The sequence below is a fragment of the Micromonospora sp. DSM 43699 genome (assembly GCF_055517075.1).
Genome location: NZ_JBTMMT010000001.1, coordinates 168377 through 280511, shown reverse-complemented (window position 1 = coordinate 280511; position 112135 = coordinate 168377). Strand labels below are relative to the sequence as shown.

The following is a 112135-nucleotide window of genomic DNA, read 5'->3' as shown; positions in this document are numbered from 1 at the left end:
GCGCGCACGGCGTGCGGCTGCTCGCCGGCACCCTGCACCTGCACCGCGAGCTGGAGCTGGGCATCGCCCGGTTCCTCGGGGCCGAGGACGCCATCGTCTACACCAGCGGCTACATGGCCAACGTGGCGACGATCGGCGCGCTGGTCGGGCCGGGCGACGTGGTGATCGGCGACGTGTACAACCACGCGAGCATCCTGGACGGCTACCGGTTGTCCGGCGCGACCGTGATCACCTACGCGCACAACGACCTGACCGACCTGGAACGCGCCCTGCGCCGGGCAGGCGACGCCGGGAAGCTGGTGGTCACCGACGCGGTGTTCAGCATGGACGGCGACATCGCCGACCTGCCCGGCATCCTGGCACTGTGCGAGCGCTACGACGCGCCGCTGATGGTCGACGAGGCGCACAGCCTCGGCGTGCTGGGCGCCACCGGCCGGGGCATCACCGAACACTTCGGCATCGATCCGGCCCGGGTCGCGGTCAAGATGGGCACGCTGTCCAAGACGGTGCCCAGCACCGGCGGCTACGTGGCCGGCTCCAGCGACCTGGTCTTCGCCCTGAAGAACAACGCCCGGGGCTGGATGTTCTCCGCCGCCGGCACCCCCATGCAGGTGGCCGCCGCGCGGGCCGCGGTGGAGGTGATGGAGGCGGCCCCGCAGCTCACCGGGGAACTGCGGGCGCTCACCGACAGGTACCGGGCGACGCTGCGCGGACTCGGGTTCGACACCATGGCCAGCGAGACCCCGGTGGTGCCGATCATCTGTGCCAGCGCCGGGCAGGCCCAGGAGATGGCCCGGCTCTGCCAGGTCGACGGCATCTTCGTCCAGCCCATCGTCTATCCCACGGTGCCCAAGGCGCTGCCCCGGCTGCGCACCATCGTCAACCTCAGCCACTGCGCCGACGACCTCGACCATGCCGTCGCCGTCTTCACCCGGGCCGGCCGGCAGGTCGGGCTCATTCCCTGAGAGCTGCCGGCGCGCTCCGACCCGAGACCCACCCGTGTTGCCGGCCGCCCGACCGGGCGGTCGGCGGAGGAACCCCGTCGAGAGGAGAACGCAGTGAGTGACATCGACAGCAGGGCCTTCTTCGGTGCCGTCCTGAAGGCCGTCGCCTGCACCCGCAACCACAACACCGACGAGACCGGTTACGCCGAGGGGGTGCTGACACCGACCGCCCGGATCCGGGAGTTCGAGAAGGAAATCGGCGACCGGGCGCTCACCCGGGCCGAGGCCGAGCAGGTGCTGGGCTGGCTGGACGCCACGTTCCGGGCCAAGCTCACCCCCGCCGAGGAGCGGGAGCACTACCACCGGTACATCGCCGAGGTGTCCGGGGTGACCCGGGCACCGGCCACCGTCGCCGCCTGACCGGCGGCGTCCGGTCCGGGGTGCGCCGCCGACCCGGTCCCGTCGGTGGCGCGCCCCGGCCACCCGCCCCCTGCCCGATCGTCGAGCGCCGAGGACGTCGCCATGTCGAAGCTCGCCTGGTACAGCCACGAGATCTGCTTCTGGCACGACCCCGGACCGGGGTCGGGCTACCTGCCGGTCGGTCCGGGCATCGAACCCCTGCGCCAGCACGCCGTCGACCCGGACCTGCGCCGGGCCGAGGGGCTGGTCCGGCTGGCCGGGGTGCTGGAACACTACACCCGGGTCACCCCCGAGCCAGCCACCGACGACGAACTGCTGCTGGTGCACGTGCCGGAACACCTCGACCGGGTCGAGGCGGCCTCCGCACTGGGCGCGGGCGACGCCGGGGTGTACGCGTACGTCAACCACCACAGCGCCCAGGCCGCCCGGGTGGCGGTGGGGGCCTGCGTGCAGGCGGCCACCGCTGTGCTCGACGGGCGCTTCGACCGGGCGTACTGCCTGGTCCGGCCGCCCGGACACCACGCCGAGCCGGACCGGGCGATGGCGCTGTGCCTCTACAACAACGTGGCGGTCGCCGCCCGGGCGGCGCAGCGGCACGGGGTACGCCGGGTGCTGGTGCTCGACTGGGACGTGCACCACGGCAACGGCATCCAGCGGACCTTCTACGACGACCCGGACGTGCTCTACGTCTCGATCCACCAGGAGGGGCTGTTCCCGCCCGCGTCGGGGCTGGTGACCGAGACGGGTGCGGGCGCCGGCGTGGGTCGTACCCTCAACGTGCCGTTGCCGGCCGGGTCGGGGCACGAGGCGTACCTGGCGGCGCTGTCCCGGCTGGTCACCCCGGCGGCGCGGGCCTTTCGCCCGGAGCTGATCCTGGTCGCGGCCGGTGTCGACGCGAGCGGTCACGACCCGATGGGTCGGATGATGTGCACCAGCCGGACCTTCCACGCGTTGACCGTGGGGATGTGCGCCCTGGCCGACGAACTCACCGGCGGGCGGATCGTCTTCGTCCACGAGGGCGGCTATTCGGCCTGGTACCAGCCGACGCTGGTGCTGGCCATCGCGTCGGCGATCGCCGGCCTGCCGGAGCCGCCCGATCCCTTCCTGCACTCGCTGGAGCACCTTCCCGGGCAACGGCTGCGACCGCAGCAGAGCCGCGTGGTCGAGCACCTGGAAGCCCACCACCCGATGCTGGCACGAGGAGGGCGGAGCCGATGAACGGCTGGTTGATGCGGGTGGGTGCGGGCCTGCGGCACCCGGTCGACGGCGGGTCCCGGCCCGCCGGCCCGGGCCGCGGCGGGCCGTGGGCGCGACTGATCGCGCTGCCGCACGCCGGCGGCTGGCCGTCGGCGTTCCGCACCTGGCGGCCGGTGCTGCCGGCGGGGGTCGAGCTGCTGGTCGCCCAGTTGCCCGGCCGGGGGCTGCGGGCCGGCGAGCGGCCGCTGCGCCGGGTGGCCCCGCTCGTCGACGGCCTCAGCCGCGCCGTCGCGGAGCTGCCACCGCTGCCGTACGCGGTCGTCGGGCACAGCTTCGGCAGTGTGCTGGGCTACGAGCTGACCCGGGCGATGGAGCGGCTCGGCCGGCCGCCCCGGCTGCTCACGGTGTCGGCCCGCCAACCGCCGTGCTTTCCCAGCGAGCCGCCGTTCGCGCACCGCCGGACCGACGCCGAGCTGCTGGAACACCTGGTGGAGATCGGCGGGATCGGCCCGGAACTGCTGCACCGGGGGGACCTGGTGCGGCCCGCGCTGGCCGCGATCCGGGCCGATCTCGAAGCCATGGAGACCTACCGTCGACCGCCGACCGGGGTGGCGGTGCCGATCCTGTCGCTGGGCGCGGTGGACGACCCGGTGGTCGTCGCCGACCGGCTGCACCTGTGGTCGCTGGAGACGACGGGGGCCTTCACCCGCCGGATGTTCACCGGCGGCCACTTCTACCTGTACGCGCCGGACACCGCAGCCACCATCGCGGAACATCTTTTACCGCTTTGTTTCCCCCATCTGGCGGAACATCAAGAAATGTCCCACCCCAGTGCGACCCTGTCGCGCTGACCACTCCGCACGATCCAGAGAGGAACCACCTTGGGCACCACGAGCGAACCGCAGCACCGGGCGAGCCCCCGGGAATGGCTGGGCCTGGCAGTGCTGGCACTGCCGACGCTGCTGCTCTCCATCGACATGAGCGTCCTGCACCTCGCGGTGCCGCACATCAGCGAGAGCCTGCTGCCCAGCGCGCCGCAGATGTTGTGGATCATCGACATCTACGGCTTCATGATCGCCGGCCTGCTGGTGACCATGGGCACGCTCGGCGACCGCATCGGCCGGCGTCGGCTGTTGCTGATCGGTGCCGCCGCGTTCGGGGTCGCCTCGGTGATCGCCGCGTACGCCGACAGCCCCGCCATGCTGATCGCCGCGCGCGCCGTGCTCGGCATCGCCGGCGCCACCCTGATGCCGTCCACCCTCGCGCTGATCAGCAACATGTTCCAGGACGCGAAGCAGCGGGGGATCGCGATCGCCGTCTGGGTCACCATGTTCTCCGTCGGCATCGCGCTCGGCCCGGTGGTCGGCGGCGCGTTGCTGGAGTACTTCTGGTGGGGCTCGGTCTTCCTGCTGAACGTGCCGATCATGGCGGTGCTGCTGCTGGCCGGCCCGCGCCTGCTGCCCGAGTACCGGGACGCCGACGCCGGCCGGCTCGACCTGACCAGCGTGGCGCTGTCCCTGGCTACCATCCTGCCCGTCATCTACGGCCTCAAGGAGCTGGCCAAGGACGACCCGGGCCTGCTGCCGGTGCTCGCCATCGTCGTCGGCCTGACCGTCGGCGTGTTCTTCGTCCGCCGGCAGCGGGGTCTCACCAGCCCGCTGATCGACCTGCGCCTGTTCCGCAACCGCGCGCTGACCACCGCCCTGGTGGCGATGCTGTTCAGCATGCTGATCGCCGGGGGGACGTATCTCTTCGTCACCCAGTACCTCCAGTTGGTGGTGGGGCTCTCCCCGCTGCGCGCCGGGCTCTGGCTGCTACCGGCGGCGCTCGCCCTGATCGTCACCTCGATGCTCTCGCCGGTGCTGGCCGCGCGCTTCGCCCCGGCGCACGTGGTGGCCGTCGGCCTGGCCGTCTCGGCGGTCGGGCACCTCACCCTGGCCCTGGTCGGCAGCGAGGGCGGGCTCACCCAACTGGTGGTCGGCTTCCTCCTGGTCTATGCCGGGGGTGGGCCGCTGATCGCCCTCGGCACCGACATCGTCGTCGGCTCGGCACCGCCCGCGCAGGCCGGATCCGCCTCGGCCGTCTCGGAGACCAGCACCGAACTGGGCATGGCGCTCGGCGTCGCCATCCTGGGCAGCATCGGCACCATCGTCTACCGCAGCCAGCTGACAGTTCCCGAGGGAGCCGCCGCGGGCGACACGCTGGCCACCGCCGTCGCCGCCGCCGAACGGCTGCCCGGGGAGGTCGGCGCGACGCTGCTGGCCTCCGCCCGGGAGGCGTTCACCGACGGGCTGAACGTGATCGGCGCGATCAGCACCGTGATCACCGTCCTGCTGACCGTCGCGGTGCTGACCATGGTCCGCGGACGACCGGCGGGGTCGGACGACGCACCGGTGGCCGACGCCGACGCCGTGCCGGCGCGGACGGCGTCCTGACCGGCGTCCGCCCGTCGGGCCGGGGCGGGCCGGTGGACCACGCGGCCACCGGCCCGGCCCGGGGCCGCCCCGGGATCAGTAGGCGTAGCTGACCGAGATGGTGACGTTCGGGCAACCACCGGCCAGGCTGGTCAGGGCGTTCTTCTCGGTACTGTCGACGGTGAGCCGCCAGCGGGTCTTGGTGGCGACCCACTCGGTGACGTACCGGCACCGGGCGGTGGCGTACGGCGGCAGCCAGGTTGCCGGGTCCTGGTCGCCCTTGGCCTGGTTGACGTTGTCGGTGACGGCCGCCAACGGCCGGCTGTCACCGAGGTCGTTGGCGTACGCCTGGCGGCGGCTGGTGGTCCAGCTGCGTGCCCCGGAGTCCCACGCCTCGGCGAGCGGCACCATGTGGTCGATGTCGAGGTCACCGGCGGCGGTCCAGTAGGCGTTGTCGTAGTAGGAGTACCAGCGGCCCCCGCTGAGGGCGCAGCCGCTGCCGACGGCGGGCGCGCTGACCGCCTCGGCGAGCAGCACCTCGTTGCGGGTGGTGCAGCCGTCGCCGTCGGCGTCGATCCAGTGCGGGAAGAGGTCCCGGCTGTAGCCGGTGCGGTTCTCGGCGGCGACGGTGAGGTCGGCGACGGCGGTGGTCAGCGGGGCGGAGTAGCCGGCGGCCCCGGCGGGGTGGGCGAGGCCGGTGGTGGCGAGGACCGCGGTGAGGATGGTCGCGGCGGCACGCGGGCGTCGGTTCATGGTGCTCCGTCCAGGTGAGATGTGGGCTCCCTGGGAAATGTATAGACGAAGATCGAAGCATTGGTCCAGCACGCGTTCCGTGAACGATGGACGAAATCGCCTGTCAGCGGCGGGCTGGCAGCCGGGCCAGCTTGTCCGGGTTGACCACCAGCAGCAGCCGTTCGATGCCGCGTACCGAGGTGTCAAGCGTGATCAGGGTGACCGGGCGGTCGCTCGCGACCAGCAGCCCGGGGCCGCCGTTGACCTCGACCAGGTCGATAGTCGTCGTCCGCCAGTACTTGCGCCGCACGTTGTCCAGGAAGGTGGTCACCCGGGCCACCCCGCACACGTCGCGGCGGGCCGCGTGCACCCGGCCGCCACCGTCGGAGCGGGCCACCACGTCGGCGGTGAGCAGCTGCTCCAGCGTGGCCAGGTCGCCGTCGCGGGCCGCACCGAGGAACGCCCGCACCAGTTGCCGCCGCCGCTGCGGCGGGGCCGGCGTGGACCCCTCGACGGCGAGGTGCCGCCGCGCCCGGCTGGCCAGTTGCCGGGCGTTCGGCTCGGAGGTGCCGAGCACCTCGGCGATCTCCCGGTACGGGTAGTCGAACGCCTCGCGCAGCACGTACGCGGCCCGCTCGGCGGGGGCCAGCCGCTCCAGCAACAGCAGGACCGCGACGTCCAGCGCCGCCGCCCGTTCCGCGCCCAGGGTCGGGTCGGCGCTGGTGTCGACCGGTTCGGGCAGCCACGGCCCGACGTACGTCTCCCGGGTGGCCCGCGCCGACGTCGCCGCGTTCACCGCCAGCCGGGTGGTCGTGGTGGTCAGGAAGGCCGCCGGGTTGCGTACCCCGCTCCGGTCGACGCCCTGCCAGCGCAGCCACGCCTCCTGCACCACGTCCTCGGCCTCGACGACGCTGCCCAGCATCCGGTAGGCCAGCCCGAACAACCTCGGCCGCACGTCGAGGAACGCGGCCAGGTCCGCCGCCGCCACGGTCGGTTGCCCGTCGGCGGTGGCCCCGGAGCCGGTCGTCATGCACCTACCGTAGGCGGCACGACGCGCGGACCCGACGTCACCCGACGTCGGGTCCGCGCGCAGGGTCAGCGTGCGCGCCACTCGGCCAGCCGGATGCCACCGGTACGGGCGTCGCCGAGCGGGACCAGCGACTGCTCCGTGAGCAGCGCCCCGAAGTAGCGCCCCTGCGGGTCGGTGACCACCGACCGGGGGTCACCGGCGGCGGCCAGCGCCTCCCGACCCAGCTCGTCCATGCCGAACCGCTGTGGCCCGGCCAGCTCCACGATCCCGTCGACAGGTGCGCCGACCGCGATCTCGGCCACCACCGCCACCACGTCGTCGGCGGCGATCGGCTGGATCAGCGCCGGGGGCAGGCGCACCTCGTCGCCCACGACGGCGGACTCGACGATGGCCGGCACGAACTCGAAGAACTGGGTGGCGCGTACCACCGTCCACGGAATCCCGGCCGCCGCGATCAACGCTTCCTGCGCCACCTTGGCCCGCATGTAACCGCTGTCCGGGATGCGGTCGGCGCCGACGATGGACAGCGCCACGTGATGCCGTACACCGGCCTCAGCCTCCGCGTCGAGCAGGGTACGGGTGGACGTCTCGAAGAACGTCAGGACGGCCACCTCCTCGAACGACGGTGAGTTCGACACGTCCACCACGACGTCGGCGCCGTCGAGCGCCTCCGCCACCCCCACGCCGGTGAGCGTGTCCACTCCGGTGCGCGGCGAGGCCGCTACCGCGTCGTGGCCCTGCTGCCCGAGCAGCGCCACCACTCTGCTGCCGATGAGTCCGCTGCCCCCGATGACGACGATCTTCACAGTTGATCCACTCCCTGTCCGTCCGTGGCGGTCGTACCACCCTGCATCCATACGACCGGCCGGGTCGTCGATCCGTGACAGCTCCGGCCCGATTCGCTCGTCGCCCGCCGGCTCCCGGCAGCCGCGGCACTGCGCCCACCGGCCGATCCGCCAGCTCACCAGCGCCGTGCCGGCAGGCCGGTCCGTCGCCGGGTAGCGTTCCGGCGGTGGGTGCGCCGGCACCCGGGTGAGGGAGAGATCATGGTGGCCACGACGACGGTGGAGGTGCCGACCAGCGACGGCGCGGCGGACGCCTACCTGGTCCGGCCGGACGACGACGGGCCGTTTCCGGCGGTGCTGTTCTTCATGGACGCCTTCGGACTGCGCCCCCGGCTCGCCGAGATGGCCGAGCGGATCGCCGCGCGCGGCCACCTGGTGCTGGTGCCGAACCTGTTCCATCGGGCCGGCCGGGCACCGCTGTTCGACCTCGGTGACTTGGCCGACCCGCAGCGGCGCGGCGAGCTGTTCGGGCGGATCGTGCCGCTGATCACCGCGCTCACCCCGGAGCTGATGGCCCGGGACAGCGGGTCCTACCTGGACTTCCTGGCGGCCCGTGACGACGTCGCGCCCGGACCGGTGGCGATCGTCGGGTACTGCATGGGTGGCACCAACGCGCTGCGCGCGATCGCGGCGCATCCGGACCGGATCGCGGCGCTGGCCAGCTTCCACGCCGGCCGGGTCGTCACCGACGAGCCGGACAGCCCGCACCTGGGCGTCGGCGCAGTCACCGGTGAGCTGTACTTCGCCCACGCCGACCAGGACGCGTCGATGACCGCCGCACAGATCACCACGCTGGAGCGGGCGCTCGACGCCGCCGGGGTCAGCTACCGCTCCGAGCTTTACCCCGGCGCCGCCCACGGCTTCACGATGGCCGACACCCCGCTCTACGACGAGCAGGCCACCGAGCGTCACTGGTCCGCCCTGTTCGACCTGCTCGACCGGACCTTCGGGGGGAGCGGCGCGGCGGCCGGATGACGGTCGGCGCGCGGCCTCATGACAGTCGCGTGACATTCGGCCCGGGGCGGCCCTGAGCCGGTTTCACCACCCGGTCGCCGGGGGCAGAAGCCAGGCGACAGCGACTCGTGGAGGGACGGAACACGTGGAAGTACAGGGCTTCTTCACCGCCATCATCATCGGCCTGGTCATCGGAGCGCTGGGCCGGTTGGTGGTGCCGGGCAAGCAGAAGATCTCCATCCTGCTCACCCTGGCCATCGGCGTGGTGGCCGCGATTCTCGGCACTCTGGTGGCCGCGGCGCTGGGCGTCGACGAGACGGCCGGCATCGACTGGATCGAGCTGTTCATCCAGGTGGCCTTCGCGGCCATCGGTGTCGCCCTCCTCGCCGGTACGTACGGCCGACGTCGGCACTGACCTGCGCCCCCGTGCCGGCCCACCCCCTCCCCGGGGCGGGCCGGCACGGCTGTCGGCCCCCGTCCCCGCCGGTCAGCGGTCGGCGGGTTCGTCCTGCCCGGCGGGAGGCGGGAACGCCAGCGCCACGGTCAGGTCGAGCACCGTGCCGGGCTCGTGCAGCCGGTCGCCGTACAGCTCGCGCAGCCGACCCATCCGGTAGCGGACCGTCTGCGGGTGCACGAAGAGGTCGGCGGCGACGTCGTCGCGGCGGCCCTGGTGCAACAGCCAGGAGCGCATCGTCTCGGCCAACCGCGCGGCGGTCGCCGGTGAGAGCGTGGCCAACGGCGCGAGCACCTGGGCCCGCAGGTCGGCGAGCGCCTCCGGATCGGTGTGCAGCACCAGCCGGGCCAGGTGTTCCTCGGTGTCCAGCGCGGCGCCGTCCGCCGGTGGAGCCACGCCGAGGGCGAGCGCCTTCAACACCCGCTGGTACGACCGGGCCACCGCGACCCAGGGGCGGGCCGGCCCGAGCACCGCGCGGTGTCCGTGCAGCACCGTGGCGAGCTGCCGTCTTCGCCCCCCGTGCATGTCCGGTACGAGCAGCAGCGCCGCCTCCTCGGCCCACTGCGTCCCGGCCAGCTCCTCGCCGCTCTCCAGGGTCTGCGGGCCGAGCACGGCGAGCACCGCACGCAGGCTGCTACGCGGCAGCGCCGCCACGGTCAGGGTCTGCGGCGGGGGCCACTCGGCCCGCTCGGCGCTGCGCCGCAGCACCTCCTCCGGTTCACCGGCGAGCAGTTGCTGGGTGAGCCGGTCCAGGTCCCGCCGCCGGGCCCGACCGACGTTGGCCAGCTCGTCGGAGTGCCCGGCGACGCTGGCGGCGGAGAGCTCGTCGATGTAGGCGAACATCAGCTCGGCGAACTCGGCGACCGTCTCGGCGGAGAGCCCGCTGCGTACGGTGGTGGTGGAGACCTCCCGCCAGGCCACCCGCGCCCCCACCCGGTACGCGGCCAGCAGCGAGTCCATGCTCCGCCCCGCCCGCGCCTCCCCGGCGCCCAACGCGTACGCGGCCTCCAGCGCCCGGCTCAGCGGGGTGCTCGGGTCGGCCGCCCCGGCCCGCTCGATGAGCTGGAGGAAGGTGCCCAAGGCGATCCGTACCGCGTTCTCGATCTTCTCGCGCATCTGACCGGTGAGGGTGCCGGAGTAGGCGGGCACCTCGCCGGTGATGGTGGTGACGGTGTGCGCGGCGACCAGCGGCAGCCGGCTGCGTAACCGCTCGGCCACCTGAGCGTCGAGCTCCAGTCGACCGCCAAGGTGGCCGGCTGCCCCCGATTCCGACATGTTGTTCCCCTCGAACAAGAAATCGCGCCCGATTCACCTTCCTGGGTCAAGATGTTATGCGAAAGAGCGAGCACTCTGGGGTCATGACCACCACCGTCCCTCGTCCCCCGGCGAAGGCATCCGTCCGGGACCGGCTGCTCCGGCTGGCCGAGACGGTCACCACCCCGCTGCTGCCGGAGGACTACCTCGACCTGGTCGCGCCACTGCGCGCCGGGGCCGCCCTGCGCGGGCGGATCGTCGCCGTCGACCGGGAGACCCGGGACGCGGCCACCCTCACCATCCAGCCGGGCCGCGCCTGGCGTGGCCACACCCCCGGCCAGTACGTCCGCCTCGGCGTCGACGTCGACGGGGTACGGCAGTGGCGGGCCTACTCGGTGACCTCCGCCCCCGACCGCCCCGACGGTCGGATCACCGTGACCGTCAAGGCCATCCCGGACGGCCGGGTCAGCAACCACCTGGTGCACCGGACCAGGGTGGGCACCGTCGTCCAGCTCGACCAGGCGCTCGGTGACTTCGTCCTGCCCGACCCGGCCCCGGGCCGGGTCCTGTTCCTCACCGCCGGCAGCGGCGTCACCCCGGTGATGGGCATGCTGCGCGCCGGTGTGCACACCCGGGCCGACGTGGTGCTCGTGCACTCCGCACCGACCCCGGACGACGTGGTGTTCGGCGCGGAGCTGCGCGCGCTGGCCGCGCAGGGTGGCATCCGGCTGGTCGAGCGGCACACCGACCGGCACGGGCTGCTCGGGGTCGGCGAGCTAGCCACCCTGGTGCCCGACCACCTCGACCGGCAGACCTGGGCCTGTGGGCCGGTCGGCATGCTCGACGCGGTGCAGGAGCACTGGGCGGCGGCCGGCGTCGCCGACCGGCTGCACACCGAGCGGTTCCGGCCGACGGTCATCGCCCCCGGTGAGGGGGGCACCGTCACCTTCACCCGGGCCGGCCTCACCCTCGACGCCGACGGCGGCACCCCGATCCTCGACGCCGGCGAGGCCGCCGGGGCGCTGATGCCCTCCGGCTGTCGGATGGGTATCTGCTACGGCTGCGTCCTGCCGCTGCGTCAGGGGGCGGTGCGGGACCTGCGTGACGGGACGCTCACCACCGCCGTCCCGGGCGACGGCGTGCTCATCCAGACCTGCGTGTCGGCGGCGGCCGGTACCTGCGACATCGATCTCTGACCAGGAGGCCGGACGTGACAGTCATCCAGAAGAAGACCGACAACCCGATCGCCCACCTGAGCGCCGAGGACATCGAGATCCTCGGCAAGGAGCTCGACGCGATCCGGGACCGGGTGCTAGCCGAGCGTGGCGAGAGCGACGCGGCCTACATCCGCAAGGTGATCAAGACCCAGCGGACGCTGGAGATGAGTAGCCGCGCGGTGCTGCTCTTCTCGCTCTTCCCGCCGGCCTGGGTGGTCGGCACCGCAGGTCTGGCGGTGGCCAAGATCCTGGAGAACATGGAGATCGGCCACAACATCCTGCACGGCCAGTACGACTTCATGCGCGACCCGAAGATCCACTCCACCACCTGGGAGTGGGACCACGTCTCCCCGGCCGACCAGTGGAAGCACTCGCACAACCAGCTGCACCACACGTACACCAACGTGCTCGGCAAGGACAACGACCTCGGGTACGGCATCATGCGGGTCGACGAGGACCAGAAGTGGTACCCGCTGCACCTCGGCCAGCCGCTGTGGAACTTCGTCAACGCCTGCTTCTTCGAGTACGGCATCGCCGCGTACGACCTGGAGCTGGGCCGCAACCTGCGCAAGGGCCGGCACAAGGCCCCCGAGTTCCGGGCCCGGCTGCGCGCGGTCGGCCGCAAGATCCGCCGCCAGGTGCTCAAGGACTACGTCATCCACCCGCTGCTGTCCGGCCCGTCCTTCCTCAGCACCCTCGCCGCCACCTTCACCGCGAACCTGATCCGCAACCTGTGGAGCCACTCGGTGATCATGTGCGGGCACTTCCCCAACGGAGTGGAGACGTTCTCCAAGACCTCGATCGAGGGGGAGACCCGGGGCGAGTGGTACCTGCGGCAGATGCTCGGCTCGGCCAACATCAGCGGTAGCCGGCTGATGCACATCATGACCGGCAACCTGTCCTTCCAGATCGAGCACCACCTCTTCCCCGATCTGCCCAGCAAGCGCTACCAGGAGATCGCCCCGCAGGTGCGGGCGCTGTTCGACAGGTACGGGCTGAAGTACACCACCGGCCCGCTGCCCAAACAGGTCGCCTCCGCCTGGTGGAAGGTCATCCGGCTCTCCCTGCCCGACCGGGAGGCGGCCCGCCCGACCACCGACGAGCGCCCGGCCCGCGCGCTGGCCACCTCCGGGGTCTGACCCGCCGCCGGCACCGTCCACCCGGGCCGGTCAGCAGCCGGTCCAGCGCGCCGGGCTGAGCCGTCCGCCGGAGGTCCAGCCGACCACCGTGCCGTCGTCCGCTATCGACTCCGCCTTGAGGTAGTGGACACTTCCCCCCCGCCCCGGCAGCGGCGTCACCCGGTCGCCGTGCCCCACTGCCGCATCGCCGACCACCACGCCGCTGGTCGTCACGCCGTATATCCGCCAGCCCACCGCCGGATGGACCGGCGTCACCTTCCCGGTACGCAGGTTCCACCGATACGGGGTCCCGTCGCCCTCGTCGGGGGTGTCGTCCGCCCCGCCGGCCGCCCAGTCGCCCCGGGCCGCGCTCGCCCAGGAGCGCGGCTTGCCGGGCACGGCGAGCCAGTGGATCCCTCCGTCCGGGCGGCGCACCCAGCCGGCGTAGTGCGTCGTGCCGCCCGGCGCGACGGAGGTGCCGACGACACTGCCGTCGTCCAGGACCGCGTCGGCGCTCCCCTCGGTCAGGGGCGTGACCGTCTCGACCGTGCCCGGTCGGTCCGCCGGCCACCGCAACGGCAGTTGGGTCTCGGTCGCCTCCACCGAGCCGTGCCCCACGATGTCGCCGCGTGCGTTGATCCCGGTGGCCCAGACGTTCGAGACGGTTCCCGGAACGGGCAGCTCCGTCAACTGGCCGTCCTGGTACCGCCAGGGACGGTACGTCGCCGAGATGGAGCCGTTGCCGATCACGACCCCTGCCGTGTTGACGCCGGTGACCTCCCCGGCCAGCGGGGTGGGCACGGCGGTGACCCGGTTGCCGCGCCAGAGCAGCAGCAGCGGTTCCCACACCCCGTCGGTGATCCGGGCGCCGGTGCCCGCGACGAACCGGTTGGCCGGATCCACCGCCTCGGCCTTGCCCTGCGTCGCCTCGGCCGGCAGCGGCAGCGGATGCAGCACGCAGAGTCGGAGGCTGTCCTGGCGTGGCCCGGCAACGGCCGCACCGGGCAGGCCCAGCGCGGCGGTGAGCAGGCCGACGGCGACCCCGGCGAGCATGCGGTGGCGGACCATGGCGACTCCGATCGACAGCTGTTGCGGAAAACCCCGTACTCAGCGTGCGGAGCACGTTACCCGAACGCTCCGATCGTGGTGTGCCGGTACGAGCGGTGGCCGGTGCGGGATCATGGGGAGACGCACCGGAGGGATCCGAGATGGCCTACGTGTTCCTGCTGATCGCGATCAGCGCCGAAGTGGCCGGCACCAGCCTGCTCAAGGCGACGCAGGGGTTCACCCGGCTCTGGCCGACGGTCGGGCTGGCCGCCGCCTACCTGCTGGCCTTCGGCATGCTCGCGCTGGCGGTGCGGGACATCCCGGTCGGAGTGGCGTACGCCGTGTGGTCCGGCCTCGGCACCGCTGCGATCGTCGCGGTCGGCGCGGCCTTTCTCGGTGAGCCGTTGAGCGTGTCGAAGGTGATCGGGGTGGGCCTGATCATCGGGGGAGTGGTGGTGCTCAACCTCGGCGGGGCGCACTGAGCCGGCCGCCCCGGGTGCGGGCCGGCCGGCTCAGGCTCCGGCGGCGGCCGACGGCGACCGGCGCAGTGCCGGTGCCGCAGGCCCGCCTGTGGGATCCGTCGACGGTCAGCAGCCGACCCAGCGCATCGGGGTGACCCGGCCGTCGTTACGGAACCCGACGACGACGCCGGTGTCGGCGATGGCCCGGGTGCCGGTCCCACCGGGCAGCACCCGCGAGGTGCCACCCCGGGCGATGCGGTCCCCGCCGACGACCACCCCGCGCGCGTTGACGTCGGTGACCGACACCAGCTCGTCGGCGAGCCGGGACCACGAGCGGTCCCGCAGATCCCAACGCACCTTCACCGCGTTGGCGCCGCCCAGGTCGACCCGGCCGACCGCCCAGTGGCCCGCCGCGGCGTCGACCAGGGCGGTGCGGGCACCGGGCACGGTCAGGTCGGCGACCCGGCCGTCGGGACGACGGACCCACGCCGTCCACTCCGCGAAGTCCCCGGCGTTGCCGACGATGGTGCCGTCCTGGGTGATCGCCGCGGGCTGGGCGTCGGGCCGCGGGATGTCCAGCACCTCGACGGTGCCCGGCCGGGCCGCGGGCCAGCGCAGCGGGTGGTAGCGACCGGTGGTCCTGTCCTCGGCGGTGCCGACGATGTCGCCGGCCTCGTTGATCGCCGTCGCGCCGACGCTCTGGGACGGTGCGACGGGAAGCAGGGTGAGCTTTCCGCCGCGGTACACCCAGGGGCGGCTGTACGCGTCGATCCAGCCGTTGCCGAGAACCGTCCCGTTGGTGTCGACGTCGGCGACGTCGCTGACCAGGGGCGACTCCAGGGTGGTGAGCCGGTCCCGGTCCCAGACCAGCAGAAGGTCACGGTTTCCGGTCTCCTCGACCCGCAGCGCGGTGCCGGCGACGAACCGGCCGGTCGGGTCGATGGCCTCGGCGTCGGCCCGGTACACATCGGGTGGGTAGGCCAGCGGGCGGACCGTGCAGCCCGACCGGCTCTGGCCGGCCACGGCCGGTGTGCCGGCGACGCCGACCGGGGCGGCCAGCAGCCCGACGGTCAGGCCGGCGACAGCGGTACGTCGTGCGAGGTGGGTCATCGTCACTCCCCGTTCGGGTCCCGGGGTTGTCCCGGGCACTTCCGATGACCGTCACACGTACGCCGGGGCGTGCCGGTTGCGCCGCTGTCCGATCCCGGACCGACCTGTTGCGCTCCACCCGGCAGGGGCGGGGTTCGTGGGGAGACGGTGGGACCCGGGTCCGCACTGTGGGACCCGGGTCCGTGACGTGGTTACCGGCGTGGGTCAGTGGCGACCCGCCGAGTGCCGGTGCACCGACTGCCGTCCCCGGACGAACGCCAGCACGATCACCGCCAACAGCGCGATGACACCGATGATGGCCAGCCAGCGGACCGCCTCCAGCAGCAGCCCGAGCAGGATGAGCGCGCCGCCGACGACACCGACGACGAAGAGCATGGCCCGCATGTCCACCTCCTCTGACAGCACTGACCTGCCTGCGTTCCCGTTCCGTGCCGTCGTATGCCTGGTCAGCGCCGGGCGACGTAGACGGTGTTGGCGGACTCGCCACCGGTCAGCGGGTTGGCGAACGCGACGACGTGGGCCCGCCAGGTCGGGAACACCTCGGCGAGGACCCGGCCGAACGCGTCGTCCGGCGGATCGTCCGACCAGAGCGCGAACACCCCGTCGGGATGCAGCAGGTCGGCCAGCCGACGCAGGCCGCCGGCGGTGTAGAAGGCGGCATGGCTGGGGTGCAGTACGTTGCGCGGGGAGTGGTCGACGTCGAGCAGCACGGCGTGGAAACGCCGGCCGGGCTGCTCCGGGTCGAAGCCGGTGCCGTCGGCGACGGCGGCGAAGAAGTCCGCCCGGACGAACCGGGTCCGCGGGTCCGGGGCGAGGCCGGCGGCGAAGGGGAGCAGTTGGCGGCGGTGCCAGTCGATGACGTCCTCGATCGTCTCCACCACCAGCACCGAACGCACCCGACCGTCCTCCAGGGCGGTACGGGCGGTGTAGCCGAGGCCGAGACCGCCGACCACCACGTCGAGGGGCTCGTCACCCAGCGGGGCCAGGCCCAGCCGGGCCAGTTCGATCTCGGCGACCGGAAAGAGGCTGGACATCAGGTACTCGTCGTCGAGCTTCACCTCGTACACGTCGACGTCGAGGGCGGGGTCCCGCCGCCGGCGCAGACTGATGGCGCCGATCGGGGTCTCCCGCCAGGCCAGTTCCTCGAATCGCACGCCCACCCGGCCGTCCTTCCACCGTCGTCGTGCCGGGATGCTACCGGGGCGACCGGTTCGGATCGGTGTCGGCTCGCGCGGCGCCGTCGTAGGGCGGCGTCATTCGTCGGACGACCGACCGGACGCGGCTCCGCGGCCGCTGCCGGCGTCGCGACGCAGGGTCCACGGGACATCGACGCAACGCATATCCTGTCCGCCGAGGACTCGCGGAAGGGACGCCATGCCGTCGCGGCAGGACCAGCTCCACTCCTACCAGTTCACCATGCAGCGGGCCGTCGCCGCCCTGGTCATGCGGGAGACCGACCCGGCGCGTTCGCCGTTTCGCCGACTGGCCGGAGCGGGTCTGGCCAGCGTGCTGGTGGCGGCGATCGGCCTGGGCGGTTTCGCGCTCTACGGACTGTTCGCCGGCGGCGGGTCGAAATGGCGGGACACCGGCGCGGTGATCGTGGAGAAGGAGTCCGGGGCCCGGTTCGTCTACCGCGACGGCCGGCTGCACCCGGTGCTCAACTATGCCTCGGCGCTGCTGATCGTGGGGGCGGACCGGTCCCGCACGGTGCTGGTGTCGCGGCGGTCCATCGAGGGGGTGCCGCGTGGGCTGCCGCTGGGCATCGCCGACGCGCCGGACTCGCTGCCGGCGTCCGGGCGGCTCTCCACCGCGCCGTGGACGGTCTGTTCCTGGGAACCGGCCGAGGCCGCTCGGGCCGCCCCCCGGTCGGCGTTGCTGATCGGCCGGGAGGTGACCGGCGGGCGGCAGCTCGCCGAGGAGGCGGTGCTGGTCCGGCACCCGGACGGCTCCCTCCACCTGATCTGGCACCAGCGCCGGCACCTGCTGCGGGACACCGCCCAGGTGCTCGCGGCCCTGGCCGCCACCCGGGAACGCGCGGTCCCCGCCGCCCCTGCGCTGCTCAACGCCCTGCCGGCGGGCGTCGACCTGGCCCCGCCCGCGCTGGTCGGCCTCGGCGAGCCCTCGTCCGAGGTCGCCGGTGCCGCGATCGGAGAGGTCTACCTGGTCCGCAACTCCGGTGGTGGCCGGCAGTACGCGGTCGCCGAGCGGGACGGCCTGGCCGGCATCACCGAACTCCAGGCGGCGCTGCTGATGGCCCGCACCGGCCAGGACGAACCGGCGCCGATCACCCTGGGCCGGTTCGCCGCGCTGCCCAAGCTGCCCGATCTGGTGCCGACCGGCCCGACCGCGCCGCCGCCCGCCCCGCCCCGCCTGGCCGGTGCCGACGGTGGCGCGCTCTGTGCCAGGGTCGGCACCGACGGCGTGGTCCAGGACGTACGGATCGGCACGGCCACGCCGGATCCCACCGCCGCCGCTCGTACCGCCGACCGCTCGGGCGGGGTGCGCGTCGACCACGTGTTGGTCGAGCCGGGCCGGGGTGCGGTGGTCGAGTCGGTGGCCGCGCCGGGGGCCGGCGGTGGCGCCGTGTCGGTGGTCACCGACCTGGGCCGCCGTTACGTGCTCGCCGACGTCGAGGTGCTCGGCATGCTCGGCTACCAGGGGGTCACCCCGGTACGGCTCCCCGCCGGCCTGGTCAGCCTGGTCCCCGCCGGCAGCACCCTCGACCCGGTCGCCGCCCGGTCGGCCGCCGGCCCGTCCTGACCGGCCCCGCCGCGGAGGCCACCCCCGGCGATGATCGACGGAGGTACCCGGTGATCGACGCCGGGGTGACGGCCGTCCGGGCGGCGCGGGCCGGCCGTCGTCGCCGGGCGGCACCCGGGCGGCCCTGATGGCGCGGGTTCAGGCGGGCGGGCGACGCAGCAGGCTGACCGCGAAGTCCGCCTCGTCCCGCCAGGGGCGCAGGTCCCAGGTGGCGAAGCGCTGTTCGAGCCGAAGGCCGGCGGCGACCGCGTCGCTGTCGAAGTGGTCGAGCCGGTACCCCCGGTCGAGGCCGAAACCGACGAGGACCACCCCGTCTGGGCGCAGGTGGCCGGCGATCCGGGCCAACACGGTGGGTTCGGTGCCGGCGGCGACGAAGGCCATCACGTTGCCGGCCACCACGGCGGCGTCGAAGGGCTCGGTCTCACCGGCCGCGGCGAGATCCAGTTCGACGAGGTCGGCGACCAGCCAGCGGGGCCCGGGGTGGTCGGCGCGGGCCGCCTCGATCAGGGCGGGGTCGGCGTCCACCCCGACCACCCGGTGCCCCCGCTCGGCGAGCGCCGCGCCGACCCGGCCGGTGCCGCAGCCGGCGTCCAGGATCCGGGAGCGGGGTGCCACCACCGCGTCGACCAGGCGGGCCTCACCGGCCAGGTCGGCACCCTCGGCGGCGAGCCGCCGGAACCGGTCGATGTACCACTGCGAGTGTTCGGGGCCGGTCTCGGTCGCCCACCGGGTCGGGTTGGTCATGTCGCCACGGTAACCGGCCGGCCGGGCGCGACGGGGCGCTCACCGCCTCTCCGGCACCGGCGGGACGACGGGCCGGGGAGCAGGCTCAGGGCAGCTGGGCCACAGTGACGAACTCGTTGTAGGTGAAGACCTTGCCCATCGACCGGGGGAACGGGAAGGAGTACTGCTTGACCACAGTCATGCCGAGGTCCCGGGCGGCCTGGGCGGCCTCGTCGAACCCGACGAACCGGACATGGGTGGCGTCGCTGGCGTACCCCCGCTCCTGCGGGGTGATGAAGACCGCGGTGCCGCCGGAACGCAGGAACGGCAGGTAGCCGGAGACGACCTCCAGGGCAGCCTCGGCGGGCAGGTGCTCCAGCAGGTGGGCGGCGAGCAGCGCGTCGAAGGCGCCGGGCCGGGCGTGCGGGGACTGGTGGAACTCCTCGATGGTGTACGCCTCCAGCCCGGCCGCCCGGGCGTGCGCCACCGAGGTCGGGTTGTGGTCCACCCCGACCGCGCCCTCACCCAGGTTGGCCAGGTTGCGGCCGAGGCCGCAGCCGACGTCGAGGGTACGGCCCAGCTCGAGGCGCTGGAGGTTCCACCGGTACGGCGCCTGCACGTCGAGCACCTGCTTCCAGCGCGCGCCACCGAGGCGTTGCAACCGCTGGGTGTAGTCCTCACCCTCGGTGCCCGCCGCGGTGTCCTGCTCTGCTCGACTCATCGCCGGCCCCTCTGCCCGTCGCGGAAACGTCGCCACCCGGCAGGCGTGCGGAGGCACGCTGCCGGCCGTCGGGTGCCCGCGCCGACGCGGGCACCCGAGAGATGCTACGGACCCGGGCGGCCGTCGTCAGCCCCCGTGAGCGGCGGTTCGGCACCGGGTCGGCGCTGGTCACCCTGGGTGATCTCCGATTCGACCCCGGGTGTCGGTCAGCCCTTCTCCGCCCCGCTGGTCAGCCCCTCGGTCAGGAGCCGCTCCCCGGCGAAGAAGAGGATCACGATGGGCAGGGTGAGCAGCACCGATCCGGCCATCAACACGGTCTTGGGCACCTCCACCCCGTCGGCCAGCAGGGACAGCCCCAGCGACACCGTCCACCTGTCGGGTCTGTCGACCATGAAGAGCAGGGCGAAGAGGAACTCGTTCCAGGCGATCATGAAGACGTAGAGGGCGACCGCCATGATCGACGCCCCGGCCGAGGAGCGAGCCGGGTCAGGCCGGCTCGGGCGGGTCGGTGAGGTCGGCCTCCGTGGGCTCCCGTGGCTCGGCCACCCAGGCCGAGAAGACCGGCACCCCGTGCCACGGCCCGACTCCGCCGTCCCGGTGGTCGGTGGCCACCGCGAGCACCGCGTACGGGTGCCCGAAGCGCAGCACGGCGGTCCGTCGGAGACCTTCCGGTGGAAGGCTGACCAGGGAGAACGCCCCGGTCACCGCGGCGGCCTCGAAGCCGTACCGGCCGTAGTGGGCCACCGCTGCCTGCCGGGCCTCGACGCCCACCTCCGCGCCGAGCAGCCCGCCCAGCGTTCGGGCCAGCGCCGGGAAACCCAGCCCGGGAGCGGTCAGGTCGTGCTCGTCCTGCGCCGACCAGCAGGGCAGCACCGCGTGGTGCCGCTCCTCCCGGCCGTCGCGGGCGGAGGTGCGGACCCGCTCCTCGCGCAGCGTCCCGAGTGGTCCCGCCCCGAGCGGCAGGTCGAACAGGGACCGGCGGGCCGGTTCGCCGTCCACCGCGGCACCGGCCAGTTCGTAGCCGGCGGCGAGCACGTCGGCCGGCCGGACCGCCGGGTCGGCCACGACCGAGAGCACCACCAGCCCGGCCTCGTCGCGTTCCACCGCCGATGCGGTGTGCACGGCGACGTCACCGGCCGCCCCGGTCGACGCGATCCACGCCCGGTGCCCGTGCTCCGGGGTACGCAACGCCCGCGTCAGCCGTCCGGCCCAGCCGCCGCCCGAGCGGTCGAGCGCCGAGCCGGGCACCAGGTCGAACGGCGCGGCCCAGGAGATCCGGGTGGCCAGGGCGCTGGCCAGCGCCAGCAGCACCCGGGGAGAGACGGTGAGCGGGAACCTGTCGACCAGCCCCAGGGTGTGCTCGCGGGACCAGGCGTCCAGGCCCGCCTGGTCGGGCAGGGGGCCGGTGGCGGTGTGGCGGGGCAGCCCGTCCTGCCAGCCGGCCAGCTTCCCGGTGTCCGCACCGGGGCGGTGCCAGACCGCGGTGGCCGACGGCACCAGCGGGTGCGGCCGGTCCAGCAGCGCGGCGGCCGCCGCCGCGGCGGTCTCCCCGTCGACGCCGAGCACGTCGGCCACCTCGTCCCGGACCGCACCGGTGGCGGCCGGCGCGGCGAGCGCCAACAGCAGCCAGGCGCCGAGCGGGGAGGCGACATGGTGCCGGTCACCGATGTCGGCGTGCAGCCGGGCGGCGTACCGGGCCAGTGGGGCGTACGGGATCGTCGTCATGCCCTCCACTGTGCCCACCGGGGGCGCCGTCGGCACCCCGGTCAGGACCAGAGTTCGAAAGGTTCGTCGATCTGCTCGCCGGCCAGGAACGCGGTGAGCAGCTCGGGCAGCCGGCCGGGGTAGAACCGGGCGGTGCTGGTGACGATCTCGTCGACCCTCCACCAGCGGAAACCGAAGTAGTCCTCCACCTCGTAGTCGAGCCGGTCGGCGCCGTCGACGTCCGGCGCGGCGGCGTCGAGGCGTACCGTCAGCACCACCTCGTCCTGGACGTGCCGTAACTGACGGTGGATGAAGCTGGCCCGCCGCCGCCAGGTCGGCGGGCCGAGCTGCCCGGCGGTGACCACGAAGCCGGTCTCCTCCCGCAGCTCCCGCAGCGCGGTCTGCGGGTACGACTCCCCGGGGTCGACGCCCCCACCGGGCAGCTCCCACCAGGTGCCGAGCCGGGGATGCTCCGGGTCGCGGGTGTGGAACAGCAGGATCAGTCCGTCCCGGTCGCGGACCACCAGCCGCACGGCGGTGCGTTCGAGCACGGGCAGGTCCCGGGGCAGTTCGGTCACGGGGCTCCCTCGACGGGGCACCGTCAGGGCGGTGACGGTGCGACGATGGCGATCATGGCTGAGGTCTTCGGTGAGGTGGCGGCGGACTACGACGAGATCCGGCCGGGATATCCGGCCGCCCTCGCCGGGACCATCCTCGCCTATCACGGCGGACCCCCCGCCCGGCTGGTCGAGGTCGGTGCCGGCACCGGCCTGGCCACCGCCCTGCTGGTCGACCTCGCCGCGGCGGACGCCGAGCCGACCCGCCGGCCGCCGGCCGCGGCGGGGCCTGAAGGTTCCGGGCGGCGGGAGCGGGGCGTGGCAGGGCCGGCAGCCGTCGCACCGGAGCCGCGCCGGCCGGGGGCCCGGGTGACCTGCGTCGAGCCGGACGCCCGGATGGCGGCGGTGCTGGCCGCCCGGTTCCCCGGCGTCGAGGTGACCGTGACCCGGTTCGAGCGGTGGTCACCGCCGCCCGGTGGGGTGTCGCTGCTGGCCTGCGCGTTGGCCTGGCACTGGCTCGACCCGGCCACCCGCAACCGGCGGGCCCACGACGCGCTGACCCCCGGTGGCACCCTGGCCGTCTTCGCCCACCGCTACGACTACGTCGACCCGGCCCATTCGGCGGCGATCCGGGCGGCCTTCGAGTCGGTCGACCCGGTGCCGCACCACGACCAGCCGGAGGACTGGTTCCACGCCGACATCACCGCCAGCGGACTCTTCACCGACGTGCGGTCGACAGCCTTCCGCCGGTCGGTGCCGCTGACCACGGCGGCGTACCAGCGGCTGGTCGGCACCTTCTCGCCACAGCTGCGCCGACCACCGGAGCTGCGGGAACGGGTCCTCGCGGCGATCGGCACCGCGGTCGACGGCTTCGGCGGCACGGTCACCCTGGACCTGCGGACGACGCTGGTGCTGGCCCGTCGGCCGGCCTGACGAAAAACCGGTGGGCGGGTCGTGTCGATCCGGCGGGGTCCCCGTTCGACCTGAGGTGAGAGGGTCGGACAGCGACCCGACGGCGAGGAGCGAAGATGGCCAAGTACATGCTGATCATGCGGGGTACGGACGAGTCCGTCGCGAAGATGATGGAGACGCCCTTCGAGGAGATGCTGGAGACGGTGGGGCGGTTCAACGAGGAGCTGATCCGGGCGGGTGTGCTGGTGGCCGCCGAGGGCCTGGAGGACCCGGCCGAGAGCGTGGTGGTCGACTACAGCGGGGAGACCCCGGTCGTCACCGACGGGCCGTACGGCGAGACGAAGGAGCTGTTCGGCGGCTTCTACCTGATCGACGTGGCATCGAAGGAGGAGGCCGTGGAGTGGGCCCGGCGGATGCCGGCGATCAGCGGCAGCAGGTGCGAGGTCCGCCGGGTACCCAGCATCGACGAGTTTCCGCAGGACAACGAGTGGGTCGTCAGGGAGCGGGCGTGGCGCGAGCGGACCGGCCAGCTCTGACCACCACCGGCCACGGCACCGCCGCCGGTGACGGCCCGCCGGGCGCCGGGTCGGCGCGGCGGGCCGTCGAGGCGCTCTGGCGGATCGAGTCCGCCCGGATCGTCGGGGCGCTGGCCCGCTTCACCGGCGACTTCGCGCTGGCCGAGGATGTCGCGCAGGAGGCGGTGGCGCAGGCGCTTGTCGGCTGGGCGCGCGACGGGGTGCCGACGAACCCGGTGGGCTGGCTGCTCACCGCCGCCCGGCGGCGCGCGGTCGACGCCTTCCGCCGCCGGGCGGCGTTGGACGAGCGGTACGCCGCGCTCGCCGGTCAGCTTGCCGGGGGTACCGGCGGATCGCCCTCCGACGACCTGCCGTGGGACCCGGACCGGGTCGACGACGACATCCTCGCGCTGATGTTCGTGGCGTGTCATCCGGTGCTCTCTCCCGAGGCCCGGCTGGCCCTGACGTTGCGGGTGGTCGGTGGTCTGTCGAGCGAGGAGATCGCGCGGGCGTTCCTGGTGCCGGTGCCCACCGTCCAGGCGCGGATCACCCGGGCCAAGAAGACGATCGCCGCCGCGCGGGTGCCGTTCGCGCTCCCCGAGCCGGCGCAGCGTCGGGAGCGGCTCGGCGCGGTCCTGAGCGTGCTCTACGTGATCTTCACCGAGGGGTCGACGGCGACGAGCGGTGACCGGCTGCTCCGCCCCGACCTGGCGTACGAGGCGATCAGGCTGGCCCGGACGCTGGCCGCGCTGCTGCCCACCGAGCCGGAGGTGCACGGCCTGCTCGCCCTCTGCGAGCTGACGGCCGCGCGGTTCCCGGCCCGGGTTGACGCGGACGGCGAGGCGGTGCTGTTGGCGGACCAGGACCGGCGGCGGTGGGACCGCTCGGCGATCCGGCGGGGCGTGGCCGCGCTCGGTCGGGCCTCGGCGCTGGGGCGGGGCCTCGGGCCGTACGGGTTGCAGGCGTCGATCGCCGCCTGCCACGCCGGTGCCGCCTCGGTGGCGCAGACCGACTGGGCCCGGGTGGTGCTGCTCTACGAGGCGCTCGGCCGGGTCGCGCCCTCGCCGGTCGTCGCGCTGAACCGGGCGGTGGCGGTGGCGATGGCCGACGGGCCGCAGCAGGCGCTGGCCGTGGTGGACGAGGTGGCCGCCGCCGGTCGACTGGCCGGGTCCCACCTGCTGCCGAGCGTGCGGGGTGAGCTGCTCGCCCGGCTCGGTCGGACCGTCGAGGCGCGGGCCGAGCTGGAGTTCGCCGCCCGGTTGTGCCGCAACGCCCGCGAGCGCTCGGTGCTGCTGCGCAAGGCCGACGCCCTCGGCGGGTGACCCGGATGGGGACGGCGGTAGGCTGCCCGCCGTGGCAGGTCTGTTGAGGAACGTGGCGACCCGGCTCGGCCGGGTGACCGGCGCGGTCGGCGCGCAGCGGGGCACCCCCGGTCCGATCCCGGCGCAGCCGGCCCGGCGGCGGCAGGTCAGCGCCCTGCAACGGCGGGAGCTGTCGTACGCGCCGGAGCCGGACGGGCAGGCCGACCCGGGGGAGATCGTCTGGACCTGGGTGCCCTACGAGGACGACCCGAAGCAGGGCAAGGACCGCCCGGTGCTGGTGGTCGGCAGGTCCAGCCGCACCCTGTTCGGGCTGATGCTCTCCAGCCAGAGCGAGCGGGACGGCCAGCGGCACTGGCTGGCGCTGGGCCCGGGGGAGTGGGACCGCGACGCCCGACCCAGTTGGGTACGCCTCGACCGGGTGCTCACCATGCGCGAGGACGGCATCCGCCGGGAGGGCGCGGTGCTGGACCGGGGTCGCTTCGACCGGATCGGGCAGGCGCTGCGGGCCGGTTACGGCTGGCGCTGAGCCGCCGACTGCCGCCCCGGCCGGTCGCCGGGGCGGGCGGACCTCAGCACTCGGCGAGCCGGGCCGCGTCGAGCAGTTGCCGGGGTGACTGCCGGCTGGCGACGCCCTTCGCCCGGTACATCGCGGCGTCGGCCCGGCACAGCGCGTCGGCCAGTTGGGTGGGGCCGGTGACCGGGGCGAGTCCGACCGAGGCGGTGACCCGGACGCTGCACGGGCCCAGCGGGATCGGGGCGGCCATCGCCTCGCAGAGCCGCCGGGTGGCGTGGTCGATCCAGCGCCTGTCGACCGACGGGCTGGCCAGCAGGCCGGCGAACTCGTCCCCACCGAGCCGGGCGACCAGGTTGTCGCCGGCGAAGGCGGCCAGCCGCTGGGCGACGCTGATCAGCACCTGGTCACCGGCGGCGTGCCCGTAGCGGTCGTTTACCTGCTTGAAGTCGTTGAGGTCGAGGACCACCGCGATGAGGGGCTGCCCGCCGGCGTCGGTGAGCAGCGTGGCGGCCAGCCGGTAGAAGGCCCGACGGTTGGGCAGCCCGGTGAGCGGATCGTGGCTGGCGGCGTGCCGTTCGGCGGCCAACTCGGCCTGGAGGTGCTCCAGTTCCGCCTCGGCCTGCAGTGCCCGGCGGCGTAGCTGCCACACCGAGACCAGGGCCCCGGCTGCGGAGACGCCGGACGCGACGGTCAACGGATCCGGCACGGGTCCTCCCTCGCGGTGCGGCGTACGGCCCGGTCGGCGGCGGCCGTCGTGCCGTGCCGGACCCTCGTTTCCCCAGGTCAATGCCCCGGGAGTGGTAACCCAAAGTGAACGGATAAGTACCGCCCACGTTGGGTTATCATGCTCGCTGTCCGATGCAGATGCAATAGCAGATGCACGTGCAGCACGGCCGGATCTGATGTCGCGCAGCCCCTCCAACCCGCACCGTCCCCTGGCGACACCGGTCCGCACCCCGACAGAAAGACATCCATGCAGCAGCCTGAGAACGGCGTCCCCACCACCCAGCTGCCCCCCCTGAGGTGGGAGAAGAGCCGGCGGAGCAACCCCAGCGGCAACTGCGTCGAGTTGGCGGCACTCCCCGGCGGAGCCGGCATCGCCATGCGCAACTCGCGCCACCCCGAGGGGCCGGCCCTGATCTACACGGTGGACGAGATAACAGCGTTCGTCCTCGGTGCGCGGGACGGCGACTTCGACCACCTGATCGACTAGTGCGCCACGGTCCCGCCCACGGGACCGTATCCGTCCGGAGGATGTTCACCTCACCGTCGGTCCATGGCATGCTTACTCGTCGGTCGGTCGGGCGGGGGCCAGGGGCCGATCGGGTGTGGGCATTGTGCGGAGGGGCGGGGCACGTGACGATGGTTGCCGCCGAGGGGGGACCGGCCACCGGCCCCACGGTGTTGCGGATGCTGCTCGGCGCGCAGTTGCGCCGGCTGCGGGAGGCCAGCGGCGTCACACGGGAGGGTGCCGGCTGGGAGATCCGTTCCTCGGAGTCGAAGATCAGCCGGATGGAGCTGGGTCGGGTCGGCTTCAAGGAACGCGACGTCGCCGACCTGCTCACCCTCTACGGGGTCACCGCCGTCGACGAGCGCAACGCGCTGCTCAAGCTGGCCCGGGACGCCAACAGCCCCGGCTGGTGGCACCGCTACGGTGACGTGCTGCCCACCTGGTTCCAGTCCTACCTGGGCCTGGAGGCGGCCGCCGCGTTGATCCGCAGCTACGAGGTGCAGTTCGTCCCCGGCCTCCTCCAGACCCCGGACTACGCCCGCGCGGTCGTCCTGCTCGGGCACCGGGGCGCCGCGGTAGAGGAGGTCGACCGTCGGGTGGAACTGCGGATGCAGCGTCAGCAGTTGCTGCACCGCACCGATCCGCCGCAGCTCTGGGCGGTGATCGACGAGGCCGTCCTGCGCCGGCCGATCGGCGGCCCGCAGGTGATGCGGGGGCAGTTGACCGCGCTGGTCGAGGCGACCCGTTCGCCGCACATCCGACTACAGATCATTCCGTTCGACGCCGGTGGCCACGCCGCGGCCGGTGGGGCCTTCACCATCCTGCGGTTCGGCGACGACGACCTGCCCGACATCGTCTACATCGAGCAGCTGACCAGCGCGCTCTACCTCGACAAGCGGGAGGACCTGGACTACTACGCGGCGGCTATGGAACGGCTCTGCGTCGAGGCCACCCCGCCGGAGCGTACGCCGGAGGTCCTCACCCGACTGCGGGACGAGCTCTACCCGCAGTGACCGCCCACCGGCCTGCCGGCACCGCCGGGACGGCCTCTACGATGGCGGGAACCGAAGACAGTGGACGGACGCCATCGACCACCGATGGCGCGGAGTCATGGAGGACCCGGTGACCACCGATGCCCCGACGGGCGCCGCCCAGCACCCCAGCGACCGGATCGACACCTCGGTCGCGCACCCGGCCCGCCGCTACAACTACTGGCTCGGTGGCAAGGACAACTTCCAGGCCGACCGTGATTCCGGCGACGCCATGGCAGCGGCCTTCCCGACCATCCGTACCGCCGCCCTGGAGAACCGTCGGTTCCTGCAACGCGCGGTGGCCCACCTGGCCCGCGAGGCGGGCATCCGGCAGTTCCTGGACATCGGCACCGGCATCCCGACGGCGGACAACACCCACGAGGTGGCCCAGGCCATCGCCCCGGACGCCCGGGTGGTCTACGTCGACAACGACCCGATCGTGCTGGCCCACGCCCGGGCGTTGCTGACCAGTTCGGCGCAGGGCGCCACCGCCTACATCGACGCCGACCTGCGCGACCCGGAGAAGATCCTGCACCACCCCGAGCTGCGGCGCACCCTCGACCTGGGGCAGCCGGTCGCGCTGATGCTGGTGGCCATCCTGCACTTCGTGCCGGACCCCGACGACCCGTACGGCGTGGTCCGCCGGCTGCTCGCGGAGTTGCCGCCGGGCAGCTACCTGGCCGCGTCGCACGCCACCTACGACCATCTTGCTCCGGCGGTGGCTGAGGAGGCCCGGGTGGCGACCCGGAGCGGCAACGCACCCGGCATGATCAATCTGCGTGGTCGGGACGACTTCGCCCGGTTCTTCGACGGCTTGGACATGGTCGAGCCCGGCCTCGTCTCGGTGGCCGAGTGGCGGGCCGAGACCGAGCCGCAGCCCCGGCCCACCGCGGACGAGGTGAGCATGTACGGCGCGGTGGCCCGCAAGCCCTGACCAGGTTTCACCGACCGAGCCCGAGCGAGGTGGCCGGGGGCAGGTCGGCGGGCGGGTCCGTGCCGTCCCCGCGTGTCGGCCCGCGTGGTCGATTCGTCGACCGGCTCGTAACTTTGTCGGATGATCACACGTTCGCTGGCGCTCAGCCCCCGCACGGTCGTGTCCACCGCCGAGCCCTCGTCCGACGGTCCGGTGGGTTACGTGACCGGCCTGGTGGAGCGGCTCGGCGGCCCCGGCGCGGGGCTGGCGGTGGCGCTGGAGAACCTGTTCCCGCCGATTCCCAGCGAGGTGATCCTGCCGCTGGCCGGCTTCGCCGCCGCCCAGGGGCGGATCAGCCTGGTCGGGGCGATCCTCTGGACGACGCTCGGTTCCGTGGTCGGCGCCTGGGTGCTCTACGGCATCGGCGCGGCACTGGGCCGTGACCGGATGCGGGCCGTCGCGGGCCGGCTGCCGCTGGTGAAGCTGAGCGACGTGGACCGCACCGAGGCGTGGTTCCTCAAGCACGGGGTCAAGGCGGTGTTCTTCGGGCGGATGATCCCGATCTTCCGCAGCCTCATCTCCATCCCGGCGGGGGTGGAGCGGATGCCGATCCCGACGTTCCTGCTCTTCACCACGCTCGGCAGTCTGATCTGGAACACCACCTTCGTGATGGCCGGCTTCCTGCTCGGCGACAACTGGCACGTCGTCGAGGAGTACGTCGGGTCGTTCCAGAAGGTCGTCATCGTGGTCTGCGTCGCCGCCGCCGGCTGGTTCGTGGTCAACCGGGTCCGCCGGGCGCGCGCCGCCCGCCCCGACGTCCCGCCCGCCGACACCCCGCCCGCCGCCGACACCGTCGACCGGTCGGATCCCGGCGACGGTACGACGTACCGGGGGACCGTCTACCGGGGTGGCGTCTGGGGACGCGACACCGACTGAGCCGGGCCGGCGGTGCTGTCGTACGCCGGGCGGAATGATCCGTTCCGGCTGCCCGTACGTACTGCCGGGTGGGGATCGGGACAGGGGAGGCACGATGACGGAGCCGCACCAGGAGTACCGTCCGACGACGGGGGAGCAGCGACCGGTCTTCGAGCCGGTGATCGAGGTGATCGGCGAGCCGGTCGGGGTGACAGGCGACCCGGCGGGCGACCCACCGCCCCGGTCACCGTGGCCCCGCGGAGCGCGCCTGCTGGCTGCCGCGGCGGTGCTGGTGGTGGCGCTCGGCGCGATCGCGGTGGTGGTGACCATGGCCAACCCGGACCGGCTGGGCGTGGTCTTCTCCGGCGGACAGGGTGGGGCGCCACCGGTGACGGTGACCGCCCGCCCGGGTGGCGCGGGCGCCGCCGAGGCCGCCGCCGGGCGGACCGCGACCGCACCGGTCGGCGGGTTGCGCCGGGCCACCTTCGAGTTGCTGGACGGGGTGACCTCGTTCCGGCTGCGCGCCGCCGACCTCGGCGCCGACCTGTACCGGATCAGCAGCCCGGCCGACGCCGGCCTGACGCCCCGGCCCGAGGTGTCCGGCGACCGGGTGCAACTGCGGGTGACCCGTCGGGACAAGCCCGGCCGGGGCGTCGTCGACGTGGTGCTCAACTCCCGGCTGACCTGGCGGCTGCGGCTGATCGGTGGAGTCAGCGACCACGTCCTCGACCTCGCCGAGGCAAGGCTGTCCGGGGTGGAGCTGATCGGCGGCGCGGCCCGGGTCGACCTGCGGTTGCCACCGACGTCCGGCACCCGCACCGTACGGATGACCGGAGGCGTCAACCAGTTCGTGATCCGGGCCCCCGACAGCCCGCCGGTCCGGGTCCGGACGGGTGCCGGCGCCGGCAGCGTCGTCTGGTACGGCGACCGGCGCGACGGCCTCGCCCGGGGGGCCACCGTCGGCTCGCCGGACTGGGACCGGTCGCCCGATCGGCTCTACCTCGACCTCGTCGCCGGGGCCAACACGGTCACCGTCGTCGAGGACTGAACCGGCGGGGACCGGACCGTGGCGGGTGGGCCGGCATAGAGTCGAGCGGTGGACCGTACCGAATCGTTGCCGGCGCAGACCCGACCACCCGGCGTCGCCCCCGAGGACCCGGGCAGCGTGCTGCTGCCCGGCCACGACGTGCCACTGGGCCGGTACACCACGGTGCGCCGGCTGCTGCCGCAGCGGGCCCGCCGGATGGTCGGGGCGTGGTGTTTCGTGGACCACTTCGGCCCGGACGACGTCGCGCAGCGGCCGGGGATGGAGGTGCCGCCGCACCCGCACACCGGCCTGCAGACGGTGACCTGGCTGCTCGACGGCGAGATCGTGCACCGGGACAGCCTCGGCAACGTGCAGCCGATCCGGCCCGGCCAGCTCAACGTGATGACCTCCGGGCACGGCATCGCGCACTCGGAGCGGTCACCCGCCACCCATCCGCCGGTGATGCACGGCGTACAACTGTGGGTGGCGCTGCCCGACCCGGCGCGGGCCGGTGCGGCCGACTTCGCCCACCACGCCGACCTGCCCCGGTGGCGCGACGGCGACTGGGACCACACCCTGCTCGTCGGTGAGCTGGGCGGGGAGGCGTCCCCGGCGGTGGTGCACACCCCGCTGCTCGGTGCGCAGCTCGAGGCGCACGGCCCGACCCCGGCGACGTTGCCGCTACGCCCCCGCTTCGAGTACGCCCTGCTGGCGATGTCCGGCCGGGCCCGGGTCGACGGCCTGTCGCTGGAGCCCGGCGCGCTGCTCTACCTGGGTTCGGGGCGGGAGCGGCTGGTGGTGGCCGCCGATCCGGGCAGTCGACTGATGCTGCTGGGCGGCGAGCCGTTCGACGAGCCCCTCGTCATGTGGTGGAACTTCGTCGGGCGCTCGCACGAGGAGGTGACCGCCGCCCGGGAGGACTGGATGGCCGGCCGTCGGTTCGGTGCGGTCGCCGACGACGCGGCCCCGCCGCTGCCCGCCCCGGAACTGCCGAGCGTCCGGTTGAAGGCCCGGGACCGGCGGGGTGACCTGCACGGTTGAGCCGGTGGCCGGCCCGTGTGCTCGCCCACAATATTGCGGAAATCAGCCGTACGGGTGATGGCCTGTCATAGGCTGGTGTCGGCAGTGATGCCCGCCCGGTTCGGGTGGCCGCCCGGTTGTTGGCCGGTGAACAGGCACGCGTGCGCCCCAGGTCGCGGTTCGCGACCCGGGGCGCCCGCCTTCCCACCCCCACCCACCCCGCCCGTATCCGGTGATCAAGAGGTTTACGCCAAGTCGATCACGGAAGTTGGCGTAAACCTCTTGATCACCGGATACGGGCGGGGTGGGTGGGGTGGCGTGGGTGGGGGGTGGGGGTTAGATGCTGCGGAGGTGTTGGGAGATCCGGGGGTGGCGCTTGTTTCTCGCCTGCCGTGCGTGTTGGGCGGGGTCCACCTCGGGGGCGGTGTCGATGCCGGCGGAGCGGGCCACCTCGGCGTCGTTGACGTAGTCCACCGGCGGCAACGCGCGCAACGCCCGCAACACGTCAGGTGGAGCGCCCTCCCGCTCGGCCTGGCATAGCACGGCGTCCTTCTCCGCCGGGAAGTCCAGGGTGGACAGGTACCGCAGGACTTCGGTCCGACTGGCCATCGGGTGAGCCTCCTCGCCTCCTCGGTTCCGGTCACGATCGGCGGCGGTTACCCGTCCGGCGGCTGATCACTCGCCGTCGAGGCGGAAAACCACCCTGTGTCGTCGAGGTGGATTTCCGCGTCGCTTCGCGTACCCGGGCGGCGACACGAGCGTCGTTTCCGGGTCGCCGTGGTGGGTAACCGAGCGGTCCCATGTCGAAGGGAGCCCCGGATGAACTACGACACCTTCGTCGACCAGGTGGCCCGGCGGATCCGGACCGGTCCTGACCGGGCCGTGGTGCTGGTCCACGCCACCCTGGCCACCCTCGCCGAACGGCTGACCGGTGGGGAGGTGCTCGACCTCGCGACGCAGTTACCGGCGCCGCTGCGACTGGCGCTGCGGCCCGGCCCGAGCACCGAGGCAGCCGACCGGTTCGACGCCGCCGAGTTCGTCGCCCGGGTGGCGCAGCGGGCCGACCTGGACGAAACGGCTGCCCGGGAGGCGGTGCGGGCGGTCTTCGTCACGGTCCGCGAGGCGGTCAGCGGTGGTGAGTTCGACGATCTGGTGATCCGGTTCCCCCGCGACTACCGGGATCTGGTGGAGCCGGCGCTCGCCCCGGGTGGGGCCGCGTTGCGCCGCGCCTGACCCGGCGGGCCACCGGGAGCGGGACCGCCAGTCGGGCACACAGCCGTTGACCAGGGCAACCACGCCGCAACGGTGGGGTGCCCTGACTTGGCGAGTCGTCCGACCTGGCCTAACCTGGACGCACGAGGGGAGTACTTCCCACGAATCATTCCGGTCAGTACGGCGTGCCCCGGGCGCGCCTCGGGTGGTTGCCCACGGCGAATCGTGGGTGAAGGAGACCTCGAACATGGCACGGTGTTCGAGGAGGCTCCATGACCGATCTGTCATATCTTGCTGCCGGTGAATTGTCGTCGGTCGGCACACCGACCCTCTGGGCGGTCACCATCGCCGGCGTGCTCGCCCTGCTGGTCCTCGACTTCCTGGTCACCCGCCGCCCGCACGAGGTGTCGATCAGGGAGGCCCTGGGCTGGTCGGCGTTCTACATCGCGCTGCCGCTGGCCTTCGGCGGCTGGGTCTGGTCCCGGTACGGCTCCCAGCAGGGCGTCGAGTACCTGACCGGTTACCTGGTCGAGAAGTCGCTCTCCGTCGACAACCTCTTCGTGTTCATGCTGCTGCTGGCCGCCTTCGCGGTGCCCGCGGTGCTCGCCCAGCGGGTGCTGCTCTACGGCATCGCCGGTGCGCTGGTGCTGCGCGCGATCTTCATCGCCCTCGGCGCGGCGGCGTTGCAGACCCTCGACTTCGCCTTCCTGCTCTTCGCCGTCATCCTGATCGCCACTGCGGTCAAGCTGCTGCGCGACGCCCTCTCCGGGCACGAGCAGGAGGTCGACATCAACAAGATGCGGTCGGTGCGGCTGCTGCGCCGGTTCATGCCGGTGGTCGACGAGTACCACGGCACCCGGATGACGATCCGCCAGCACGGTCGGCGGGCGCTCACCCCGTTCGCCCTCGTGGTGGTCGCGGTGCTCGCCACCGACATCGTCTTCGCGGTCGACTCGGTGCCCGCCGTCTACGGCATCACCGAGGACCCGTACCTGGTCTTCGCCACCAACGCGTTCGCGCTGCTCGGGCTGCGGGCGCTCTACTTCGTGCTGCACGCCGCGCTCAGCCGGCTGGTGCACCTCAGCTACGGTCTGGCGATCATCCTGGCCTTCATCGGCGTCAAGCTCGGGCTGCACTGGGCGCACGGGATCTGGTCGGGCGTGCCGGAGATCCCGACGTTGGCCTCGCTCGGCGTCATCATCGGCGTCCTGACCGTGGTCACCCTCACCAGCCTGCGGGCCACCCGCGACCGGGAGACCGGCGAGGCCGACGTGGTCACCGAGAAACACTGACGGCACGGAACCGGCGGCGGTACGTGACGTCACGCCGCCGGTTCCGTGGACGGTCCCGGCGAACTCTCCCGCCCGGGGCGGTCCAGGTGGTACGACTTACCGGTGGGAATCGTGTCACCGGGCTTCCAGGGCCGACGTCGTACGACCGACCCGGCCCTGCCGCCGGGGCAGTACCTGACCGAGGACTTCCCGGTCCTGTCCGCCGGGCCGACCCCCAGGGTGTCCCCGGACCGCTGGGAGTTCGTCCTCGCCACCGAGACCGGCGACGAGTTCCGCTGGTCCTGGGCGGAGCTGATGAGCCTGCCGCAGGAGACCCCCACGGTGGACATCCACTGCGTCACCCGGTGGTCCAAGTTCGGCACCAACTGGCAGGGTGTCTCGCTGGACGTGCTGCTCGACGGGGTGGACACCGCCGCCGACTACGCCCAGGCCCACTCGTACGGCGGCTACACCACCAACCTGCCGCTGGACGACCTGCGTGACGGTCAGGCCTGGCTGGTGCACGGATACGACGGCGAACCGCTGCCCGCCGAGCACGGTGGGCCGGCCCGGCTGCTGGTCCCGCACCTCTACTTCTGGAAGTCGGCCAAGTGGGTACGCGGGCTGCGGCTGACAGTCGAGGACGAGCCCGGTTTCTGGGAGACCGCCGGCTACCACGACTACGGCGATCCGTGGCGCGAGCAGCGCTACCAGGGCGACTGAGGTGACCGCTGCCGCCGCGGGTGGCCGGCGGGCCGTGCCGCTGGGCTGGCGGGTGGCCCGGCTGGTGCAGCGCCGGGTCGAGACGTCCACCGCGCAGACCCTGGTCCTGTCGGTGCCGGACTGGCCGGGGCACCTGCCGGGGCAGCACGTCGACGTCCGGCTCACCGCCCCCGACGGCTACCAGGCGGCCCGGTCGTACTCGCTGGCCGGGCCGGCCGACGGCGACCGGATCGCGTTGACCGTGCAGCGGGTGCCCGACGGCGAGGTGTCGCCGTACCTGACCGACGCCTGGGTCGAGGGCGACCCGGTGGAGGTGCGCGGTCCGGTCGGTGGCTGGTTCGTCTGGCGGCCCGCGCAGACCGCGCCGGTGTTGCTGGTCGCCGGGGGTTCCGGGGTGGTGCCGTTGATGGCGATGGTGCGGGCCCGCCGGGCCGCCGGCAGCCGGACGCCGTTCCGGCTGATCTACTCGGTCCGCACCCCGGCGGACGTCATCTACGCCGACGAGCTGCGGACCCGCGCCCGCGACGACCCCGGCCTGGACGTGGCCTACGTCTACACCCGGCAGGCGCCCGACGGGTGGCGGGGCGAGCCGCACCGGATCGGGCTGGCCGACGTGAACACCCACGGCTGGCCGGCGGAGCTGGAACCGCTCTGCTACGTCTGCGGCCCGACCGGTTTCGTGGAGACCGTCGCGGACCTGTTGGTGGGGCTGGGCCACCAGACCCGGCGGGTACGGACCGAACGGTTCGGACCCACCGGCTGACCGGCGAGGAGAATCGATGACCGAGATGTCCTACCTGGACGGCAACATGCTCGACGGGCCGCTGCGCGAGCTGTTCGCGGTGGACCTGAGCACGGCGACCGGACGGTGCGCGTCGTGCGGCATGGTCGGCCCGATGGCCGGCCTGCGGGTCTACGCCCACGCCCCCGGCCTGGTGGGTCGCTGTCCGGCCTGCGCCGAGGTGATGGTGCGGCTGGTCCGGGCCCCCGACCGGGCCTGGCTGGACCTGCGCGGCATCACCTACCTCCAGGTGCCGATGCCGACCGTGGAGCCGTTCCCCCGGCCACTCTGACCCGTTGCGGGCGGTGCGGGCGGCGCAGGGCGTGGTCGTCCGGGTCCGGATGTCCGCCGACTCGGGCCGCCCGGGTGATCCGACACGTTTGTCCTGCCGGGGGTCGGGAAGGGAGCGGACATGACGAAACCTCGTGTGGTGATCGTGGGGGCCGGTTTCGCCGGTTACCACGCGGCGAAGGCGTTGCGCCGATCGGCCGGTGGGCGGGCCGAGATCGTGCTGCTGAACGCGACCGACTACTTCCTCTACCTGCCGCTGCTGCCCGAGGTGGCCGCCGGGGTGGTCGAGCCGGCCCGGATCTCCGTGCCGTTGACCGGCACGCTGCCCGGGGTGCGGGTGGTCGTCGGCGAGGCCGACCGGGTCGACCTGCAGAACCGCTGGGTCGGGTTCACCAACCAGGAGGGGGATCGGGGCCAGTTGGCCTACGACCGGCTGGTGCTCTCCGTCGGCAGCGTCAACAAGCTGCTCCCCATCCCCGGGGTGACCGAGTACGCCCACGGCTTCCGGGGCCTGCCGGAGGCGGTCTACCTGCACGACCACGTGGTCCGCCAGATCGAGCTGGCGGAGCAGGCGGAGGACCCGGCCGAGCAGCAGGCCCGGGCCACCTTCGTGGTGGTGGGCGCGGGCTACACCGGCACCGAGGTCGCGGCACACGGGCAACTCTTCACCGACGCGCTACGGGCGCAGCGGCCCCGGTTGCGGGTCCGCCCCCGGTGGATGCTGCTCGACGTGGCCCCCCGGGTGCTGCCGGAACTTGACGAACGGATGTCGAGGACCGCCGACCGGGTGCTGCGCCGCCGGGGCGTCGACGTACGGATGGGCACCTCGGTCGCCGAGGCCACTGCCGACGGGGTACGGCTCACCGACGGCGAGTACGTCCCGACCTGCACGCTGGCCTGGTGCGTCGGGGTACGCCCCGACCCGTTCGTGGCCGAGCTGGGCCTGCGGACCGAGAAAGGCCGGTTGGTGGTCGACGAGTACCTCAACGTCCCCGGTTTCCCCGAGGTGTACGCCTGCGGTGACGCCGCCGCCGTGCCGGACCTGGCCCGCCCCGGGCAGATCTGCGCGATGACCGCCCAGCACGCGCAGCGGCAGGGCAAGCTCGCCGCGCAGAACATCGCCGCCTCCTACGGTCACGGCCGGCGTCGCCCGTACAAGCATCACGATCTGGGCTGGGTGGTCGACCTGGGGGGTAAGGACGCGGCGGCGAACCCGCTGAAGCTGTCGCTGTCCGGGTTGCCCGCCAAGGCGGTCACCCGTGGCTACCACCTGTTGGCGATGCCCGGCAACCGGGCCCGGGTGAGCGCGGACTGGGTGCTCGACGCCGCGCTGACCCGGCCGGCGACGCAGCTCGGCCTGGTCCCGGCCAACGCCGTCCCGTTGGAGAGCTCTTCGCCCGAGGTGCCCGTGCGCACCCGCTGACCGGAAATGATCGGTCCGGCCGCCGGTCATCCGGCGGCCGGACCGTGCTGGTCGGTCCCGTGCCCGTCGGTCCCGTGTTCGGCGGGGGCGGGGAGGGGTCGCCGGTCGGCGGGGGCGAACTCGCGCAGCAGGAGTTGGACGATCCCGGCGGCCGGAATGGCCAGCAACGCACCGACCAGCCCGGCCAGTTCGGCCGCGACGAGCACGCTGACCAGCACGGTGAGCGGGTTGAGCCGGACCGCCCGGGACATGATCAGCGGTTGCAGCAGGTGGTTCTCCACCTGTTGGTAGACGACGAAGAAGACGAGCACCACGATTCCGGCGGTCGGGGAGCGCAGGAAACCGGCCCCGGCCGCGACGATCGCCCCGAGCGTCGCGCCCACCAGCGGGATCAGGTCGGCGATCGCCACCAGCAGCGCGATCACCGCCGCGAACGGCACCCCCACCAGGACCAGCACGACGTACGTCCCGAGTCCGCAGATCACGCTGATCAGCAGGTTCCCGCTGAGATAGCCGGTGATGGTCCGCGCGGCGCCCCGCCCGATCCGGTCCAGGCGCACCGCCGTGTCGTCGCCGACCGCCCCGAGGGTCGCCCGGATGATCCGGGGCGACTCCAGCACCATCAGGTACGCCAGCACGACGACGGTGACCGTGCCGGCGAGGGTCTGCAACACGCCCCGGAGCAGCCCCACCGCCGGTTGGCGCAGCTCACCGCCGTACCGCTGGACCTGGTCGGAGTGGTGACGGGCGTACCCCAGCAGGCCGAGCCGGTCGAGCAGGCCACCCAGCGGCCCCTGGCCGGCGCGGGTCTGCCGCAGCAGGTCGGGGGCCCGGTCGGCGAACCGACCCAGCTCGTCCAGCAACGGCACCAGGATCACCGCGCCGACCGCCGTCAACAGCCCGAACACGGCGAGGAAGACCAGCAGGGTGGCGAGGGCACGGTGCCGCACCAGGCGGCGTTCCACCCGGTCCACCAGGGGTTTGACGGCCACCGCGAGGAACGCGGCGAGCAGGATCCAGCTGAGCACCCGCCGGGTGGACCAGAGCAGGCCGAGCCCGACGACGACCGCCAGCACCAGACCGATGACGATCAGTGCCCGGCGAGCGGTGCCACGATCGTCGGCGGTACTCATCCGCCGCGGCTACCCGGCGTCGGGGTCCGGAAACCCCGCCCCAGGGTGGCCCGCCCGACAACGACCCGTCGGCGTACCCCGGTGACCCGCCCGTCCGTAACCGCTCCCGGGGGTGGGCCGGTCAGCCGGCGAGGGTGGCGTCCCGGGCTGGCCGTGCCCCGCCGACGAAGGCGTCCAACGCGGTCCCGTGCAGCACCCCGCCGGGCACCTGGTCGGTGGCGGCCCGGGTGGTCAGCCGCCCCACCGGCAGCCGTCCCGGGGCGCGGGTGCCGGCCAACACGACGTTGCCGTACCGCCGGCCGCGCAGCATCCGCCGGTCGGCGACCAGGCAGACGTCGGCCAGGACCGCGCGCAGGGTGGCCACCTGGACCCGGGTGAAGACCAGCGGCGGCAGGTCGGTGACGTTGACCAGGTAGCCGCCGCCCGGCCGCAGGACCCGGGCCACCTCGGTGACGAACTCCACGCCGGCCACGTGCGCCGGCATCCGGGCCGCCCGGTAGATGTCCGCCAGCACGAGGTCGTACGCGTCGTCGGGCGTACCGCCGACCGCCTCCCGCGCGTCGGCGACCTCGACCCGTACCTGTGGTGGCACCGGGGGCAGTTCCCGGTCGACAAGAGCCACCACCGCCGGATCCCGCTCGACGACCCGCTGCGTCGAGCCGGGGCGGGTCGCCGCGACGTACCGGGGCAGGGTCAGCGCACCGCCGCCCAGGTGCAGCACGTCCAGCGGCCGACCGGCGGGAGCGGCGAGGTCGACCAGGGCGGCCATCCGGCGGACGTACTCGAAGTGCAGGTGACGCGGATCGGTCACGTCGACGTACGACTGGGCGACGCCCCCGGCGAGCAGCACGCGCCCGCTACGGCGGGCCGGGTCGACGACCAGTTCCAGCCGGTCGTCGTCGCCCGCGACCCCGGCGGCTTCGGCACGCGCGGCGGGGTCGCCCCGCTGGCTGGCGGCAGGGTCCATGCCGGCACGGTAGCCCAGGTCCGGCGGTGCGGTCGCGCCCGCACCGGCAGCACCGGGAGACACACCGACCGCGTGGCCGGAGGGTCCGCCCGCCGCTTCACTCCCCGGGGGTGAGGGGTGCTCACCCGCCCGGGGCAGATCATCGAGCCGACCGGAGGTCTTCCGAGGCACGCGGAAGGGAAGGTCGTCATGAAGAGGATCGTCGAGATCGTCCCGGCTCGTCCCGGCTGGTATTCGCGGTGGCAGGTCGGCCCCGAGGTGACGCGGTGCTACCCGGTGAGTCTCTGGGCCCTGGTGGAGGAGGCCGACGGCTCGGGACGTGAGGTGGTGGGCATGGACTGCGCCGGCCAGTGGCCCGGAGCGGAGGAGAACGAGTCGGGCGGCGGATTCGTCAGGTACCTGTTCCAGATGCCCGATTCCGGCCTTCCGGAGGACGTCGCACCGCCGTCCTCCGCCGCGCCGAACTCGACAGGTCCCCGGCGGCAACCCGCCGTCGCGGCGGATCGGCCCGCCGTGGCCGCGTGACCGACCGGTCGACGAGGTGGCTCAGCCCACCTCGCGCGCGTCGTCGACGACGCGCGCCGCCTGTTGCTCCACGGCCAGCAACTCGGCCAGGCCGGTACGGTCGAGCAGCTGTTGGAGCCGGGTGCCGACCCCGGTCAACCGGACCGACCCGGTGCCGCCCTGGCTGAGCACCACGAAGGCGCTCAGACCAGACGAGTCGCACAGGCCGACCCCGTCGACGTCGATCGTCAACTCGTGGTAGCCGTCCGCACGGGCTCGGGTCGCCGCGTCGACCAGCTCCGACGCGGTGTCGAAGTCGAGGTCACCGGTCACCCGCAGCAGGGCACGGCCGGCCTCGATCCGGGTCACCTCGATGGACAACAGCGGCGGACGCATGCCTCCATGTTCCCAGCAGACGGTGATCGGGAAACGCCCGGGGTTGCGGCGGGGACGGGGGAACCGGGCCGGCGGAACCGTGCCGGCGGAACCGTGCCGGCCCGACCGGTCGTCCGGTTCAACCGGAGGCGGCGGATCGCTGCGGGGCGGGGACGGCGGACTGCGCCGGCAACGGACGCGCCAGCAGACCCGTGACCCCCGTCATGTCGAGGATGGTCGTCAGGAACCGGGGCGTGGCCCGCAGCCGGATCAGCGTCCCGCCCCGTTGGCCCTCGCGCCAGGCGTGGACGATGACCGACAGGCCGGTGCTGTCGAGGAAGAGCAGCCCGGAGAAGTCGAAGACGATCACCGTCGGTCGTTCCGTCAACAGCCGGTCGACCTCGGCACGCACCGGACCGGAGGTGGTGAAGGTCAGCTCACCGCCGACCGAGACGACCGGCGACCGGGGATCGGCGCGGTCCACCGACATGGTCAGCGGGGCAGCCTGGGGATTCCTGCCATGGGGCACCACGTCACGCCTTTCCGCATGCCCGACGGGTCGGGCCCGACTTCGCCGGATCGTAACAATCTCCCGGGGCGGCCGCAGCAGGTGCGGAACCGCGGTGCGGTGGCGGTATCGGCGTTCCGGCGTAGGCTGAGTGGAACAGATCGGAACTTACCGGCTACCTCCGCGGCAGAGCGGACGGCGACAAGGGGAGTGGGGCTCAACTGGTGACTGCTGCCGACGTCAGGGGCTTCGACCCGGGCGACGGGCGGATCTCCATGTCGAGCGCCGGACGGGCTGCGGCCCGGGCCGTCGGCGCCGTCGGCGGGCTCCCGCCATTGGCCCCGGACCGGGGTGACCCCGAGCCTGCCTGGTCGGAGGTGGTCGAGCACTTCCGCGAGGGCCTGGTCGTCTGCGACGCCGCCGGCGTGGTACGACACGTCAGTCCGGTCGCCAAGCGGCTGCTGCCCGAGGTGGCACCCGGCCGTCACCTGGCCGCTGCCGGGCTCGCCGTGCTGACCGAGGTCGGCGCCGAGCGGGACGGATTCGGTCATCACGGTAGGCGGCTGCGGATCCGCCGGGTGCCGCTGTCCGGGTCCCGTAGCTGCCTCTATGTCGAGGACGTCACCGACAGCGTCTCGCGCGCGGACGCGTTGCTCGCCGAGCGGGCCCGGTCCACGTTCCTCGCCGTGGTCGGCGAGAAGCTCGGCAACCCGCTGCACCCCGACCGGGCCGCCGCCGCGGTGGTGCGGCTCAGCGTACCCACCCTGGCGGAGGTGGCGGTGCTGGTGCTGGCCCCCCGCTCCGGGCGGGCCCGCTGGTGGCGGGCGACCCGGGTCGACGACGAGTCCCCCACTGTGGACAGCGGCGTGCTGCCCGCCGCAGCGCTGCCCTCGGCGATCACCGAGGGTCTGTCCGGGGTGGAACCACAAGCGGTGGACTGGCTCGTCGAGCAGGCTGCCGAGGCCGGCTGGCTGCCGGGGCTGTCGGTCCGGGAGGTGACCGCCTGGGCGGTTCCGCTGCCCGGTCGGGACGCCCCGGCCGGGGTGCTGCTGGTGGCTCGCCTCCTCCGCGGGTACGACGACGCCGACGTGGCACTCGTCCGGGCCTTCGCTGCCCGGGCCGGGGCAGCGCTCACCACCGCGCTCCTCTACCGCAACCAGACCGAGGTGGCCGACACCCTCCAGGCCAGTCTGGTGCCGGTGGAGCCGACCGTGGCGGACGGCGTGCAGTGGGGGACTGCGTACCGACCGGCCCAGGCGAGCCTGCGGATCGGCGGCGACTTCTACGGCGCGCACCGGTTGGCCGACGGCGGGTCGGTGTTCTTCCTCGGCGACGTCTCCGGCAAGGGGGTGGAGGCCGCCGTCTTCACCGGGCAGTTGCGCCAGTGCCTGCAGGCGCTGTACCGCGTCGAGTCCCGTCCCGGCCGGTTGTTGAAGCTGCTCAACGATGCCCTGCTGGAGACCACCCAGGCCCATGGCCAGGGCCGTTTCGCGACAATGGTGCTCGGGGTGGTACGCCCGCAGCGCGACGGGGGCCTTTCGTTGACCATGGCCGGCGGCGGTCACCTACCGCCGCTGGTGCTGCGCAACTCCGGCGAGGTCGAAACGGTGCCGCTGAGCGGAATGCTGATCGGCGTGGTCCCCGATCCCCGGATCGGCGAGGTCACCGTCCGGCTGGCGCCGGGGGAGACCTGCCTGCTCTACAGCGACGGGGTGACCGAGGCGCGGGGCGGTCGCCGTGGTGACGAGCAGTTCGGGCAGGGCCGGCTGGTGCACGCGGTGACCGGCTGTCACCGGATGCCCGCCCCGGCGCTCGCCGAGCGGATCGAACAGGTCACCGGCGACTGGCTGGCGCACGGCGACCACGACGACATCGCCGTGCTCGCGTTGCGGGCGACCGGCCCGGCCGGCCGCCCCCAGCGACACCTGCACTCGGTGCCTGTCATGACGGACCCGGCCGGGACGGACCCGGCCGGGGAGGGGACGTCCCCCTCGTGACCGCCCCGGCCGACCCGTCGCACGCCGTGACCACCACGTCCCGCGCCCTGGACGACTTTCTCGTCACCCTCGCGGAGGCCGACGAGTACGGCGCGATCGAGGTGGCGACCGGGTTGCTCGACGCCGGTGTCCCGGCGGAGCGGGTGCTGCTCGAGCTGGTGGCCCCGGCGCAGAGCGAGGTGGGGGAGCGGTGGGCCCGCAACGAGTGGAGCGTGGCGCAGGAGCACGCCGCGACCCACATCAGCGAACGGGTGGTGGCGGCGGTCGCCGCGTACGCCGATCCGCGTCCCACCCGGGGGCGGATCGTGGTGGCCTGCATGGACGGTGAGTGGCACGCCCTGCCACCCCGGTTGGTCGCCGAGGTGCTGCGGTTGCGCGGCTGGCAGGTGACCTTCCTGGGCGCCAGTGTCCCGGCCGCCCATCTGGTGTCGTACCTGCACCGGCACGACGCGTACGCGGTGGCGTTGGCCTGTGCCCTGCCGATGCGGCTGCCGTACGCGCACCGGATGGTCGAGGCGTGCCGGCGTTCTGACGTGCCGGTGGTGGTCGGCGGGCGCGGGTTCGGTGTGGACGGCCGGTGGGCCCGGCGGCTCGGTGTCGCCTGGGCACCGGACGCGCCGAGCGCGGCGGACCTGGTCGCCGACGAGCGGGCGTTGCGCCGGGTCGTCCCGGCGGACCTGGCCCACCTGGCCGACGACGAGTACGCCAGCCTGGTGAAGCGGCGCGGCGAGCTGATCGACTCGGCGGTGGCGGACCTGCGTGCCCGGGTGCCGGCGGTCGCGGGGTACACCTCGGCGCAGTGGGATGCCACGATCAGCGACCTCGGGCACGCGGTGGACTTCCTGGCTGCCGCCGTCTATGTCGACGACCCGGTGTTGTTCACCGATTTCGTGGCCTGGTGGGTGGCGATCCTGAGCAGTCGGGGCGTGCCGGCAGGGGCGGTCGCGTCCACCCTCGGCCACTACCGCCGTGCCCTGCGTGACTTCCCCCGGGCGGGACGGTTCGTGGCGCTGGGCGTGACGGCGAGCGTCGCCTCCGGTGGCGTCCGGCGCTGACGCGGCGTTGCGGCCCTGCCGGGGACCGCTGCGTATACTTGCTGCACTGCAAGGGTCTGCCTGCGGTGGGAGCGAGAGGGACGACGTTGACCTTCACCGTCACGCACACCGAGCGCGACGGTGGTGGCGCGTGCCTGCGGCTCGTCGGCGAGCTGGATCTCGGTGCGGCCGGAGCGCTCAACGCCGAGATCGACCGGCTCGCCGCCGCAGGTGAGCGACACCTGCTGCTCGACCTCACCGAGTTGACCTTCTGCGACTCCACAGGCATCGCGGCCTTCGTCCGTGGTGACAACCTGGCCGCCGCCGGGGGCGGGTGGCTGCGACTGTTCGGGGCGACCGGCCGGGTGGACCGCGTCCTGCAGATCACCGGTCTGGCCGAGGTGCTGCGCTACCAGCCGGACACCGTCGACCCGCGGTCGCAGGCCGCCCGGTGATGGGCTAAATTTCCCCGCCAGCGGGTGACCGACCCGGTTCCCCGTCCTGCGGATGACGCGTTCAGTTCCCCCGCCGACGGGGTACCGACACCGTCGCCCCCCGATCGACGACACAGACAGGTTGAACCCATGGACCGAGGCGCTACGAACCCCGTCCGCATCCTGGTGGTCGACGACGACCCGGGTGACGTGCTGATGATCGAGGAAGCCCTGGCGGACTCCGAGATCGCCAAGGTCATCGACGTGGTCGGTGACGGTCAGGAGGCGATGGAGTTCCTGCGGCGGGAGGGCCGGCACGTCGACGCCCGCCGCCCCGACGTGATCCTGCTCGACCTGAACATGCCACGGATGGACGGGCGTCAGGTGCTCGGCGAGGTCAAGCGGGACGACGACCTGCGTACCATCCCGATCGTCGTGCTGACCACCTCGAACGCGGACACCGACATCGTGGGCAGCTACAGCCTCCAGGCCAACGCCTACGTGACCAAACCGATCGACCTGGACGACTTCAACGACGTGGTACGCCGGATCGACGAGTTCTTCGGTCGGGTCGTGGTGCTGCCGAAGCGTTCCTGACCGCGCGGATCGTCCCGACGCGTCCCGGGCCGGGCGCCGGCCACCGGCCCGGCGGTCACCCTCAGTTGCTGAACATTTTTCCCGAACTCCCTCGGTGGCGGGCTGCTGCCGCGAGGATCGAGCTGGGACAGACGTACCAGCTTCCTGGGGGGCGACACGTATGAGGTTCTCCGTCGTTGAGTCCGGCTACGACCGGCGGCAGGTCGATTTCTGCCTGGACGAGCTCACAGTCCGGTTGACCCGGCTCGCCGCGCGGGCGGAGGTGTTCGTTGGCGCGGGGCGGGACGCCGACCAGATCCGCCAGGAGGCCACCCTGCTCCTGGCGCTGGTCGACCGTCGGCAGGGCGGCGGCGACCGGGCGGCGGCCCGGCCGGCGGGTCCGGCGGCCGGACAGACGGCGGCCGAGTTCCTGGCCCGCGCGCGCGGCGAGTTGAACGCCGCCCGGGAGGAGGCCCGACAGCTGCGGGAGCGGGTGTACGCCGAGGCGGTACAGGCCCGCCGGGAGTTCGAGGCGTCGCTGCGCGAACGGCGGCACCGGGCGGCCCAGGTGGACCAGCTGCTGACCGGGCTGAGCGTCGAGACGGTGCCCGCCGACACCCCGACCGCCGCCGCCGGTGGCGTGCCGGCGACCCGGGTGGCCACCGGCACCGACGAGGTGACCGTCGACCGACCGGAGCCGGGCACCCGGGTGGCCTGACCACGTCCACCGCTCCGCCGGCTGCTCCGGCTCGTCTGCGGGCCGGTTCGGGCGGGCTGCCGGCCAGGTCGGTGCGTCCCGCCCGGGGCGGCTCAGGTCAGCGCGTCGACCACGGTGGTGGCCCGCACCTCGTGCCGCGCGTACGCGTCGGGGTAGGCGGAGATCTGCACGGCCTGCGCGGCGTCGGTCACGCTGAGCTCCCGCCAGCCGGGGACCTCGGCCAGCGCCGAGTAGAAGGCCCGCGCCGCGTACGCGGGGCGCATCAGCTGCGCGACGGTGCCCCAGCCGCTGCTCGGTCGCTGCTGGAACAGGCCGACCGAGTCATGGTCCGACCCGCTGCCCTGGTGCGGATGGTCGTACGACTCGGGCAGCACGTCGCTGGCCAGGTTGTGCAGGTCGCTCTCCTGCATGGCGGTGGCGACGGCGACCACCAGGCCGCGTCGGGGCACCCCCAGGTCGACACCGACCTCGACGATCACCGCGGCGTTGTCCATCTGGAGTTGGGTGAGCCCGGCGACCGGGCGGGGCCGGGCCGGGCGGGCCGGCTTCTTCGGCTTCGGCGCGTCGCTGCGGGCGGCCGGTGGGCGGGGGCTGGCCGGGACCGGGGTGACCGGGACGGCCAGCGGCGAGGCGGCCCGTTGCAGGGACCGGGAGGCCCGCTGTTCGTCGGCCGCCCGCTCGGCCAGCACCTCCTGGACGGGTCGGGGTTCCCGGTCGACGCGGTGGGTGCCGGCGAACGCGACCAACCCCAGGCAGCAGGTGACCCCACCGGCGAGGGCGATCCGGGCGGGGGTCGAGGCGAGAGCGGCGCGGGCGCCGCGCCGGGGCGGCTCTGGCGCACGGTGCCGGCCGATCCTCCGTTCGACCGGGGGTGCCTCGGTCGGACGGCCGGCCGGGCGGTTCTCGGTCGACGGCTGCTCAGGGGTGTGGTCGGGGTGCACCCGCCGAGGCTAGAGAGGTTTCTACCGGGGATCATCGCCGCTATGGGTGGCCTGCGCCACAATTCGTCGCTATCCGCCCGGATGTTCTCCTCGAAAAACGGTTAAGCCCGCAAAACGTGCGAGCCTAATTTGCCGCTTATTACTTATTGTTCGGGCTTTATCCGTCAGGTGGGGCGTCCCGCCGGGCGAAGATCGGTCATCGGTCGTTCGGCGCAGGCATCCGGCCGTACCGCCGAGGGCAGCCTCGGCCGGGCGGCGGATGCGCTCAGTGCCTGCCGTTCTCGGCCGCGCTCACCGTCAGCCGGTGCCGGCTGTTGTCGTCGCTGGAAAAGGGCCAGAGCCGGTCGGCGTACGCGACCAGCTCGGCCAGCTGGTCCCGGCTCAACCCCACCGACGAGATGCTGGCGTGCACGTCGGCCCGGTACCGGCCGTCGTCGTCGCGCCCCAGCCTCGCCTCGGCGGTCACCTGCACCGTGTGCGCCTCGTCGGTGATCTCCCCGGCCGCCTCGACCGCCGCGTGGTGCAGGCAGGAGGCGAAGGCGGCGGCGAGCAGCTGCTCCGGGGTCAGCCCGGTGCAGTGCGGCGCGAGCGGCGACGCCAGCGCGGTGGACAGCCCCCCGTCGTCGGTGCGTACGTGTCCGCCCGCGGCGGTCGCGCTGGCCTCGTGCAGCCAGGAACTCGGATCCGGCATCGCGTCCCTCCCTCACTCGTCGGCCGGTTTCCCGGCCACGAACGGGTGAAACGCCGTTCCCGGGGCCAGCACACGTCCGGCGTGCGGGTCGGCACGACCTGTGCGCGGCCGGAATGCGGTCAGCGCGACGCGGTGCGGGTCCAGTCGTGCAGCGCCACCGCCTCGGTCGCCTCGGCGGCGGACCGCTCGGTCCACGGCGACACCGGTGCCGTCCGGGGCCGGGGCACCGAGGCCAGCATCGGCACGTAGACCCGGGCGTCGACCACCTCCGCCAGCTCCAGCGCCGCCATGAGGCTGCTGGGTCGCTGGTGCGGGTCGTCGTCGAGGCAGCGCCGGCACAGGTCGACCACCTCGCCCGGCAGTCCCGCGATCGGCGGCAACGGCTCCGCCGTGATCTTCCGACGGGCCCCGACCAATTGGGTGGCGGTGATCCCCGCCGCGTACGGCAACCGTCCGGTGAGGCAGTAGTAGAGCAGCACCCCCACGGCGTACATGTCGGCGGCGGGGGTGGCCGGCTGCCTGTCGAACTGTTCCGGGGCCAGGTAGGCCGGAGTGCCCACCACCACGCCGTCCGGGCTGCGGTCGGGTGCGCCGGCCGGGGTGGCGATGCCGAAGTCGAGCACCTTCGCCCCCGACGGGGTGAGCATCACGTTGGCCGGTTTGACGTCCCGGTGGACGATGCCGTGCGCGTGTGCCGCGGCGAGCGCGGCGGCCACCTCGGCGCAGACCCGGACGGCGATCCGCCAGTCCAGCGGCCCGGCCCGCAGGTGCGCGGCGAGGGTCTCCCCCTCCACCAGCTCCATCACGATGTACGGCATCTCCCGACCCGGCAGCGTGGTCGAGGTACCGAAGTCGTGGACGCTGGCGACGTTGGGATGCACCAGGCAGGCGGCGGACCGGGCCTCGGTCCTGATCCGCTCGACCGAGGTCTCCTCGCCCCGGTGTGCGGGCGACATCAGCTTCACCGCGACCGGCCGGTCCAGCACGACGTCGTGGGCACGCCAGACCTCGGACATGCCACCCAGGCCGATACGCTGTTCGAGCTGGTACCGCCCGGCGAGCGTCCTCATCGACCCGCTCCTGTCCATGCCGACCGCGTCGCCCGGGATGGCGATGGCGCTGCTGAGCCGGTACCCAGCGGCTGCGCTGGGCAAACCGTGCCCGTGCCGCCCCGGCTGCCGGATCGGACCATCCGGGACCGTCCGGCCCGGTACGGTTCGAGCGGGGCCACCGCCACGCGCACAGCGGGCACACAGGATGGGCACAGGTCAGGACCAGTAACCGGTCCCACGATGGGGGCATGGTGACCGAGGGGCAGACCGCACCGAACCGGATCGAGCTGCGCCGCCCCGACGGCGAGCCCGTCCGGGTGCTGGTGGTCGACGACGAACCCACCCTGACCGACCTGCTGTCGATGGCGCTGCGCTACGAGGGCTGGCAGGTGCGCAGCGCCGGTAACGGCATGGCGGCGTTGAGCGCCGCCCGGCAGTTCCAACCCGACGCGGTGGTGCTCGACGTGATGCTCCCCGACCTGGACGGCTTCCAGGTGCTGCGCCGGCTGCGCGAGCACACCCCGACCGTGCCGGTGCTCTTCCTGACCGCCCGGGACGCGGTCGAGGAACGGATCGCCGGGCTGACCGTCGGCGGCGACGACTACGTCACCAAGCCGTTCAGCCTGGAGGAGGTGATCGCCCGGCTGCGCGCCCTGCTGCGTCGCACCGGCTTCGCGGTGACCGCCCGGGAGGAGGCCGTGCTCACCGTCGGTGACCTCACCCTCGACGAGGACAGCCACGAGGTACGCCGGGGCGACGAGCTGATCACCCTGACCGCCACCGAGTTCGAGCTGCTGCGTTACCTGATGCGCAACCCGCGCCGGGTGCTCAGCAAGGCGCAGATCCTCGACCGGGTCTGGAACTACGACTTCGGCGGGCAGGCCAACGTGGTCGAGCTGTACATCTCGTACCTGCGGAAGAAGATCGACGTGGGGCGGGCGCCGATGATCCACACCCTGCGCGGCGCCGGTTATGTCCTCAAGCCCGCGCCGTGACCGGACCGACCGCTCGCCGCGCGGGCGGTGGGCCGGCTGGTCGCCGCGCCGCCGGCTGGTGAGTTGGTCGCCGCGCCGCCGGGTGGCCGGTTGGTCGCTGCGCCGCCGGCTGGTGCTCGCGGTGGTCGGGCTCCTCGCGCTGGTCAGCGTGGGCATCGGCGGGCTGACCACGATCGCGCTGCGGCACTTCCTGATCTACCAGGTCGACACCCAGCTCGCCGGGGACAACCGCCGCTACGACAGTCGGCTGCTCGGGGACCGGAGCCCGGACCAGCAACGCCCCCTCGACCAGAGCAGCGGCCGGCAGACCCCGCCCGACCCGCCGCCGACGTTCCCGGTGGACTCGATCGGGATGCGGTTCACCCCGCAGGGAACGCTGTCGGCCCGGATCCGGACCAGCTCCGGGGCGACCGCCGCCCTCGCCGCCGCCGAGGTGACCCCGCTGACCAGGCTGCCCACCGATCACGTGCCGCACACCGTCGAGCTGGGCGAGCGCGGGGACTACCGGGCGGTGGCCCGCCAGCTCCCCGACGGCGTCGTCGTGGTCTTCGCCATTCCCCTGCACGTGGTGCAGGAGACGGTGTGGTGGATGGTAGTCGCCCAGGCGGGGGTCGCCGCCGCCGGGCTGCTCGTCGCCGGCAGCCTGGGCGCGTTGATCGTCCGGGCCACGCTGCGCCCGTTGCACCGGGTGGCAGCCACCGCCGGGCGGGTCGCCGAACTGCCGCTGGACCGGGGCGAGGTGGCCCTGTCGGTACGGGTGCCCGCCGCCGACACCGACCCGCGTACCGAGGTGGGGCAGGTGGGCGCGGCGCTGAACCGGATGCTGGGCCACGTCGCCGCCGCGCTCGCCGCCCGGCAGGCCAGCGAGACCCGGGTACGCCAGTTCGTCGCCGACGCCTCACACGAGCTGCGGACCCCGCTGGCCGCGATCCGGGGCTACGCGGAGGTGGCCCGCCGGGGCCGGGACCGGGTGCCGCCGGACGTGGCCCACGCGCTGCGTCGGGTCGAGTCCGCCAGCACCCGGATGACCAGCCTCGTCGACGACCTGCTGCTGCTGGCCCGGCTGGACTCCGGCCGGCCGCTGGCCACCGGACCGGTCGACCTGACCGCGCTGGTGGTGGACGCGGTCAGCGACGCCCACGTCGCCGGTCCCGAACACCGCTGGCAGCTCGACCTGCCCGACGAGGCGCTGGAGGTGCCCGGCGACAGCGTCCGGCTGCACCAGGTGGTGGCGAACCTGCTCGCCAACGCGCGGGTGCACACCCCACCCGGCACCACCGTCACCACCCGGATCGCCCCGGTGCCCGGCGCGGTGGAGATCAGCGTCACCGACGACGGCCCGGGAGTGCCGCCGGAGCTGCGCGACGAGGTGTTCGAACGGTTCGCCCGGGGTGACAGTTCGCGCTCCCGGGAACACGGCAGCACCGGCCTCGGGTTGGCCATCGTGGCCGCCGTGGTGGAAGCCCACCACGGCACCGTCGCACTGGAGAGCCGACCGGGCCGCACCGTCTTCACGGTACGGCTGCCGGATGCCGCTGCCCCCACACCGCCGGATTCCACAGCCCACGCATAGCCGGGTCACGGGGTCGGCCCAACCAGCTCGCCCAGGCTGGCCGTATGGACAGAACCGAGAGCCTGCTGACGACGCCGGCCAGCGCGCCGGACGCCGCGACCGTACCGCCGTCGGGCCCGCCCGACGCCGCGACCGTACCGCCGGCGCGGTCGGCGTCGGTCCACCCGGGCGCGGACGACGCCCCACCACGACGTGACCCGCGCTGGGTGAGACCCGCGCTGGCGGTGCTGCTGCTCGGCACCGGCCTGCTCTACCTGTGGGGCCTGGGCGCTTCCGGCTGGGCGAACTCGTTCTACTCGGCGGCGGTGCAGGCCGGCGCGGAGAGCTGGAAGGCGTTCTTCTACGGCTCCTCCGACGCGGCCAACTCGATCACCGTCGACAAGACGCCGGCCTCGCTGTGGCTGATGGCCCTGTCGGTACGGATCTTCGGGCTCAACAGCTGGGCGATCCTGGTGCCGCAGGCGCTGCTCGGTGTGGCCTCGGTCGGCGTCCTGTTCGCCACCGTCCGCCGCTGGTACGGCCCGACCGCCGGCCTGATCGCCGGAACGGTCCTGGCGCTCACCCCGGTCGCCACCCTGATGTTTCGGTTCAACAACCCGGACGCGCTGCTGGTCCTGCTGCTGGTGCTCGGCGCGTACGCCACGGTGCGGGCGGTGGAGACGGCCAGCACCAGGTGGATCGTGCTGGTCGGGGTGCTTGTCGGCTTCGGCTTCCTCACCAAGATGCTTCAGGCGTTCCTGGTGGTCCCGGTCTTCGCCGGGGTCTACCTGCTGGCCGCGCCGACCGGCTTCTGGCGGCGGATCCGGCAGCTGCTGCTGGCCGGTCTGGGGCTGGTCGTGGCCGCCGGCTGGTGGGTGGCGACTGTGGAACTGGTCCCGGCCAGCGCCCGGCCGTACATCGGCGGTTCGCAGCAGAACAGCATCCTGGAGCTGACCCTCGGCTACAACGGCCTCGGCCGGATCACCGGTGACGAGGAGGGCAGCGTCGGCGGCGGTGCCCGGATGGGCGGCGGCGGTGGGCCGTTCTCCGGGCGGACCGGCTGGTTGCGGATGTTCGACACCGAGGTCGGTGGCCAGATCTCCTGGCTGTTGCCGGCCGCGCTGATCCTGCTCGTCGCCGGCCTGGTGCTGGCGGGCCGGGCGGCCCGTACCGACCGCCGTCGCGCCGGGCTGCTGCTGTGGGGCGGTTGGCTGCTGGTCACCGGGCTGATCTTCAGCTTCATGTCCGGCATCTTCCACGCCTACTACACGGTGGCCCTGGCCCCGGCGGTCGGCGCGCTGGTCGGCATCGGCACCGTCCTGCTCTGGCAGGAGCGCCGGACCGCAGTCACCGCGCCCGCTACCGCGGTCAGCGCCCGGTGGCGGGGGCCGTTCGCCACCGTCACCCTGGCCGTCACCCTCGCGGTGACCGCCTGGTGGTCCTGGCGGCTGCTCGGCCGCAGTCCCGAGTTCCACCCCTGGTTGCGCACGCCCGTGCTGGTCGCCGGCCTCGCCGTGGCGGTGCTGATCGTGCTCGCCCGGCGGCTGCCCCGGCGGCTGGTGCCGGTGGCGCTGGCGCTCGGCGCGTCGGCCGCGCTGGCCGGCCCGGCGGCGTACGCGGCGCAGACCGCCGGCACCGCGCACACCGGGTCCATCCCCAGCGCCGGCCCGAACGTGCAGGGCGGTTTCGGCCCGGGTCGCGGCGGACCCGGTGGCCGGATGGACGGGGGCATGGAGTTCCCCGGCGGCGGTTTCCCGGGCGGCAACCGGGACGGCGGCACCGGCCGGAACGGTCAGCCTCCCGGCTTCCCCGGTGGCACCGCCAACGGCGGTACGGGCCAGTTCCCCGGCTTCCCCGGCGGCACCGCCAACGGCGGTACGCGCCAGTTCCCCGGCTTCCCCGGCGGTACCGGTCAGAACGGCGGTACCGGTCAGAACGGCGGCACCGGTCAGAACGGCGGCACCGGTCAGGACGGCGGGCGTACCGGGGGTGGCCAGGGGAGGATGGCCGGCGGGATGGGTGGGCTGCTCGACTCCCGGGAGCCGAGCGCCGCGCTGAAGGCGCTGCTGAACGCCGATGCCGACGACTACACCTGGGTCGCGGCGGCCGTCGGCTCCAACAACGCCTCCGGCTACCAGCTCGCCACCGGTCGGCCGGTGATGGCGATCGGCGGCTTCAACGGCAGCGACCCGTCGCCCACCCTGGCGCAGTTCCAGGCGTACGTGGCCGAGGGGAAGATCCACTACTTCGTCGGCGGGGGCGGCTTCCGGGCCAACGGGGGCAGCTCCGCCTCCCAGGAGATCGCCGCCTGGGTCACCGAGACCTTCCCGGCGCAGACCGTGGACGGGGTCACCGTCTACGACCTGAGCAACGCAGGGCAGGGCTGAGCCATGACCCACACCAGCGCTCCCCGGCCGGCCGTCGAGACCCGGGCCGGCACCCCGACCGCCGTGCTGGACGTGGTGGTGCCGGTCTACAACGAGGAGGTCGACCTCGGCCCCTGCGTACGCCGGCTGCACGCCCACCTCAGCGCGCACTTCCCCTACCCGTTCCGGATCACCGTGGCGGACAACGCCAGCGTCGACGGCACCCTCGCGGTGGCCGAGGCGCTCGCCGGCGAACTGCCGCACGTCGAGGTACGGCACCTGACCGCCAAGGGCCGGGGCCGGGCGCTGCGGGTGGCCTGGTCGGCCTCGGACGCCCCGGTGCTGGCGTACATGGACGTGGACCTGTCGACCGACCTGGCCGCGTTGCTGCCGCTCGTCGCGCCGCTCATCTCCGGCCACTCGGACCTGGCCATCGGGACCCGGCTGGCGCGCACCTCCCGGGTGGTGCGGGGCACCAAGCGGGAGGTGATCTCCCGGGCCTACAACCTGTTGCTGCGCGGCACCCTCGCGGCCCGGTTCTCCGACGCGCAGTGCGGCTTCAAGGCGATCCGGGCCGACGTGGCCCGGGAACTGCTGCCGTTGGTGCAGGACACCGGCTGGTTCTTCGACACCGAACTGCTGGTGCTCGCCCAGCGGGCCGGACTGCGCATCCACGAGGTGCCGGTGGACTGGGTCGACGACCCGGACAGCCGGGTGGACGTCGTGGCCACCGCCCTGGCCGACCTGCGGGGCATCGGCCGGCTGGGCCGGGCGCTGGTCACCGGGGCGCTACCACTGGCCACGCTGCGGGAGCAGTGGGGTCGGGCACCGTTGACCGCACCACCGGCGCGGGTGCCGGTCGGGCTGCCCGGCCAACTGGCCAGGTTCGCCCTGGTGGGGGTGGTCAGCACCGTGGCGTACCTGGTGCTGTTCGTGGCGACCCGGGGGGTGCTCGGCGCGCAACCGGCGAACCTGCTGGCGCTGCTGGTGACGGCGGTGGGCAACACCGCGGCGAACCGGCGGCTCACCTTCGGCATCACCGGTCGTCGGGCGGCCGGGCGGCACCACCTCCAGGGGCTGCTCGCCTTCGCCCTCGGCCTGGCGTTGACAAGTGGTTCGCTCGCCGCCCTGCACGCCGCCGGCACCCCGTCCCGGCCGGTCGAACTGGTGGTGCTGGTGGCGGCGAACCTGGCCGCGACGGCGCTGCGCTTCCTGCTGCTCCGGCTCGCGATGCACCACCGCCGGAGCTGACCCGGCGGACGGCGTCGGGCGGGCGATGGCGCAGCCCGCCGGAACAGACGGCCCGGCCGGCGGTGCGCCGCCGGTCGGGCGCTACCGGTCGGGCGTGGCGTCCGGGGAGAAGTCGGCGGTGGTCGCCCGGACGACCAGTTCCGGAGCCAGCCGCACCGACGTGGCGCTGCCCGAGCCGAGCCGGGTGAGCAGGGCGTGCAGGGCCTGCGAGCCCATGTCCCGCAGCGGGGTGCGGATCGAGGTGAGCGGCACCAGGAGCTGGGCGTCCACGTCGATGTCGTTGTAGCCGACCACCGCCACCTGCCGACCCACCCGCAGTCCGTGGTCGCGCAGGGTGCCCATCGCCCCGATCGCGGCGAAGTCGTTGACCGCGAAGACGCCGTCCGGCTGCCCGGTGGCCAGCAGCCGGGCCATCGCCGAGGCCCCACCGGCGACGTCGAAGGTGGACGGCACCACCCACCGGGGATCGACCGGTACGTCCCGGGCCTTCGCCGCGGCGAGGAAGCCCGCGACCCGGTCGGCGGAGGTGCTGGCGTGGTCGGGGCCGGCGATCACCGCGAGTCGCCGGCACCCCACGTCGATCAGGTGCTCGGCGGCGAGCCGACCACCGAGGCGGTCCCGGCCGGTCACCGACGGGAAACCCCGCGAGGCCCGACTGACCAGCACGAACGGCACCCCGTCGGCGGCCAGCCGGGCCAGCATCGGGTCGTTGCGCCGGGCGTCGCCGATGATCAGCCCGTCCACCCGTTCCCCGATCAACCGCTCGATGCGCAGCGCCCGCGCCTCGTCGTCGTCCCAGCTGCTGCTCACCACCGCCTGGTAGCCGGCGGCGGCAGCGGCGGCGTCGATGCCCTCGAAGACGGTGGCCAGCACGATGTCGGTGATCCGGGGGACCAGCACGCCGATCACCCCGGTCTTGCCGCTGCGCAGGCTGGCCGCCCAGCGGTCCCGGTGGAACCCCAGTTCCTTGGCGGCGGCCACGATCCGGGTCGCGGTCGCCGGGCTGACCCGTACGTCGTCGCCGCGCAGCACCCGGGAGACGGTGGAGACGTGCACACCGGTGAGGCCGGCGACATCGCGCAACGTCACCCGTTTGTTCACTGTGCCTCCCGTGCCGCACCCGTACTCGTACCCGGCAACCTAGCTGAGATGACTGCCTCCGTTCACATCGAAGGTGGTGCCGGTGACCGTGGCGCAGGAGTCGGAGAGCAGGAACAGCACGATGTCGGCGATCTCCTCCGCCGAGGAGACCCGGCCCAACGGCATCCGGGCCCGCAACCCCGCCTTCTGTTCGGCGGTGAGCCGGTCGTGCATCGGGGTGGCCACCGGGCCGGGCGCGACGGCGTTCACCCGTACCCCCTGTGGTCCGAAGTCGACGGCCAGGTGCCGCATCAGGCCGAGCACTCCCGCCTTCGCCGCCGCGTACGCCGTACCCGACAGCCGGCTGCCACCGTCGCGGGCGTTGAGGCTGCTCATCAGCACCAGCGACCCGCCGCCGGCCGCCGCCATCCGGGGCACCACGGCCTGGCTGACGACGAACGCGGCGGTGAGGTTGTTGCGCAGCGTGCGGTCCCACTCGGCGAGGGTGGTCTGCGCGATGCCACCGGCGCTGACCACCCCGGCCAGGTGGGCCACCCGGCGTGGGGTGCCGATCGCGTCGACGAACTCGCCCACCGCGACCGGGTCGGCGGCGTCCACGCCGGTGGTCACGTCCAGCACGTGCACCGTCTCGCCCCGGGCCCGGGCGGTGGCGACCACGGCCGCGCCGATGCCGCTGGCCCCGCCGGTCACCAGCAGGCTCACGGCGTACCGCCGAGGATCTCGTCGCGGGCCCGCCGGTAGGCGTCGGAGAGCAGCATCTCCGGCTGGGAGTAGACGACGAAGCGGACCCCCCTGTCGATCCAGCGGCGGGCCTCCTCGGCGGAGTAGGCGAGCATGCCGGCGACCCGACCGGCCGCGACCACCCGGTCGACGAACGCGATCGCGTGCTTCTCCACCTCGGGGTGGGTGGGCTGGTAGCCCAGGCCCAGCTTGACCGACAGGTCGGCCCGGCCGAGCATCAGCACGTCGAGGTCGGCGGCGAGGATGTCGTCCAGATTGGCCAGTCCGGTGGGGGTCTCGACCAGCGCGACGACTGTGGTGTTCGCCCCGGCCCAGGTCAGGTAGCGGTCGAAGTCGCCCCGGGCGGTGCCGTGCCCGGCGGCACGGGCCGCCGAGCACAGCGTCCGGTCGCCGACCGGCGGGTAGTGGGTCAGCCGGGCCGCCTCGACGGCCTGCACGCCGGTCTCCACCAACGGCAGCACCACCCCACCGGCGCCGCTGTCCAGCGACCAGAGCAGGTCCTTCTCCTCGATCCGGCGCAGTCGGACCAGCGGGGTGGTCCCCGCCGAGCCGGCCGCCCGGACCATCGCCAGCACGCTCTGCTCGTCGGCAGCGGCGTGCTCGGTGTCGACGACCACGAAGTCGTAACCGAGGGCGCCGAGGATCTCGCCGATCGCCGGTTCCTGGAGCAGGGTCAGGCTGCCCAGGGCGACGCCACCGCCGCGCAGCACCTCGGCCAGCCGGCTCGGACGGGGATACATCAGGACTCCAGCTTCTGTACGCCGCCGCAGTCGCGGTTGGCCGGCACCTCGCCGACGATCTTGAGCGCGGCGTCGACGACCGAACCGTCGTGCCAGTCACCGACCTCCGGCAGCTTCTCGATGATCTTGTTGTCGAGCAGCCACTTGCCGTCCTCGGCGGCCACCGTGGCGGTGTCCACCCGGCCGTTCGGGTCCATGTACGGCCACTGGTCGGTGCCGTACAGCTTGCTGATCGTCGCCGCCGGGGCCTTGGTCCGCTCCGCCACGATCTTGATCACGTCGTCCTTGTTGGCCGGGTCCTGGTAGTAGCGCACGCCCTCCAGCCAGCCGGCCATCCACCGGGCCGCCACGTCGGACCGCTTGCTGATGAAGTCCTGCGACATGGTGATCAGGCCCTGCTCCTGGTTGGGCGCCACCTCGTTCATCGCCAGCACCCGCTTGGCCTGCCCGTCGCTGATGAGCTGGTACGCCAGCGGCTGCACCACGAAGCCGGCGTCCACCGCACCGCTCTTGAGCGCGTTGGCGGTGTCCGGGTAGCTCAGGGTGACGATCTGCGCCAGGTCGGACTGCTTCAGCCCGACCTCACCCAGCGCCCGGTCCAGCCAGTACTCGGTGGTCGAACCCTTGGCCAGGATCGCGACCTTCTTGCCCTTGAGGTCGGCCACGCTCTTCAGCCCGCCGTCGTAGGACTGGGTCCGGGCCAGCAGGAGGTTGTCCGACGCGCACCGGTACTGCTGCCGGTCGGCCACCGCCCGCACCCGCAGCCCCTGGTTGACCGCGTTGAACAGCGCCCCACCGGTGCCCGGGATGTTCACGTCCAGCTTGCCCTGGCCCTGCACCGCCAGCCGGGAGTAGATGTCGGCGTTGCTGAACTCCACCTCGACCTGGTGCTTTCCGAAGAAGCCCTTCGCGTCGGCCACCATCATCGGGGCCAGCGAGAGGATCTCCAGGGAGTTGACTGTCACCTTGTCGGTGCCGCCGGCGCCCTTCGACTCCGCGTCGCCACCGCAGGCCGCGGTGCCTACCAGCAGGCTCGCCCCCAACAGCGCGGCGATGACACCCTTTTTCTTGATCGTCGTGATCCGCTTGATTGTCATGATTGGCCCTCCGTCCAGCTGAAGAAGCGCCGCTGCACGCGCAGCGTCACCGTGGTGAGGAAAAAGCCCATCGCCGCGATCACCGCGAGCGTGGCGTACATGTTGTCGATCTGATAGATCTGCCAGTAACGCCAGGTCATCGACCCGACGCCGTCGCTGGCGGCGAGGAACTCGCCGGCGATGGTGCCCAGCAGGGCCAGCCCGGCGGCCAGCCGGATGCCGGCGAAGATGGACGGCAGGGCACCCGGCAGCACGATCTTCCAGAGGATCTGCTGCCGGCCGGCACCCAGGTTGCGGGCCATCAGAATCAGCCGCTCGTCGACCTGGAGCACCCCGGACATCGCGTTCACCACGGCCGGAAAGAACGAGATGATGCCGGCGAGCACCACGATCGGCCGTCCGCCGGTGCCGAAGATGACCAGCAGCAGCGGCAGGATCGCCACCACCGGGATCGGGTACGTGATGGCGATCAGCGGGTCGATCAGCACCCGGACCCAGCGGGACCGCCCCATCGCGATGCCCAGCAGCGTCGCCGGGATCACGCCGAGCAGGAAGCCGAGCAGAATCCGCTGCGCGGTGATCCCGACGTTCGGCAGCAGTTCCCCGGAGGAGAAGAGGTCCACCAGGGCCTGCACGCACTCCGACGGGGCCGGGAAGAAGGTCTTGTCGATCAGTCCGGCCATGCTGCCGGCCTGCCACAGCGCCAGCACCACGACCACCGGGACCATGCTGCCCAGCCCGCTGCTGAGCAGCTTGAAGCCGCGACCGGGCGGGCGTTCCGCGCGGGGGTCCACCGCGTAGCGGACCACGGGTTCGTCGGCCGCCCGCTCCCGGGCCGGCACGCTCTGCTCGCTCATCGGTCCCCCTTCGCTTCCGCCCACTCGGCCGCCAGGGTGGCGTCGCGCAGCTGCGCCCACAGGTGACGCTTCAACTCGGTGAACCGCGGGTCCAACTCGACGTCGCGGGTACGCGGCCGGGGGAACGGCACCCGGATCTCCTCGACCACCCGGGTCGGCCGGGGCCCCAGCACGATGATCCGGTCCGCCAGCAGCAGCGCCTCCTCGATGCTGTGCGTGATGAACAGGACCGTCTTGCGGTGCCGGGACCAGACCTGGAGCAGCTCGTCCTGCAGCAGGGTCCGGGTCTGGGCGTCCACCGCCGCGAACGGCTCGTCCATCAGCAGGACCTCGGGGTCGCTGGCCAGCGCGCGGGCGATCCCGGCCCGCTGGCGCATCCCGCCGGACAGCTCGTGCGGCTTGTTGTCGGCGAACGCCTCGATGCCCATCATCGCCAGGTGCTCCCGGGCGACCTCCCGCCGCCGGCCGGCGGGCACCCCGCGCAGCTCCAGCCCGAACGCGACATTGTCCACGATGGACCGCCACGGGATCAGCGCGTAGTCCTGCCAGACGATCGAGGTGAGCGGCCCGGCGGCGCTGCGCTCACCGACGAACCGGATCTCCCCGTCGTCCGGCCGGCGCAGCCCGCCGAGCAGACCGAGCAGCGTCGACTTGCCGCACCCGCTCGGCCCGATCACGCAGACGAACTCCTGCGGCTCGATCGTGGTGCTGAGGCTGCCGACCACCGACAGCCGGCTCCCGTCGGCCCGGGGATAACCCTTGGCCACGTTGTCGATCTCGATGCGCATGGTCACTGCCCTCCGTGGGCCGGCAGGTCGGAGTAGTTGTGGTGCCACCAGTCGGCGATGTCCCGCCGCCTGGCGAACCAGACGCCGGGCAGGTCCTGCGCCCAGGCGATGAGGTCGCGCAGCGCGGAGGCCCGACCGGCCTGGCCGATCAGCCGGGCGTGCAGCCCGATCGAGATCATCTTGGGGGAGGTCTCGCCCTCCTCCCACAGGTACTCGATGCCCCGCCGGCAGTTCTCGAAGAAGTCGGTCGGGTTGCCGTAGCCGGGGCTGAAGGCGAACCGGCCGTCGTTGTACGTGTGGGTGTACGGCACCACCAGGTGCCGCTGCCCCGCCACCTGCACCCAGTACGGCAGGTCGTCGTTGTAGGCGTTCGAGTCGTAGCGGAAGCCGCCCTCCTCGACCAGCAGCCGGCGGGTACGGTCCGACGGGGCGTACCGGGAGTACCAGCCGACCGGGCGTTCCCCGCACAGGTCCGTGATCAGCGCGGTCGCCCGGCGGATCTCCTCCCGCTCCTCGTCCTCGGTCATCCCGGACGGCTCCCGCCAGCGCAGGCCGTGCGAGCAGATCTCGTGCCCGGCGTCGACGAACGCCTTGGTCAGCGGCCGGTTACGGGCCAACGCCTCGGCGCAGCCGTACACGGTCACCGGGGTCTCGGTCCGGTCGAACAACCGCAGCAGCCGCCACGCCCCGGCCCGGCTGCCGTACTCGTAGACCGACTCCTGGGACAGGTCCCGGTGCTCCGCGCTGGTAGGCGTGTACGAGATCTCGCCGACCCACTCGTTGACGCTGTCGCCGTCGAGGAGGCTGTGCTCGGCACCTTCCTCGTAGTTCAGGCACAGGCTCACCGCCACCCGGGCGCCACCGGGCCACTCGACGCGGGGCAGGTCCGCGCCGTAGCCGACGAAGTCCCGCTCGGTGCCGGGTTCGACTCTGATCACCATGACGTCGTGTCCTCTCTGCTGGATGGGCCGGGCCCAGCGGGAACCGGCGGTGGACCGCCGTTCGGATTCGGTGCCCCACCCCGGACCAGCGCGGTGAGGTCTCGCAGTCGGGTCGCCCCGGGTGCCCGGGTCAGCCCGTGCAGCAGATCGGCCGCCCCGGCAGGTGCCCCCGGCGTGCGCAGCAGCGCGGTGTCCACGGCGGCCAGTTCGTCGGCCGTCATCGGGTCCTCCCGGTCGCCGTGGTGGAAGCGGGCCCGCCCGGTCAGCCGTGCCCCGCTGCGCGTGGTCACCTCCACCACCGCCGGTCGGCCCGCCGGATACCCCTGGTCCAACCCCGGGTCGTGGCGTACGGCCACCCGCTCGGCGAGCCGTGCCGCCCCCACCCGCCGGTCGTCCGGTGGGCCGTCCGGGGCGCCCGGATCCGTGCCGAGCAGCCCACAGGCCACCACCCACGGGATGCTGAACTGACGGGCCAGCCGACCGACCGGACGCCGCTCGGCCAACAGGGCCGCGCCCGCGTAGGTGTGCACGGTCACCGCTGCCACCTCGTCGGCCGGCAGGTCCCGGGCCATCGCGCGGGCCGCCGTCCAACCGGTCAGGGTGTGCGCGCAGACCCCCACCGGCTTGAAGTAGGCGTCCGGCAGCAGCGGTCGGGCCAGCAGCGCGGCGTCCACCCCGGCCCCGCCCGGCAGCCCCTGGTGGGCGGTCCGGCCGAGGTGGGGCAGCGCCGGATCGGTGGCCGGGAACCCGGCACCGGCGAGCCGGGCGACGGTCACCCCGTGGGCGGTGCCGAGGGCGGGCAGCAGGTAGTGGGCGGCGCGTCCCCGGCGGGTGTCGGCCTCCGGCCCGGCCAGCGCCACGGTCAGCGCCAGGTTCACCGCGTCGGTCAACGCGGGGGCGTCCTGACCGGCGACGATCCCGGCGGCGGCCGCCGCCGCGCCGGTGCCCCACCCACCGTGCGGGTGCACCCCGGGGCGGGGTGCGCCAAGCAGCAGACCGAGCCGGGCGCCCACCTCCCAGCCGACCGCCAGCGCCCGCAGGAACACCCGCAGGCTGCGGTCGTCGGCCTCGGCGACGGCCAGCGCGGCGGCGTACGCGTGCAGCCCCGGGTGCCCCCGGGACTCGCGTAGCCCCTCGTCGCACTGGCTCACGGTGATCGCGGCCGCCGTCACCGCCGCGGCCCGCGCCGGCTGGTCCGTCCCGCCCGGGACGGCCAGCAGGGTGCAGTGGCCGTCCGGGTCACCGGCGGTGTCGAGCCCGGCGGGCAACTGCCCACGGGCCGCGACGGCGTTGGCGGTCAGCCGGGCCGCCACCTGCCGGACCAGGACCTGGCCGCCGCCGGTGGCCAGCAGCGCGTCGGCGGCCTCCACGGCGCTGACGACGAGCGCGGCCAACACGTCGTCACGGGCGTCGCCCCGCCGGTGGCCGGTCACGGGGTGATCACCTGCTTGCCGAGGACCCGCCGGTCGGCGAGCGCCTGGTGGGCCCGGCCGGCATCGGCCAGCGCGAGGACCGCGTCGACCCGGGGAGTGAGCTGTCCCGTCGCGACCAGGCCCAGCACCCGGGCGATCTCGTCGGGGCGCTGGCTGCGCGACCCGCGCAGCTCGTACTCGTTGCGGAAGGTCTCGATGAGGTCGAGGTGCGGGTGCTCCCCGGCGTGGCCGCCGCCGACGATCAGCCGCCCGGTGGGGGCCAGGGTGCCCAGCGCGGCCTCGAAGACGTCGCCGCCGATGTGTTCGACGATCACGTCGAAGCCCGCGCCCCCGGTGATCTCCCGGGCCTCGGCGGCCCAGTCGGGGTTGCGGGTGCTCAGCACCGCGTCCGCGCCGAGGGAGGAGACGAAGTCGGCCTTCGCCGGGTCGCCGATCAGGCCGACGACCCGGGCACCGCCCAGCTTGGCGAGCTGGACCACCGCGTGCCCGAGTCCACCGGCGGCACCCGGGGCGAGGACCCACTCGCCGGGGGCGAGCCGGCCGATGGAGTACAGGGTGCGCCAGGCGGTGCCGAAGGAGATCGGGGTGGCGGCGGCGACCACCGGATCGAGGTCGCCGATGTCGAGCAGGCCGCGCGCCGGGGCCACCGCGTGCCGGGCGTAGCCGCCCCACCGGGTGATGCCGGGCATGTCGGCGTACGGGCAGAGGTTGGCGCGCCCGCCCAGGCAGCGGGGACAGGCCCCGCAGGGCGTGTTCGGCAGCACCAGCACACGGTCGCCCGGGGCCCGGTCGGTGACCCGGGAGCCGAGCTGCTCCACCACGCCGACCACTTCGCGGCCGAGCACGTGGGGCAGCCGCAGCGGCATCCGGGACACCCCGCTGCGCAGGTCGGCGTCGAGGTGGTTGACGGCGACGGCGAGCACCCGCAGCACGACCTCGTCCGGTCCGGGCTCGGGCAGGTCCACCTCGGTGCGGGTGAGCGTCTCGGGGCCGCCGTACCCGTTCATGGTCACTGCTTCGGTCTTCACGGTCGACGTCCTTCCACCATGGTGCGCAGGGCTTCCGGCACGGCGCCGGGTGCTTCGACGGCCAGGGCGAGGGCCAGCGCCACCCGGGCCTGGGTGCCGGTGAGGTCACCGGCGAAGAGCGCGCCCGCGCGGGCGAGGGTGGCGCCGCCGCCGGCGTACACCGGGCGGACCCGGCCCGCCCCGGTCCGGCTGGTGATGACCACGGGTACGCCGCGCCGGCGGGCTTCCCCGACGGCCTCGGCGACCGCGGGCGGCGCGTTGCCGGCCCCGAACGCCTCGACCACGATCCCGGCGGCCCCCGCGCGCAGCGACGCGCGGAGGTGGGTGCCGTCCGCGCCGGCGACGAGCTTGATCAGGTCCACCCGGGGAAGCGTGGTGGGGACCGGTCGGTCGGCGTAGTGGCTGCCCCGGGCGGCGGTCGACACCCGCAGCACGCCGTCCGGGTCCACCAGGGCCAGCACCCCGGCGGTGCCGCCGGAGAACGCCGACACCGCCGAGGTGTGCACCTTGCGGCTCTCCACCGCGGCGTAGGCGACGCCACCCATGACCGTCGCCGCTCCCATCGGCTGCGGCGCGCTGACCACCCGGATCGCGTCGGTGAGGTTGCGCCGGGCATCGGAGTCGGGTTCGTCGGCGCTGCGTTGCGCGCCGGTCAGCACGACGCGGGCGTCGGGCCCGGTGAGCTGCCCGGTCAGGTAGGCGGCCTCTTCCAACGTGTCGGTCCCGTGGGTGACGACGACGCCGGCGAACCCGTCGGCGAGCTTGGCCCGGACGGCGTGGACGGTGGTGAGCATGTCGTCCAGGGAGAGCGCGAAGCTCGGACGGCAGGACAGGTCGAACCCGTGGATCTCGACGTCTGCCGTGACGGTGACGTTCTTCAGCAGGTCCGCGACGGAGTCGGTCACGGCCAGGCCCTCGTCGGGGTCCCACCGCGACGCGATCGTCCCACCGGTTGCCAGAACCGCGATCCGCACCAGCCACACTCCTTTGCGCAAACGATTGCTCAACTGGGTGATGACAGTTGCACAAACGTTCGTCCTGCACAAGAGCTGCGGGAACGCAAAGCCGAGGAAGTTATCCGACGGCGACCAGCCAGGTGACGCCCCGGTGTCCGACCTGTTGCAGTGTCCGTCTTTGTCCGGTTCGGGCCGGTGGCCCGGTGTCGTGGCGTGCTCGCAGCCAGGGACGTGGCAGGCTGGCTCCGTGTACCGGGAACGACCTGCGGAGGCGATCGTCGGCGCGGTGCTCTGGGCCAGCGAGAGCCGCCCGGACGCCCCGCCGACACGCGTGCTGCCCGACGGTTGCCTGGACCTGCTCTGGTCGAGCCGGTCGGGCCTGCTGGTCGCCGGGCCGGACCGCACGGCGCACCTGAGCGTGTCGACGCCGGGGGAGCATTGGCGCGGTGTCCGGCTACCTCCCGGAGTGGGCCCGGCCGTCTTCGGCATCCCCGCCGACGAGCTGCGCGACCGCCGGGTACCCCTCGAAGCCCTCTGGGGGCGGGCCGCCATCCGGCTCCCCGAGCAACTCGGCACGTCGCCGACGGCCGCCGACCTGGCCACGGTGGCTGCCGAGCGGCTCGCCCGGGTGGGTGGCGCGGACCCGCTCGGCCCCCGGGTGGCCGCGCTGCTCGCCGCCGGTGCCACGGTCACCGCGACCGCCGTCGAGGTCGGCCTCGGCCCGCGCGCCCTGCACCGACGCAGCCAAGCCCTCTTCGGGTACGGCCCGAAGACCCTCGCCCGCATCCTGCGGCTGCACCGAGCCCTCGCCCTGGCCCGTCGCGGCGTCGGACTGGCCGAGGTGGCCGCCCGCGCCGGCTACGCCGACCAGGCCCACTTCACCCGCGACGCCCGGGCCCTGGCGGGCGTCCCGCCGACCGCGCTGCTCACCCCGTGACCCCCGCCTCCTGCGGCGCCGGTCTCCCGTGCTGCCCTGCCCTACTGTGCTGCCCCTGTGGGTGCTGTCGTGCCCTGCGGTGCTGCCCTGCCCTGCGGTGCTGCCCTGCCCTGCGGTGCTGCCCTGCCCTGCGGTGCTGCCCTGCCCTGCGTGGCCCGGAAGTTCGCTGTCGAAGCCATCGCCGGGCAGCCGGAGGCCGGGGCGGCGTCAGCGGGCTGATCGGGACGGCCCTGGTGCGACCTGGGTGCGGCCCTGGTGCGATCCTGGCGCTCCGGCAACATGGTGAGCGCCGGCCCCACCCGGCGGACAGCGGGTAGCCGGGGCCGACCGTGTGCTGTTCGGGTCCTTTCGAGCTGATGACCCGAACGACTCACCACCCCGCCCTCTCGCAGCTGTCCGACGGGAGTACTTCGATGTCGGCGGCGATGGTGGGCCCTCGCCGTCCGGAGCACCCGATGGACCGGTTCCGGGAGGAGATCGGCCGGCTCCCGCTTGCCCCGAACCGACCCGGCGGCAGTGAAGCCGGTGGGCAGGTCGGTCAGGTGAGTCGTTGACGTCATCAGCTCGACAGGACCCGAACAGCACCAACACCCGGCCCTGCTCCCGACAGGATCCTGACCGGGTGTCGGCCCGCCGGGGGCAGTAGCGGAGCGGGCGGCCGTCGCTGGTCGAACGGGTCAGCTCGGGTCGAGGGGGGCGAAGAGGTCGACGCCGTTGCCGTCCGGGTCGTGCAGGACGGCGTACCGCTGGCCCCAGAAGGCGTCCCAGGGGGCGACTTCGCCGTGAAACCCCGCGTCGGTGAGCGTGGCCCAGTACCGGTCCACCTCGGCGGGATCGGCACACCGGAAGGCGAGGCTGGCGCGTGGGCTACCGCTGGGCGGCGTCCATTCGGGGTGGAAACCGCGCAGCATCGTCACGGTGTCCCAGGCCAGCCGCAGTCCACCCGGCAGGGGGACCTCGACGTGGTCCTCGTGGTCGGCGTCGGCCGGGATGTCCAGCCCGAGCCGACGATAGAAGTCCAGGGTGCGGGCCATGTCGGTGACCGCGGTGCTGACGAGATCGAAGCGAGGCGTCATGGGGTCAGGCTAGAACGGCGCCCGGGTCGGGGTCTTGAACGGAACGGACGGTGCGGACGGGGGCGGAGGCATCCATGTGCCCTCGCGGTCGGGACGGACGACGTACGGTGTCAAGGGAGTAAACCGTCTTTCAGGGTTAAAAGCCCCATTGCGGGCGTGCCTGGTGGCGGTCCATGACGGCGAGGGAAGGGAGCGGCCGATGATGCACCTGGCCTACCTGGACGCGGGGTCCGGCAGTCTGATCGTGCAGGCGGTGGTCGGCGGAACAGCGGGTGCGGCGGTCGCCGCCAAGCTCTACTGGCGGCGCTTCGCGGCCCGCTTGGGTCGCCAGCCCACCGAACCCGCCGCCGACAGGCTGTCCGCCGAGCCTACCGGGGCCGCCGTAGGCCGGCTGCCCACCGGACCTGCCGAGGTCATCCCGACCGACCGGCAGCCGCGCCAGCCTGCCGACGGCTGACGGCGGGTGCGCGGATGACCACGACCGACCTCGGGATCCGGGCCGAACCGGGTTCCTTCCGCGACCCCGCCAACCGGGTCTTCCACCTCGGTGAGCAGGTGCTGCGCGGTCTCGGCCCCGGGGCCGCCGCCGACTGGCGCGCCCTCGCGGCCAGCGACTTCTTTGCCGCGCTGCTCGCCGAGGGCAAGGTCTGCGGCACCACGGTCGTCGACCCGGCGACGCTGCCGGACACCGGGTGGACCACGGTGCTGCGGCACGAGCGCATCCCGTTCGTGTCGCACCCGTACGAGTGGTCGTTCGGCATGTTGCGGGACGCCGCCCTGCTGCACCTGGAGATCCTGCGCCGGGCCCTCGAAGCGGGGTTCACCGTCAAGGACGGGTCGGCGTACAACCTCCAGTGGCAGGGTGCGACGCCGGTGTTCATCGACATCGGCTCGTTCGCGCCGCTGGTCGAGGGGGAGCCCTGGGCCGGCTACCGGCAGTTCTGCCAGACGCTGCTCTACCCGCTGCTGCTCCAGGCCCACCTCGGCGTGGACTTCCAGCCCTGGCTGCGGGCCCGGGTCGACGGCATCGAACCGGACCAGCTGCGCCCGCTGTTCCGGGGCATCCGGCGACTGTTGCCCGGCGTGCCGACGCACGTGCACCTGCACGGCGCGATGCAGGCCCGGCACGCCGCGGCCAGCAGCAGCGCCGTCGCCGCCCAGTTGCGCGACGCGGGCTACTCCCGCGGCCTGGCCTTGGCCACCGTACGCCGGTTGACGAAGCTGGTCCGTCGGCTGGACCGGCGGGTCGACGGCGGTCACTGGGTCGACTACCAGCGCACCTGTGCCTACAGCGCGGCGGACCGCGCGGCCAAGGAGGACTTCGTCGCGGCGGCCGTGGCGGCCGGCGACACCGCCCGGTTGGCGCTCGACCTCGGCGCCAACGATGGCCGTTACGCCCGGATCGCCGCCCGACGCGCCGCCCAGGTGGTCGCCGTCGAGCAGGACCCGGCCGTGGTCGACGCCCTCTACCGGGTGCTGCGCGCCGAGGGCGACCGGCGGATCCTGCCGCTGGTGATGGATCTGGCCGACCCGTCGCCCGGCGGCGGCTGGCGGGGCGTGGAGCGGGCCGGGTTCGCCGCCCGGACCCACGCCGACGTGGTGCTCGCCCTCGCCGTGGTGCACCACCTGGCGATCGGTCGCAACGTGCCGCTGTCCGAGGTGGTCGACCAGTTGGTCGGCTACGTCCGGCCCGGCGGCCGGCTGGTGGTGGAGTTCGTCCACCCGGAGGACCCGATGGCGCAGCGGCTGCTGGCGAACAAGCCGGCCGGGCTCTTCCCCGACTACCGGAGCGACGAGTTCGCACGGCTGCTGACCCTCCGCTGCCGGGTCGAACGTCAGCAGGACCTGCCATCCGGAACCCGGACGCTCTACCAGGCGGTGGTGGATGGCTGAACCGACCCTCACCAGTACGCCGAGCCGCCGTCAGGTACCCGTCGCACCACCCGGGGCGGACGGGGAGTCCACCCCGTCCACCCGGCGGGTCGAGCTGCGCCGGGCGGGCGAGGTGGTCGCCCTGGTCGGCCTGGTGGTCACCCAACCCCTGCTCGACGTGCTGGGCCGCAGCCCCGACTTCTTCCTGTTCCACCGGGCCACCAGCGGGGACGTCCTCGCGTTGGTGGCGTTGGTCGCGCTGGTGCCCGGTGCCGTCGTGGTGCTGCTCGGGGCGGTGACCCGGCTGGCCGGCGTCCGGGTCCGGACCGGTACCCACACCGTCGTCGTCGGGTTGCTGCTGGCCGCGCTTGCCGTGCAGGTAGGTCGGCAGGTGACGCCGCTGCGGGGCGTACCGCTGCTGCTGGTGGCGGTGCTGGTCGGCGCGGGCGGGACGGCGGCGCACCGGCGCTGGTCGGTGCTCGGTCGGGTGCTGCGGGTGGCCGCCCTCGGGCCGGTGGTCTTCGTCGGGTTGTTCCTGTTCGCCTCGCCGGCCTCGGCGGTGGTGCTGCCCCGGGCGCACGAGGGCGCCGCCGGGGTGGCCGGACCGGGGTCGCACCCGCCGGTCGTCATGATCGTCCTGGACGAGTTGCCGCTGGTCTCGCTGCTCGGCCCGGACGGGCGGATCGACGCCACCCGCTACCCGAACTTCGCCGAGCTGGCCGGCGGCGCGACCTGGTACCGCAACGCCACCGGGGTCAGCGGCTGGACGCCGTACGCGCTGCCGGCGATGCTCACCGGCCGCTACCCGGCGCAGCCTTCCGCGCCGCACTACTCGCAGTACCCGGACAACCTCTTCACCGCCCTCGGCGGCCTGTACGACATCCGCGCCCAGGAGAGCATCACCCGGCTCTGCCCGCCCAGCCGCTGCGACCAGCCGGTCGCCCCGGAGCAGGGGCTCGGCGTGCTGGTGCGGGAGAGCAGCACGCTGCTGCGCCGGATCGCCGCGCCGGTGGACAGCCGGGTCGACCCGGAGGAGTCGTACCGGGAGCAGACCGCCGCCGAGGTGGGCCTGGACGCCGCCGAACCGGTCCCGGCCGACCCGAAGTTCCGCTGGGACAGCCTCAACGACAACCAGCCCGCCCGGTTCACCAGCTTCCTCGCCGGCCTGCGCCCGGCCGACCGGCCGACCCTGCACTTCCTGCACCTGTTGATGCCGCACCCGCCGTGGACGTACCTGCCGTCCGGGGCCCGCTACGTCGCCCCGGACGACCTGCCCAACGACGGCGCGGGCTGGGTGGACCTGGCGCGGGCCCGGCACCTGGCCCAGTTGCGGTACACCGACCGGCTGCTCGGCGAGACGCTGCGGACGCTGCGCGCCAGCGGCCTGTACGACAGGTCGCTGCTCCTGCTCACCGCCGACCACGGGGTGAGTTTCACCAGGGACTGGCAGGGGCGGGGGCGGGACGCGATCGACCACGCGGCCGGCGAGGTCGCCTGGGTGCCGATGTTCGTCAAGGCCCCCGGTCAACGCGCCGGAAGGGTCGACGACCGCAACTGGGAGCATGTCGACCTGCTGCCCACCATCGCCGACGAGGTGCACGTCCGGATCCCGTGGCGGCTCGACGGGCGGTCGGCGAAGCAACCGCCGCGGGAGCGTACCGAGAAGTACTTCTACGACCGGCCCGGTGAGCGGATCGTCCTCCCCGGCGGGGTGCCGGCCCGGCCCGTGCCGCCCGCCCCGCATCCGCTTGTCGGTACGACGGTGGGGGAGAAGCCGGCCGGCGGCACCGCCACCGTGGCGGACCTGGCCGCGTTCGACCACGTCGATCCGGCGTCCGGGGAGCTGCCGGCCCTGGTCTGGGGCAGCGTGCCCCGGCAGGTGCCCGACGGCACGCTGCTCGCGGTCGCCGTCAACGGCCGGGTCGGCGCGGTCGTCCCGGTGGTGCCGAGGGACCAGGGGGGCCGCCGGTTCGCCGCCTTCCTCCCCGACGACCACCTGTTCCGGCCCGGGGCGAACCGGTTGGACATCTACCGGGTGGGTGCCGACGGCGGGCTGCGCCGGCTGACCCTTTCCTGACTTTTCGTCGACTTCCGCCGCTTTCGACCGTGCCGTCCCCGGCGTCCGACCTGGTGCGACCGGTCCACGCCCGACGGGGTTTCCGCGCCGCCGGGTCGGGAATCGGGTGACGCATACCTCACCGCAGAACCACGGCGGGCGGTATCCCCGCGACCGCGATTACGGTAAAAGCGAAGGCAATTCAACGAAGATTCGCCGGCGAAGCGAGGAACCACATGACGGAAGTGAAGCTCGACCACCCCGGTGGGCAACTTTCCATGCCGGTGCAGGGCGCGGTCGAGGGTCCTGCGGGCATCGGGGTCAGCAAGCTGCTCAAAGAAACCGGGATGACAACATACGACCCCGGTTTCGTGAACACGGCCTCCTGTTCGTCCGCGATCACCTACATCGACGGTGACGCGGGCATCCTGCGGTACCGCGGCTATCCGATCGACCAGCTGGCCGCGAAGTCCTCCTTCCTGGAGGTCTCCTACCTGCTCATCTACGGTGAGCTGCCGACCCAGCAGCAGCTGGGCGAGTTCAGCGAGCGGATCCGGCGGCACTCCCTGCTGCACGAGGAGATGCGCCGGTTCTTCGACGGGTTCCCCCGGGACGCCCACCCGATGGCCGTGCTGTCCTCGGCGGTCAGCGCCATCTCCACCTTCTACCAGGACAGCCTGGACCCGTTCGACTCCGAGCACGTGGAGATGTCCACGGTCCGGCTGATGGCGAAGGTCCCCACCATCGCCTCGTACGCCTACAAGAAGTCCATCGGGCAGCCGCTGCTGTACCCGGACAACTCGCTGGGCTACGTGGAGAACTTCCTGCGGATGAACTTCGGCGTGCCCGCCGAGCCGTACGAGGTCGACCCGGTGGTGGCCCGGGTGCTGGACATGCTGTTCGTCCTGCACGCCGACCACGAGCAGAACTGCTCGACCTCCACCGTGCGGCTGGTCGGCTCCAGCAACGCCAACCTCTTCGCCTCGGTCTCGGCCGGGGTGAACGCCCTGTTCGGGCCGCTGCACGGCGGTGCCAACCAGGCCGTGCTGGAGATGCTGGAGAAGATCGAGGCCGACGGCGGTGACGTCGCGTCCTTCGTCCGCAAGGTGAAGGACAAGCAGGACGGTGTGAAGCTGATGGGCTTCGGGCACCGGGTCTACAAGAACTACGACCCGCGGGCCGCCATCGTCAAGAAGGCCGCCCAGGACGTGCTCGGCCGGATGGCCACCCCGGACCCGCTGCTGGATCTCGCGATGCAGCTGGAGGAGATCGCGCTGGCCGACGACTTCTTCGTGTCCCGCCGGCTCTACCCCAACGTGGACTTCTACACCGGCCTGATCTACAAGGCCATGGGCTTCCCGACCAAGATGTTCACGGTGCTGTTCGCGCTGGGCCGGCTGCCCGGCTGGATCGCCCAGTGGCGCGAGATGATCAGCGACCCGGAGACGAAGATCGGCCGGCCCCGGCAGATCTACACCGGCGCCCCCGAGCGGGAGTTCACCGCGATCTCGCAGCGCTGAGCCTGGTCACCACGAAGGCCGCCGACCCCGCAGGGGGCCGGCGGCCTTCGTGCGTACGCCGGGCTCGGCGTCGGTGCCGGCTGCGCCGGGCTCGGCGGCGAGCGGTCAGCGCAGGCCGGCGGCGACGAGCAGGTTGCCCGCCGGGATCGGGGCGGTGACCCGGCCGGTCGCCATCCGCTGCTCGGCACGCTGCGCGGTGAACGCGGCGTCCCCGGCGATCGCCGAGGCGTACGCCGTCGCGGTGCGCTGGGCGATCGCCGACCAGCCGTACTGCTCGTGCACCATGGCGCGGGCGCGGCGGGCGAGCACCCGGGCACGGTCCCGGTCCGACAGCAGCGCGTGGACGGCCTCGGTGAGGTCGGCCGGGTCCTCCGGGGCGAAGGTCATCCCGGTCACCCCCGGCTCGACGATCTCGGCCAGCCCACCGGTCTCGGACACCGCGAGCGGCGCACCGGCCGCCGCCCCCTCCAGGGCGACCATCCCGAACGGCTCGTAGATGCTGGGCACCACGAAGCAGTCCGAGGCGGCCATCACGGCCGGCAGGTCGGTGCCGCCGAGGAAGCCGGGCATGGCGACCGTGCCGCCCAACCCGAGCCGGTGCACCTCGGCCTCCAACTCCGCCTTGTACGGCCCGTCCCCGACGATCACCGCACGCAGGCCGGGGTGCCGTTCCCGCAGCCGGGGCAGGCCGGCGATCAGGTGCTGGACGCCCTTCTCGTAGACCAGCCGACCGGCGAAGGTGACGAGCGGACCGTCCCCGGCGAACCGGGTGCGGGCCGCGGTGACCGCCGAGGTCGGCACCTTCCAGCGGTGCGGCTCGACCCCGTTGGGGACCACGTCGACCCGGGCGGTCGGCACGTCGAACAGCGCGCCCACCTCGTCGCGCATGTACCGGGAGCAGACGACCACCCGGCCGGACTCGGCGGCCAGCCACTGCTCGACGCCGTGGATGGTGCGGTTCATCTCGCCCGGCAGCCAGCCCTGGTGCCGGCCGGCCTCGGTGGCGTGGATGGTGCTGACCAGCGGCACGTCCAGGTGCGCGCGCAGCGTCATGGCGGTGTGCGCGACCAGCCAGTCGTGGGCGTGGATCACGTCGTACGTGCCGGACTCGGTGGCCCGCAGGGCGGCCCGGGTCAGGGTGTGGTTGAACGCCATCGTCCAGGCCAGCAGCGAGTCGGTGGCCAGCGGGAAGGTCACCGGATCCTCGGCGGCCCGGACGATCCGCACGCCGTCGGCGTACTCCTCCAGCGGCGCGCCCTCGGTGTGCCGGGTGACGACGGTGACCTCGTGCCCGGCGGCGGCCAGGGCCACCGACAGGGCGTGCACGTGCCGGCCGAGCCCGCCCACCAGCACCGGCGGGTACTCCCAGGAGAGCATCAGGATGCGTCGGGTGCGCGGGGGCACGCCGGAGCCGCCGCCCTGCTGGGGGATCTGGGGCCGGAAGGTGGGGGTGGGCCGGCAGGTCCGGTCCACAGCGGTCGCGAGCTGGTCGCTGATCCGCAGGGTGGTCACAATCGATCTCCGTCCGTGCACACGGGGTTGCGCCGGCGACGATGGCGGCGGAAGGGGTGGTGGTGGGGGTGGCCGAGGGCCGAGGACGGACCCACCGCGCGGGCGCGTCCGCGTCCAGCAAAGGCCATCAGGCGGCCCGGCGCATCTCGAAAGGGCCTATCGTGACGGACGACACCTGAAGGTGCGTGACCGCTCGGGCGGGTGGATGTCGGGCGCCGTCCGAACGGGTGGATTGACCGGCCCGACCGCGGGGCATCAGTGGCGTACGCACCGGCGGTCCCCGACTCGACCGGTGTGGTCATGATGATGGGGCCTAAGGAGCGACATGCAGGTCTGGCCGGGTGAGCGTTACCCCCTGGGCGCCACCTATGACGGGATGGGCACCAACTTCGCGATCTTCTCGGAGGTCGCCGAGAAGATCGAGTTGTGCCTCTTCGACGAGTGGGACACCGGTGCCGAGCGCCGGGTCGAGCTGCGTGAGGTCGACGCGTACGTCTGGCACGCGTACATCCCCGGGATCGAGCCGGGTCAGCGGTACGGCTACCGGGTCCACGGCCCGTACGACCCGGCCAACGGGGTCCGGTGCAACCCGCACAAGCTGCTGCTCGACCCGTACGCCAAGGCGGTCGACGGCGAGGTCAGCTGGGACCCGGCGGTCTACGACTACGAGTGGGGCGGCGACCCGGACCGGATGTCGGAGACCGACTCGGCCCCGTTCATGCCCAAGTCGGTGGTGGTGAACCCGTACTTCGACTGGGGCAACGACCGGCCGCCGCGCACCCCGTACCACCACTCGGTGATCTACGAGGCGCACGTGCGCGGGCTGACCATGCGCCACCCCGACATCCCGGAGGAGCTGCGCGGCACCTATGCGGCGATCGCCTCCCCGGTGATGATCGACTACTTCAAGCAGCTCGGGGTGACCGCGATCGAGCTGATGCCGGTGCACGAGTTCGTGCACGACCACCGGCTGGCCGACCTCGGCCTGCGCAACTACTGGGGCTACAACAGCATCGGCTTCTTCGCCCCGCACCACGGCTACTCCGCGCTGGGTCGGCTCGGCCAGCAGGTGCAGGAGTTCCGGGGCATGGTCAAGGCGCTGCACGCCGCCGGCATCGAGGTCATCCTCGACGTGGTCTACAACCACACCGCCGAGGGCAACCACCTGGGCCCGACGCTGAGCTTCAAGGGCGTCGACGCCCCCAGCTACTACCGGCTGTCCGAAGAGGACAGGCGCTACTTCGTCGACTACACCGGCACCGGCAACAGCCTCAACGTACGCAGCCCGCACTCGCTCCAGCTGATCATGGATTCGCTGCGCTACTGGGTGACCGAGATGCACGTCGACGGCTTCCGGTTCGACCTCGCCGCCACCCTGGCCCGCGAGTTCTACGAGGTGGACCGGCTCTCCACCTTCTTCGAGGTGGTGCAGCAGGACCCGGTGGTCAGCCAGGTGAAGTTGATCGCCGAACCGTGGGACGTCGGCCCCGGCGGCTACCAGGTCGGCAACTTCCCGCCACTGTGGACGGAGTGGAACGGCAAGTACCGCGACACGGTCCGCGACTTCTGGCGTGGCGAGCCGGCCACCCTGGCCGAGTTCGCCTCCCGCATCTCCGGCTCGGCCGACCTCTACCAGGACGACGGCCGCCGCCCGTTCCACAGCATCAACTTCGTCACCTGCCACGACGGGTTCACCCTCAACGACCTGGTGTCGTACAACGACAAGCACAACGAGGCCAACGGCGAGGAGAACCGCGACGGCGAGGGCCACAACCGGTCCTGGAACTGCGGCGTCGAGGGGGAGACCGACGACGCCGGCGTCACCGCCCTGCGGGCCCGGCAGCGGCGCAACTTCCTGGCCACCCTGATGCTGTCCCAGGGTGTGCCGATGCTCGGCCACGGCGACGAGATGGGCCGCACCCAGCACGGCAACAACAACGCCTACTGCCAGGACAGCGAGCTGGCCTGGGTGGACTGGGAGCAGGCCGACGACGAGCTGCTGGCCTTCGTCCGGCGGCTCACCGACTTCCGCAACCGGCACCAGGTGTTCCGTCGCCGCCGGTTCTTCACCGGCCTGCCGGTGGGCGGCCGCAATGCCGAGGCGGGGCTGCCCGACCTGGCCTGGTACACCCCCGACGGCAGGGAGATGACAGGCGAGGACTGGGGCAACGACTTCGGCCGGTCGGTGGCCCTGTTCGTCAACGGCGACGGCATCCCCGAACGCGGCCAGTACGGTCAGCGGCACCGGGACACGTCGTTCCTGCTCTGCTTCAACGCCCACGACGCGCCGCTGGACTTCACCCTGCCGGGTGAGGAGTTCGGCAAGCGGTGGGAGCTGGTGATCAGCACGGCGGAACCGGACCCGGAGAAGCCGACGGTGGTCGAGGCGGGCGGCGCGATCTGCGTGCCGGACCGCTCCCTGGTGGTCCTGGAGAGGACGGTCTGACATGCCCGCACAGCCCCGACCCGACGCGCCGGTGCCGGTCGGGTCGACCTACCGCATCCAGGTCCGGCCCGGGTTCGACCTGGACACCACCGCCGAGCTGGCCGACTGGCTCGCCGACCTGGGCGTCACCCACCTCTACACCGCGCCCCTGCTCACCGCGACCCCCGGCTCCGCGCACGGCTACGACGTGGTCGACCACCGCGCGGTCAACCCGGAGCTGGGCGGGGAGGTCGGCCGGCAGCGGCTGGTCCGGGCGCTGCGGGCGGCCGGGCTGGGCCTGGTCGTCGACATCGTGCCCAACCACGCCGGGGTCGCCCAGCCGGCCGCCAACCCGGCCTGGTGGGACGTGCTGCGCCGGGGGCGGAACTCGGCGTACGCCGACTGGTTCGACGTCGACTGGGACCGGGGCCGGCTGCTGCTGCCGGTGCTCGCCGACAGCCCCGACGCGCTCGACGACCTCAAGCTGGTCGACGGGGAGCTGCGCTACCACGAGCACCGGTTCCCGGTCGCCGACGGCACCGCCGACGGCAGCCCCCGCGCGGTGCACGACCGGCAGCACTACGAGCTGGTCTCCTGGCGGCGCGGCGACGCCGAGCTGACGTACCGCCGGTTCTTCGCCGTGTCCGACCTGGCCGGGCTGCGGGTGGAGGATCCGGCGGTCTTCGACGCCACCCACGCCGAGCTGCTGCGCTGGGTGGCCGACGGCGAGGTCGACGGCATCCGGGTCGACCACCCCGACGGCCTGCGTGACCCCGCCGGCTACCTGGACCGGTTGCGCGCCGCCGCCCCGCACGCCTGGCTGGTGGTGGAGAAGATCCTGGAGTACGGCGAGGAGCTGCCGGACTGGCCGGTCGACGGCACCACCGGCTACGACGCGCTGGCCGCGGTCTGCGGCCTGTTCGTCGACGGGCGGGCCGAGGGTGACTTCACCGCCCTCGACGCCCGGCTCACCGGCCGGCACACCTCCTGGCAGGACCTCACCCACACCACCAAGCTGGAGGCCGCCACCCGGCTGCTCGCCGCCGAGCTGAGCCGACTCGCCGCGCTCGCCCCCGACCTCGACCGGGAGGCCACCCGGGCGGCCCTGGCCGAGCTGGCCGCCTGCTTCCCGGTCTACCGGGGCTACCCGCCGCACGGGGCCCGGCACCTGGCCGCCGCCCGCGCCGAGGCCGGCCGCCGCCGGCCCGACCTCACCGCCACCCTGGACGCGGTGACCGCGCTGCTGCGCCGCCCCGAGCACGAGCTGGCCGCCCGCTTCCCGCAGCTGACCGGCGCGGTGATGGCCAAGGGGGTGGAGGACACCGCCTACTACCGGTGGAGCCGGTTCGTCGCCCTGAACGAGGTAGGTGGCTCGCCGGCCCACTTCGGGGTGGCCCCGGCGGAGTTCCACCGGTTCGCCGCCGCCCGGCAGGTCCGCTGGCCGACCAGCATGACCACGCTCTCCACCCACGACACCAAACGCGGCGAGGACGTCCGGGCCCGGCTCGCCGTGCTCGCCGAGCTGCCGGCCCGTTGGGCGGAGCAGGTGGGCGACTGGACGACCCGGGCGCCGCTTGCCGATCCGGCCTTCGCCCACCTGCTGTGGCAGACCGCCGTGGGTGCCTGGCCGATCGACCGGGAACGGCTGCACGCGTACGTCGAGAAGGCCGCCCGGGAGGCGTCGGTCTCGACGAGCTGGGCCGACCCCGACGCGGCCTTCGAACACGACCTGCACGCCCTGGTCGACCGGATGTACGACGACCCGCAGCTGCACGCCGAGATCACCGCGTTCGCCGCCGAGCTCACCCCGCCCGGCTGGTCCAACTCGCTCGGGCAGAAACTGGTCCAGCTCGCCATGCCCGGGGTGCCCGACACCTACCAGGGCACCGAGCTGTGGGAGGACTCCCTGGTCGACCCGGACAACCGCCGCCCGGTCGACTTCGCCGTACGCCGGGAGCTGCTGGCCCGGCTCGACGCCGGCTGGCAGCCGACGGTGGCCGCCGACGGCGCGGCCAAGCTGCTCGTGGTCTCCCGCACGCTGCGGCTGCGCCGGGACCGCCCGGAGCTGTTCGCCGGCTACCGGCCGGTGGCCGCGCACGGGCCGGCCGCCGGGCACGCGGTCGCCTTCGACAGGGGTGGCGCGATCGCGGTGGCGACCCGGCTGCCGGTGGCGCTGGCCCGCGACGGCGGTTGGCGCGGCACCATCCTGTCGATGCCCGGCAACAGTTTTACCGACGTGTTCACCGGACGGGTCTACAGTGGGTCCGAGCTGCCCCTTCATGCTCTGTTGAGCAGCTATCCCGTCGCGCTGCTCGCGCCCACCGCCCTGCTGGCTCCCACCGACCCCGTGGAGGCTGCCGCATGACCGAGTTCACCGTCTGGGCGCCGGACGTCGCCCGGGTCCGGCTGCACCTGCCCGGTGTCGCCGACCACGACATGCGGGCCGGGCCGGACGGCTGGTGGCGGGTCGAGGTGCCCGACGCCGGCCCCGGCACCGACTACGCGTTCCTGCTCGACGACGAGACCCCGCTGCCCGACCCGCGTTCGGCCTGGCAGCCGGCCGGGGTGCACGGGCCGAGCCGACGCTACGACCACGCCGCCTTCGACTGGACCGACCAGGGCTGGACCGGCCGGCAACTGCCCGGCAGCATCCTCTACGAGCTGCACGTCGGCACGTTCACCCCGGAGGGCACCTTCGACGCGGCGATCGGGCGGCTCGACCACCTGGTCGACCTCGGCGTCGACCTGATCGAGCTGCTCCCGGTGAACGCCTTCAACGGCGAGCACAACTGGGGGTACGACGGGGTCTGCTGGTATGCCCCGCACCAGCCCTACGGCGGGCCGGACGGGCTGAAACGGCTTGTCGACGCCGCCCACGCCAAGGGGCTGGGGGTGATCCTCGACGTCGTCTACAACCATTTCGGGCCCTCCGGGGCCTACGCGCCGAGGTTCGCGCCGTACCTGAGCGAGCAGAGCAACCCCTGGGGCCGCACGGTCAACCTGGACGGCCCGCACTCCGACGGGGTACGCCGCTACATCATCGACTCGGTGCTGACGTGGCTGCGCGACTACCACGTCGACGGCCTGCGGCTGGACGCCGTGCACGCGATGCCCGACTCCCGGGCCGTGCACGTGCTGGAGCAGATGGCGGTCGAGGTGCAGGCGCTCGCCACCCACCTGGGTAGGCCGTTGTCGCTGATCGCCGAGTCCGACCTCAACGACCCCCGGCTGGTCACCGCCCGTGAGGCTGGTGGCTACGGCCTGCACGCCCAGTGGAACGACGACGCCCACCACGCCCTGCACACCCTGCTCACCGGGGAGCGGCAGGGCTACTACGGCGACTTCGGCTCGCTGGAGTGCCTGACCGACGTGCTGACCGGGGCGTTCTTCCACGCCGGCACCTGGTCCAGCTTCCGTAACCGCAGCCACGGCCGTCCGGTGGACCGGCACGCCGTCCCCGGGCACCGCTTCGTGGCCTATCTGCAGAACCACGACCAGATCGGCAACCGGGCCACCGGCGACCGGATCTCCGCCGGGCTGTCGCCCGCACTGCTGCGGGTCGGGGCGATGCTGCTGATGACCGCGCCGTTCACCCCGATGCTGTTCATGGGGGAGGAGTGGGCGGCCAGCACGCCGTGGCAGTTCTTCACCAGCCACCCCGAGCCGGAGCTGGCGGCGGCGGTGGCCACCGGCCGGCGGCGCGAGTTCGCCGCGCACGGCTGGCCGCCCGGCGACGTGCCCGACCCGCAGGACCGGCAGACCTTCCTGCGCTCCCGACTCGACTGGGCCGAGCTGGACAAACCCGAACACCGCGAGATGTACCACTTCTACCGGCGGCTGATCGCGCTGCGCAAGAGCCGACCCGATCTGGCCGACCCCCGCCTGCACCGGGTGGAGGTACGCCACGGCGACGAGTTCCTGGTGATGCGCCGGGGCGAGTGCCTGGTGGTGGCGAACCTCGCCGGCCGGCGGCAGCGGATCACCCTGCCGGGGGTGGCGCGCCGGGTGCTGCTCACCACCGGGGAGGGGGTCACGGTGATGCGCGACCGGGTGGAGCTGCCGGCGGAGACGGCGGCGATCGTGGCCCTCTGAGCGCGGGCCCGCACTGGGCGGAGGTCACCCGGCCGGAGCAGGGCGGGGACGCGAGTGGGCGGTGCGGGTGCTGCCCCGCCGACGGTGCGCGCGGTGCTCGGGCTGACCCTGTGGTGGGTGGTCACGCTGGGTCACGGTCGCGGCGGGACCACCATGCGGGTAGAAGGTGTATGCCTGGCTGGCATACTTATGCCTGTGTGTCATAAGCCTGAGTGCACACATGTACTCCCCAGGCCCGACCTCGTGCCCGTCCGCGCGCAGGCGACGAGCCCCGCAGCGTAGGCGGTCCGCTCAGGAGCCGTCGAACAACTTCCCGGTCACGTACGTGCCCTTGCCCTGCCGCCCCTGAAGCTCCCCGGTGATCTGGAGATGCTCGATGGCCCGCCGCACCGTGCCGATGGAGCAGTCGTACTGCTGGGCAAGTTCAGGCAGCGAGGGGAGCTTGTCGCCCTCCTTCAGTTGCCCCGAGGCGATCGACTTCCGGATGTCGTTGATGACCACCCGGAAGGTCGGGACGTAGCCGTTCACGAGCGATCGACGACGTAGGTTCCACGGCCGGTGAAGGTCACCACCAGCCCTCGATCGCGCAACAGCCTGATGGCGGCCCGTACGGTGCCCCGACTGACGCCGTACTCCTGTTGAAGGTGACTCTCGCTGGGAAGCGGCTGTCGGGGCTTGAGTCTTCCCGCGTCGATCTCCTTGGCGAGGAGGTCCGCGAGCTGAACGTAGAACGCCACCGGAGACATCTCGTCAACCATGCGCGGACCTTATGGATAACCAACCCGATCATGAGCGTCAAGTACGGGCAGCCTGTGTAGAACGGGCTGTACAGGTAAGACGGGCTGGACTACCCTGGGCTGGTCTCCGTAAACCTGCGCGAGGGAGTGGCATGCCCCGGTGGAAGTGGCACCAGCGTCCGGCAGATTCAGTTGAGGAAGACGCCATCCCGGCGGATCGGGGCGAACAGATCGACGCGGCCGAGCGGGAGGCGGCCCGGCGTCGCCTGCTCGCCCAGGCCGAGGCGGAGCGGATACCCGTCGAGGACACGACGCGTGCGGTGCCGGATCGGCGGTGGCGGCGTGGGCGCTGACGAGCAGCCGGTCGGGCGGCGGGTGGCGCGCTGGCGGGTGCGGCGGCGGATGACCCAACAGATGCTGGCCGACCGGCTCGGCAAGTCGAAGAGCTGGGTGGACAAGGTCGAACGCGGGGTCCGCGCGCTGGACCGGTACTCGGTGATCCAGGAGATCGCCGAGGTGCTGCGGGTCGATCCGGCGGTGCTGCTCGGCACCCGGCTGCCGTCGTCGGGCCGGGCCGGTGGGTTGGACGGGGTGGACGGGCTGCGCGCCGCCCTCGCCCGCTATGACCTCACGGCGGTGGTGTCGTCGGCGGACCTGGAGCGGCACGTGGCACACGCCTGGTTGACCTACCAGCACGCGCACTACGCGCAGGTGGTGCGGGCGCTGCCGGGGTTGCTCGACGCCGCCCGCAGCCGGCACGCGACAGCGCCTGAGGGGGCGGCGGAGCTGCTGGTGCAGACGTACCGGATCGCCTCGGCGGTGCTGGTGAAGCTCGGCGAGGCCGACCTCGGGTGGCTGGCCGCCGACCGGGCGATGGCCGTGGCGGGCGATGATCCGGAACTGGCGGGGACGGCGGCGGTGGCGGTGGGGCAGGCGCTGCGCGCGCTGGGCCGTGGGCGGTTGGCACTCGCGGTGACGGTGGCCGCCGCGCGCCGCATCGCCCCGAGGCCGGTACGCGATGCCCCGGCGGGGCGGCAGGCGCTCTGCGGGACGCTGCTGCTCCAGGCCGCCCTGGCTGCCGCCGAGCACGGTGACCCCCGACGAGCCGACGAGCTGATCGACCTGACCGCCGGGATTGCTCCCCGTGTCGGGGGCGGTGACGATCCCCACCGGCTCTGTTTCGGGCCGGTCGCCGTCGAGCTGGCCCGGGTGGTGGCGGCGATCGAGATGGGCGACGCCGGGGAGGCGGTCTACCGGAACGAGCAGGTGATCCGTCGGGAGGGTTGGCGGCTCCTGCCGGCCGAGTACCGCGCTGCCTACCTGGTCGACGCGGCGCGGGCGTACCTCCAGGTCGGCGACCTGTTCGGGGCCGGTCGGGTCCTTGTCGACGCGGACGGTATCGCGCCGGCCGAGGTGCGGTGCCGGCCGGTCGCCCGTACGGTGATCGCCGAGCTGGCCCGGGGGCGGCCGACGGTGGCCGGCGTCGCGCGACTGGCCACGCTGGTCGGCCTCACCACCCGGTGACCGTCCGGGGGCGCGTCCACGGTGGTGGCCCGGCCGCTTCGACCGGCCGGGCCCCCACCCGCAGACCGGCGGTTACAGGGTGACCTGCCGGCCGCCGAGGGTCACCACGAGCCGGCCGTCGGCGGCGAAGGACCAACCGATCGCCCCGGTGTACGACGCGCAGCGGGAGCCGTTGCTGCCGTTCCAGAACTGGTTGGAGCTGTCGCTGTTGCCGACGATCTTGTCGTTCGAGCCGCTGCCGCTGCGGCACGAGGTGTTGCTCCGGAACACCGAGCTGCCGCCGTCGAACGAGAAGTTGCGCTCGGTGTTGTCGATGCTCAGGTTGTTCGAGATCGACATCGAGCCGAGGTTGCGGTTGTAGGTGAACCCGTGCTTGCCGTTGCGGTAGGCGATGGTCCGCCGCACGACGTGGTTGACGCCGATGTCCTCACCGCCGAGCTTGAAGCCGTTGCGGTCACCGTTGCCGTTCTGGGTGCCGTTGCTGAGCGTGCCGTTGTTGTAGGCCAGGGAGTCCTCGATGGTCACCACGCCGATCGGCCCGGTGTCGGTCTTGGTGTAGAGGTCCCACCCGTCGTCGATGTTGTTGTGGGACACCGCGTACCGGAAGACGTTGCCGCTGCCGACGGTGAGCTTGGCGGCGAAGCCGTCGGCGTCCTCCCCGTCGGAGTCGGCGTTGTCGTGCGACTCGGCGCTCAGCACCAGGTTGTTGGCCGGCCACTGGTCGCGCGGGGTACTGGAGGCGATCCGGGAGAGTTGCAGCCCGCTGTCGCGGTTGAAGCGGGTCACCGTACGTTCGATGATGTTGTTGCTGCCACCCACGAAGATCCCGTTGTCACCGGCCCGCTCGACGACGATGCCCTGGACGTGCCAGTACGACCCGTTGAGGGCGAGCCCCCGGTTTGCCGGGTCCTCGCTCATCGCCGAGAAGTTCAGCACCGGCTTCTCACCCGGGTAGGCGAACAGCTTCTTGCGGGCGCTGGCGGTGCCGTTGTTGCCGGGTGCGATGGTCACCGTCTGCGCCAGGTTGTAGGTCCCGGCGCGGACGTAGATCGTCCCGCCGGCGGTGACCCGGGTGATGGCCGAGGCGAGGGTGGTCGGGTTCGCCTGGGTGCCGGCCGCACCGGCGCTGCCGTTCGGTGCCACGTACAGCGTGCTGCCCGACGGCGGGGGCGTCGTGGGCGGTGGGGTGGTCGGCGGCGGGGTGGTCGGCGGCGGTGTCGTGGGCGGGGGTGTGGTGGGCGGTGCGGTCGTCGGGGGCGCGGTGGTGGGGGTGCCGGTGGTGGGGGTGACGCCGCCGGTGCAGGCCACCCCGTTGACCGCGAAGTTCGTCGGGACCGGGTTGCTGCCGGTCCAGGTGCCGTTGAAGCCGAACGAGACCGTGCCGTTGGTGGCGACCGCCCCGTTGTAGCCGGCGTCCCCGGCGCTGACCGAGCTGCCGTTCTGGGTGAACGTGGCGTTCCACCCCTGGTCGACGCGTTGCCCGGCACCGAACGTCCAGGTGGTCGTCCAGGCGCTGAGCGGGTCGCCCAGGTTGGTGAGGTTGACGCTCGCGGTGAAACCACCGGACCACTGGGTGGACACCGTGTAGTCGATCCGGCAACCGGCGGCGGCCTGGGCGGCGTTCGCGGTGATCACGACACCGGCCGCGGTGAGCGTCGTCGCGGCGACCGCGGAGACCCACCACGCCGTACGGCGCTGTCGAAAGCTCATGGTTCTCTCCTGTGGGGTGGGGTACGGAGCCCGCGGGGAACCGGCGACACCGGTGCCCGTCGGTGTCGAGGCAGGCGGGTGCTGCCCGGACGCCGTCGTGGAGCGGGGCCTGCTCGCGCCGGACCGGCCCGGATCATCGGGCGCGAGGTGCCTGCTCGGTACGACCAGCGTCGTCCCGGAGATGATGACCAGCGCAGCGACAAAGTAAGCGCTTTCCGTCAACGTACTGAGCATTCTCGATGTCGTCAATCACGGCGTCGTGCTGGACCTGGTGACCCACCGCCGCCCGCTGCCCCCGCCGCTGTCGGCCGGCCCGGCTATCCTGCGCCGACGCCGGGACGCCCCGGCGACCGGCTCGGAGTGGGAGGTGACGGCAGGGGACACTGCCCCGGCGGCGTACCAGGTGGCCGTTCGCGCGGTGGCACAGGAATCGGGCGCGGGCCGGATCGCCGCACTGCGTCGGCTCGGTGCGCTGGCGGCGGGGCATCCCGGGCTCCGGCCCCGGGCCATCGGGTCGGTCGCCGACCACCTACGGACCCCGTACGACGCCGACGGGTGGGATGCCGACGCCCGGCGGGAGGCGGGCCGGGTGCTCGCCGTGCTGCTGCGCGCCGGGGCGACGGCGACCCCCCCCGGACGGGCCGGTGGGCGGGGCCGCCGATCGGCAGCCGCCGTCACCCGCCGTCGCCCTCGACCTGCGGGAAGCGACCCTGGTGGACCTCCGCGAGGTCCTCGGCGAGGTCAGCCGGTCACCCTGGCGATGAACGCGGCGACGTTCGCCACAGTCCGCTGGGCCTTCTCCTCGGCGGTGAGCGACTCCGGCAGCCGGGCACCGGGGCCGGCGTCCTTGCGCCCCCGCACGTACAGGGAGCAGGCGAGGTCGGTGCAGATGTAGGTGCCCACGGAGTTGCCCTGCTGACCGGCGCGACCCGCCTTTGCCGCGACCATCAGGGAGACGCCGCCGGCCGGGCTGGTCAGGCAGATCGCGCACATGCCGCGCGGTGGCTGCCGGGTGGTGGGGGTGGGGCAGCGCAGGGCCAGCGCCGTCCGGCGGCCGTCCAACTCGGCGACGAGGTAGGCGCGGTCCGGTGCCCGGGGATCGCGCCAGCCGAGGTAGTCCAGGTCGGCCCAGGGTTGCTGGGCCAGGTCGCGGGGCACGTACAGCCGCTTGGTCTCGCCCTTCGTGCAGTTGACGAACGCGGAACGGATCTCCTGCTCGGTCAGTGGTTCCATAGCGGCAACGGTAATTTGCCTAAAACCTTTAGGCAAACTCATAATGAGTTATGGCACGTACGGGCTTGACCACCGAACGCCTCACCCGGGCCGGTGCGGACCTGGCCGACGAGGTCGGCTTCGACCGGGTGACCGTCTCGGCGCTCGCCCGGCGCTTCGACGTGCAGGTCGCGAGCCTCTACTCGCACCTGAAGAACTCCCAGGACCTGCGCACCCGGATCGCCCTGCTCGCCCTGGACGAACTCGCCGTGCGGGCCGCCGACGCGCTGGCCGGGCGGGCCGGACGGGACGCGCTGGCCGCCCTCGGCGGCGTCTACCGCGACTACGCCCGGGAGCACCCCGGCCGGTGGGCCGCCGCGCAGCTCCGGCTCGACCCGGCCACCGCCGCCGCCAGCGCCGGTGGCCGGCACGCCGAGCTGACCCGGGCCATCCTGCGCGGTTACGCGCTGACCGAACCCGACCAGACGCACGCCGTCCGGCTGCTCGGCAGCGTCTTCCACGGCTACGTCAGCCTGGAACTGGGCGGCGGGTTCAGCCACAGCGCCCCCGACACCGAGCAGACCTGGACGCGGGTCCTCGACGCCCTCGACGCCCTACTGCGCAACTGGCCCGCGCCCTGACCGCCACCTCGCATCGTGGCCTGCCGCCGTCAGCGCGCGCTCGTGTGTTGCCTGCGGTCAGGGAACCGGCCACTCGTGGACCGGGCTGTTGCTGTGCATCAGCTCGACGTAGTGGCGGACCACCTCGCGCAACGCCTCCGGCCGGTCGAGATGGTCGGCGGACTCCAGCCGGTGCAACGTCGCCACCTGCCAGCTCGCGCCGTTGCGCCCGGTCAGGCAGCGCTGCTCGATGATGCCGAGCAGTCGGTCCCGTTCCGCCGGGTCCACCCCCCACCCGTCCAGCCCCTGGTGGGCCAGGGGCAGCAACCGGCGCAGCACCAGCTCGGTCGCCGGCAGGTAACCCAGGCCCGGCCAGTAGACCTGGGCGTCGATGCCGTGCCGGGCACCGCTCGTGAAGTTCTCCTCCGCCGCGCTGAACGACATCTGTGACCACAGCGGCCGGTCGGCCTCGGCCAGCGCCCGGACCAGCCCGAAGTAGAACGCGCCGTTGGCGATGGTGTCCACCACGGTCGGCCCGGCCGGCAACACCCGGTTCTCCACCCGCAGGTGCGGCCGGCCCTTCCACACGTCGTACACCGGCCGGTTCCAGCGGTAGATGGTGCCGTTGTGCAACCGCAGCTCGGCCAGCCTCGGCACCCCACCGGCGGCAAGCGTCTCGGCCGGGTCCTCCGGGTCGCAGACCGGCAACAGCGCCGGGAAGTAGCGCACGTTCTCCTCGAACAGGTCGAAGACGCTGTTGATCCAGCGTTCCCCGAACCAGACCCGGGGGCGAACCCCCTGGGCCTTGATCTCCTCGGAGCGGGTGTCGGTGGCCTGCTGGAACAGCGGCACCCGGGTCTCGCGCCACAGCTCCCGGCCGAAGAACAGCGGCGAGTTCGCGCCCAGCGCCAGCTGGATCCCGGCGACCGCCTGGGCGGCGTTCCAGTAGGCGGCGAAGTCGGCCGGGCTGACCTGGAGGTGGAACTGGGTGCTGGTGCAGGCCGCCTCCGGGGTGATGGTGTCGGCGGTGGTGGCCAGCCGCTCCACCCCGCTGATCGCGATCCGCAGGTCCTCCCCCCGGGCGGCGAAGATCTGCTCGTTGAGCAGCGCGTAACGCGGATTCGCCGACAGCGCCCCGGCGGTCAGGTGCTCCGGCCCCAGTGTGGGCAGGATGCCGATCATCACCATGTGGGCGTCGACCGTGCGGGCCTTCTCCTCGGCGGCGTTCAGGCTGGCCCGGACGTGAGACTCGAACTCGGCCGTGCCGGTGCCGACCAGCCGGCGCGGCGCCACGTTGATCTCCACGTTGAACTGGCCCAGCTCGGTCTGGAAGTCGGGGTCGGCGATCGCGGCGAGCACGTCGGCGTTGCGCATCGTCGGGCGGGAGTCGTCGTCGACCAGGTTCAGCTCGATCTCCAGGCCGGTCATCGGCCGCTCCACGTCGAACCGGGACTCCCGCAGCATCTCGGCGAAGACGTCCAGGCACCGGCGTACCTTCTCCCGGTAACGGGCCCGGTCCTCCCGGCTGAAGGTGCGCGCTCCGACTTCCTCGCCCATGGCCACCGCCCTGTCACCGTTGGTCCCGTCAACCTCGCACGTCCCGGGGGAACCCGGAAGACCCGAAGGACCCTCTACGTACCCACCGACGACCCGGGTGATCCCCGTCGCCTCGCGGCCGTCGCGGACCGGCCGGCGACGGCGGCTGGATAGCATGGCCCGATGCGCGAGAAGACGACCCGGTTGTTCGTGGCGGCGGCGATCGCCGAGGCGTGCTCCTGGCTGGCCCTGCTGGTCGGCATGGCGGTCAAGTACGGCCCGCCGGGCAACGAGGTCGGCGTGCAGATCTTCGGCCCGATCCACGGCGCGCTCTTCGTGACGTACGGGATTCTGGTGCTCGCCGTCGCCCGGCTGCACCGGTGGTCCCTCGGGGTCACCCTCGTCGCCCTGGTCTGCGCGGTGCCGCCCTTCGCCACCCTGTTCTTCGAGCGCTGGGCCACCCGCCGGGGTCTGCTGCGCGCCACCGAGCCGCAGCGGCCACTGGCCCCGGTCGGCTGACCGTAGGCGACCGACCTCCGCCGGCGTGCCCGGACCCCGGACCCCGGCCCGCCGGTTCGCCGTCGTCAGGTGAGGACCACGGCGGCCGCGACCAGCAGCACCAGCACCGCCCCCAGCACCGCCTGGATCAGCAGCGGCGGGCCGAGATGGCTCCACACCGTGGCGGTACGCGGGGTGAGCAACTGCCCGGTGGTCAGGTTGACGATCCGTTCGATGCGCGGCGGCAGGTCGACGTCCTGCGGGCGCAGGGTGAGCTGCACCCAGTCCGACGGGTGCACCGCGCTCTGCGGCAGGTGCCCGTGCAGCTCCACCTCGTAGAGCTGGCCGTGGTCGTCGCGTACCCGCAGCGGGGTGACCAGGAACTCCGGCCCCTTCTTCAGGTCCTTCCAGGTGCGCCGCGCGCCACCGCCGCCGATGTTGGACAGCACCGTGCGTACCAGCATCACCAGCAGGCCCGCCACGCTCGCCGCGGTCAGCACCGCCACCAGCACCGGCTGGCCGATCCTGACCTCACGGGAGTAGCCGTCCATGAACCGGACCACCCGCCCGGTGAGTATCCGCTGCGTCGGGCGTACCACCCGATTACGGAGATCGCTGTCCATGTTCACCACCGAGAGTCCGGTTCCGTTCACCGATGGTATCCGGCGTTCGACCCGGACGACGTGAATGAACCGGGGGTCACGTCCCCCGGGACACCGGGATTCCGGCCGAGGTGACATCCCGGGCGGGCCGGGTAAGCGGGCGGCCGAGCCGGAAAGGGGTCGAGCATGCAGCTGTCCTTCCTGCGCCCGCTCTACGACCGTCCCGGGCCGTGGTGCTCGGTCTACCTGGACGCCTCCCGGGACACCCAGGACGCGCGTCCGGCGTTGGACCTGCGCTGGCGGGCCCTGGCCGAGCAACTCGCCGCCGACGGCGCGGACGAGCCGACCATCGCGGCACTGGACCGGGTGGTCCGGGGCCACGACCCGATGCCGGGCGACTACGGGCTTGCCGCGTTCGCCAGCCGGGGCACGGTGGTGCTCTCCGAGTACCTGTCCGCGCCGCCGTTGCGTGACCTGGCCGCGTACACCCCGCTGCCGCACGTCATGCCGCTGCTCGCGCAGCGCGGCGAACAGGTGGCCTGGGTCCGGGTGCTCGCCGACCGGACCGGCGCGGACGCGGTCGCGGTAAGCGCCGGCGGGGTGCCCCGACGGACCCACGTCACCGGCCGGCAGACCTATCCGCTGCGTCGGGTGCAGCCCGGCGGCTGGTCCCAGTCCCGCTACCAGCGGGCCGCGATGGAGGCCTGGCACCACAACGCCGGGGACGCCGCCGCGGCCACCGCCGAGCTGGCCGACCGGGTCGGCGCGGACGTGGTGGTGGTGGCCGGGGACGTCCGGGCCACCGGGATGATCGCCGCACAACTGCCGGCACGCTGGCAGGACGTGGTGGTCCGCACCGACGCCGGCTCCCGGGCCGGCGGCGCCGACCCGGCCGCGATGGACGACGTCACCGTGCAGACCATCGCCGAGGTCGCCGACCAGCACGTCACCGCCGCGCTGGACCGGCTCGGCACCCAGCAGGACGTCGGCGCGGGGCTGGACGCCGTGGTGGCCGCCCTGCAACGTAACCAGGTCGACACCATGCTGCTCGTCGACGACCCGTCGGCCGTCGGCGAGCTGTGGATCGGCCCCCGGCCCACGGACATCGCCACCGCGCCCGGTCTGCTCGCCGCGGTGCCCGACCCGCAACGGGTCCGCGCCGACGCAGCCCTGGTCCGGGCGCTGGTCGGCACGGACGCCGAGCTGACCGTCCTCGGGCCGGACGAGGCCCCCGAACTGGCCGACGGGGTCGGCGCGGTGCTGCGGTACGTCGACCCGGCGACCCCGGGACGCGACCATGGCTGACCGTACGGTCGCGCACCTGGTGGTGGACCGGTTACGGGCCTGGCGGGTGCCCCGCGTCTTCGGCTGCCCGGGTGACGCCATCGCCCCGGTGGTCGAGGCGGTGGCCGCCGCCGGCGGGGACCCGGAGTTCGTCCCCGCCCGGCACGAGGAGACCGCCGCCTTCATGGCGACCGGACACGCCAAGTTCACCGGCGGCATCGGGGTCTGCCTTGCCACCCAGGGGCCGAGCGCGGTGCACCTGCTCAACGGCCTGTACGACGCGAAGCTGGACAGCCGGCCCGTGGTGGCGATCGTGGGGGAGGACGTCTCCGGCCCCCTGGGCGAGGTGCACGAGGAGATCGGGTTGAGCCGGCTCTTCGGCGACGTGTGCCACCAGTTCGTCCGCTACGGCCGCAGCCCGGCCCAGGTGCCGTCCCTGCTCGACCAGGCGTTCCGGACCGCCGCGGCGACCCGCAGCCCGACCTGCGTGGTGCTGCCCCGGGCGTTGCAGGTCGCGGCCGTACCGGAGCTGGCACCGCACGCGGCGGGGGTGCTCAACGCGACGCCCGGCGAACCGCTGGCCCGGGTGCTGCCGCACCAGGCGGACCTGGACGCCGCCGCGGCGTTGCTCACCGTCGGGCGACGGGTGGCGATCCTGGTCGGGCAGGGTGCCCGTGGTGCGGCGGAGCAGATCGCGGTGCTGGCCGACCGGCTGGGCGCGGGGGTGGCCACCTCGCTGCTGGGCAAGCCGGTGCTCGACGAGCGGTTGCCGTTCCACACCGGGGTGCTCGGCGAGGTGGGCACCCCGGCCGCCGCGCAGCTGATGGGGGGTGCGGACACCCTGCTGCTGGTGGGCACCAACGACCCGTGGACCGACTACCTCCCGCCGCCCGGCCAGGCCCGGACCATCCAGATCGACATCGACGGGCGGCGGATCGGCACCCGGTACCCGGTGGACGTGCCGCTGGTCGGCGACGCCACCGAGACGTTGCGGGCACTGGTGGGTCAGGTCGCCGACCGACCCAACCGGCAGTGGCGGGCCACCGTCGAGGGCTCGGTCGACCGCTGGCGTACGGAGGCTGCCGCCCGCGCCGCCGAGCCGGCCGAGCCGGTCAACCCGCAACTGGTGCTGCACGAGCTCTCCGCCCGGCTGCCCCGTACCGGGGCGGTTGCTGTGGACGTCGGTACGGTGCTCTTCTGGTACGCCCGCCACCTGGCGCTGCCACCCGGGGTCGACGCCCAGCTCTGCGGCACCCTCGGCTCGCCGGGGTGCGCCCTGCCGTACGCGCTCGCCGCGAAGCTGGACCGCCCGGACGCACCGGTGGTCGCCCTGCTCGGCGACGGTGCGATGCAGCTCAACGGGCTCGCCGAGCTGATCACCGTGGCGCACCGCTGGCAGGACTGGGCCGATCCCCGGCTGGTGGTGCTGGTGCTCAACGACCGCGACGACCGCGACCCGGGCACCGGCCGGTGGGTGCCCGGCGTGGCAGCGGCACCACCGCGCCCGGCTGCGGTGACCGGCCGCCGGCCCGACGTGCCGTACGCCGGTTGGGCCCGGCTGCTCGGCCTGCACGGCGTCCGGGTGGACCGGCCGGAGCTGGTCGGCGCGGCCTGGGACGAGGCGCTCGCCGCCGACCGGCCGTGTGTGCTGGAGGCGGTGGTGGACCCGACGGTGCCACGGCGGGTGCCGGAGCCGGCCCTGGCCGACCTGCGGAGCCTGTTCGCCGACGGGGACGCCACCCGACGGATCCGGGACCGGATCATGTCGGCCGAACGGTCGGTCGTCGAGGCCGACGATCTCGTTTAGCCCCCGCCACCAGGGCATCTGACCCCCCGAGGCTCCCGGCGGGGCGTACCGGCTGGCGGTCGACGATTGCGCCCGTCGGTGCGGGATGCCCCGTTTAGACCCCGGAGGGACGGGAAGCCGGGCCGCGTGGTGAGTGAACGGGGCAGGGTGGAGCCGGTGCCGGAGGTGCCGGTGGGAACGACGACGGGCACCGGGCTGGCCGGCGACCGGGTGGTCGCGCCGGGCAGCACCGCGCGGGTGCTGGTGGCCGCCGCCGCCCGGGCGTTGCGCGGGCTGGACTGCGCCGACCTGGGGCCTGCCACGCCGTCGTCCCGGTTCATCGCCGCGCCGGAAGCGGTCCGGAGGGCCGCCGCCACCCGGGCCGCCGGCCGACTGGCGCTCACCGCCGCCCAGGCCGGTGCGGTGGACGGCGAACGGGTGGCCCGGTGGATCGTCGACCAGTACCCCCGGCAGCGGTACCCGGCGGTGGTGCTGGGCTCGCCGCACGCCGCCGCCGTGCACCTGGCGGTGGCGCTCGGGGCGCCCTGGTTGCCCGCCGGGTTCGAGCTGACCGCGCACTGGACCCACGGCGCGGTGGACCGGCCCGCAGCCGCCCTGGACCAGGGTGCCGCGTTCGCCGCCCGGATCCTCGCCGGCAACCCCGACCTGCACGTACGCCAGGTGCACTGCCCGGCCAGCCGGGGCGCGCTGGCCGGCGTGACCGTCAGCCTGCTGGCCCGGTGGCGGGCGCTGCCGGTGGCGTACGCCCGGTTCCTGGCCGACCGGCTGACCTGCGGGTCGGTGGTGCTGCTGGTCGGCGACGTGCGCAGCTGGCCGGTGTCGGACCCCGGGCAGGGGCACAGCTTCCAGCTCGGCTCCCCGACCAGCGGGCTGGAACCGGTGGACTTCCACCCGGACTCGCCCGCCCTGCGTCAGGTGCTCCGGGCGGCCGGCGGGGTCGGGACCGGATGGGAGCCGCCGGCGGTGACCGCCGCCCGCGAACCCGCCGAGCACGGGGTGGAGCCGGATTTCATTCGGGCGCTGGGTCACTGGGCCCGCACCCGGGGGCACGAGCTGCGTCAGGTGCAGGTGCCGCACCCGGGGGCGCTCAGCGCGGCCACCGCCGACCTCTACCGCCGGTGGCTGCGGCGGGCCGGCAAGACCGGTGACCGGTTGGTGGTCGAGTGCGGCCGGTTGCTCGACCCGTGGCAGGTGGTGCGGGCGGGACTGGTGCCGTACTGGTGCGAGAACGCGACCCGGCGCAGCGTGGAGGACGCGGAGTGGTGGCTCGCCGGCAGCGAGCCGTTCAGCTCGGTGGACGTGCTGCCCGAGTCGCCGGGGATGCGGTCACCGGCGTTGGCCGGGCTGCCGCAGTGGCTGGCGGTGGCCGCCTTCGGCCGTCGTCGCCGGGCGCTGGACCGCACCGCAGCCCGGGGCTACCCGGTCGGTTCGGTGGCCACCCGGCGGGCCACCGAGGTGCTGCGCGGGCAGCCGTACGATCTGCCGACCCCGCCGCCGCTGAGCGTGGGGGAAGCGCTGGCCGGGCTGCGCGAGGCGGGCGTGCCGCTGGGGCTGGCCGTGTCCTGACCGGCCCGGTCCGGCCGTTGGGCGGCACCGTCACAGGGGCGGGAAACCGACGCCGGTAACCCGGAAAGGGGACACCCGGGGTGTCCGCGCCGGCCGGCCGGACCCGGCACGCCGAAACATCCTCGCGAACCCGGGGGCGCGTGGTTGAGTACCTGAGGAGCGGGAAGACCGCCCGCCGCGACGGCTCGACCACGCCGCGTGGCGACCGGTCGTCGTCCCCGCGCGGCCGGTGATCCCGGCGCGGCACGTGACCCAACTTCCGACCCGGTGCGTGGTCCCACCACGCGCACGACCGGCTCGATCCGGGCGGGGGACCTTCCTGAGGGAGGCGCGGATGTTCGGACAGACCACCACGACCACACCACCACCACCGACCGAACGGGGTCTGGAGGACCTGGACGCCGCCGCGATGGCGTACGCCGCGCGGATCGCCGGCCTGCCACCGGAGCGCCGGGGCGAGGCGCGCGAGGACCTGGTCCGGTTCGCCCTGCCGTTCGCCGGCCGGCTGGCCCGCCGCTACCGGGGGCGGGGCGAGCCGCTTGAGGACCTGGAGCAGGTGGCCCGGCTCGGCCTGGTCAACGCCGTCGACAGGTACGACCCCGAGCGGGGTTCGTTCACCGCGTACGCGGCGATCACCATCGTCGGGGAGATCAAGCGGCACTTCCGGGACCGCACCTGGGGGGTGCACGTGCCCCGCCGGCTGCGTGACCTGATCCTGGAGGTCGGGCAGGCCACCTCGGCGTTGACAAGTGAGCTGTCCCGGGCGCCGAGCGTGGCCGAGTTGGCGGCCCGGCTGGAGACGCCGGAGGAGGAGATCCTCGCCGCCCTGGAGTCGGCGGCCGGTTACAGCCCGGCCTCGCTCAACGCGCCGGTCGGCGGGGAGAGCTCCGCCGAGTTCGGTGACCTGGTCGGTGAGTCGGACAACGCGTTGGAGTCGGTGGACGACCGGGTGACGGTCAGCGGGCTGCTGCACCGGTTGCCCTGGCGGGAGCGGCGCATCCTGGCGATGCGCTTCTACGGCAACCAGACCCAGGCGGAGATCGCCGCCCGGTTCGGCATCTCGCAGATGCACGTGTCCCGGCTGCTGTCCCGGGCGTTGACCTGGCTGCGGCAGGCGATGCTCGCCGACACCCCGCCGCCGTGGCAGAACGGCACCGCCGAGACGGAGACCGGCCGGAACCGGATCGTGGTCAAACGCACCGCGGAGCGGACCGTGGTGGAGGTCGGGGGCGAGATCGACCGGGACGGCGCGGACCAGTTGCGCCGGACGATGTTGGAGGCGGTCGCCGGGCAGCCCCGCGAGCTGGTGGTGGACCTGGACGGCGCGGGTGGGGTCGACGCCGGTGGCATCGCCGCCCTGGTGGCCGGCCGGGACGCCGCCATCCGGACCGGGGTGCCGGTGCGGTTGACCCGGGTCCGGCCGGCGGTGGGGCGTTCGCTTGCCGCCGCCGGCCTGCCCGCCGCCGTGGACGCCTGAGCGTACGGACGTCGCCGGGCCGGCACCGTCGCACGGTGTCGGCCCGGCGGGCTGCTGTCGTCAGGCGGAGTCGTCGTCCCTGCCGTGCGGGTGCCGCCACCGCTCGGCGCTGCGGGGTTCTCCCCCGGTGTCGGGCTGGTCGGTCTCCGGCGCGTCGGAGTGCGCGAAGCCGGGACGGCGGACGTCCTCCGGCTCGGGCACGTCCACCGGGCGGGCGCCGGACTGTGGCGCAGGTTGGTACGCCACCGCGTCCCCCGCCCCGTGCGCGCCCTCGGCGGCCGGTGACTCGGGGACGTGCCGTTCGTGGTGCAGCTCCTCGTGCAACTCCTGCGGCGGTCGGGTGGTGCGTTGCGGCAGGTCCCGACCGAGGTCGGCGACGTTGGGACCGTACTTCGCGTCGAAGGCGGGGCGCTCGGAGCGGATCCGGGGCATCCGGTCGAAGTTGCGCAGCGGCGGCGGGCAGGTGGTGGCCCATTCCAGGGAGTTGCCGAACCCCCACGGGTCGTCCACCGTCACCAGCGCGCCGTACCGCCAGGACTTCCAGACGTTGTAGAGGAAGAACAGGGTGGACGCGCCGAGCACGAAGGAGCCGACGGTGGAGATCGTGTTGAGCGTGGTGAAGCCGTCGCTGGGCAGGTAGTCGGCGTACCGCCGGGGCATGCCCTCGTCGCCCAGCCAGTGCTGGACCAGGAAGGTGGCGTGGAAGCCGACGAACATGGTCCAGAAGTGCAGCTTGCCGAGCCGTTCGTCGAGCAGCCGGCCGGTCATCTTGGGAAACCAGAAGTAGACCCCGCCGAAGGCGGCGAAGACGATCGTGCCGAACAGCACGTAGTGGAAGTGCGCCACCACGAAGTACGAGTCGGTGACGTGGAAGTCCACCGGCGGGCTGGCCAGCAGCACCCCGGTCAGGCCGCCGAGCAGGAAGGTCACCAGGAAACCGATGGCGAACAGCATCGGCGTCTCGAAGGTGAGCTGCCCCTTCCACATGGTGCCGATCCAGTTGAAGAACTTCACCCCGGTGGGCACCGCGATCAGGTAGCTGAGGAAGCTGAAGAACGGCAGCAGCACCTGACCGGTGGCGAACATGTGGTGCGCCCAGACGGTCATCGACAGCACGGTGATCGCGACGGTGGCCAGCACCAGGCCGGTGTAGCCGAAGATCGGTTTGCGGCTGAAGACCGGAATGATCTCGGTGATGATGCCGAAGAACGGCAGCGCGACGATGTAGACCTCGGGATGGCCGAAGAACCAGAACAGGTGCTGCCAGAGCATCGGTCCGCCGGTCGCCGCGTCGTACACGTGGGCGCCGAGCAGCCGGTCCGCGCCCAACGTCAGCAGCGCGGCGGCCAGCAACGGGAAGACCAGGATCACCAGGACGGCGGTGAGCAGCATGTTCCAGGTGAAGATCGGCATCCGGAACATGGTCATGCCGGGGGCGCGCAGGGTCAGCGTGGTGGTGATCAGGTTGACCGCGCCGAGGATGGTGCCCAGCCCGGAGACGACCAGGCCGACCACCCACAGGTTCGCGCCGACGCCCGGGGAGTTCGTCGCATCGCTGAGCGGGTTGTACGCCGTCCAGCCGAAGTCGGCCGCGCCGCCCGGGGTGAGGTAACCGCCGACGACCATGATGCCGCCGAACAGGTACAGCCAGTACGCGAACGCGTTGAGCCGGGGGAACGCCACGTCCGGCGCGCCGATCTGCAACGGGACGATGTAGTTGCCGAAGGCGAACACCAGCGGGGTGGCGAAGAGCAGCAGCATGATCGTGCCGTGCATGGTGAAGGCCTGGTTGTACTGCTCGGGGGAGAGGAACTGCATCCGGGGCCGGGCCAGTTCGGCCCGGAGGAGCAGCGCGAGCACCCCGCCGATCAGGAAGAACCCGAACGAGGTGCTCAGGTAGAGCAGGCCGATCTGCTTGGCGTCGGTGGTGCCGAGCAGCCGTAGCAGCTTGTTCCCGGGCAGCGCCGGGCGGACCGGGCCGGGAAAGCCGCCGAACCGGGCCGGGGCGAGGATCGCCGGCCCGCGATCTTGTGCGGGTTCCGTGGTTACCCGTCTGGGCATGGCTCTCTCACCCCGTCGTTGACGACAGAAAGGACGGGCGCGGCTACCCGTCCCTGTGCCTATGTAACCAGGCGAGAGGGGGAATTTCGGTCAATTCGCGGGCAGGAGTGCCCAGACCACCTTGCCGTCGGCCAGTGGGGAGCTGCCCCAGCGCTGTGCCATCTCCCGGATCAGCAGCAACCCCCGGCCCCCCTCGGCGGTCAGGCTCGGGCGGCCCGCGCGGGCCGCCGTCCGGCTGCCGTCGGCGACCGCCACCCGCAGGTAGGGCTGGTGCAGGGTCAACGTGATCCGCATCGGGGTGTGGGCGTGTCGCACCACGTTGCCGACCAGTTCGCTGAGCACCAGCGACGCCGGCTCCGCCAGGTGCGGCACGTTCCACCGGGAGCAGGCGTCCCCGACCAGTTCGCGGGCCCGCCGGCAGGCCCCCGCCACCGGCTCCAACCGGGCCCGCAGCCGGGGTGCCGCGGACGCCCCGGCCAGCCGGGTCGCCTCCGCGCAGTCCTGCCGCACCGGCACCACCCGGCAGGTGGTGGAGGTGGCCAGCCAGGCCGCGGCGTCCGGCGGGGGAGAGCAGAGCACCACCGGTACGGCGGGCCAGTCGGCGGCCTGCCGGGCGGTGGCGGCGAAGACCGACAGCGCCAGCCGGTCGGCGACGGTCACCCCGCCCAGGTCGACCACCAGCGCGTCCGGCTGGGTGGTCAGGCAGCGGTCCAGCGCGGTGTGCACGGCGCGCATGGTGCCGAGGTCGAGCGCGCCGGTGAGGCGTACGACGGTCACGGGTGACTCGTCGCGAACCTCGCAGGTGATGCGGCTGACCATGCGGCCCCTCGATTCCGTTCGTGGTGCTGGGCAGATCCGCCAGGTACCCGCGGCCCGGCGGGACGAAACCGGGTCCGGACCGTGACGGTCCGGACCCGGTCAGGGTGGCTACGGGTGGGTCAGACGGGCTGCAGGTGTGGCGCTCGGGCGCCCGCGCGGACCGTCTCGTAGAGGGTGACGTACTTCTGCGCCATCACCGCCGGGGTGAACCGCCCGGCGGCCTCCCGTCGACACTCGTCCGGGTCGAGTCGGCCCGCCGCCAGCAGCAGCTCACCCAGCTCCTCCTCGTCGTCGGTGAGCAGACCGGTGCGCCCGTGCGCGATCAGCTCGGGCAGGCAGCCCCGGCCGGTCGCCACCACCGGCGTGCCCAGCGCCAGCGACTCCACCACGGCGGTCCCACCGGGCTCCTCCCAGCGCAGCGGGAACAGCGACGCCCGCGCCCCGGCCAGCAGGTCGTCGCGCTCCCGACCGGCCACCGTGCCGACCCAGCGGATCAGGTCACCGTCGATGTGCGGGGCCACCTGGTCGTAGAAGAAGCGCACGTCCGGGTTCTGCCGGGCCTCGTCGCCCGCCGCCGCCAGATCCGCCGGCCGGTGGTACGGCCCGACCGGGCCGGCGAGCACCAGCGGCACCCCGGTCCGCCGGGCCAGCCGGGCACCGACGTCCTGGCCCTTGCCCGGGTTGATCCGGCCCAGGATGATCGCGTAGTCGCCCTTGGCCGGCCGGGGCGCCCGGTCGGCGTGCACGGCCAGCGGGGTGGACAGGTGAACGTGCCCGACCGAGTGCTCCCGCAGCGCCCGGGGCGCGCGGGCCAGTTGGGAGGCGGAGACCCCGTTGACCCGGACGCGGGCCCCGGCGGCGAGGTTGCCGTACAGCTCGGGGTGCTTGGCGAGGTCCCAGTGCAGGGTGTGCAGCACCGGCGGGGCGTCCGGTCCCATCGCTGCGAGGGTGGCCAGCCCGACCGCCTCCACGTGGTCGTGCACCAGGTCGATGTCGGCCCGCCCGTGCACCTGCCGGACCACCCCGGCCAGGTGTGCCTGGGCCACTCCGCACACCTGGTTGTACGGCCGTTGCAGGGCCGCGAACTGCCCGTCGTCGAAGACCGAGAACTTCTCGTCCACCGGCAGGGTGCTCGACCCCACGGAGGCCAGCACCACCTTCACCCCGAGCCGACGCAGCTCCGGCACCAGGGTGGCGACGACGTTCTCGATGCCGCCGTAGCCGGGAGGTGGCACGGACAGCCAGGGGCCGGCGTTCATCAGCACGGTGAGGCTCATGACGGGGGTTTCCTCTCGGTGCGGCCGGAGTCGCGGGCGGGCGTCCACCCGCTCGTGGGGCGGCACTGCTTCGGTCGCGGCCGGGGGATCCGTGTGGTCGGTTCGGCTCGGGTGGCCGGTTCGGCTCGGGTGGTCGGCTCGGCGCGTGCGGTCACGCGGCGGCCACCCGCCGGTGCGGCACCCGGTGCCGCAGGTCGGCCAGGGGCGGGCGTTCCTGCACCGAGACGTCGTTGACGACGATTTCCCGGTCCAGGTTGGGCAGCGCCTCCGAGCCGCCCCGACGGAACTGGGTCAGCAGGGTTCCCGGGCTGGTGCCCGGGGCGGCCCAGCCCCGCCGCTGCAACCGCGTCCAGGCGGTGTGCATGATCTGCGCGGACATCCGGCCCAGGGCCGCGGTGTCCTGGTGCCGGTGTTTGCGCTCACCCAGGTCGACCTGGGCGAGTGCGTCCAGGCCGACCAGCTCGAGCAGGTCGATCAGCATGGCCGTCTCGACTCCGTAGCCGGTGACGAACGGCACCCGCTCCAGCACCGTGCGCCGACCGGCGTACTCGCCCGCCAGGGGCTGCACGAAGCCGGCCAGTTCCGGCCAGAACAGGTTCAGCAGCGGCCGGGCCATCAGCTCCGTCACCCGCCCGCCCCCGTCGGCCTCCACGCTGGTCGCCCCGACCAGCGGCCGGTGGTAGAAGCCCTTCACGAACTCGACCGAGGGATCGACAAGCAACGGGCCGATCAGGCCGGTCACGAAGTGCGGCCGGAACTCCCGCAGGTCGGCGTCGACGAAGGCGACGACGTCGCCCCCGGCGGCGGCGAGGCCGGCCCAGAGCGCATCGCCCTTGCCGGTCAGCCGGGGCAGGCCCCGGGTCATCTCGTCCTGACCGACCACCTCCGCCCCGGCGGCCCGGGCCACCTGGGCGGTCCGGTCGGTCGACCGGGAGTCCACCACGATCAGCTCGTCGACCAGCGGAACCCGGTCCATCAGGTGCTCCCGGATCGTCGAGACGATCGCCCCGACGGTGGCCTCCTCGTTGCGGGCGGGAAGCACCACGCTGACCCGGTTCTCCCCCTTGGCCCTCATCAGCCGTAGCGCGGGCCAGTCCTGCGCCGACGTCGTCCGATATGTGGCCCACGCCTCCACGACAGGCGAGACGATCGGTTCTGTATCCCGCACTGGCACAACCCCCCAGATCCTGGCGGAAAACCCGGACGTGGTTTTCCCATCCCCGCTCAATCGCTAACCGGTTATCCCTAACAGCTTGATCACACCGGCTCCACCTGCCGGTTCCGGGCAGGTGAACGCTGTGTTGCGGCCCGGCTCCGGGTTTCGCGGCTTCCCGCCGGGGGGAGTGCTGTCGGCGATGGTCGTGACAGCGTCGAGAGGGCCGATGGAATGCGTACCTGCCGGGTGGGCCTGGTCGGGGCCGGTGGGGTGGCGCAACGCCACGCCCGCGTGCTGGGGAGGTTCACCGACGTGGAAGTGATCGGCGTCACCGACGTGGCCCGGGACGCGGCGACGGAGCTGGCCGCCGCGCACTCCGCCCGGGTCTTCACCGACGTCGACGAGCTGCTGGCCGCCGGCCCGGACGCCGTCTACGTCTGCGTACCCCCGTTCGCGCACGGGCCGGTGGAGGAGGCGGTGATCGCGGCCGGGGTGCCGATGTTCGTGGAGAAGCCGGTGGCGGTCGACCTGGACACCGCCGAGCGGATCGCCGCCCTGGTGCAGGACCGGGGGCTGCTCACCGCCGTCGGGCACCACTGGCGGTACCTGTACGTGGTGGAGCAGGCCCGGCAGCTGCTCGCCGACCGTCCGGTGCGGATGGTCAACGGAGCCTGGCTGGACAAGGTGCCACCGGTGGCGTGGTGGGCGGTGCGGGACCGCTCCGGTGGCCCGGTCGTCGAGCAGGCCGCCCACGTGCTGGACCTGATCCGCGCACTGGTCGGCGAGGCGGTCGAGGTGACCGCGTACGGCGACGGCAGCCCGCCGCCCGTCGACGGCGCCGACATCGACTCGGTGACCGCCGCCACCCTGCGCTTCGCCGACGGGGCGGTGGGCACCCTCTCCGCCGCCTGCGTGCTGGGCTGGAAGCACCGGGCCGGCGTGGAGATCCTCGCCGACGGGCTCGCCCTGTCGCTGGGCGAGGACGGCCTGACGGTCCGCGACGCCGACGGGGAACGCCACCTGCCGGCCGACCCGGACGGTGCCCGGGTCGCCGTCGACCGGGCCTTCGTCGACGCGGTCACCGGGGTCGGCGACGACATCCGGGTGCCGTACGCGGAGGCGCTGCGTACCCAGCGGCTGGCGGTCGCGGTCGCGCAGAGCGCCCGTACCGGCCGTGCCGTCACGCTGCCCACCGGCCCGGCCGCGCTCGCGCCGGTGGTCGGCGGCGTCCCCGGTGCGTCGGCGGGGGTGGCCGTCGATGCGTGACACGGTGGTGGTGGTCAGCGGCCCGGGGCGGGTCGAGGTGGCCGAGCAGGACGCCGGTGAGCTGCGCGACGGCACGATCCGGGTACGGACCCGCTACAGCGGGGTCTCCGCCGGCACGGAGCTGAGCTTCGTCAAGGGCACCAACCCCTACCTCAACGTCACCTTCGACGCCGGCCTCGGCCTGTTCCGACCCGGGGCGGCCAGCACCCCGTACCCGGTGACCCGGCTCGGCTACATGCAGGTCGGCGAGGTGGTGGAGAGCCGCACCCCGGCGATCGCCGTCGGCACCGTCGGCGCGATGACGTACGGCCACCGCACCGGGTACGTCGCCGACCCGCTTGCCGAACGGTTCGTGCCGCTGCCCGACGACCTCGATCCGATGCTCGGCGTCTATGTGGCGCACATGGGTCCGATCTGCGCCAACGGCCTGCTGCACGCCGCCGCCGACCTGTGCGGCACCGACGTGCGCACGCTCGGCGACGGGGTACGCGGCCGGCGGGTGGCGGTGGTCGGCGGTGGCGTGGTCGCCCTGCTCACCGCGCTGTTCGCCAGGCGACACGGTGCCGCCTCGGTGGTGGTGGTCGACCCGACCCCGCAGCGCCGGCAGGTCGCCGAGGCCCTCGGTCTGGAGACCCTCGACCCCGAGGCCGACGACCCCGCCGTGGTGCTCAAGACCCGGTGGAACCACAGCGCCGGCGACCGGGGCGCCGACGTGGTGTTCCAGTGCCGGGGCCAGGACTGGGCGCTGCACCTGGCGCTGCGCCTGCTCCGTCCGCAGGGCACCGTGATCGACCTGGCCTTCTACCAGGGCGGGGCGGACGCCGTCCGGCTCGGCGAGGAATTCCACCACAACGGCCTGGCGCTGCGCTGCGCCCAGATCGGCCGGGTGCCCCGCGGCCTCGCCCCCACCTGGGACCGGGAACGTCTCTCCGCCGAGACGATCGACCTGCTCCGGCAGTACGGCGACCTGATCCGCAAGCACCTGATCTCCGCGGTGGTCCCGTTCGAGGAGGCCCCCACCCTGCTCACCGACCTCGCCGACCGCCGTTGCCAGGAACTCCAGGTGATCCTCACCTGCTGACTTTCGCCCCACCCCCCACATCGGTGCCCCGCGCCGGCCTCGGTGCCCCGCGCCGGCCTCGGTGCCCCGCGCCGGCCTCGGTGATCAAGAGGTTTACGTCAGCGTGGACGATTCTTCTGACGTAAACCTCTTGATCACTGCTGGGAAGGGGAGGCGTCCGACCTTGTTAACCTTGAGCGACGGTGGGAACCATCCGCGGTGAGGCGCTCCCTCGTGGACGGACCCTCGACCTCCTGAGAGAAGCGGCTGCATCATGGACCTGACCGGCGCGCGGTGGCACAAGAGCACGAAGAGCGGCGGCAACGGTGGCAACTGTGTCGAGGTCGCGGGCAACCTTCCCGGCGTCGTCCTGGTGCGGGACACCAAGGACCGGGACGGCGGGGTGCTCGCGTTCGCCCCGGCGGCGTGGCGGGGCTTCGTCGACTTCGCGAGTCGGCGGGGGTCGGCCGGTGCGGCCCGGTGACGGAAGTGCGGGACGTTGAGCCGTAGCGCTCCCCGCCCAGAAGGCGGCGTCAAGATGTCCGCCCACTTCCCGCGTATGTGGGGTTGACGCGGCTACGGAGCCTCAAGATCATGTTGCGATCTGGCGCACTCTCCCCGGCGTGTCGTCTCCCTTTCGGCAACCCGATCATGGGGCGGGGCCCTGCGTACCGTCGCCGTGGGGGAGGGACGGCTTCGCCCCTCCGGCTCCGTGCCGTTGTTCGGAAGGTCGCGCCCAGGGGCGGCCCCTGCCGGGGTCGGCCTCGTTGGTCATCGACGACCGTCAGGCTGGGCCCTGGTCGGCCGCCTGCCTGCCAGCTTCCGGTGTGTCGCCGGCACCCCCCGTTGACCTGCCCGGATGGGCCGGGAACAGGACACCGGGATCGCCACGCGCGGACCGGGCAGCTTTTTTCGGGTTGGTTCGCGTACCGTTGCGGCTCATGGGTGTGTCGCAACGGTTGAAGAGCAGGTTCCGGCGGTTCCTCCAGCGCCCGGGGACGACGGTCGACCTGGCTCCGCTGGAGAAGCTGCTACCGCGGATCGCCGCGCGCGAGGACGAGCTGTCGGCGCTGGACGACGCCGCGCTGACCGAGGCCGCCGGTGCCGCCACGGAGTACGCCGAGATCTGCGCCGTCGGCCGCGAGGCCGCCCGACGCGGCCTCGACCAGCGGCCGTACGACGTGCAGCTGCTCGGCGCGATGGCGCTGCTGTCGGGCAAGGTCGCCGAGATGGCCACCGGTGAGGGCAAGACGCTGACCGCCACCATCGCCGCCTACGGGCACGTCCGGCTGGGCAACGGCCCGGTGCACGTGCTCACCGTCAACGACTACCTGGCCCGCCGGGACGCCGAGTGGATGACGCCTGTCTACCGGCTGCTCGGGCTGACCGTGGGCTGGGTCAACGAGGCGTCCACACCGGCCGAGCGCCGGACGGCGTACGGCTGCGACGTCACCTACGTCTCGGTCAGCGAGGCCGGCTTCGACTTCCTCCGCGACCAGCTCGTCACCGACCTCGCCGACCGGGTGCAGCCGCCGCTGGCCACCGCCGTGGTCGACGAGGCCGACTCGATCCTGATCGACGAGGCCCGGGTGCCGATGGTGCTTGCCGGTTCCGTCACCGGCGAGCAGGATCCGGTGCACGCCGCCGCCGCGCTGGTGCGTGGCCTGCGCAAGGGGAAGCACTACACGGTCGCCGAGGACGGCCGCAGCGTCGCCTTCACCACCGAGGGCCTGGCCGCCGTCGAGGCCAAGCTGGGCGACATCGACCTGTACGACACCGAGCACGTCGGGCAGCTCTCCGCGGTCAACGTGGCGCTGCACGCGCACTCCCTGCTGCACCGCGACGTCGACTACATCGTGCGGGACGGCTCGGTGGAGCTGATCGACGAGATGCGCGGCCGGGTGGCCCAGCGCCGTCGCTGGCCGGACGGTCTCCAGGCCGCCGTGGAGGCCAAGGAGGGCCTGGACGCCACCGCCGAGGGTGAGGTGCTGGGCACCATCGCCGTGCAGGCGTACATCGGCCTCTATCCCAAGCTGTGCGGCATGACGGCGACCGCGGTGCTGGTCGGTGACCAGCTCCGGGAGTTCTTCGACCTCGAGGTGGCGGTGATCCCGCCGAACACCCCCTGCGTCCGGGAGGACGAGCCGGACCGGATCTACGCGACCCGGGCCGAGAAGGAGGAGGCGCTGGTCGACGAGATCCGGCGCTGCCACGAGGCGGGCCGCCCGGTGCTTGTCGGCACGCTCGACGTGAAGGAGTCCGAGGGGCTCGCCGCCGGCCTGCACGCCGCCGGGGTGCCGTGCGTGGTGCTCAACGCCAAGAACGACGACGAGGAAGCGGCGATCATCGCCGAGGCCGGCGCGTACGGCGCGGTGACCGTCTCCACCCAGATGGCCGGTCGGGGCGTGGACATCCGGCTCGGCGGCAGCGGGCAGGTCGACCAGGAGCGGGTGGCCGAACTGGGCGGGCTCTACGTCATCGGCAGCGGCCGGCACGACAGCCGCCGGGTCGACGACCAGCTGCGCGGCCGGGCCGGCCGGCAGGGTGACCCGGGCGGCTCGGTCTTCTTCGTCAGCCTGGAGGACGACCTCGTCGTCCGGCACGCCGGCGACACCATCCCGGCCTCGCCCCGGATGAACGCCGACGGCCTGGTCACCGACGAGCAGGTCGACTACGCGGTGGAGCACGCCCAGCGGGTCGCCGAGGGCGTCAACCACGAGATCCACCGCAACACCTGGCGTTACAGCGTGGTGATCGAGCAGCAGCGGATCGCCCTGGCCGAGCGCCGGGAGCGGCTGCTGACCTCCGACGTGGCCGCGCTGATGCTGCTCGACCGGATGCCGGACAAGGCCGGTGAGATGGACGAGGACCTGCTCGCCCGGGTGGCCCGGTCGATCGCGCTCTACCACACCGACCGGCTCTGGGCGGAGCACCTGGCCGAGCTCTCCGAGGTGCGCGAGGGCGTACACCTGCGGGCGCTGGGCCGGCTCGACCCGCTGGACGAGTTCCACCGGGCAGCGGTGCCGGCGTTCACCAACCTCATCCCGGAGATCGAGACGCGCACCCTGGCCACCTTCGAGGAGACCGAGTTCGACGAGGACTGGGAGCCGGACGCCGCCAAGCTGGTCCGGCCCAGTGCCACCTGGACGTACCTGGTGCACGACAACCCGTTCGGCTCGGAGCTGGACCGGCTGATCGCCTCGGTCGGCCGCCGGCTCGCCGCAGCCCGCTGAGCGTCACCGGAACCCCTCCGGGTCGGTCCGGGCCCGGAGGGGTTCCTTTACGCGGTTTGGATGCGGTTTTGCGAGGGTAATAGCCCGGGGCTCACGATTCGGGGAGAGATCACGACGATGACACAGGCGACGACGCCGGTGACGGGCAGCAGGTGCGCTACGGAGCCTGTGGTGCGGTGAGACTGGGCATGCGGGAGCTGACGATCGACACGCTCGGGGTACTGGAGACGGCCGCCCTGTTGCGGGAGTTGACCGCTGCGCTGATCGCGGTCGACGACTTCGACGAGGCACTGACCGAGCTGGTCCGGGTCACCGGGGATGCCGTACCGGGGGTGGTCTGGTGCGGTTTCACCGCACTGCGGGCCGGGGAGCCCGCCGGGGTGGCCGCCTCCGACCCCCGGCTGGCCGAGCTGGACGACCTGGGGCACGGGGCCGAATCGCCCGCGATGAGCGCGATCAGCCGGCGCGAGATGATCATCGCGGCGGATCTCACCACCGAGGAACGTTGGTCGGCCTGGACCGACCGGGCCCGTGGGCTCGGCGTACGAGGGGTGATCTCGGCCCCGGTGGACGTCGACGAGCAGGCGGTCGGCTCGATCAACCTGTACGCCGACCGGGCCGGAACGCTCGGCACCCGGCACCAGCTCACCGCGATGCTCCTCGCCGAGCACGCCGGGCTGCTGCTGGCTGCCGTCCGGGACCGGGCCAGGCGGGCCGAGCTGGCCGGTGAGCGCGATGGTGCGCTGCTCGGCGAGAACGTGGTCGGTCAGGCCGTCGGAGTGATCATGACGCAGCGGGGATGTCCGGCGCCGGAGGCCCTCGACGTGCTGCGCAGCGCCGCGTCCTCACTGGACATCCCGTTGCGGGAGGTGGCGGAACGGTTGGTCACCACCGTCTCCCGTCCCCGCGAATCCTGACCGGCCGGACGGCCCTCACCTTTCGGTGTCGTTTCTCCCCGGCCCCGCGAATCCCGGCCCGATCGTTTCGTCGCACCGGCCCCCGGGTAGCACCCTGGACCGGTGAGCTGAGCCGAGCCTGGGGAGGAACCGATGGAGAGCCGCCTGAGGGTGCAGGGGCATCCCATCCAACCGATGCTTGTGACGTTCCCGTTCGGACTCTTCGTCAGCGCCACCGTCTTCGATCTGGCCGACGTGGCGGGCGGCCCGGCCTTCCTCGGTGAGGTCGGCTACTGGACGGCGATCGCCGCACTGGTGGCCGCCGGGCTCGCCGCAGTGGCCGGCATGATCGACCTCTGGGACGTACGGCCGGGCCCGCACCGCCGCACCATGGTCACCTTCAACATGGTCAACGCGGGCATGGCGGCGCTCTTCCTGCTGGCCTGCCTGATCCGGGCGGACGCCCCGCAGCGCGGCGCAACCGGGATGCTGCTGGCGACCGAGTTGGTCGCCCTGGCGGTCGGTGGGGTCGGCGTCGGGCTGGGCGCCCGGCTGATGCGCCAGTTCGAGTCCGGCCGGCGGGAGCCCGTCGGCTTCGACACCCTCGACGGCGTGCCGGCCGGTTCCACGGTGGAGATCCTCCGCCCCACCCCCTGAGCCTCCGCCCGAACCCCTGGGTCTTTGTCCGACCCCTCGTCGTCACCCTCGGGGAGCCGCCCGTGGGCCCGCAGAGCGTTTCACCCGCCGAGGGGAGCCGCTCTGCGGCGATCCGGGGTGGATCGTCGCGCGCGGGTTATCGGGTTGCCGGTCGCGGGCCGCTGCCGCAGGGTGGGCGGATGGCCGAACGCAGTGCTGCCGAGTTGATCGCCGAGGCGACTGCCGCTCCCGTGGACGGCTGGGGTTTCGGCTGGCTGGACGGGCGGGCGACCGAGGAACGTCCGCCGTGGGGATACGCCCGCCAGGTGGCCGACCGGATGGCGACGGCCGGCGCGGCGTTGGACATCGACACCGGCGGCGGCGAGGTGCTCGCCGAGGTGCCGCAGCCGCCTGCGCTGCTGGTCGCCACCGAGGCGTGGCCCCCGAACGTCGGGGTCGCCCGGCGGACGCTGCGCCGGGTGGGTGGCCGGGTGGTCCAGGTCGGCCCCGGCTCCCGCCTGCCGTTCCGCGACGCCGCCTTCGACCTGGTGACCAGCCGGCATCCGGTGGACACCGGGTGGGCGGAGGTCGCCCGGGTACTGCGGCCCGGTGGGTGCTACCTGTCCCAGCAGATCGGCGCGGGCACCATGCGGGAGCTGAGCGAGGCGGTACTGGGGCTGCTGCCGCCGCCGGCCACCCGGCACACCGCCCAGGCGGTCGCCGCCGCCCGGGCCGCCGGCCTCGACGTGGTACGCCTGGAACGGGCCACCCTGCGGGCGGTGTTCCACGACATCGGCGCGGTGGTCTGGTTCCTGCGCAAGGTGGTCTGGACCGTGCCGGACTTCGACGTGGACCGGTACCGCCCACAGCTCGAACGGCTGCACACCCGGATCCGGGCCGAGGGCGTGTTCGTCGCCCATTCCCGACGCTTCCTGATCGAGGCGGTCAGACCGACGACGAGGGACGCGTCCGGGTCGGCCTGACCGGCCCTCGCCGGCTGCTCGGTGAGGGGTCCCGGAGTGGCGGGTCAGCGGGTGGCGAGCAGGGTGAGCATCTCCGGCAGGTCGAAGAAGCGGGCCGTCTCCACCGCCGACGGGGTGCCGTGGTCCGGGTCGGCTCCGGCGTCGAGCAGCGCCCGTACCGTCTCGGCGTGGCGTCGGAACACCGCCGCGGCGAGCGCGGTCTGCCCCCGGTCGTTGACCCGCGTGTGGTCCGCGCCCCGGGCCAGCAGCGCCGCGACGGTCTCCGGGTGGGTGTGGTACGCGGCCAGGATGAGCAGCGTGTCGCCCTTGTCGTTGGTCATGTTCACCGGCAACCCGGCGTCGACGTGGCCGCTGAGTTCCGCTGCCTCACCCGTCCGGGCCAGGTCGAACATCCGGTGGGCGAAGGCCAGTGTCTCGGCGTCGAACTCCTCGGTCACCGGTCCAGCCTAGAGGTCCGGGCACGGGCGGGGTGGCACCGACCGAAGAGGGCAGGGACATCACGCCGGTGGAGGGATCGCGTGGCACGGCGCTGGCGCACTCCGCGTCCCAGTATCCGGTATTACCTACTAAACCTATAGGCTTTACCGTCTAGAGTGTCTTCGGACGCATCACACGGGAGTAGCCATGACCAGCATCCTCGCCACCGACCTGCTCGCCGTCGCCGGCCGGTACGCCGATCCGGCCACCTGGGCGGTGCCACTGCGCTTCGACCCCACCGAGCGTTGGTACGCCCGGCTCGCCTCGACCGGCGAGTACGAGGTCTGGGCGTTGAGCTGGCTGCCCGGCCAGGGCACCGACCTGCACGACCACGGCGGCTCCTCAGGTGCCTTCCTGGTCGTCGCCGGGGAGCTGATCGAGCGGACGGTCTCCGGTGGGCGGCTACGCCCACACCGCCTCACCGCCGGGGCGAGTCGCCGGTTCGGCCCTCGACACGTGCACGAGGTGACCAACCGGGGGGACCAACCGGCGGTCAGCGTGCACGTCTACCGACCCGCACTGCGCCACATGACCCGTTACCACCTCGTCGACGGCCGGCTCGAGGTCGCCGAGGTGGCCCTGGCCGGTGTCTCCTGGTGACACCGGCCGTTCCCGTTTCCTCGCCCGTCGGCTCGCCCATGGAAGGACCGCGACGATGCCGCAGCACCCCACCCGTACCGAGAGCTGTCCGGCCCCACCACCGGGCTCGCGCGGCATCGACGAGATCCTCGCCGAGGCCCGCACCCGACTGCGTCGGCTCGACCCCGAGCAGGCGCACCTGGCCCACCGGGGCGGGGCGTTGATCGTCGACATCCGGCCGGCCGCCCAGCGTGCCGCCCACGGCACCGTACCGGGCGCTCTGGTGATCGAACGCAACGTGCTGGAGTGGCGGCTCGACCCGCGCTGCCCGGCCCGGCTGCCCCAGGCGGTCGGGTACGACCTGCCGGTGCTGGTGATCTGCCAGGAGGGCTACACCTCGTCGCTGGCCGCCGCCGCGTTGCAGGACCTCGGCCTGCACCGGGCCACCGACGTGGTGGGCGGCTTCGTCGCCTGGCGGATCGCCGGCCTGCCGACCCTGGGTCCGACGCCGTCGCACCGTTCCCCGTCCCTCGCGCCGCCGGTGACCGCCGGCCGGACGCCGCACTGACCGTCGCGCCCCACCGGGCGTGGCGGACGCACCGCCACACAGGAGGCTCCCATGTCCCTCGTCGCCCTCACCGCGCGTCCGCATCCGCCGGGCCGCCCCGACCGGGTGGCGCCGGGCCGGCCCCGGTCCACGCCGTCGCTGACCATCACCCTCGACCTGACCGCCGGGCCGCTGACGCCCAGGCTGGCCCGCCTGGTCGACCTGCTCGGCGAACTGGCCGAGACGGGGGAGGGGGTGGTCCGGCTGAGCGAGCCGACCGCGCCGCGCCTGTTGTCGTCGTTGCCGACCCCGCGCCCGACGCCGACCGGCGGGGAGCCGACACCGGCCACGGACCATCCGGAGACCCTGCGGATCCTCGTCGGCACCCGGGTGGTGCGCCAGGGTGACCGGGAGATCCCGCTCACCCGCATCGAGTTCGACCTGCTGCTCTTCCTCGCCGAGCATCCGCACCGGGTCTTCACCCGGCTCCAACTGCTCGCCAGCGTCTGGGGGTACGAACATGCCGTCGTCCGCACGGTGGACGTGCACGTCCGCCGGCTGCGCGCCAAGCTCGGCGCGGAGGCCCCCCTGGTGACCACCGTGTACGGGGTGGGCTACCGGCTCGCCGACGAGGCGAGGGTGCGGGTCGACCGCTTCCGTTGACCACGGCACCATCGCGCGACGCACCCGGCTCGTCCGACCGGGTGCGTCGCGTCGTGTCGGCCGTGGTGCGACGGGCGGGCACCCCCGTACCGGGGCGGTGCGGCGCTTCTGCTGTAATCATCTGGCTCGTACGCAGAGCGAGGGATCGGCTGCGAACTGTTCGTCAATTGTCACATTCATGCAACGCGGTCGCCCCTTGACCCTCGTCCAGGGGCCGGGAAGCATCGATGCAGCGGCGTCCCGGGCCGTGGGAGATACCCGGACCAGCCCAAGGAGGACCATGTCGGTCAGCCCCGCATCGTCGCGCGCCGGATGGCATACGTCCCAACCCTCGGTCCCCGGTCGACCCCCCGGCGGCCAGCGCCGCCCCGCCACCGCCACCGCCGCCCCCGTGCTCACCGTGACCCTGTCCATCCCGCTGGCCAGCGAGGAGTCGCTCACCCCGCCGGCCCGCCGGCTGTTGGAGGCGGCCCGGGAGATGCTGGAACGTGGGGAGGGCACCGTCGCCACCACAGGTGTCCCCGCCGAACGGCGAGCCGACCAGCCCCCGGCCGGGCGGTCCCCGGGCCGCACCCTCGCGGCCACCATCCCGATGCTGCACATCCTGGCCTCCTCCCGTTCGGTGCTGCGCGACGGCGAGCCGCTGCCGCTGACCCGGCTGGAGTTCGACCTGCTGCTGCACCTGGTGGCCCACCCCCGGCGGGTGTTCACCCGGCTGCAACTACTCAACGCGGTGTGGGGCTACGAGCACGCCGGGGTGCGCACGGTCGACGTGCACGTACGTCGGCTGCGTGGCAAGGTCGGCGTCGACGTCCCGCTGGTGACCACGGTCTACGGGGTGGGCTACCGGCTCGCCGACGACGCCCGGGTCACTGTGGACCGCACCGGCTGAAACCCTCGCCCGAAGGCGCGTTCGACCGCCCGTCGAGCAGGCCGCCCGGGTCGGCTGCCGGCCCGCGGGGCACCATGGTCGGATGCGCGTCCGCCCGATCTCGCCCGACCGGCTCGTCGCCGAGCTGACCGAACGGCTCCTCGCGGTCGGGTCCGTTCCCACCCCCGACGGGTCCGCTCCGCCCGCCCACCTGCGGGTCGCCGTCGACGGCCCACCCGCCGCCGCCCCCGACCGGCTCGCCGACGCGCTGATCGACCCGCTGCGCGCCCGCGGTCGCCCGGCGCTGCACCTGCGCGCCGGGGACTTCCTCCGGCCCGCCTCCGTGCGCTACGAATTCGGCCGGACCAACCCCGACGCCTACTACGAGGGCTGGACGGACGAGGCCGGCCTGCGCCGGGAGGCGCTCGACCCGGCCGGCCCCGGCGGCACCGGGCGGGTGCTCCCCTCGCTCTGGGACGCCGGGGCGGACCGGGCCAGCCGGGCGGCCTACCAGGAGCTGTCGCCGGGCACGGTGTTGTTGGTCAGCGGGGCGTTGCTGCTCGGTGGCGGGCTGCCCTTCGACCTCACCGTGCACCTGGCCCTCTCACCGGCGGCGCTGGCCCGACGCACCGATCCGGCCCACCGGTGGACCCTGCCGGCCTTCGCCCGGTACGCGGACGAGGTCGTCCCGGCGTCCTTCGCCGACGTGGTGGTCCGGGTCGACGACCCGCGCCACCCGGCACTGGTGCAGCGGGACGACACCGACGGCTGAGCCCGGCCGTCCGGTCGGCGTCGAGGCCGGAGAATCCGGCGGTTTGCCGGGCCGCAACTGTGGGTACTCGCCCGGCTCACAGGGCACGGATGATCTCGCCGTGCCGTCCGCGTCCGGGGCATGCCCACCCGCGCGCCAGGCCCAGGAAAGGCAGGCAGCGATGCTCGTCCACGACACCGTCGGCACCGACCGCACCGCGGCGGAGGCCGACCAGATCCGGACTGCCCTGCGGGCCCGCTACGCCGAGCTGTCCGCGGAGTACGAGCAGGCCGTCGCGCAGAGCCAGGTGCTGCGGCTGGTGGAGGTCGGCGACACCGCCGGCGACGACCAGGCCGACAGCGGCACCAAGACCGCCGAGCGCGACACCGCCCAGTCCCTGCTGCGCACCATCCTCGACCGCCGGGCCCAGTTCGAGCACGCCCTGACCCGGTTGGACGAGGGCAGCTACGGTTTCTGCGAGCGCTGCACGGCGCCGATCCCGGTGGAACGGCTGGAGATCTTCCCGGCGGCCACCGCCTGCGTGAGCTGCAAGCAGAACCGGGAGCGGCGGGCCGCCTGAGCGGTGGCCGATCGTCGCCGCCACTTCTTCCCAAGTGGGTGGATCGTGGCCGGGCCGTTCCGGTCCGGTCAGGTCAGGTCAGGTCGCACGGTCCGGTCAGGTCGGACGGTCACCTCTCAAGGGCCGGCCATGTCTCACCCCGTCAGGGTGAGGGCGGCTCATCCTGACGACGCGCAGCATGGGTGGTGCCGGCCGGGTCATCCGGCCGGGACACAGTCTGGCCGTGCACGCGGCCGGGACACATCGGGCACGGAGGTGACCGAGATGGCGGTACGGGTGGTGGCGGATCCACGACGGGGCGCGGTGCTGCACGTCGTCGGTACGGGTGGGGACACCCGTCGACCGGAGCGGACCGGCCGGACAGGCAGTCCGGCCCGACAGGAGCGGGGCCCGTCGGGGCCGCCCCGACGCGCCGAGGACCGGCGATGGACCGGCGATCCGAAGGCCGGGGGGTGACCTGATGGCGGAGCAACTGATGTCGGCATTCGAGTCTTCCGTGGACAAGACCAACCTGATCCTCAAGGACATCGAGCAGGCGTACGGCTGGCCCCGGGCGCGACGTAACCAGTCGTACGCGGCGTTGCGCACGGTGCTGCACCTGCTGCGTGACCGGATGACCGTGCAGGAGTGCGCGGAGTTCGCCGCCCAGTTGCCGGTGCTGGTCCGGGGGATCTACTT

At 73.3% G+C, this 112135-nt stretch carries 112 protein-coding genes and 1 pseudogene (2 of these 113 cut by a window edge); 68 read left to right on the top strand and 45 right to left on the bottom strand.

Features of this window, described 5'->3' with window-relative positions; genetic code table 11:
- The 5 genes from AC0AIB_RS01360 to AC0AIB_RS01340 form a co-directional block, all read left to right on the top strand.
- Window positions 1–965, top strand: the 3' portion of a protein-coding gene (locus AC0AIB_RS01360) for an aminotransferase class I/II-fold pyridoxal phosphate-dependent enzyme (protein ID WP_465095835.1). Its footprint begins 3109 nt before the window's first position; the window shows 965 of its 4074 coding nt (coding positions 3110–4074); the start codon falls outside the window, past its left edge; it ends in the stop codon at window positions 963–965.
- Window positions 966–1058: 93 nt separating this feature from the next.
- Window positions 1059–1364, top strand: coding sequence for a hypothetical protein (locus tag AC0AIB_RS01355; RefSeq protein ID WP_328346056.1), 306 nt, complete (start codon window positions 1059–1061; stop codon window positions 1362–1364).
- A 102-nt stretch (window positions 1365–1466) separates the two neighbouring features.
- Window positions 1467–2582, top strand: coding sequence for a class II histone deacetylase (locus AC0AIB_RS01350; protein ID WP_465095834.1), 1116 nt, complete (start codon window positions 1467–1469; stop codon window positions 2580–2582).
- Window positions 2579–3412 (top strand): thioesterase II family protein, encoded by an 834-nt coding sequence (locus AC0AIB_RS01345; RefSeq protein ID WP_328346059.1) that lies wholly within the window; start codon window positions 2579–2581, stop codon window positions 3410–3412. Before AC0AIB_RS01350 ends, AC0AIB_RS01345 begins: the two co-directional genes overlap by 4 nt.
- Window positions 3413–3538: 126 nt before the next feature.
- Window positions 3539–4996 (top strand): MFS transporter, encoded by a 1458-nt coding sequence (locus tag AC0AIB_RS01340; protein ID WP_465095843.1) that lies wholly within the window; start codon window positions 3539–3541, stop codon window positions 4994–4996.
- Between the two features lie 75 nt (window positions 4997–5071).
- Here AC0AIB_RS01340 and AC0AIB_RS01335 read toward each other — a convergent pair whose 3' ends face one another.
- From AC0AIB_RS01335 to AC0AIB_RS01325, 3 genes are all read right to left on the bottom strand, one after another.
- A complete protein-coding gene (locus tag AC0AIB_RS01335) occupies window positions 5072–5728 on the bottom strand; it encodes an HNH endonuclease family protein (protein WP_328346063.1) in 657 nt (218 codons plus the stop codon).
- A 103-nt stretch (window positions 5729–5831) separates the two neighbouring features.
- The gene (locus tag AC0AIB_RS01330) at window positions 5832–6737 is read right to left on the bottom strand and encodes an RNA polymerase sigma-70 factor (protein ID WP_328346065.1); all 906 of its coding nucleotides are present in this window, start codon (window positions 6735–6737) and stop codon (window positions 5832–5834) included.
- Window positions 6738–6802: 65 nt separating this feature from the next.
- Window positions 6803–7543, bottom strand: a complete 741-nt coding sequence (locus tag AC0AIB_RS01325; protein ID WP_328346067.1) for an SDR family oxidoreductase — start codon at window positions 7541–7543, stop codon at window positions 6803–6805.
- A 240-nt stretch (window positions 7544–7783) separates the two neighbouring features.
- Between AC0AIB_RS01325 and AC0AIB_RS01320 the strand changes: the two genes are divergently transcribed.
- Both AC0AIB_RS01320 and AC0AIB_RS01315 read left to right on the top strand, forming a co-directional pair.
- The gene (locus AC0AIB_RS01320; RefSeq protein ID WP_442930699.1) at window positions 7784–8557 is read left to right on the top strand and encodes a dienelactone hydrolase family protein; all 774 of its coding nucleotides are present in this window, start codon (window positions 7784–7786) and stop codon (window positions 8555–8557) included.
- Window positions 8558–8681: 124 nt separating this feature from the next.
- Window positions 8682–8951, top strand: a complete 270-nt coding sequence (locus AC0AIB_RS01315) for a GlsB/YeaQ/YmgE family stress response membrane protein (protein ID WP_328346069.1) — start codon at window positions 8682–8684, stop codon at window positions 8949–8951.
- A gap of 72 nt (window positions 8952–9023) precedes the next feature.
- Here AC0AIB_RS01315 and AC0AIB_RS01310 read toward each other — a convergent pair whose 3' ends face one another.
- Window positions 9024–10265: a PucR family transcriptional regulator gene (locus AC0AIB_RS01310; RefSeq protein ID WP_328346071.1), complete on the bottom strand. Its 1242-nt coding sequence runs from the start codon at window positions 10263–10265 to the stop codon at window positions 9024–9026.
- 83 nt (window positions 10266–10348) lie between these two features.
- On the opposite strand from AC0AIB_RS01310, the gene AC0AIB_RS01305 reads away from it, so the two are divergent.
- Both AC0AIB_RS01305 and AC0AIB_RS01300 read left to right on the top strand, forming a co-directional pair.
- Window positions 10349–11440, top strand: a complete 1092-nt coding sequence (locus AC0AIB_RS01305) for a ferredoxin reductase (RefSeq protein ID WP_328346073.1) — start codon at window positions 10349–10351, stop codon at window positions 11438–11440.
- A gap of 14 nt (window positions 11441–11454) precedes the next feature.
- On the top strand, window positions 11455–12600 hold the full coding sequence (locus AC0AIB_RS01300) for a fatty acid desaturase family protein (protein ID WP_328346074.1): 1146 nt from the start codon (window positions 11455–11457) through the stop codon (window positions 12598–12600).
- Between the two features lie 30 nt (window positions 12601–12630).
- Here the strand turns inward: AC0AIB_RS01300 and AC0AIB_RS01295 are convergent, their stop codons facing one another.
- Entirely contained in the window at window positions 12631–13647 is a 1017-nt protein-coding gene (locus AC0AIB_RS01295; protein ID WP_328346076.1) for a hypothetical protein, read from the bottom strand.
- A gap of 140 nt (window positions 13648–13787) precedes the next feature.
- Between AC0AIB_RS01295 and AC0AIB_RS01290 the strand changes: the two genes are divergently transcribed.
- Complete coding sequence (locus tag AC0AIB_RS01290) at window positions 13788–14108, top strand: DMT family transporter (RefSeq protein WP_328346078.1); 321 nt, start codon at window positions 13788–13790, stop codon at window positions 14106–14108.
- Between the two features lie 105 nt (window positions 14109–14213).
- Here the strand turns inward: AC0AIB_RS01290 and AC0AIB_RS01285 are convergent, their stop codons facing one another.
- From AC0AIB_RS01285 to AC0AIB_RS01275, 3 genes are all read right to left on the bottom strand, one after another.
- Window positions 14214–15197 (bottom strand): hypothetical protein, encoded by a 984-nt coding sequence (locus tag AC0AIB_RS01285; RefSeq protein WP_328346080.1) that lies wholly within the window; start codon window positions 15195–15197, stop codon window positions 14214–14216.
- 204 nt (window positions 15198–15401) lie between these two features.
- A complete protein-coding gene (locus tag AC0AIB_RS01280; RefSeq protein WP_328346082.1) occupies window positions 15402–15581 on the bottom strand; it encodes a hypothetical protein in 180 nt (59 codons plus the stop codon).
- Between the two features lie 62 nt (window positions 15582–15643).
- Entirely contained in the window at window positions 15644–16357 is a 714-nt protein-coding gene (locus AC0AIB_RS01275) for a polyamine aminopropyltransferase (RefSeq protein WP_328346084.1), read from the bottom strand.
- A gap of 214 nt (window positions 16358–16571) precedes the next feature.
- On the opposite strand from AC0AIB_RS01275, the gene eccB reads away from it, so the two are divergent.
- The gene (gene eccB, locus AC0AIB_RS01270) at window positions 16572–17957 is read left to right on the top strand and encodes a type VII secretion protein EccB (RefSeq protein WP_328346086.1); all 1386 of its coding nucleotides are present in this window, start codon (window positions 16572–16574) and stop codon (window positions 17955–17957) included.
- 138 nt (window positions 17958–18095) lie between these two features.
- On the opposite strand, the gene AC0AIB_RS01265 is transcribed toward eccB, so the two are convergent.
- The 5 genes from AC0AIB_RS01265 to AC0AIB_RS01245 form a co-directional block, all read right to left on the bottom strand.
- Window positions 18096–18701, bottom strand: coding sequence for a class I SAM-dependent methyltransferase (locus AC0AIB_RS01265; protein WP_328346088.1), 606 nt, complete (start codon window positions 18699–18701; stop codon window positions 18096–18098).
- An 85-nt stretch (window positions 18702–18786) separates the two neighbouring features.
- Window positions 18787–19401, bottom strand: coding sequence for a methyltransferase domain-containing protein (locus AC0AIB_RS01260; RefSeq protein WP_328346090.1), 615 nt, complete (start codon window positions 19399–19401; stop codon window positions 18787–18789).
- Between the two features lie 206 nt (window positions 19402–19607).
- A complete protein-coding gene (locus tag AC0AIB_RS01255) occupies window positions 19608–19856 on the bottom strand; it encodes an ABC transporter permease family protein (RefSeq protein ID WP_328346093.1) in 249 nt (82 codons plus the stop codon).
- 31 nt (window positions 19857–19887) lie between these two features.
- The gene (locus tag AC0AIB_RS01250; RefSeq protein ID WP_465095833.1) at window positions 19888–21126 is read right to left on the bottom strand and encodes a hypothetical protein; all 1239 of its coding nucleotides are present in this window, start codon (window positions 21124–21126) and stop codon (window positions 19888–19890) included.
- A 41-nt stretch (window positions 21127–21167) separates the two neighbouring features.
- Window positions 21168–21683, bottom strand: a complete 516-nt coding sequence (locus tag AC0AIB_RS01245; RefSeq protein ID WP_328346097.1) for an NUDIX hydrolase — start codon at window positions 21681–21683, stop codon at window positions 21168–21170.
- A 45-nt stretch (window positions 21684–21728) separates the two neighbouring features.
- Between AC0AIB_RS01245 and AC0AIB_RS01240 the strand changes: the two genes are divergently transcribed.
- The 4 genes from AC0AIB_RS01240 (at window position 21729) to AC0AIB_RS01225 (ending at window position 24937) form a co-directional block, all read left to right on the top strand.
- Window positions 21729–22595 (top strand): class I SAM-dependent methyltransferase, encoded by an 867-nt coding sequence (locus AC0AIB_RS01240; RefSeq protein WP_465095832.1) that lies wholly within the window; start codon window positions 21729–21731, stop codon window positions 22593–22595.
- A 95-nt stretch (window positions 22596–22690) separates the two neighbouring features.
- On the top strand, window positions 22691–23110 hold the full coding sequence (locus tag AC0AIB_RS01235; RefSeq protein WP_328346100.1) for a YciI family protein: 420 nt from the start codon (window positions 22691–22693) through the stop codon (window positions 23108–23110).
- A gap of 83 nt (window positions 23111–23193) precedes the next feature.
- On the top strand, window positions 23194–24411 hold the full coding sequence (locus AC0AIB_RS01230) for an RNA polymerase sigma factor (RefSeq protein ID WP_328348771.1): 1218 nt from the start codon (window positions 23194–23196) through the stop codon (window positions 24409–24411).
- A 31-nt stretch (window positions 24412–24442) separates the two neighbouring features.
- Complete coding sequence (locus AC0AIB_RS01225; protein WP_328346102.1) at window positions 24443–24937, top strand: type II toxin-antitoxin system PemK/MazF family toxin; 495 nt, start codon at window positions 24443–24445, stop codon at window positions 24935–24937.
- A 43-nt stretch (window positions 24938–24980) separates the two neighbouring features.
- Here the strand turns inward: AC0AIB_RS01225 and AC0AIB_RS01220 are convergent, their stop codons facing one another.
- Complete coding sequence (locus tag AC0AIB_RS01220) at window positions 24981–25631, bottom strand: GGDEF domain-containing protein (RefSeq protein WP_328346104.1); 651 nt, start codon at window positions 25629–25631, stop codon at window positions 24981–24983.
- Window positions 25632–25898: 267 nt separating this feature from the next.
- Between AC0AIB_RS01220 and AC0AIB_RS01215 the strand changes: the two genes are divergently transcribed.
- From AC0AIB_RS01215 to AC0AIB_RS01190, 6 genes are all read left to right on the top strand, one after another.
- Window positions 25899–26138, top strand: a complete 240-nt coding sequence (locus AC0AIB_RS01215) for a DUF397 domain-containing protein (protein WP_328346106.1) — start codon at window positions 25899–25901, stop codon at window positions 26136–26138.
- Window positions 26139–26287: 149 nt separating this feature from the next.
- Window positions 26288–27169, top strand: a complete 882-nt coding sequence (locus AC0AIB_RS01210; protein WP_442930798.1) for a helix-turn-helix domain-containing protein — start codon at window positions 26288–26290, stop codon at window positions 27167–27169.
- Window positions 27170–27266: 97 nt separating this feature from the next.
- Window positions 27267–28121 (top strand): SAM-dependent methyltransferase, encoded by an 855-nt coding sequence (locus AC0AIB_RS01205; RefSeq protein WP_328346110.1) that lies wholly within the window; start codon window positions 27267–27269, stop codon window positions 28119–28121.
- Between the two features lie 120 nt (window positions 28122–28241).
- Window positions 28242–29036, top strand: a complete 795-nt coding sequence (locus tag AC0AIB_RS01200; RefSeq protein ID WP_465095831.1) for a DedA family protein — start codon at window positions 28242–28244, stop codon at window positions 29034–29036.
- A 94-nt stretch (window positions 29037–29130) separates the two neighbouring features.
- Window positions 29131–30063 carry a hypothetical protein gene (locus AC0AIB_RS01195; protein WP_465095830.1) on the top strand — a complete coding sequence of 311 codons (933 nt, stop codon included), beginning with the start codon at window positions 29131–29133 and terminating at the stop codon, window positions 30061–30063.
- Window positions 30064–30111: 48 nt separating this feature from the next.
- On the top strand, window positions 30112–31083 hold the full coding sequence (locus AC0AIB_RS01190) for a pirin family protein (protein ID WP_328346116.1): 972 nt from the start codon (window positions 30112–30114) through the stop codon (window positions 31081–31083).
- Window positions 31084–31398: 315 nt separating this feature from the next.
- Here the strand turns inward: AC0AIB_RS01190 and AC0AIB_RS01185 are convergent, their stop codons facing one another.
- Window positions 31399–31671, bottom strand: a complete 273-nt coding sequence (locus AC0AIB_RS01185; RefSeq protein ID WP_328346118.1) for a DUF2795 domain-containing protein — start codon at window positions 31669–31671, stop codon at window positions 31399–31401.
- 210 nt (window positions 31672–31881) lie between these two features.
- Here AC0AIB_RS01185 and AC0AIB_RS01180 point away from each other — a divergent pair, with 210 nt between their 5' ends.
- From AC0AIB_RS01180 to AC0AIB_RS01155, 6 genes are all read left to right on the top strand, one after another.
- Window positions 31882–32295 (top strand): DUF2267 domain-containing protein, encoded by a 414-nt coding sequence (locus AC0AIB_RS01180; protein WP_328346120.1) that lies wholly within the window; start codon window positions 31882–31884, stop codon window positions 32293–32295.
- A 251-nt stretch (window positions 32296–32546) separates the two neighbouring features.
- Entirely contained in the window at window positions 32547–33566 is a 1020-nt protein-coding gene (locus AC0AIB_RS01175) for a TerC family protein (RefSeq protein WP_328346122.1), read from the top strand.
- 111 nt (window positions 33567–33677) lie between these two features.
- Entirely contained in the window at window positions 33678–34268 is a 591-nt protein-coding gene (locus AC0AIB_RS01170; RefSeq protein WP_442930799.1) for a sulfite oxidase-like oxidoreductase, read from the top strand.
- Window position 34269: 1 nt separating this feature from the next.
- The gene (locus tag AC0AIB_RS01165) at window positions 34270–35031 is read left to right on the top strand and encodes a ferredoxin reductase (RefSeq protein WP_465095829.1); all 762 of its coding nucleotides are present in this window, start codon (window positions 34270–34272) and stop codon (window positions 35029–35031) included.
- A gap of 16 nt (window positions 35032–35047) precedes the next feature.
- Window positions 35048–35341: a DUF6510 family protein gene (locus tag AC0AIB_RS01160; RefSeq protein ID WP_328346127.1), complete on the top strand. Its 294-nt coding sequence runs from the start codon at window positions 35048–35050 to the stop codon at window positions 35339–35341.
- A gap of 120 nt (window positions 35342–35461) precedes the next feature.
- Entirely contained in the window at window positions 35462–36763 is a 1302-nt protein-coding gene (locus tag AC0AIB_RS01155) for an NAD(P)/FAD-dependent oxidoreductase (protein WP_328346129.1), read from the top strand.
- 26 nt (window positions 36764–36789) lie between these two features.
- Here AC0AIB_RS01155 and AC0AIB_RS01150 read toward each other — a convergent pair whose 3' ends face one another.
- Window positions 36790–37896, bottom strand: coding sequence for an AI-2E family transporter (locus AC0AIB_RS01150; RefSeq protein ID WP_328346131.1), 1107 nt, complete (start codon window positions 37894–37896; stop codon window positions 36790–36792).
- 121 nt (window positions 37897–38017) lie between these two features.
- Window positions 38018–38863 (bottom strand): spermidine synthase, encoded by an 846-nt coding sequence (locus AC0AIB_RS01145; RefSeq protein WP_328346133.1) that lies wholly within the window; start codon window positions 38861–38863, stop codon window positions 38018–38020.
- Window positions 38864–39052: 189 nt separating this feature from the next.
- Between AC0AIB_RS01145 and AC0AIB_RS01140 the strand changes: the two genes are divergently transcribed.
- Window positions 39053–39388, top strand: a complete 336-nt coding sequence (locus AC0AIB_RS01140; protein ID WP_328346135.1) for a hypothetical protein — start codon at window positions 39053–39055, stop codon at window positions 39386–39388.
- Between the two features lie 21 nt (window positions 39389–39409).
- On the opposite strand, the gene AC0AIB_RS01135 is transcribed toward AC0AIB_RS01140, so the two are convergent.
- Entirely contained in the window at window positions 39410–39763 is a 354-nt protein-coding gene (locus AC0AIB_RS01135) for an STAS domain-containing protein (protein ID WP_328346137.1), read from the bottom strand.
- A gap of 118 nt (window positions 39764–39881) precedes the next feature.
- The gene (locus AC0AIB_RS01130) at window positions 39882–40232 is read right to left on the bottom strand and encodes an STAS domain-containing protein (protein WP_328346139.1); all 351 of its coding nucleotides are present in this window, start codon (window positions 40230–40232) and stop codon (window positions 39882–39884) included.
- A 242-nt stretch (window positions 40233–40474) separates the two neighbouring features.
- On the opposite strand from AC0AIB_RS01130, the gene AC0AIB_RS01125 reads away from it, so the two are divergent.
- The 5 genes from AC0AIB_RS01125 (at window position 40475) to AC0AIB_RS01105 (ending at window position 45009) form a co-directional block, all read left to right on the top strand.
- Entirely contained in the window at window positions 40475–42247 is a 1773-nt protein-coding gene (locus AC0AIB_RS01125; protein WP_328346141.1) for a PP2C family protein-serine/threonine phosphatase, read from the top strand.
- A complete protein-coding gene (locus AC0AIB_RS01120; protein ID WP_328346143.1) occupies window positions 42244–43302 on the top strand; it encodes a cobalamin B12-binding domain-containing protein in 1059 nt (352 codons plus the stop codon). The genes AC0AIB_RS01125 and AC0AIB_RS01120 overlap by 4 nt, the downstream gene beginning before the upstream one ends.
- Before the next feature lie 86 nt (window positions 43303–43388).
- Complete coding sequence (locus AC0AIB_RS01115) at window positions 43389–43736, top strand: STAS domain-containing protein (protein ID WP_328346145.1); 348 nt, start codon at window positions 43389–43391, stop codon at window positions 43734–43736.
- Between the two features lie 129 nt (window positions 43737–43865).
- Window positions 43866–44312: a response regulator gene (locus AC0AIB_RS01110; protein WP_328346147.1), complete on the top strand. Its 447-nt coding sequence runs from the start codon at window positions 43866–43868 to the stop codon at window positions 44310–44312.
- A 160-nt stretch (window positions 44313–44472) separates the two neighbouring features.
- Entirely contained in the window at window positions 44473–45009 is a 537-nt protein-coding gene (locus tag AC0AIB_RS01105; RefSeq protein WP_328346149.1) for an ATPase, read from the top strand.
- 92 nt (window positions 45010–45101) lie between these two features.
- On the opposite strand, the gene AC0AIB_RS01100 is transcribed toward AC0AIB_RS01105, so the two are convergent.
- From AC0AIB_RS01100 to AC0AIB_RS01090, 3 genes are all read right to left on the bottom strand, one after another.
- Complete coding sequence (locus tag AC0AIB_RS01100; RefSeq protein ID WP_465095828.1) at window positions 45102–45950, bottom strand: hypothetical protein; 849 nt, start codon at window positions 45948–45950, stop codon at window positions 45102–45104.
- Window positions 45951–46215: 265 nt separating this feature from the next.
- Window positions 46216–46641 carry an OsmC family protein gene (locus AC0AIB_RS01095; RefSeq protein ID WP_328346153.1) on the bottom strand — a complete coding sequence of 142 codons (426 nt, stop codon included), beginning with the start codon at window positions 46639–46641 and terminating at the stop codon, window positions 46216–46218.
- A 119-nt stretch (window positions 46642–46760) separates the two neighbouring features.
- Entirely contained in the window at window positions 46761–47711 is a 951-nt protein-coding gene (locus tag AC0AIB_RS01090; RefSeq protein ID WP_328346155.1) for a serine/threonine-protein kinase, read from the bottom strand.
- 230 nt (window positions 47712–47941) lie between these two features.
- On the opposite strand from AC0AIB_RS01090, the gene AC0AIB_RS01085 reads away from it, so the two are divergent.
- Genes AC0AIB_RS01085 through AC0AIB_RS01070 form a run of 4 tightly spaced genes read left to right on the top strand, consistent with a single transcriptional unit; the run spans window position 47942 to window position 53857 of the window.
- Window positions 47942–48688 carry a response regulator transcription factor gene (locus tag AC0AIB_RS01085; protein ID WP_328346157.1) on the top strand — a complete coding sequence of 249 codons (747 nt, stop codon included), beginning with the start codon at window positions 47942–47944 and terminating at the stop codon, window positions 48686–48688.
- 58 nt (window positions 48689–48746) lie between these two features.
- Window positions 48747–50261, top strand: a complete 1515-nt coding sequence (locus AC0AIB_RS01080) for a sensor histidine kinase (protein ID WP_442930801.1) — start codon at window positions 48747–48749, stop codon at window positions 50259–50261.
- A 44-nt stretch (window positions 50262–50305) separates the two neighbouring features.
- Complete coding sequence (locus tag AC0AIB_RS01075) at window positions 50306–52627, top strand: glycosyltransferase family 39 protein (RefSeq protein WP_465095827.1); 2322 nt, start codon at window positions 50306–50308, stop codon at window positions 52625–52627.
- A 3-nt stretch (window positions 52628–52630) separates the two neighbouring features.
- Window positions 52631–53857 carry a bifunctional glycosyltransferase family 2/GtrA family protein gene (locus AC0AIB_RS01070; RefSeq protein WP_328346163.1) on the top strand — a complete coding sequence of 409 codons (1227 nt, stop codon included), beginning with the start codon at window positions 52631–52633 and terminating at the stop codon, window positions 53855–53857.
- Between the two features lie 81 nt (window positions 53858–53938).
- On the opposite strand, the gene AC0AIB_RS01065 is transcribed toward AC0AIB_RS01070, so the two are convergent.
- Genes AC0AIB_RS01065 through AC0AIB_RS01020 form a run of 10 tightly spaced genes read right to left on the bottom strand, consistent with a single transcriptional unit; the run spans window position 53939 to window position 63557 of the window.
- Window positions 53939–54958 (bottom strand): LacI family DNA-binding transcriptional regulator, encoded by a 1020-nt coding sequence (locus AC0AIB_RS01065; protein WP_328346165.1) that lies wholly within the window; start codon window positions 54956–54958, stop codon window positions 53939–53941.
- Between the two features lie 39 nt (window positions 54959–54997).
- Window positions 54998–55660, bottom strand: coding sequence for an SDR family NAD(P)-dependent oxidoreductase (locus AC0AIB_RS01060; RefSeq protein ID WP_465095826.1), 663 nt, complete (start codon window positions 55658–55660; stop codon window positions 54998–55000).
- Window positions 55657–56439 (bottom strand): HpcH/HpaI aldolase family protein, encoded by a 783-nt coding sequence (locus AC0AIB_RS01055; protein WP_465095825.1) that lies wholly within the window; start codon window positions 56437–56439, stop codon window positions 55657–55659. Before AC0AIB_RS01055 ends, AC0AIB_RS01060 begins: the two co-directional genes overlap by 4 nt.
- Window positions 56439–57536 (bottom strand): ABC transporter substrate-binding protein, encoded by a 1098-nt coding sequence (locus AC0AIB_RS01050; RefSeq protein WP_465095824.1) that lies wholly within the window; start codon window positions 57534–57536, stop codon window positions 56439–56441. The genes AC0AIB_RS01055 and AC0AIB_RS01050 overlap by 1 nt, the downstream gene beginning before the upstream one ends.
- Entirely contained in the window at window positions 57533–58393 is an 861-nt protein-coding gene (locus AC0AIB_RS01045) for an ABC transporter permease (protein WP_328346173.1), read from the bottom strand. Before AC0AIB_RS01045 ends, AC0AIB_RS01050 begins: the two co-directional genes overlap by 4 nt.
- Complete coding sequence (locus AC0AIB_RS01040) at window positions 58390–59181, bottom strand: ABC transporter ATP-binding protein (RefSeq protein ID WP_328348772.1); 792 nt, start codon at window positions 59179–59181, stop codon at window positions 58390–58392. Before AC0AIB_RS01040 ends, AC0AIB_RS01045 begins: the two co-directional genes overlap by 4 nt.
- Window positions 59182–59183: 2 nt before the next feature.
- Window positions 59184–60122, bottom strand: coding sequence for a polysaccharide deacetylase family protein (locus AC0AIB_RS01035; RefSeq protein WP_465095823.1), 939 nt, complete (start codon window positions 60120–60122; stop codon window positions 59184–59186).
- Window positions 60116–61555, bottom strand: coding sequence for an MmgE/PrpD family protein (locus AC0AIB_RS01030; protein ID WP_465095822.1), 1440 nt, complete (start codon window positions 61553–61555; stop codon window positions 60116–60118). Before AC0AIB_RS01030 ends, AC0AIB_RS01035 begins: the two co-directional genes overlap by 7 nt.
- On the bottom strand, window positions 61552–62583 hold the full coding sequence (locus tag AC0AIB_RS01025; protein ID WP_465095821.1) for a zinc-binding dehydrogenase: 1032 nt from the start codon (window positions 62581–62583) through the stop codon (window positions 61552–61554). Before AC0AIB_RS01025 ends, AC0AIB_RS01030 begins: the two co-directional genes overlap by 4 nt.
- On the bottom strand, window positions 62580–63557 hold the full coding sequence (locus tag AC0AIB_RS01020; RefSeq protein WP_328346181.1) for an asparaginase: 978 nt from the start codon (window positions 63555–63557) through the stop codon (window positions 62580–62582). The genes AC0AIB_RS01025 and AC0AIB_RS01020 overlap by 4 nt, the downstream gene beginning before the upstream one ends.
- A gap of 229 nt (window positions 63558–63786) precedes the next feature.
- Between AC0AIB_RS01020 and AC0AIB_RS01015 the strand changes: the two genes are divergently transcribed.
- Window positions 63787–64476, top strand: a complete 690-nt coding sequence (locus tag AC0AIB_RS01015; protein ID WP_328346183.1) for a helix-turn-helix transcriptional regulator — start codon at window positions 63787–63789, stop codon at window positions 64474–64476.
- A gap of 677 nt (window positions 64477–65153) precedes the next feature.
- On the opposite strand, the gene AC0AIB_RS01010 is transcribed toward AC0AIB_RS01015, so the two are convergent.
- Window positions 65154–65552: a VOC family protein gene (locus AC0AIB_RS01010; RefSeq protein ID WP_328346185.1), complete on the bottom strand. Its 399-nt coding sequence runs from the start codon at window positions 65550–65552 to the stop codon at window positions 65154–65156.
- Between the two features lie 199 nt (window positions 65553–65751).
- Between AC0AIB_RS01010 and AC0AIB_RS01005 the strand changes: the two genes are divergently transcribed.
- From AC0AIB_RS01005 to AC0AIB_RS00990, 4 genes are all read left to right on the top strand, one after another.
- On the top strand, window positions 65752–66009 hold the full coding sequence (locus tag AC0AIB_RS01005; RefSeq protein ID WP_328349129.1) for a hypothetical protein: 258 nt from the start codon (window positions 65752–65754) through the stop codon (window positions 66007–66009).
- A 14-nt stretch (window positions 66010–66023) separates the two neighbouring features.
- Window positions 66024–67445, top strand: coding sequence for a methyltransferase (locus tag AC0AIB_RS01000; protein WP_465095820.1), 1422 nt, complete (start codon window positions 66024–66026; stop codon window positions 67443–67445).
- Complete coding sequence (locus AC0AIB_RS00995; protein WP_465095819.1) at window positions 67438–69501, top strand: sulfatase-like hydrolase/transferase; 2064 nt, start codon at window positions 67438–67440, stop codon at window positions 69499–69501. The genes AC0AIB_RS01000 and AC0AIB_RS00995 overlap by 8 nt, the downstream gene beginning before the upstream one ends.
- A 215-nt stretch (window positions 69502–69716) precedes the next feature.
- Complete coding sequence (locus tag AC0AIB_RS00990; protein ID WP_465095818.1) at window positions 69717–71000, top strand: citrate synthase; 1284 nt, start codon at window positions 69717–69719, stop codon at window positions 70998–71000.
- 105 nt (window positions 71001–71105) lie between these two features.
- On the opposite strand, the gene AC0AIB_RS00985 is transcribed toward AC0AIB_RS00990, so the two are convergent.
- Window positions 71106–72512: a glycosyltransferase family 4 protein gene (locus tag AC0AIB_RS00985; protein ID WP_328346193.1), complete on the bottom strand. Its 1407-nt coding sequence runs from the start codon at window positions 72510–72512 to the stop codon at window positions 71106–71108.
- A 325-nt stretch (window positions 72513–72837) separates the two neighbouring features.
- Between AC0AIB_RS00985 and glgX the strand changes: the two genes are divergently transcribed.
- The 3 genes from glgX to treZ are packed head-to-tail and all read left to right on the top strand — an operon-like array spanning window position 72838 to window position 79029.
- Window positions 72838–74958, top strand: a complete 2121-nt coding sequence (gene glgX, locus AC0AIB_RS00980; protein ID WP_328346195.1) for a glycogen debranching protein GlgX — start codon at window positions 72838–72840, stop codon at window positions 74956–74958.
- 1 nt (window position 74959) lies between these two features.
- A complete protein-coding gene (treY, locus tag AC0AIB_RS00975; RefSeq protein ID WP_465095817.1) occupies window positions 74960–77302 on the top strand; it encodes a malto-oligosyltrehalose synthase in 2343 nt (780 codons plus the stop codon).
- Entirely contained in the window at window positions 77299–79029 is a 1731-nt protein-coding gene (gene treZ, locus AC0AIB_RS00970) for a malto-oligosyltrehalose trehalohydrolase (protein WP_465095816.1), read from the top strand. Before treY ends, treZ begins: the two co-directional genes overlap by 4 nt.
- 291 nt (window positions 79030–79320) lie before the next feature.
- Here the strand turns inward: treZ and AC0AIB_RS00965 are convergent, their stop codons facing one another.
- Both AC0AIB_RS00965 and AC0AIB_RS00960 read right to left on the bottom strand, forming a co-directional pair.
- The gene (locus tag AC0AIB_RS00965) at window positions 79321–79557 is read right to left on the bottom strand and encodes a GntR family transcriptional regulator (protein ID WP_465095815.1); all 237 of its coding nucleotides are present in this window, start codon (window positions 79555–79557) and stop codon (window positions 79321–79323) included.
- A complete protein-coding gene (locus tag AC0AIB_RS00960; protein ID WP_465095814.1) occupies window positions 79554–79787 on the bottom strand; it encodes a GntR family transcriptional regulator in 234 nt (77 codons plus the stop codon). Before AC0AIB_RS00960 ends, AC0AIB_RS00965 begins: the two co-directional genes overlap by 4 nt.
- 131 nt (window positions 79788–79918) lie before the next feature.
- Between AC0AIB_RS00960 and AC0AIB_RS00955 the strand changes: the two genes are divergently transcribed.
- A complete protein-coding gene (locus tag AC0AIB_RS00955) occupies window positions 79919–80119 on the top strand; it encodes a hypothetical protein (RefSeq protein ID WP_465095813.1) in 201 nt (66 codons plus the stop codon).
- Window positions 80109–81290, top strand: a complete 1182-nt coding sequence (locus AC0AIB_RS00950; RefSeq protein ID WP_465095812.1) for a helix-turn-helix domain-containing protein — start codon at window positions 80109–80111, stop codon at window positions 81288–81290. Before AC0AIB_RS00955 ends, AC0AIB_RS00950 begins: the two co-directional genes overlap by 11 nt.
- 72 nt (window positions 81291–81362) lie before the next feature.
- Here AC0AIB_RS00950 and AC0AIB_RS00945 read toward each other — a convergent pair whose 3' ends face one another.
- Window positions 81363–83000 carry a cellulose-binding domain-containing protein gene (locus tag AC0AIB_RS00945; RefSeq protein WP_328346210.1) on the bottom strand — a complete coding sequence of 546 codons (1638 nt, stop codon included), beginning with the start codon at window positions 82998–83000 and terminating at the stop codon, window positions 81363–81365.
- A gap of 741 nt (window positions 83001–83741) precedes the next feature.
- On the bottom strand, window positions 83742–84233 hold the full coding sequence (locus AC0AIB_RS00940) for an FBP domain-containing protein (RefSeq protein ID WP_328346212.1): 492 nt from the start codon (window positions 84231–84233) through the stop codon (window positions 83742–83744).
- Between the two features lie 50 nt (window positions 84234–84283).
- Between AC0AIB_RS00940 and AC0AIB_RS00935 the strand changes: the two genes are divergently transcribed.
- Window positions 84284–84853 carry a TetR/AcrR family transcriptional regulator gene (locus tag AC0AIB_RS00935; RefSeq protein WP_465095811.1) on the top strand — a complete coding sequence of 190 codons (570 nt, stop codon included), beginning with the start codon at window positions 84284–84286 and terminating at the stop codon, window positions 84851–84853.
- Window positions 84854–84910: 57 nt separating this feature from the next.
- Here AC0AIB_RS00935 and AC0AIB_RS00930 read toward each other — a convergent pair whose 3' ends face one another.
- Window positions 84911–86389: a glutamate-cysteine ligase family protein gene (locus AC0AIB_RS00930; RefSeq protein WP_328346216.1), complete on the bottom strand. Its 1479-nt coding sequence runs from the start codon at window positions 86387–86389 to the stop codon at window positions 84911–84913.
- A 162-nt stretch (window positions 86390–86551) separates the two neighbouring features.
- On the opposite strand from AC0AIB_RS00930, the gene AC0AIB_RS00925 reads away from it, so the two are divergent.
- Window positions 86552–86887, top strand: a complete 336-nt coding sequence (locus AC0AIB_RS00925; RefSeq protein ID WP_328346218.1) for a DUF3817 domain-containing protein — start codon at window positions 86552–86554, stop codon at window positions 86885–86887.
- A gap of 65 nt (window positions 86888–86952) precedes the next feature.
- Here the strand turns inward: AC0AIB_RS00925 and AC0AIB_RS00920 are convergent, their stop codons facing one another.
- Window positions 86953–87498 carry a hypothetical protein gene (locus AC0AIB_RS00920; RefSeq protein ID WP_328348773.1) on the bottom strand — a complete coding sequence of 182 codons (546 nt, stop codon included), beginning with the start codon at window positions 87496–87498 and terminating at the stop codon, window positions 86953–86955.
- A 156-nt stretch (window positions 87499–87654) separates the two neighbouring features.
- On the opposite strand from AC0AIB_RS00920, the gene AC0AIB_RS00915 reads away from it, so the two are divergent.
- From AC0AIB_RS00915 to AC0AIB_RS00900, 4 genes are all read left to right on the top strand, one after another.
- Window positions 87655–88773 (top strand): baeRF2 domain-containing protein, encoded by a 1119-nt coding sequence (locus tag AC0AIB_RS00915; protein ID WP_465095810.1) that lies wholly within the window; start codon window positions 87655–87657, stop codon window positions 88771–88773.
- A complete protein-coding gene (locus AC0AIB_RS00910; protein WP_465095809.1) occupies window positions 88766–90559 on the top strand; it encodes a thiamine pyrophosphate-binding protein in 1794 nt (597 codons plus the stop codon). Before AC0AIB_RS00915 ends, AC0AIB_RS00910 begins: the two co-directional genes overlap by 8 nt.
- A gap of 171 nt (window positions 90560–90730) precedes the next feature.
- Window positions 90731–92125: a hypothetical protein gene (locus tag AC0AIB_RS00905; protein WP_328346224.1), complete on the top strand. Its 1395-nt coding sequence runs from the start codon at window positions 90731–90733 to the stop codon at window positions 92123–92125.
- Window positions 92126–92459: 334 nt separating this feature from the next.
- The gene (locus AC0AIB_RS00900; RefSeq protein WP_328346226.1) at window positions 92460–93602 is read left to right on the top strand and encodes a SigB/SigF/SigG family RNA polymerase sigma factor; all 1143 of its coding nucleotides are present in this window, start codon (window positions 92460–92462) and stop codon (window positions 93600–93602) included.
- 60 nt (window positions 93603–93662) lie between these two features.
- On the opposite strand, the gene ctaD is transcribed toward AC0AIB_RS00900, so the two are convergent.
- The 4 genes from ctaD to AC0AIB_RS00880 form a co-directional block, all read right to left on the bottom strand.
- Window positions 93663–95663 (bottom strand): aa3-type cytochrome oxidase subunit I, encoded by a 2001-nt coding sequence (ctaD, locus tag AC0AIB_RS00895; protein WP_328346228.1) that lies wholly within the window; start codon window positions 95661–95663, stop codon window positions 93663–93665.
- Between the two features lie 90 nt (window positions 95664–95753).
- On the bottom strand, window positions 95754–96482 hold the full coding sequence (locus tag AC0AIB_RS00890) for an ATP-binding protein (RefSeq protein WP_328346231.1): 729 nt from the start codon (window positions 96480–96482) through the stop codon (window positions 95754–95756).
- A gap of 119 nt (window positions 96483–96601) precedes the next feature.
- Window positions 96602–97759 carry a glycosyltransferase gene (locus AC0AIB_RS00885; protein ID WP_465095808.1) on the bottom strand — a complete coding sequence of 386 codons (1158 nt, stop codon included), beginning with the start codon at window positions 97757–97759 and terminating at the stop codon, window positions 96602–96604.
- 151 nt (window positions 97760–97910) lie between these two features.
- Window positions 97911–98894 (bottom strand): glucosyl-3-phosphoglycerate synthase, encoded by a 984-nt coding sequence (locus AC0AIB_RS00880; protein WP_328348774.1) that lies wholly within the window; start codon window positions 98892–98894, stop codon window positions 97911–97913.
- Between the two features lie 252 nt (window positions 98895–99146).
- Here AC0AIB_RS00880 and AC0AIB_RS00875 point away from each other — a divergent pair, with 252 nt between their 5' ends.
- From AC0AIB_RS00875 to AC0AIB_RS00840, 8 genes and pseudogenes are all read left to right on the top strand, one after another.
- Window positions 99147–100181, top strand: a complete 1035-nt coding sequence (locus AC0AIB_RS00875) for a Gfo/Idh/MocA family protein (protein ID WP_465095807.1) — start codon at window positions 99147–99149, stop codon at window positions 100179–100181.
- Window positions 100174–101262, top strand: coding sequence for a zinc-dependent alcohol dehydrogenase (locus AC0AIB_RS00870; protein WP_465095806.1), 1089 nt, complete (start codon window positions 100174–100176; stop codon window positions 101260–101262). The genes AC0AIB_RS00875 and AC0AIB_RS00870 overlap by 8 nt, the downstream gene beginning before the upstream one ends.
- A gap of 150 nt (window positions 101263–101412) precedes the next feature.
- Window positions 101413–101525, top strand: a pseudogene (locus AC0AIB_RS00865) (XRE family transcriptional regulator); the annotation flags it as partial.
- A complete protein-coding gene (locus tag AC0AIB_RS00860) occupies window positions 101516–101725 on the top strand; it encodes a DUF397 domain-containing protein (protein ID WP_328346239.1) in 210 nt (69 codons plus the stop codon). The pseudogene AC0AIB_RS00865 and the gene AC0AIB_RS00860, both read left to right, overlap by 10 nt.
- Window positions 101726–102182: 457 nt before the next feature.
- Entirely contained in the window at window positions 102183–104474 is a 2292-nt protein-coding gene (gene secA2, locus AC0AIB_RS00855) for an accessory Sec system translocase SecA2 (protein WP_328346241.1), read from the top strand.
- A 176-nt stretch (window positions 104475–104650) separates the two neighbouring features.
- Window positions 104651–105391 carry a GAF and ANTAR domain-containing protein gene (locus AC0AIB_RS00850; protein WP_442930706.1) on the top strand — a complete coding sequence of 247 codons (741 nt, stop codon included), beginning with the start codon at window positions 104651–104653 and terminating at the stop codon, window positions 105389–105391.
- 132 nt (window positions 105392–105523) lie between these two features.
- Window positions 105524–106027 carry a DUF2231 domain-containing protein gene (locus AC0AIB_RS00845; protein ID WP_328346243.1) on the top strand — a complete coding sequence of 168 codons (504 nt, stop codon included), beginning with the start codon at window positions 105524–105526 and terminating at the stop codon, window positions 106025–106027.
- Between the two features lie 179 nt (window positions 106028–106206).
- A complete protein-coding gene (locus AC0AIB_RS00840) occupies window positions 106207–106989 on the top strand; it encodes a class I SAM-dependent methyltransferase (RefSeq protein WP_465095805.1) in 783 nt (260 codons plus the stop codon).
- A 44-nt stretch (window positions 106990–107033) separates the two neighbouring features.
- On the opposite strand, the gene AC0AIB_RS00835 is transcribed toward AC0AIB_RS00840, so the two are convergent.
- Window positions 107034–107381, bottom strand: coding sequence for an ankyrin repeat domain-containing protein (locus AC0AIB_RS00835; protein WP_465095842.1), 348 nt, complete (start codon window positions 107379–107381; stop codon window positions 107034–107036).
- A 232-nt stretch (window positions 107382–107613) separates the two neighbouring features.
- On the opposite strand from AC0AIB_RS00835, the gene AC0AIB_RS00830 reads away from it, so the two are divergent.
- The 7 genes from AC0AIB_RS00830 to AC0AIB_RS00800 form a co-directional block, all read left to right on the top strand.
- Entirely contained in the window at window positions 107614–108066 is a 453-nt protein-coding gene (locus AC0AIB_RS00830; protein WP_328346249.1) for a cysteine dioxygenase, read from the top strand.
- Window positions 108067–108121: 55 nt separating this feature from the next.
- Window positions 108122–108613, top strand: coding sequence for a rhodanese-like domain-containing protein (locus AC0AIB_RS00825; RefSeq protein ID WP_328346251.1), 492 nt, complete (start codon window positions 108122–108124; stop codon window positions 108611–108613).
- 51 nt (window positions 108614–108664) lie between these two features.
- A complete protein-coding gene (locus AC0AIB_RS00820) occupies window positions 108665–109255 on the top strand; it encodes a winged helix-turn-helix domain-containing protein (RefSeq protein WP_328346252.1) in 591 nt (196 codons plus the stop codon).
- Window positions 109256–109535: 280 nt separating this feature from the next.
- Window positions 109536–110147, top strand: a complete 612-nt coding sequence (locus AC0AIB_RS00815; RefSeq protein ID WP_328346254.1) for a winged helix-turn-helix domain-containing protein — start codon at window positions 109536–109538, stop codon at window positions 110145–110147.
- 82 nt (window positions 110148–110229) lie between these two features.
- Window positions 110230–110898 carry a nucleoside/nucleotide kinase family protein gene (locus tag AC0AIB_RS00810; RefSeq protein ID WP_328346256.1) on the top strand — a complete coding sequence of 223 codons (669 nt, stop codon included), beginning with the start codon at window positions 110230–110232 and terminating at the stop codon, window positions 110896–110898.
- A gap of 160 nt (window positions 110899–111058) precedes the next feature.
- Window positions 111059–111457, top strand: a complete 399-nt coding sequence (locus AC0AIB_RS00805; protein WP_465095804.1) for a TraR/DksA family transcriptional regulator — start codon at window positions 111059–111061, stop codon at window positions 111455–111457.
- Between the two features lie 460 nt (window positions 111458–111917).
- A protein-coding gene (locus tag AC0AIB_RS00800) for a DUF2267 domain-containing protein (protein ID WP_328346260.1) crosses the window boundary here: on the top strand, window positions 111918–112135 show its 5' portion. 211 nt of this gene lie beyond the right edge of the window; 218 of the gene's 429 nt are visible here — the first part of the coding sequence; its start codon is at window positions 111918–111920; its stop codon lies off the right edge, out of view.

Coding starts and splice junctions, on each gene's coding strand:
- AC0AIB_RS01035 (WP_465095823.1), bottom strand. CDS start 60,122: ATGGTGATCAGAGTCGAACCCGGCACCGAGCGGGACTTCGTCGGCTAC.
- eccB (WP_328346086.1), top strand. CDS start 16,572: ATGCCGTCGCGGCAGGACCAGCTCCACTCCTACCAGTTCACCATGCAG.
- AC0AIB_RS01215 (WP_328346106.1), top strand. CDS start 25,899: ATGCAGCAGCCTGAGAACGGCGTCCCCACCACCCAGCTGCCCCCCCTG.
- AC0AIB_RS00935 (WP_465095811.1), top strand. CDS start 84,284: ATGGCACGTACGGGCTTGACCACCGAACGCCTCACCCGGGCCGGTGCG.
- AC0AIB_RS01055 (WP_465095825.1), bottom strand. CDS start 56,439: ATGTATCCCCGTCCGAGCCGGCTGGCCGAGGTGCTGCGCGGCGGTGGC.
- treY (WP_465095817.1), top strand. CDS start 74,960: ATGCCCGCACAGCCCCGACCCGACGCGCCGGTGCCGGTCGGGTCGACC.
- AC0AIB_RS01150 (WP_328346131.1), bottom strand. CDS start 37,896: ATGAGTACCGCCGACGATCGTGGCACCGCTCGCCGGGCACTGATCGTC.
- AC0AIB_RS01040 (WP_328348772.1), bottom strand. CDS start 59,181: ATGCGCATCGAGATCGACAACGTGGCCAAGGGTTATCCCCGGGCCGAC.
- AC0AIB_RS01105 (WP_328346149.1), top strand. CDS start 44,473: ATGAGGTTCTCCGTCGTTGAGTCCGGCTACGACCGGCGGCAGGTCGAT.
- AC0AIB_RS00915 (WP_465095810.1), top strand. CDS start 87,655: ATGCAGCTGTCCTTCCTGCGCCCGCTCTACGACCGTCCCGGGCCGTGG.
- AC0AIB_RS00990 (WP_465095818.1), top strand. CDS start 69,717: ATGACGGAAGTGAAGCTCGACCACCCCGGTGGGCAACTTTCCATGCCG.
- AC0AIB_RS01180 (WP_328346120.1), top strand. CDS start 31,882: ATGAACTACGACACCTTCGTCGACCAGGTGGCCCGGCGGATCCGGACC.
- AC0AIB_RS01200 (WP_465095831.1), top strand. CDS start 28,242: ATGATCACACGTTCGCTGGCGCTCAGCCCCCGCACGGTCGTGTCCACC.
- AC0AIB_RS01290 (WP_328346078.1), top strand. CDS start 13,788: ATGGCCTACGTGTTCCTGCTGATCGCGATCAGCGCCGAAGTGGCCGGC.
- AC0AIB_RS00995 (WP_465095819.1), top strand. CDS start 67,438: ATGGCTGAACCGACCCTCACCAGTACGCCGAGCCGCCGTCAGGTACCC.
- AC0AIB_RS01350 (WP_465095834.1), top strand. CDS start 1,467: ATGTCGAAGCTCGCCTGGTACAGCCACGAGATCTGCTTCTGGCACGAC.
- AC0AIB_RS01255 (WP_328346093.1), bottom strand. CDS start 19,856: ATGGCGGTCGCCCTCTACGTCTTCATGATCGCCTGGAACGAGTTCCTC.
- AC0AIB_RS01135 (WP_328346137.1), bottom strand. CDS start 39,763: ATGCGTCCGCCGCTGTTGTCCATCGAGGTGACCCGGATCGAGGCCGGC.
- AC0AIB_RS01295 (WP_328346076.1), bottom strand. CDS start 13,647: ATGGTCCGCCACCGCATGCTCGCCGGGGTCGCCGTCGGCCTGCTCACC.
- AC0AIB_RS00910 (WP_465095809.1), top strand. CDS start 88,766: ATGGCTGACCGTACGGTCGCGCACCTGGTGGTGGACCGGTTACGGGCC.
- AC0AIB_RS00930 (WP_328346216.1), bottom strand. CDS start 86,389: ATGGGCGAGGAAGTCGGAGCGCGCACCTTCAGCCGGGAGGACCGGGCC.
- AC0AIB_RS01085 (WP_328346157.1), top strand. CDS start 47,942: ATGGTGACCGAGGGGCAGACCGCACCGAACCGGATCGAGCTGCGCCGC.
- AC0AIB_RS00845 (WP_328346243.1), top strand. CDS start 105,524: ATGGAGAGCCGCCTGAGGGTGCAGGGGCATCCCATCCAACCGATGCTT.
- glgX (WP_328346195.1), top strand. CDS start 72,838: ATGCAGGTCTGGCCGGGTGAGCGTTACCCCCTGGGCGCCACCTATGAC.
- AC0AIB_RS01140 (WP_328346135.1), top strand. CDS start 39,053: ATGAAGAGGATCGTCGAGATCGTCCCGGCTCGTCCCGGCTGGTATTCG.
- AC0AIB_RS00840 (WP_465095805.1), top strand. CDS start 106,207: ATGGCCGAACGCAGTGCTGCCGAGTTGATCGCCGAGGCGACTGCCGCT.
- AC0AIB_RS01195 (WP_465095830.1), top strand. CDS start 29,131: ATGACGGAGCCGCACCAGGAGTACCGTCCGACGACGGGGGAGCAGCGA.
- secA2 (WP_328346241.1), top strand. CDS start 102,183: ATGGGTGTGTCGCAACGGTTGAAGAGCAGGTTCCGGCGGTTCCTCCAG.
- AC0AIB_RS01050 (WP_465095824.1), bottom strand. CDS start 57,536: ATGACAATCAAGCGGATCACGACGATCAAGAAAAAGGGTGTCATCGCC.
- AC0AIB_RS01110 (WP_328346147.1), top strand. CDS start 43,866: ATGGACCGAGGCGCTACGAACCCCGTCCGCATCCTGGTGGTCGACGAC.
- AC0AIB_RS00900 (WP_328346226.1), top strand. CDS start 92,460: ATGTTCGGACAGACCACCACGACCACACCACCACCACCGACCGAACGG.
- AC0AIB_RS01345 (WP_328346059.1), top strand. CDS start 2,579: ATGAACGGCTGGTTGATGCGGGTGGGTGCGGGCCTGCGGCACCCGGTC.
- AC0AIB_RS00885 (WP_465095808.1), bottom strand. CDS start 97,759: ATGAGCCTCACCGTGCTGATGAACGCCGGCCCCTGGCTGTCCGTGCCA.
- AC0AIB_RS00925 (WP_328346218.1), top strand. CDS start 86,552: ATGCGCGAGAAGACGACCCGGTTGTTCGTGGCGGCGGCGATCGCCGAG.
- AC0AIB_RS01205 (WP_328346110.1), top strand. CDS start 27,267: ATGGAGGACCCGGTGACCACCGATGCCCCGACGGGCGCCGCCCAGCAC.
- AC0AIB_RS01260 (WP_328346090.1), bottom strand. CDS start 19,401: ATGAGTCGAGCAGAGCAGGACACCGCGGCGGGCACCGAGGGTGAGGAC.
- AC0AIB_RS00830 (WP_328346249.1), top strand. CDS start 107,614: ATGACCAGCATCCTCGCCACCGACCTGCTCGCCGTCGCCGGCCGGTAC.
- AC0AIB_RS01280 (WP_328346082.1), bottom strand. CDS start 15,581: ATGCGGGCCATGCTCTTCGTCGTCGGTGTCGTCGGCGGCGCGCTCATC.
- AC0AIB_RS00890 (WP_328346231.1), bottom strand. CDS start 96,482: ATGGTCAGCCGCATCACCTGCGAGGTTCGCGACGAGTCACCCGTGACC.
- ctaD (WP_328346228.1), bottom strand. CDS start 95,663: ATGCCCAGACGGGTAACCACGGAACCCGCACAAGATCGCGGGCCGGCG.
- treZ (WP_465095816.1), top strand. CDS start 77,299: ATGACCGAGTTCACCGTCTGGGCGCCGGACGTCGCCCGGGTCCGGCTG.
- AC0AIB_RS01250 (WP_465095833.1), bottom strand. CDS start 21,126: ATGACGACGATCCCGTACGCCCCACTGGCCCGGTACGCCGCCCGGCTG.
- AC0AIB_RS00825 (WP_328346251.1), top strand. CDS start 108,122: ATGCCGCAGCACCCCACCCGTACCGAGAGCTGTCCGGCCCCACCACCG.
- AC0AIB_RS01285 (WP_328346080.1), bottom strand. CDS start 15,197: ATGACCCACCTCGCACGACGTACCGCTGTCGCCGGCCTGACCGTCGGG.
- AC0AIB_RS00870 (WP_465095806.1), top strand. CDS start 100,174: ATGCGTGACACGGTGGTGGTGGTCAGCGGCCCGGGGCGGGTCGAGGTG.
- AC0AIB_RS01010 (WP_328346185.1), bottom strand. CDS start 65,552: ATGACGCCTCGCTTCGATCTCGTCAGCACCGCGGTCACCGACATGGCC.
- AC0AIB_RS00875 (WP_465095807.1), top strand. CDS start 99,147: ATGCGTACCTGCCGGGTGGGCCTGGTCGGGGCCGGTGGGGTGGCGCAA.
- AC0AIB_RS00955 (WP_465095813.1), top strand. CDS start 79,919: ATGCCCCGGTGGAAGTGGCACCAGCGTCCGGCAGATTCAGTTGAGGAA.
- AC0AIB_RS01090 (WP_328346155.1), bottom strand. CDS start 47,711: ATGAGGACGCTCGCCGGGCGGTACCAGCTCGAACAGCGTATCGGCCTG.
- AC0AIB_RS00960 (WP_465095814.1), bottom strand. CDS start 79,787: ATGGTTGACGAGATGTCTCCGGTGGCGTTCTACGTTCAGCTCGCGGAC.
- AC0AIB_RS01155 (WP_328346129.1), top strand. CDS start 35,462: ATGACGAAACCTCGTGTGGTGATCGTGGGGGCCGGTTTCGCCGGTTAC.
- AC0AIB_RS01340 (WP_465095843.1), top strand. CDS start 3,539: ATGAGCGTCCTGCACCTCGCGGTGCCGCACATCAGCGAGAGCCTGCTG.
- AC0AIB_RS01305 (WP_328346073.1), top strand. CDS start 10,349: ATGACCACCACCGTCCCTCGTCCCCCGGCGAAGGCATCCGTCCGGGAC.
- AC0AIB_RS01175 (WP_328346122.1), top strand. CDS start 32,547: ATGACCGATCTGTCATATCTTGCTGCCGGTGAATTGTCGTCGGTCGGC.
- AC0AIB_RS01235 (WP_328346100.1), top strand. CDS start 22,691: ATGGCCAAGTACATGCTGATCATGCGGGGTACGGACGAGTCCGTCGCG.
- AC0AIB_RS01265 (WP_328346088.1), bottom strand. CDS start 18,701: ATGACCAACCCGACCCGGTGGGCGACCGAGACCGGCCCCGAACACTCG.
- AC0AIB_RS01000 (WP_465095820.1), top strand. CDS start 66,024: ATGACCACGACCGACCTCGGGATCCGGGCCGAACCGGGTTCCTTCCGC.
- AC0AIB_RS01185 (WP_328346118.1), bottom strand. CDS start 31,671: ATGGCCAGTCGGACCGAAGTCCTGCGGTACCTGTCCACCCTGGACTTC.
- AC0AIB_RS01070 (WP_328346163.1), top strand. CDS start 52,631: ATGACCCACACCAGCGCTCCCCGGCCGGCCGTCGAGACCCGGGCCGGC.
- AC0AIB_RS00805 (WP_465095804.1), top strand. CDS start 111,059: ATGCTCGTCCACGACACCGTCGGCACCGACCGCACCGCGGCGGAGGCC.
- AC0AIB_RS00815 (WP_328346254.1), top strand. CDS start 109,536: ATGTCGGTCAGCCCCGCATCGTCGCGCGCCGGATGGCATACGTCCCAA.
- AC0AIB_RS01210 (WP_442930798.1), top strand. CDS start 26,288: ATGGTTGCCGCCGAGGGGGGACCGGCCACCGGCCCCACGGTGTTGCGG.
- AC0AIB_RS00945 (WP_328346210.1), bottom strand. CDS start 83,000: ATGAGCTTTCGACAGCGCCGTACGGCGTGGTGGGTCTCCGCGGTCGCC.
- AC0AIB_RS01145 (WP_328346133.1), bottom strand. CDS start 38,863: ATGGACCCTGCCGCCAGCCAGCGGGGCGACCCCGCCGCGCGTGCCGAA.
- AC0AIB_RS01005 (WP_328349129.1), top strand. CDS start 65,752: ATGATGCACCTGGCCTACCTGGACGCGGGGTCCGGCAGTCTGATCGTG.
- AC0AIB_RS01335 (WP_328346063.1), bottom strand. CDS start 5,728: ATGAACCGACGCCCGCGTGCCGCCGCGACCATCCTCACCGCGGTCCTC.
- AC0AIB_RS00835 (WP_465095842.1), bottom strand. CDS start 107,381: ATGTTCGACCTGGCCCGGACGGGTGAGGCAGCGGAACTCAGCGGCCAC.
- AC0AIB_RS00810 (WP_328346256.1), top strand. CDS start 110,230: ATGCGCGTCCGCCCGATCTCGCCCGACCGGCTCGTCGCCGAGCTGACC.
- AC0AIB_RS01075 (WP_465095827.1), top strand. CDS start 50,306: ATGGACAGAACCGAGAGCCTGCTGACGACGCCGGCCAGCGCGCCGGAC.
- AC0AIB_RS01320 (WP_442930699.1), top strand. CDS start 7,784: ATGGTGGCCACGACGACGGTGGAGGTGCCGACCAGCGACGGCGCGGCG.
- AC0AIB_RS01095 (WP_328346153.1), bottom strand. CDS start 46,641: ATGCCGGATCCGAGTTCCTGGCTGCACGAGGCCAGCGCGACCGCCGCG.
- AC0AIB_RS01240 (WP_465095832.1), top strand. CDS start 21,729: ATGGCGATCATGGCTGAGGTCTTCGGTGAGGTGGCGGCGGACTACGAC.
- AC0AIB_RS01160 (WP_328346127.1), top strand. CDS start 35,048: ATGACCGAGATGTCCTACCTGGACGGCAACATGCTCGACGGGCCGCTG.
- AC0AIB_RS01045 (WP_328346173.1), bottom strand. CDS start 58,393: ATGAGCGAGCAGAGCGTGCCGGCCCGGGAGCGGGCGGCCGACGAACCC.
- AC0AIB_RS00940 (WP_328346212.1), bottom strand. CDS start 84,233: ATGGAACCACTGACCGAGCAGGAGATCCGTTCCGCGTTCGTCAACTGC.
- AC0AIB_RS01310 (WP_328346071.1), bottom strand. CDS start 10,265: ATGTCGGAATCGGGGGCAGCCGGCCACCTTGGCGGTCGACTGGAGCTC.
- AC0AIB_RS00860 (WP_328346239.1), top strand. CDS start 101,516: ATGGACCTGACCGGCGCGCGGTGGCACAAGAGCACGAAGAGCGGCGGC.
- AC0AIB_RS01130 (WP_328346139.1), bottom strand. CDS start 40,232: ATGTCGGTGGACCGCGCCGATCCCCGGTCGCCGGTCGTCTCGGTCGGC.
- AC0AIB_RS01330 (WP_328346065.1), bottom strand. CDS start 6,737: ATGACGACCGGCTCCGGGGCCACCGCCGACGGGCAACCGACCGTGGCG.
- AC0AIB_RS00820 (WP_328346252.1), top strand. CDS start 108,665: ATGTCCCTCGTCGCCCTCACCGCGCGTCCGCATCCGCCGGGCCGCCCC.